116 protein-coding genes, 1 riboswitch and 1 other annotated feature (1 of these 118 only partly in view) are annotated in these 110,830 nt (G+C 41.8%); of the genes, 21 read left to right on the top strand and 95 right to left on the bottom strand.

From position 1 onward, the window contains the following. Window positions 1–181: 181 nt before the first annotated feature. From fni to sleB, 8 genes are all read right to left on the bottom strand, one after another. Complete coding sequence (gene fni / locus ACQKFO_RS02320; protein WP_427596674.1) at window positions 182–1,240, bottom strand: type 2 isopentenyl-diphosphate Delta-isomerase; 1,059 nt, start codon at window positions 1,238–1,240, stop codon at window positions 182–184. A gap of 12 nt (window positions 1,241–1,252) precedes the next feature. Beyond that, window positions 1,253–2,386: a 30S ribosomal protein S1 gene (rpsA, locus tag ACQKFO_RS02315; RefSeq protein ID WP_427597777.1), complete on the bottom strand. Its 1,134-nt coding sequence runs from the start codon at window positions 2,384–2,386 to the stop codon at window positions 1,253–1,255. Between the two features lie 119 nt (window positions 2,387–2,505). Beyond that, window positions 2,506–3,087, bottom strand: coding sequence for a lysophospholipid acyltransferase family protein (locus ACQKFO_RS02310; RefSeq protein ID WP_427596673.1), 582 nt, complete (start codon window positions 3,085–3,087; stop codon window positions 2,506–2,508). A gap of 1 nt (window position 3,088) precedes the next feature. Beyond that, window positions 3,089–3,757, bottom strand: a complete 669-nt coding sequence (cmk, locus tag ACQKFO_RS02305) for a (d)CMP kinase (RefSeq protein WP_427596672.1) — start codon at window positions 3,755–3,757, stop codon at window positions 3,089–3,091. Window positions 3,758–3,857: 100 nt separating this feature from the next. Next, the gene (locus ACQKFO_RS02300; protein WP_427596671.1) at window positions 3,858–4,055 is read right to left on the bottom strand and encodes a YpfB family protein; all 198 of its coding nucleotides are present in this window, start codon (window positions 4,053–4,055) and stop codon (window positions 3,858–3,860) included. Between the two features lie 43 nt (window positions 4,056–4,098). Beyond that, window positions 4,099–4,746 carry a flagellar brake protein gene (locus tag ACQKFO_RS02295; RefSeq protein ID WP_427596670.1) on the bottom strand — a complete coding sequence of 216 codons (648 nt, stop codon included), beginning with the start codon at window positions 4,744–4,746 and terminating at the stop codon, window positions 4,099–4,101. Between the two features lie 153 nt (window positions 4,747–4,899). Further along, window positions 4,900–6,246 carry a germination protein YpeB gene (gene ypeB, locus ACQKFO_RS02290; RefSeq protein WP_427596669.1) on the bottom strand — a complete coding sequence of 449 codons (1,347 nt, stop codon included), beginning with the start codon at window positions 6,244–6,246 and terminating at the stop codon, window positions 4,900–4,902. A gap of 14 nt (window positions 6,247–6,260) precedes the next feature. After that, the gene (gene sleB, locus ACQKFO_RS02285) at window positions 6,261–7,097 is read right to left on the bottom strand and encodes a spore cortex-lytic enzyme (RefSeq protein WP_427597776.1); all 837 of its coding nucleotides are present in this window, start codon (window positions 7,095–7,097) and stop codon (window positions 6,261–6,263) included. Between the two features lie 240 nt (window positions 7,098–7,337). Between sleB and ACQKFO_RS02280 the strand changes: the two genes are divergently transcribed. Continuing rightward, window positions 7,338–7,682 carry a hypothetical protein gene (locus ACQKFO_RS02280; protein ID WP_148970017.1) on the top strand — a complete coding sequence of 115 codons (345 nt, stop codon included), beginning with the start codon at window positions 7,338–7,340 and terminating at the stop codon, window positions 7,680–7,682. A gap of 96 nt (window positions 7,683–7,778) precedes the next feature. On the opposite strand, the gene prsW is transcribed toward ACQKFO_RS02280, so the two are convergent. Beyond that, window positions 7,779–8,465 (bottom strand): glutamic-type intramembrane protease PrsW, encoded by a 687-nt coding sequence (gene prsW, locus ACQKFO_RS02275; protein ID WP_324744363.1) that lies wholly within the window; start codon window positions 8,463–8,465, stop codon window positions 7,779–7,781. 90 nt (window positions 8,466–8,555) lie between these two features. Between prsW and ACQKFO_RS02270 the strand changes: the two genes are divergently transcribed. Then, complete coding sequence (locus ACQKFO_RS02270) at window positions 8,556–9,530, top strand: asparaginase (protein WP_427596668.1); 975 nt, start codon at window positions 8,556–8,558, stop codon at window positions 9,528–9,530. A 73-nt stretch (window positions 9,531–9,603) separates the two neighbouring features. Here ACQKFO_RS02270 and ACQKFO_RS02265 read toward each other — a convergent pair whose 3' ends face one another. The 7 genes from ACQKFO_RS02265 to ACQKFO_RS02235 all read right to left on the bottom strand — a co-directional run bounded on the left by ACQKFO_RS02265 (window position 9,604) and on the right by ACQKFO_RS02235 (window position 16,174). Next, on the bottom strand, window positions 9,604–10,563 hold the full coding sequence (locus tag ACQKFO_RS02265) for a YpdA family putative bacillithiol disulfide reductase (RefSeq protein ID WP_427597774.1): 960 nt from the start codon (window positions 10,561–10,563) through the stop codon (window positions 9,604–9,606). Window positions 10,564–10,812: 249 nt separating this feature from the next. Beyond that, complete coding sequence (locus tag ACQKFO_RS02260; RefSeq protein ID WP_148995569.1) at window positions 10,813–12,090, bottom strand: Glu/Leu/Phe/Val family dehydrogenase; 1,278 nt, start codon at window positions 12,088–12,090, stop codon at window positions 10,813–10,815. Window positions 12,091–12,673: 583 nt separating this feature from the next. Then, entirely contained in the window at window positions 12,674–13,258 is a 585-nt protein-coding gene (locus ACQKFO_RS02255) for an adaptor protein MecA (RefSeq protein ID WP_427596667.1), read from the bottom strand. Window positions 13,259–13,329: 71 nt separating this feature from the next. Next, window positions 13,330–14,241: a MerR family transcriptional regulator gene (locus ACQKFO_RS02250; protein ID WP_427596666.1), complete on the bottom strand. Its 912-nt coding sequence runs from the start codon at window positions 14,239–14,241 to the stop codon at window positions 13,330–13,332. 97 nt (window positions 14,242–14,338) lie between these two features. Then, window positions 14,339–15,103 (bottom strand): metallophosphoesterase, encoded by a 765-nt coding sequence (locus ACQKFO_RS02245; protein WP_427596665.1) that lies wholly within the window; start codon window positions 15,101–15,103, stop codon window positions 14,339–14,341. After that, window positions 15,096–15,479 (bottom strand): hypothetical protein, encoded by a 384-nt coding sequence (locus tag ACQKFO_RS02240; protein ID WP_427596664.1) that lies wholly within the window; start codon window positions 15,477–15,479, stop codon window positions 15,096–15,098. Before ACQKFO_RS02240 ends, ACQKFO_RS02245 begins: the two co-directional genes overlap by 8 nt. Window positions 15,480–15,538: 59 nt before the next feature. Beyond that, the gene (locus tag ACQKFO_RS02235) at window positions 15,539–16,174 is read right to left on the bottom strand and encodes a CBS domain-containing protein (RefSeq protein WP_427596663.1); all 636 of its coding nucleotides are present in this window, start codon (window positions 16,172–16,174) and stop codon (window positions 15,539–15,541) included. Between the two features lie 151 nt (window positions 16,175–16,325). Between ACQKFO_RS02235 and ACQKFO_RS02230 the strand changes: the two genes are divergently transcribed. The 3 genes from ACQKFO_RS02230 to ACQKFO_RS02220 are packed head-to-tail and all read left to right on the top strand — an operon-like array spanning window position 16,326 to window position 17,405. Beyond that, entirely contained in the window at window positions 16,326–16,547 is a 222-nt protein-coding gene (locus tag ACQKFO_RS02230; protein ID WP_044340146.1) for a spore coat associated protein CotJA, read from the top strand. Window positions 16,548–16,553: 6 nt separating this feature from the next. Continuing rightward, window positions 16,554–16,814: a spore coat protein CotJB gene (locus ACQKFO_RS02225; RefSeq protein ID WP_113967646.1), complete on the top strand. Its 261-nt coding sequence runs from the start codon at window positions 16,554–16,556 to the stop codon at window positions 16,812–16,814. A gap of 21 nt (window positions 16,815–16,835) precedes the next feature. Continuing rightward, window positions 16,836–17,405: a manganese catalase family protein gene (locus tag ACQKFO_RS02220; protein ID WP_427597773.1), complete on the top strand. Its 570-nt coding sequence runs from the start codon at window positions 16,836–16,838 to the stop codon at window positions 17,403–17,405. Between the two features lie 86 nt (window positions 17,406–17,491). Here ACQKFO_RS02220 and ACQKFO_RS02215 read toward each other — a convergent pair whose 3' ends face one another. From ACQKFO_RS02215 to ACQKFO_RS02185, 7 genes are all read right to left on the bottom strand, one after another. Continuing rightward, window positions 17,492–17,932, bottom strand: a complete 441-nt coding sequence (locus ACQKFO_RS02215) for a DUF2663 family protein (RefSeq protein ID WP_427596662.1) — start codon at window positions 17,930–17,932, stop codon at window positions 17,492–17,494. Window positions 17,933–18,040: 108 nt separating this feature from the next. Continuing rightward, on the bottom strand, window positions 18,041–19,186 hold the full coding sequence (locus ACQKFO_RS02210) for a glycosyltransferase family 4 protein (RefSeq protein WP_427596661.1): 1,146 nt from the start codon (window positions 19,184–19,186) through the stop codon (window positions 18,041–18,043). Window positions 19,187–19,236: 50 nt separating this feature from the next. Continuing rightward, on the bottom strand, window positions 19,237–19,764 hold the full coding sequence (locus ACQKFO_RS02205) for a phosphatase PAP2 family protein (protein WP_427596660.1): 528 nt from the start codon (window positions 19,762–19,764) through the stop codon (window positions 19,237–19,239). Window positions 19,765–19,911: 147 nt separating this feature from the next. After that, a complete protein-coding gene (locus ACQKFO_RS02200; protein WP_427596659.1) occupies window positions 19,912–20,592 on the bottom strand; it encodes a LysM peptidoglycan-binding domain-containing protein in 681 nt (226 codons plus the stop codon). Further along, window positions 20,585–21,184, bottom strand: a complete 600-nt coding sequence (locus ACQKFO_RS02195; RefSeq protein ID WP_427596658.1) for a CPBP family intramembrane glutamic endopeptidase — start codon at window positions 21,182–21,184, stop codon at window positions 20,585–20,587. Before ACQKFO_RS02195 ends, ACQKFO_RS02200 begins: the two co-directional genes overlap by 8 nt. Before the next feature lie 9 nt (window positions 21,185–21,193). Next, the gene (locus tag ACQKFO_RS02190; RefSeq protein ID WP_427596657.1) at window positions 21,194–22,660 is read right to left on the bottom strand and encodes a RecQ family ATP-dependent DNA helicase; all 1,467 of its coding nucleotides are present in this window, start codon (window positions 22,658–22,660) and stop codon (window positions 21,194–21,196) included. After that, a complete protein-coding gene (locus ACQKFO_RS02185; protein ID WP_427596656.1) occupies window positions 22,638–23,708 on the bottom strand; it encodes a helix-turn-helix domain-containing protein in 1,071 nt (356 codons plus the stop codon). The genes ACQKFO_RS02190 and ACQKFO_RS02185 overlap by 23 nt, the downstream gene beginning before the upstream one ends. A gap of 223 nt (window positions 23,709–23,931) precedes the next feature. Here ACQKFO_RS02185 and ACQKFO_RS02180 point away from each other — a divergent pair, with 223 nt between their 5' ends. After that, entirely contained in the window at window positions 23,932–24,180 is a 249-nt protein-coding gene (locus tag ACQKFO_RS02180; protein WP_032087848.1) for a ferredoxin, read from the top strand. 105 nt (window positions 24,181–24,285) lie between these two features. On the opposite strand, the gene ACQKFO_RS02175 is transcribed toward ACQKFO_RS02180, so the two are convergent. From ACQKFO_RS02175 to ACQKFO_RS02105, 15 genes are all read right to left on the bottom strand, one after another. Then, a complete protein-coding gene (locus ACQKFO_RS02175) occupies window positions 24,286–24,855 on the bottom strand; it encodes an ECF transporter S component (protein ID WP_427596655.1) in 570 nt (189 codons plus the stop codon). 154 nt (window positions 24,856–25,009) lie between these two features. Continuing rightward, window positions 25,010–25,143, bottom strand: a riboswitch (FMN riboswitch). 114 nt (window positions 25,144–25,257) lie between these two features. Next, window positions 25,258–26,169: a peptidoglycan DD-metalloendopeptidase family protein gene (locus ACQKFO_RS02170; protein WP_427596654.1), complete on the bottom strand. Its 912-nt coding sequence runs from the start codon at window positions 26,167–26,169 to the stop codon at window positions 25,258–25,260. Window positions 26,170–26,854: 685 nt separating this feature from the next. Beyond that, a complete protein-coding gene (locus ACQKFO_RS02165; protein ID WP_427596653.1) occupies window positions 26,855–28,096 on the bottom strand; it encodes a hypothetical protein in 1,242 nt (413 codons plus the stop codon). Next, the gene (gene sigX / locus ACQKFO_RS02160; RefSeq protein WP_427596652.1) at window positions 28,068–28,622 is read right to left on the bottom strand and encodes an RNA polymerase sigma factor SigX; all 555 of its coding nucleotides are present in this window, start codon (window positions 28,620–28,622) and stop codon (window positions 28,068–28,070) included. Before sigX ends, ACQKFO_RS02165 begins: the two co-directional genes overlap by 29 nt. Window positions 28,623–28,902: 280 nt before the next feature. After that, a complete protein-coding gene (locus ACQKFO_RS02155) occupies window positions 28,903–30,669 on the bottom strand; it encodes an ATP-binding protein (protein ID WP_427596651.1) in 1,767 nt (588 codons plus the stop codon). Continuing rightward, entirely contained in the window at window positions 30,666–31,382 is a 717-nt protein-coding gene (locus ACQKFO_RS02150) for a response regulator transcription factor (protein ID WP_169213665.1), read from the bottom strand. The genes ACQKFO_RS02155 and ACQKFO_RS02150 overlap by 4 nt, the downstream gene beginning before the upstream one ends. 116 nt (window positions 31,383–31,498) lie before the next feature. Further along, window positions 31,499–32,674, bottom strand: coding sequence for a c-type cytochrome biogenesis protein CcsB (ccsB, locus tag ACQKFO_RS02145; protein WP_427597771.1), 1,176 nt, complete (start codon window positions 32,672–32,674; stop codon window positions 31,499–31,501). After that, window positions 32,658–34,325 carry a cytochrome c biogenesis protein ResB gene (gene resB, locus ACQKFO_RS02140; RefSeq protein WP_427596650.1) on the bottom strand — a complete coding sequence of 556 codons (1,668 nt, stop codon included), beginning with the start codon at window positions 34,323–34,325 and terminating at the stop codon, window positions 32,658–32,660. Before resB ends, ccsB begins: the two co-directional genes overlap by 17 nt. Window positions 34,326–34,359: 34 nt before the next feature. Then, a complete protein-coding gene (gene resA, locus ACQKFO_RS02135) occupies window positions 34,360–34,890 on the bottom strand; it encodes a thiol-disulfide oxidoreductase ResA (RefSeq protein ID WP_427596649.1) in 531 nt (176 codons plus the stop codon). Window positions 34,891–35,149: 259 nt separating this feature from the next. Next, complete coding sequence (locus tag ACQKFO_RS02130; protein WP_148969505.1) at window positions 35,150–35,881, bottom strand: pseudouridine synthase; 732 nt, start codon at window positions 35,879–35,881, stop codon at window positions 35,150–35,152. Window positions 35,882–36,605: 724 nt separating this feature from the next. After that, complete coding sequence (locus ACQKFO_RS02125; protein ID WP_044340130.1) at window positions 36,606–37,133, bottom strand: spore maturation protein; 528 nt, start codon at window positions 37,131–37,133, stop codon at window positions 36,606–36,608. After that, window positions 37,134–37,727: a nucleoside recognition domain-containing protein gene (locus ACQKFO_RS02120; protein ID WP_148969506.1), complete on the bottom strand. Its 594-nt coding sequence runs from the start codon at window positions 37,725–37,727 to the stop codon at window positions 37,134–37,136. Continuing rightward, on the bottom strand, window positions 37,720–38,886 hold the full coding sequence (locus ACQKFO_RS02115) for a D-alanyl-D-alanine carboxypeptidase family protein (protein ID WP_427596648.1): 1,167 nt from the start codon (window positions 38,884–38,886) through the stop codon (window positions 37,720–37,722). Before ACQKFO_RS02115 ends, ACQKFO_RS02120 begins: the two co-directional genes overlap by 8 nt. 172 nt (window positions 38,887–39,058) lie before the next feature. Then, window positions 39,059–39,652, bottom strand: a complete 594-nt coding sequence (gene scpB / locus ACQKFO_RS02110) for an SMC-Scp complex subunit ScpB (protein WP_427596647.1) — start codon at window positions 39,650–39,652, stop codon at window positions 39,059–39,061. Further along, window positions 39,642–40,403, bottom strand: coding sequence for a segregation/condensation protein A (locus ACQKFO_RS02105; protein ID WP_427596646.1), 762 nt, complete (start codon window positions 40,401–40,403; stop codon window positions 39,642–39,644). Before ACQKFO_RS02105 ends, scpB begins: the two co-directional genes overlap by 11 nt. Window positions 40,404–40,586: 183 nt before the next feature. On the opposite strand from ACQKFO_RS02105, the gene ACQKFO_RS02100 reads away from it, so the two are divergent. Continuing rightward, entirely contained in the window at window positions 40,587–41,108 is a 522-nt protein-coding gene (locus ACQKFO_RS02100) for a DUF309 domain-containing protein (protein ID WP_427596645.1), read from the top strand. A gap of 28 nt (window positions 41,109–41,136) precedes the next feature. On the opposite strand, the gene ACQKFO_RS02095 is transcribed toward ACQKFO_RS02100, so the two are convergent. The 17 genes from ACQKFO_RS02095 to spoIIM form a co-directional block, all read right to left on the bottom strand. Further along, window positions 41,137–41,511 (bottom strand): GNAT family N-acetyltransferase, encoded by a 375-nt coding sequence (locus ACQKFO_RS02095; RefSeq protein WP_427596644.1) that lies wholly within the window; start codon window positions 41,509–41,511, stop codon window positions 41,137–41,139. Between the two features lie 363 nt (window positions 41,512–41,874). Further along, entirely contained in the window at window positions 41,875–43,176 is a 1,302-nt protein-coding gene (lysA, locus tag ACQKFO_RS02090; RefSeq protein ID WP_427597770.1) for a diaminopimelate decarboxylase, read from the bottom strand. A gap of 77 nt (window positions 43,177–43,253) precedes the next feature. Next, entirely contained in the window at window positions 43,254–44,735 is a 1,482-nt protein-coding gene (locus ACQKFO_RS02085; RefSeq protein ID WP_427597768.1) for a spore germination protein, read from the bottom strand. After that, window positions 44,725–45,294, bottom strand: coding sequence for a stage V sporulation protein AE (locus ACQKFO_RS02080; RefSeq protein ID WP_427596643.1), 570 nt, complete (start codon window positions 45,292–45,294; stop codon window positions 44,725–44,727). The genes ACQKFO_RS02085 and ACQKFO_RS02080 overlap by 11 nt, the downstream gene beginning before the upstream one ends. 22 nt (window positions 45,295–45,316) lie before the next feature. Beyond that, window positions 45,317–45,739, bottom strand: coding sequence for a stage V sporulation protein AB (locus ACQKFO_RS02075; RefSeq protein WP_427596642.1), 423 nt, complete (start codon window positions 45,737–45,739; stop codon window positions 45,317–45,319). Continuing rightward, the gene (locus ACQKFO_RS02070; protein WP_427596641.1) at window positions 45,729–46,349 is read right to left on the bottom strand and encodes a stage V sporulation protein AA; all 621 of its coding nucleotides are present in this window, start codon (window positions 46,347–46,349) and stop codon (window positions 45,729–45,731) included. Before ACQKFO_RS02070 ends, ACQKFO_RS02075 begins: the two co-directional genes overlap by 11 nt. A 275-nt stretch (window positions 46,350–46,624) precedes the next feature. Then, window positions 46,625–47,389 (bottom strand): RNA polymerase sporulation sigma factor SigF, encoded by a 765-nt coding sequence (gene sigF / locus ACQKFO_RS02065; protein WP_427596640.1) that lies wholly within the window; start codon window positions 47,387–47,389, stop codon window positions 46,625–46,627. Between the two features lie 12 nt (window positions 47,390–47,401). Beyond that, window positions 47,402–47,845, bottom strand: a complete 444-nt coding sequence (gene spoIIAB / locus ACQKFO_RS02060) for an anti-sigma F factor (protein WP_148969515.1) — start codon at window positions 47,843–47,845, stop codon at window positions 47,402–47,404. A 1-nt stretch (window position 47,846) separates the two neighbouring features. Continuing rightward, the gene (gene spoIIAA, locus ACQKFO_RS02055) at window positions 47,847–48,197 is read right to left on the bottom strand and encodes an anti-sigma F factor antagonist (protein ID WP_113967610.1); all 351 of its coding nucleotides are present in this window, start codon (window positions 48,195–48,197) and stop codon (window positions 47,847–47,849) included. A gap of 134 nt (window positions 48,198–48,331) precedes the next feature. After that, complete coding sequence (locus ACQKFO_RS02050; protein ID WP_427596639.1) at window positions 48,332–49,498, bottom strand: D-alanyl-D-alanine carboxypeptidase family protein; 1,167 nt, start codon at window positions 49,496–49,498, stop codon at window positions 48,332–48,334. A 481-nt stretch (window positions 49,499–49,979) separates the two neighbouring features. After that, a complete protein-coding gene (locus tag ACQKFO_RS02045) occupies window positions 49,980–51,284 on the bottom strand; it encodes a pyrimidine-nucleoside phosphorylase (RefSeq protein ID WP_427597767.1) in 1,305 nt (434 codons plus the stop codon). Between the two features lie 69 nt (window positions 51,285–51,353). Beyond that, window positions 51,354–52,169 carry a purine-nucleoside phosphorylase gene (locus tag ACQKFO_RS02040; RefSeq protein ID WP_427596638.1) on the bottom strand — a complete coding sequence of 272 codons (816 nt, stop codon included), beginning with the start codon at window positions 52,167–52,169 and terminating at the stop codon, window positions 51,354–51,356. 100 nt (window positions 52,170–52,269) lie between these two features. Continuing rightward, window positions 52,270–53,454, bottom strand: coding sequence for a phosphopentomutase (gene deoB / locus ACQKFO_RS02035; RefSeq protein ID WP_427596637.1), 1,185 nt, complete (start codon window positions 53,452–53,454; stop codon window positions 52,270–52,272). Between the two features lie 208 nt (window positions 53,455–53,662). Further along, entirely contained in the window at window positions 53,663–54,556 is an 894-nt protein-coding gene (gene xerD, locus ACQKFO_RS02030; RefSeq protein WP_148969519.1) for a site-specific tyrosine recombinase XerD, read from the bottom strand. Between the two features lie 6 nt (window positions 54,557–54,562). Continuing rightward, the gene (locus tag ACQKFO_RS02025) at window positions 54,563–54,790 is read right to left on the bottom strand and encodes a YqzK family protein (protein ID WP_427596636.1); all 228 of its coding nucleotides are present in this window, start codon (window positions 54,788–54,790) and stop codon (window positions 54,563–54,565) included. Between the two features lie 194 nt (window positions 54,791–54,984). Continuing rightward, window positions 54,985–55,443, bottom strand: coding sequence for a Fur family transcriptional regulator (locus tag ACQKFO_RS02020; protein ID WP_113967597.1), 459 nt, complete (start codon window positions 55,441–55,443; stop codon window positions 54,985–54,987). A 111-nt stretch (window positions 55,444–55,554) separates the two neighbouring features. After that, window positions 55,555–56,208, bottom strand: coding sequence for a stage II sporulation protein M (spoIIM, locus tag ACQKFO_RS02015; protein ID WP_113967595.1), 654 nt, complete (start codon window positions 56,206–56,208; stop codon window positions 55,555–55,557). Window positions 56,209–56,340: 132 nt separating this feature from the next. Between spoIIM and ACQKFO_RS02010 the strand changes: the two genes are divergently transcribed. Beyond that, window positions 56,341–56,916: a GNAT family N-acetyltransferase gene (locus tag ACQKFO_RS02010; RefSeq protein WP_427596635.1), complete on the top strand. Its 576-nt coding sequence runs from the start codon at window positions 56,341–56,343 to the stop codon at window positions 56,914–56,916. A gap of 318 nt (window positions 56,917–57,234) precedes the next feature. Here the strand turns inward: ACQKFO_RS02010 and ACQKFO_RS02005 are convergent, their stop codons facing one another. Continuing rightward, window positions 57,235–57,783 carry an NUDIX hydrolase gene (locus ACQKFO_RS02005; RefSeq protein ID WP_427596634.1) on the bottom strand — a complete coding sequence of 183 codons (549 nt, stop codon included), beginning with the start codon at window positions 57,781–57,783 and terminating at the stop codon, window positions 57,235–57,237. A gap of 82 nt (window positions 57,784–57,865) precedes the next feature. Here ACQKFO_RS02005 and mciZ point away from each other — a divergent pair, with 82 nt between their 5' ends. Together mciZ and ACQKFO_RS01995 are read left to right on the top strand one after the other, a co-directional pair. After that, window positions 57,866–57,991: a Z-ring formation inhibitor MciZ gene (gene mciZ / locus ACQKFO_RS02000; protein ID WP_427596633.1), complete on the top strand. Its 126-nt coding sequence runs from the start codon at window positions 57,866–57,868 to the stop codon at window positions 57,989–57,991. Between the two features lie 79 nt (window positions 57,992–58,070). Beyond that, on the top strand, window positions 58,071–58,994 hold the full coding sequence (locus ACQKFO_RS01995; protein ID WP_427596632.1) for an aldo/keto reductase: 924 nt from the start codon (window positions 58,071–58,073) through the stop codon (window positions 58,992–58,994). Between the two features lie 29 nt (window positions 58,995–59,023). On the opposite strand, the gene ACQKFO_RS01990 is transcribed toward ACQKFO_RS01995, so the two are convergent. The 5 genes from ACQKFO_RS01990 to ACQKFO_RS01970 all read right to left on the bottom strand — a co-directional run bounded on the left by ACQKFO_RS01990 (window position 59,024) and on the right by ACQKFO_RS01970 (window position 62,495). Further along, on the bottom strand, window positions 59,024–59,572 hold the full coding sequence (locus ACQKFO_RS01990) for a GrpB family protein (RefSeq protein WP_427596631.1): 549 nt from the start codon (window positions 59,570–59,572) through the stop codon (window positions 59,024–59,026). Continuing rightward, window positions 59,551–59,781: a YqkE family protein gene (locus ACQKFO_RS01985; RefSeq protein ID WP_427596630.1), complete on the bottom strand. Its 231-nt coding sequence runs from the start codon at window positions 59,779–59,781 to the stop codon at window positions 59,551–59,553. Before ACQKFO_RS01985 ends, ACQKFO_RS01990 begins: the two co-directional genes overlap by 22 nt. Before the next feature lie 116 nt (window positions 59,782–59,897). Then, entirely contained in the window at window positions 59,898–60,560 is a 663-nt protein-coding gene (locus tag ACQKFO_RS01980; protein ID WP_427596629.1) for a CoA transferase subunit B, read from the bottom strand. An 18-nt stretch (window positions 60,561–60,578) separates the two neighbouring features. Continuing rightward, on the bottom strand, window positions 60,579–61,271 hold the full coding sequence (locus ACQKFO_RS01975; protein ID WP_427596628.1) for a CoA transferase subunit A: 693 nt from the start codon (window positions 61,269–61,271) through the stop codon (window positions 60,579–60,581). Between the two features lie 36 nt (window positions 61,272–61,307). Then, window positions 61,308–62,495 carry an acetyl-CoA C-acetyltransferase gene (locus ACQKFO_RS01970; protein WP_427596627.1) on the bottom strand — a complete coding sequence of 396 codons (1,188 nt, stop codon included), beginning with the start codon at window positions 62,493–62,495 and terminating at the stop codon, window positions 61,308–61,310. Between the two features lie 173 nt (window positions 62,496–62,668). On the opposite strand from ACQKFO_RS01970, the gene ACQKFO_RS01965 reads away from it, so the two are divergent. The 4 genes from ACQKFO_RS01965 to ACQKFO_RS01950 all read left to right on the top strand — a co-directional run bounded on the left by ACQKFO_RS01965 (window position 62,669) and on the right by ACQKFO_RS01950 (window position 65,720). Beyond that, complete coding sequence (locus tag ACQKFO_RS01965; RefSeq protein ID WP_427596626.1) at window positions 62,669–63,571, top strand: hydroxymethylglutaryl-CoA lyase; 903 nt, start codon at window positions 62,669–62,671, stop codon at window positions 63,569–63,571. A gap of 59 nt (window positions 63,572–63,630) precedes the next feature. Then, window positions 63,631–63,762, top strand: coding sequence for a hypothetical protein (locus tag ACQKFO_RS01960; RefSeq protein WP_258549516.1), 132 nt, complete (start codon window positions 63,631–63,633; stop codon window positions 63,760–63,762). 129 nt (window positions 63,763–63,891) lie between these two features. After that, window positions 63,892–64,818 carry an alpha/beta hydrolase gene (locus ACQKFO_RS01955; RefSeq protein ID WP_427596625.1) on the top strand — a complete coding sequence of 309 codons (927 nt, stop codon included), beginning with the start codon at window positions 63,892–63,894 and terminating at the stop codon, window positions 64,816–64,818. A gap of 23 nt (window positions 64,819–64,841) precedes the next feature. Next, on the top strand, window positions 64,842–65,720 hold the full coding sequence (locus tag ACQKFO_RS01950; protein ID WP_427597766.1) for an aminoglycoside phosphotransferase family protein: 879 nt from the start codon (window positions 64,842–64,844) through the stop codon (window positions 65,718–65,720). 108 nt (window positions 65,721–65,828) lie between these two features. Here the strand turns inward: ACQKFO_RS01950 and ACQKFO_RS01945 are convergent, their stop codons facing one another. Next, a complete protein-coding gene (locus ACQKFO_RS01945; protein ID WP_427596624.1) occupies window positions 65,829–66,161 on the bottom strand; it encodes an iron-sulfur cluster biosynthesis family protein in 333 nt (110 codons plus the stop codon). 131 nt (window positions 66,162–66,292) lie between these two features. On the opposite strand from ACQKFO_RS01945, the gene ACQKFO_RS01940 reads away from it, so the two are divergent. Then, complete coding sequence (locus tag ACQKFO_RS01940; protein WP_113967576.1) at window positions 66,293–66,508, top strand: CDGSH iron-sulfur domain-containing protein; 216 nt, start codon at window positions 66,293–66,295, stop codon at window positions 66,506–66,508. 54 nt (window positions 66,509–66,562) lie between these two features. On the opposite strand, the gene ACQKFO_RS01935 is transcribed toward ACQKFO_RS01940, so the two are convergent. The 7 genes from ACQKFO_RS01935 to ACQKFO_RS01905 all read right to left on the bottom strand — a co-directional run bounded on the left by ACQKFO_RS01935 (window position 66,563) and on the right by ACQKFO_RS01905 (window position 72,997). Beyond that, entirely contained in the window at window positions 66,563–66,895 is a 333-nt protein-coding gene (locus tag ACQKFO_RS01935) for a YolD-like family protein (protein WP_427596623.1), read from the bottom strand. A gap of 21 nt (window positions 66,896–66,916) precedes the next feature. Then, window positions 66,917–68,179: a DNA polymerase thumb domain-containing protein gene (locus ACQKFO_RS01930; protein WP_427596622.1), complete on the bottom strand. Its 1,263-nt coding sequence runs from the start codon at window positions 68,177–68,179 to the stop codon at window positions 66,917–66,919. A gap of 487 nt (window positions 68,180–68,666) precedes the next feature. Beyond that, window positions 68,667–69,452 (bottom strand): glucose-1-dehydrogenase, encoded by a 786-nt coding sequence (locus ACQKFO_RS01925; protein ID WP_427596621.1) that lies wholly within the window; start codon window positions 69,450–69,452, stop codon window positions 68,667–68,669. Between the two features lie 12 nt (window positions 69,453–69,464). Then, on the bottom strand, window positions 69,465–70,316 hold the full coding sequence (locus tag ACQKFO_RS01920) for a GRP family sugar transporter (RefSeq protein WP_427597765.1): 852 nt from the start codon (window positions 70,314–70,316) through the stop codon (window positions 69,465–69,467). Window positions 70,317–70,652: 336 nt separating this feature from the next. Continuing rightward, on the bottom strand, window positions 70,653–71,177 hold the full coding sequence (locus tag ACQKFO_RS01915; RefSeq protein ID WP_427596620.1) for a DUF3221 domain-containing protein: 525 nt from the start codon (window positions 71,175–71,177) through the stop codon (window positions 70,653–70,655). Between the two features lie 49 nt (window positions 71,178–71,226). Then, the gene (locus tag ACQKFO_RS01910; RefSeq protein WP_427596619.1) at window positions 71,227–72,021 is read right to left on the bottom strand and encodes an SDR family NAD(P)-dependent oxidoreductase; all 795 of its coding nucleotides are present in this window, start codon (window positions 72,019–72,021) and stop codon (window positions 71,227–71,229) included. Between the two features lie 16 nt (window positions 72,022–72,037). After that, on the bottom strand, window positions 72,038–72,997 hold the full coding sequence (locus tag ACQKFO_RS01905) for an MBL fold metallo-hydrolase (protein ID WP_427596618.1): 960 nt from the start codon (window positions 72,995–72,997) through the stop codon (window positions 72,038–72,040). 256 nt (window positions 72,998–73,253) lie between these two features. Then, window positions 73,254–73,476 (top strand) — a binding site (T-box leader). A 50-nt stretch (window positions 73,477–73,526) separates the two neighbouring features. Here ACQKFO_RS01905 and proC point away from each other — a divergent pair. From proC to namA, 3 genes are all read left to right on the top strand, one after another. Beyond that, window positions 73,527–74,345 carry a pyrroline-5-carboxylate reductase gene (proC, locus tag ACQKFO_RS01900; protein ID WP_427596617.1) on the top strand — a complete coding sequence of 273 codons (819 nt, stop codon included), beginning with the start codon at window positions 73,527–73,529 and terminating at the stop codon, window positions 74,343–74,345. 73 nt (window positions 74,346–74,418) lie between these two features. After that, window positions 74,419–75,570 (top strand): glycosyltransferase, encoded by a 1,152-nt coding sequence (locus ACQKFO_RS01895; protein WP_427596616.1) that lies wholly within the window; start codon window positions 74,419–74,421, stop codon window positions 75,568–75,570. Between the two features lie 97 nt (window positions 75,571–75,667). Then, on the top strand, window positions 75,668–76,684 hold the full coding sequence (gene namA, locus ACQKFO_RS01890) for an NADPH dehydrogenase NamA (RefSeq protein ID WP_427596615.1): 1,017 nt from the start codon (window positions 75,668–75,670) through the stop codon (window positions 76,682–76,684). A 58-nt stretch (window positions 76,685–76,742) separates the two neighbouring features. Here the strand turns inward: namA and ACQKFO_RS01885 are convergent, their stop codons facing one another. The 3 genes from ACQKFO_RS01885 to rnz are packed head-to-tail and all read right to left on the bottom strand — an operon-like array spanning window position 76,743 to window position 79,003. After that, window positions 76,743–77,498, bottom strand: coding sequence for a GNAT family N-acetyltransferase (locus ACQKFO_RS01885; RefSeq protein WP_427596614.1), 756 nt, complete (start codon window positions 77,496–77,498; stop codon window positions 76,743–76,745). 26 nt (window positions 77,499–77,524) lie between these two features. Next, the gene (locus ACQKFO_RS01880) at window positions 77,525–78,064 is read right to left on the bottom strand and encodes a histidine phosphatase family protein (RefSeq protein WP_427596613.1); all 540 of its coding nucleotides are present in this window, start codon (window positions 78,062–78,064) and stop codon (window positions 77,525–77,527) included. A gap of 12 nt (window positions 78,065–78,076) precedes the next feature. Further along, complete coding sequence (gene rnz, locus ACQKFO_RS01875) at window positions 78,077–79,003, bottom strand: ribonuclease Z (RefSeq protein WP_427596612.1); 927 nt, start codon at window positions 79,001–79,003, stop codon at window positions 78,077–78,079. An 841-nt stretch (window positions 79,004–79,844) separates the two neighbouring features. On the opposite strand from rnz, the gene zwf reads away from it, so the two are divergent. Then, entirely contained in the window at window positions 79,845–81,347 is a 1,503-nt protein-coding gene (gene zwf, locus ACQKFO_RS01870) for a glucose-6-phosphate dehydrogenase (RefSeq protein WP_427596611.1), read from the top strand. A gap of 16 nt (window positions 81,348–81,363) precedes the next feature. Further along, window positions 81,364–81,984: a cyclase family protein gene (locus tag ACQKFO_RS01865; protein WP_427596610.1), complete on the top strand. Its 621-nt coding sequence runs from the start codon at window positions 81,364–81,366 to the stop codon at window positions 81,982–81,984. Window positions 81,985–82,059: 75 nt separating this feature from the next. On the opposite strand, the gene ACQKFO_RS01860 is transcribed toward ACQKFO_RS01865, so the two are convergent. From ACQKFO_RS01860 to mce, 9 genes are all read right to left on the bottom strand, one after another. Beyond that, on the bottom strand, window positions 82,060–82,539 hold the full coding sequence (locus tag ACQKFO_RS01860) for an N-acetyltransferase family protein (RefSeq protein ID WP_427596609.1): 480 nt from the start codon (window positions 82,537–82,539) through the stop codon (window positions 82,060–82,062). 27 nt (window positions 82,540–82,566) lie between these two features. After that, on the bottom strand, window positions 82,567–83,583 hold the full coding sequence (locus ACQKFO_RS01855; RefSeq protein ID WP_427596608.1) for a serine hydrolase domain-containing protein: 1,017 nt from the start codon (window positions 83,581–83,583) through the stop codon (window positions 82,567–82,569). 54 nt (window positions 83,584–83,637) lie between these two features. After that, the gene (locus ACQKFO_RS01850; protein ID WP_427596607.1) at window positions 83,638–84,195 is read right to left on the bottom strand and encodes a GNAT family N-acetyltransferase; all 558 of its coding nucleotides are present in this window, start codon (window positions 84,193–84,195) and stop codon (window positions 83,638–83,640) included. 195 nt (window positions 84,196–84,390) lie between these two features. Continuing rightward, on the bottom strand, window positions 84,391–85,797 hold the full coding sequence (gndA, locus tag ACQKFO_RS01845; RefSeq protein ID WP_427596606.1) for an NADP-dependent phosphogluconate dehydrogenase: 1,407 nt from the start codon (window positions 85,795–85,797) through the stop codon (window positions 84,391–84,393). A gap of 202 nt (window positions 85,798–85,999) precedes the next feature. Continuing rightward, window positions 86,000–87,253 (bottom strand): DNA polymerase IV, encoded by a 1,254-nt coding sequence (locus tag ACQKFO_RS01840; protein ID WP_427596605.1) that lies wholly within the window; start codon window positions 87,251–87,253, stop codon window positions 86,000–86,002. Window positions 87,254–87,274: 21 nt separating this feature from the next. After that, window positions 87,275–87,745, bottom strand: coding sequence for a chemotaxis protein CheW (locus ACQKFO_RS01835; protein ID WP_427596604.1), 471 nt, complete (start codon window positions 87,743–87,745; stop codon window positions 87,275–87,277). A 292-nt stretch (window positions 87,746–88,037) separates the two neighbouring features. After that, window positions 88,038–89,162 carry a tripeptidase T gene (locus tag ACQKFO_RS01830; RefSeq protein ID WP_427596603.1) on the bottom strand — a complete coding sequence of 375 codons (1,125 nt, stop codon included), beginning with the start codon at window positions 89,160–89,162 and terminating at the stop codon, window positions 88,038–88,040. Window positions 89,163–89,238: 76 nt separating this feature from the next. Then, window positions 89,239–90,786, bottom strand: a complete 1,548-nt coding sequence (locus ACQKFO_RS01825) for an acyl-CoA carboxylase subunit beta (RefSeq protein ID WP_427596602.1) — start codon at window positions 90,784–90,786, stop codon at window positions 89,239–89,241. 4 nt (window positions 90,787–90,790) lie between these two features. Continuing rightward, a complete protein-coding gene (gene mce, locus ACQKFO_RS01820) occupies window positions 90,791–91,204 on the bottom strand; it encodes a methylmalonyl-CoA epimerase (protein ID WP_427596601.1) in 414 nt (137 codons plus the stop codon). A 190-nt stretch (window positions 91,205–91,394) separates the two neighbouring features. Here mce and prli42 point away from each other — a divergent pair, with 190 nt between their 5' ends. Beyond that, window positions 91,395–91,490: a stressosome-associated protein Prli42 gene (prli42, locus tag ACQKFO_RS01815; RefSeq protein WP_148969555.1), complete on the top strand. Its 96-nt coding sequence runs from the start codon at window positions 91,395–91,397 to the stop codon at window positions 91,488–91,490. A gap of 49 nt (window positions 91,491–91,539) precedes the next feature. Here the strand turns inward: prli42 and ACQKFO_RS01810 are convergent, their stop codons facing one another. The 14 genes from ACQKFO_RS01810 to lpdA all read right to left on the bottom strand — a co-directional run. Beyond that, entirely contained in the window at window positions 91,540–92,043 is a 504-nt protein-coding gene (locus ACQKFO_RS01810) for a L,D-transpeptidase (RefSeq protein WP_427596600.1), read from the bottom strand. A gap of 21 nt (window positions 92,044–92,064) precedes the next feature. Beyond that, a complete protein-coding gene (locus ACQKFO_RS01805) occupies window positions 92,065–93,051 on the bottom strand; it encodes an aromatic acid exporter family protein (protein ID WP_427596599.1) in 987 nt (328 codons plus the stop codon). Between the two features lie 107 nt (window positions 93,052–93,158). After that, window positions 93,159–93,875 (bottom strand): amino acid ABC transporter ATP-binding protein, encoded by a 717-nt coding sequence (locus ACQKFO_RS01800; protein WP_427596598.1) that lies wholly within the window; start codon window positions 93,873–93,875, stop codon window positions 93,159–93,161. Next, complete coding sequence (locus ACQKFO_RS01795) at window positions 93,868–94,527, bottom strand: amino acid ABC transporter permease (protein WP_427597764.1); 660 nt, start codon at window positions 94,525–94,527, stop codon at window positions 93,868–93,870. Before ACQKFO_RS01795 ends, ACQKFO_RS01800 begins: the two co-directional genes overlap by 8 nt. A 69-nt stretch (window positions 94,528–94,596) precedes the next feature. After that, the gene (locus tag ACQKFO_RS01790) at window positions 94,597–95,379 is read right to left on the bottom strand and encodes a transporter substrate-binding domain-containing protein (protein WP_427596597.1); all 783 of its coding nucleotides are present in this window, start codon (window positions 95,377–95,379) and stop codon (window positions 94,597–94,599) included. Between the two features lie 525 nt (window positions 95,380–95,904). Then, window positions 95,905–96,342: a BrxA/BrxB family bacilliredoxin gene (locus tag ACQKFO_RS01785; RefSeq protein WP_427596596.1), complete on the bottom strand. Its 438-nt coding sequence runs from the start codon at window positions 96,340–96,342 to the stop codon at window positions 95,905–95,907. Window positions 96,343–96,459: 117 nt separating this feature from the next. Beyond that, window positions 96,460–97,497 carry a methylmalonyl Co-A mutase-associated GTPase MeaB gene (gene meaB, locus ACQKFO_RS01780; RefSeq protein ID WP_427596595.1) on the bottom strand — a complete coding sequence of 346 codons (1,038 nt, stop codon included), beginning with the start codon at window positions 97,495–97,497 and terminating at the stop codon, window positions 96,460–96,462. Then, window positions 97,497–99,653 carry a methylmalonyl-CoA mutase gene (gene scpA / locus ACQKFO_RS01775; protein ID WP_427596594.1) on the bottom strand — a complete coding sequence of 719 codons (2,157 nt, stop codon included), beginning with the start codon at window positions 99,651–99,653 and terminating at the stop codon, window positions 97,497–97,499. Before scpA ends, meaB begins: the two co-directional genes overlap by 1 nt. Next, window positions 99,640–101,421 (bottom strand): methylmalonyl-CoA mutase family protein, encoded by a 1,782-nt coding sequence (locus ACQKFO_RS01770; RefSeq protein ID WP_427596593.1) that lies wholly within the window; start codon window positions 101,419–101,421, stop codon window positions 99,640–99,642. The genes scpA and ACQKFO_RS01770 overlap by 14 nt, the downstream gene beginning before the upstream one ends. Before the next feature lie 211 nt (window positions 101,422–101,632). Beyond that, the gene (locus ACQKFO_RS01765; RefSeq protein WP_427596592.1) at window positions 101,633–105,982 is read right to left on the bottom strand and encodes a S8 family serine peptidase; all 4,350 of its coding nucleotides are present in this window, start codon (window positions 105,980–105,982) and stop codon (window positions 101,633–101,635) included. 511 nt (window positions 105,983–106,493) lie between these two features. Further along, window positions 106,494–107,813, bottom strand: coding sequence for a dihydrolipoamide acetyltransferase family protein (locus ACQKFO_RS01760; RefSeq protein ID WP_427596591.1), 1,320 nt, complete (start codon window positions 107,811–107,813; stop codon window positions 106,494–106,496). A 44-nt stretch (window positions 107,814–107,857) separates the two neighbouring features. After that, window positions 107,858–108,841: an alpha-ketoacid dehydrogenase subunit beta gene (locus ACQKFO_RS01755; RefSeq protein ID WP_148969567.1), complete on the bottom strand. Its 984-nt coding sequence runs from the start codon at window positions 108,839–108,841 to the stop codon at window positions 107,858–107,860. 14 nt (window positions 108,842–108,855) lie between these two features. Next, the gene (locus ACQKFO_RS01750; protein WP_148969568.1) at window positions 108,856–109,854 is read right to left on the bottom strand and encodes a thiamine pyrophosphate-dependent dehydrogenase E1 component subunit alpha; all 999 of its coding nucleotides are present in this window, start codon (window positions 109,852–109,854) and stop codon (window positions 108,856–108,858) included. A gap of 110 nt (window positions 109,855–109,964) precedes the next feature. Next, window positions 109,965–110,830 carry the 3' portion of a dihydrolipoyl dehydrogenase gene (gene lpdA, locus ACQKFO_RS01745; RefSeq protein WP_427596590.1) on the bottom strand. It continues 559 nt past the right edge of the window, so only the last 866 of its 1,425 coding nucleotides appear in the window; the start codon falls outside the window, past its right edge; the stop codon is at window positions 109,965–109,967.

The following is a 110,830-nucleotide window of genomic DNA, read 5'->3' as shown; positions in this document are numbered from 1 at the left end:
CGGCGGCTTGGGCAGAGGCGACAAGCATTTCAGCTGAAATTCTAAATAATCCGACCGTTTTGAATGATAATCAAGCGGAATTGGACAGGAATCCAGCCGATTTACTAAAATATCCAAAAATCCGCAACTAAAATCATGCAACAAAAAAAAGAACGAATTCTCACAAGAGAATTCGTTCTTTTCATTTATTAAACGTTCTATTGCTATAACTTGAAGGATTCATACCCCTAACGTCCAGCCAATGAAACACTTCGCCTGACAACACGAGTGGAACGCTGTGAAGATCTTCCAGACACCTGCACCCCAACGCACTCATCAGGAACTTAATATCCGTATGAATTTGATCCACTTCTTCAATAGTGTCCTTAAGTCCCGAGTCTAAAAGCTGCTTGAGAATGATGCCGGCCATTCCTACTGCAGATGCTCCCAATCCTAGAGACTTAACGATGTCTAAGCTATTTTGGATACCACCAGAAGCAAGAATGGGCTTCCTGGATGCTGCATGAGTTTCAGCAATCGAAATGGCAGTGGGTATACCCCAATCATCGAAGAATTCCAGCATTCGTTTTCTGCGTTGATTTTCGATTTTAGAGAAGTTCGTACCACCGAATCCACCCACATCAACGGCTGAAATATTCGAGTCGTACAAGGATTCAGCAGTCTCTTTACTGATACCAAAACCCGTTTCTTTCACTATCACTGGTACTGTAATACTTTCAGCAATTTCCTGTATTCTGTCCATAGCCCCTCTGAAGTCCCTGTCACCTTCCGGCATGGTCAACTCTTGTATGACATTTAAGTGGATTTGCAACGCATTGGCACTAATCATCTCTACGGCATCTTTTGCCTGTTGAACTGTTGCTTCACTTCCCAAGTTCCCAAAAACGATGCCATTTGGATTATGTTGACGAACGACTTCGTACGTTCTTCGTTCAGATGGATCTTTAAGTGCGGACATTTGAGATCCGACAGCGATGGCCAGACCTGTCTCCCGTGCAAGAATCGTTAATTCTTCATTGATTTTAGAAGTTGATTCCCCACCGCCTCCTGTCATAGCATTTATGAAAATTGGCGAACTCCAATTAAGTTCGCCAATCTCTGCCTGTAGATGAACTTCATCTACTGCTATATTCGGTAAGCTTTGGTGGACAAAAGTAACTTCATCAAAACCTGTTCTTCGTTGTTGACCAGTTGATAATGCGTAATTAATGTGGTCTTGCTTTCTTTTAGCTCTTGTCACTATTCATCACCATTACTTAAGATCTTTTAATTTGTCACCAATCATTTCACCTAATTGGAAGCCGGTATTTTCTTCAGGCATTTCGTAATCAGTCACTTCTTCCTCTTTTTCTTCAAGAGATTTGATGCTTAAAGATAGACGTTGATCATTCTCATTTACATCCAATACCTTCACTTGTACTTCTTGATTTTCCTGAAGGACTTCGTGCGGTGTACCGATATGCTTATGTGAAATTTGAGAGATGTGAACAAGACCTTCAACACCAGGTAGCACTTCTACAAATGCTCCATATGATACTAAGCGTTTAACCACTCCGTCAAGAACACTGCCTTTAGGTGCCTTCTCAGAAATATCACTCCAAGGTCCCGGCAGGGTTTCTTTAATGGATAAAGAAATACGTTCGTTGTCACGATCGACGCTTAGAACTTTGACCTGTACTTTTTGTCCTTCCGTTACTACGTCAGAAGGCTTTTCAACGTGTTCGTGAGAAAGTTGGGAGATATGCACCAATCCATCTACTCCACCAATGTCTACGAATGCCCCGAAATCGGTGATTCGCTGAACTGTACCTTCAAGAACAGCACCGGATTCAATATCCGTAAGTAGCTGCTTCTTCTGGTGTTGCTTTTCTGCTTCTACAACAGCCCGGTGTGATAGAATTAGACGATTTTTTTCCTGATCCAATTCAACGATCTTGAATGTCAACGTTTTATCCTTATAGTCAGAGAAATCTTCAACATAATAGTCCTCAACTAATGAAGCAGGAACAAATCCTCTGACTCCAAGGTCAACTACAAGACCGCCCTTCACAACATCCTTGACTTCTGCTTCAAAGATGTCGCCATTTTCAAAGCGAACCTTCATTTCTTCCCATGCTTTTTCAGCATCTACTTTTCGTTTAGAAAGAACAAGAAGTTCTTCTTCCACTTTTGTCACGATTAACTCAAGTACATCCCCTTCACTGACTACATCAGAAGCTTTTTCGATATGAAGGCTTGAGAGTTCACTAATTGGAATGATGCCATCCACTTTGCTATCTTGAACGTCGACTAAGACCTGTTTCTCTTCAACCTTAGTGACTGTTCCTTTAACTTTTTCACCGATTTCAAGATTTTTCACTTCAATTCCATTCATGTCTTCCATTATGTACTCCTCCTTAATCCATGACTGCAAAGATTTTGATAATTGCGAGACTTCGCAATTTAAAATATTCTTTCTACTAACTTCTAATAAATACTACTTTTTGTCAAGCGAGAAAGCTCATATTATTCATGTTCAAGTATTAGTTTTTCAATGTGCTGCATAATAATTTCAGTTGTTTTCTCTGCATTCAGTTTATGTTCTCGAATGCCCTCCATGGCAATAGGCGGCCCGAATACGACCTTTAATTTCCTGAAAGGCTTATAGGGTCCGATAATGGCACAAGGTACAACATAAGCATCGGAACGAAGAGCAAAGAAACCCGCTCCTGCCAATCCCTTACCTATTTTACCTGTCTTACTTCTAGTACCCTCTGGGAACAGTCCTAAAACATCTCCTTGTTTAAGGACCTGCAAACCTTTACGTAGAGCTTCCCGGTCACTCATTCCCCTTTTTACGGGAAATGCCCGTAAATCGGGTAATAGCTTACCTAATACCGGGACACTGAAAAGCTCTTCTTTAGCCATGAAAGAAACAGGTCTGGGAGCTGAAATCCCCACCACCGGGGGATCTAAGTTATCAATATGGTTGGTGCATAATAAGACTCCCCCCTCTTCGGGGAAATGCTCCAAACCTTTGACCTCAATGCGATAGAGAGGGGAAAGAATCGATTTTACGAGACCTTTAGCAAAGGAATATAAGTTCACATTAACCTTTCCTTTCTACTAACAGCATAATTTGATCCACTACTTCAGGGATGGAAAGTGAAGTTGTATCTATTTCAGTTGCGTCGTCCGCTTTCTTAAGTGGAGCCACTTCTCTTTCTGAATCGATCTTGTCACGGCGGGCAATTTCAACTTTTAATTGTTCCAGATCGGAAGGGAACCCTTTCGAAATATTTTCTTCATGTCTTCTTTGGGCTCTTTCATCTACACTTGCCAGTAAAAATACTTTTATTTCTGCGTCGGGAATAACATGGGTCCCGATATCTCTTCCGTCCATTACAACAGCACCTTGTTTAGCCAGCTGCTGCTGCCTGTTCACCATCTCTTCTCTGACTTGAGAATGGACGGCCACATGAGATACTGAATTGGTAACGGCAGCTTGACGGATTTCATCTGTCACATTTTCCCCGTCTACATACACAATTTGACCATCCTCAGTCGGTTCAAGCGTGATTTTTGTTTGAGTCAATAATTCCTTCAAGTCATTTTCATTATGCAAGTCTATATTCAGCTTCAAAGCTTTATATGTTAATGAGCGGTACATCGCCCCAGTATCAATATAAAGATAAGATAATTTCCCTGCTACAATTTTTGCCACTGTACTTTTCCCCGCAGCTGCAGGACCATCGATTGCAATTCTTAATTTCTTCAACTAATCCACCTACTTAATTTCCTAATAATTTTCTTACCTATTTTAACATAAATCTCACACCAGGTTGAAGGAATCTTTATTCAATAAAAAGAGCAGGCAATCACTCACCTGCTTTATCTGATAAGGTTTCGACTATTTCGCTGTACTCCATTTTTTCGACGCCTTCATAAAAAACGATCTTATTAAGCTCCGGAAGGATATTTAATTCATGGATAACAAATTGGACTGCTATTAATAAAATGAAATGTATGATGACTAATTTGATTAATATTCGCTCAACGGATTTAATTGTTCTCACCCTTTTCCTATTCATAGAAAAAGTATGTGTAAATTATGGAATTTTATTCAAGTAACCCTTTTTTTCGTAAGTTCAACTGTCTTTCAAAGCAATATCTTAAAATGAGCTGTCGTTGATTTTCAGTTAAATGAACAAATTCAATACTTGCAACTTTTTTGTGACCTTTTTCCCATATCCGAATAACTTTACCTTCTATTTCTACATACTGGTTCTCACCCGTTTGCATAGGCAAAACGATGGTCGTAGATATGTTAGAACCACTTTTCAGGTCCATTCCTTCTCTCACCAATACCGCGCATCCTCCTGCACTGATATCCTCTGTAATCGTTGGAAAATAACCCTCATTTATTTTTATTGAAATATCTGTGTTCGTTTCTACTCGCACAAACTGTCTTCTTTGGACCTTTTCTAAGCCTCCCTCACCTGGATAATGAATGTGGATCATCGGAATTTTGGATAGTTTGCGGCCCTTCACTTCAGTTTCAAACATAAGTACCGTCTGCTCATTAACGATGAAGCTTGCTTTAAGTTGTGTTCCATTTATTAAGAAAATGGCTTTCTCTGTTTTTGTATGAATAGGGTAATCGATATAAAGCCCTTCTTCCCCGATCTCAACGACCCGGCACCTATACCGTTCAAATGTATCATTATGTATGGGTTCCAACTGTAATGTGGTACCTGCTTTTATCATAGTACAATACTCCCACTTTCCCATTTTATGTATCTATATTATGGCATGACATTCCTCACCTTTCCATACATTTTTGAATCTCTATTCTGAATTTTTCTACATCTAAAGAATAGGGACGGACCTCCATATCGGAGGTCCGTCCCTCTAAAAAGATTAGACGACTTCTTCATAAATCGGTTCTGCTTTTCTGAGCTTCTCTACTTTTTCTTCTTCCCCAGTGTTTGCATTGATAAAAATTCTAAAGGTATCCTTACCCAGCATCCCTAAAAATTCGTAGCAGAGCACTTCTTCATTAAGATCATTCACAATTACCGCTTTGCGTTCTTCCATTACTTTTAGATTAGGGTTAGTCGCTTCTTTAGCCTGTGCTTGAGTAATGGACGGTTGTCCGATTTCTCTGTCATGATTATTCTTCAAATATTCTTCGGCAGCAAATCCAACGATTTGTCCATTATCCAATGCTACCTTAATTTTAACAGAGTCTGGATAAATCCTTACACCATCCAATGCTGTTACATAAGTGAAAATACCAATGTTGTCATACTGAGCACTTTCGAATAGTTCTAACTTTTCAAATTCGTTATCCTTCAGGAAGGCAGTCGCTTTCTCAGCCGCCTTATTTAAGCTGATTTTTGCTTTCTGGACTTCCCGATTGTTGATATACCAGATTGGATATCCACCTTTTTGAGTAATATCCATACTTGCATGGGTTTTACCCTTTTCAACCGTAACACTATAAAATTTATAGTCAGAGCCTTTTCCGCTCTTTGTTACTTTTGCATCAACCTTTTCGCTTATCCCGGAATATTTTCTTAAGATTGAAACAGCCTCATCCTTTGAAATCTCTTTCCCTTTAATCTTCTGAAAATTTTGGTCTTTCTTCTCAGTATTCACAAATGTTGTAGAACCAAAGTTTGCTTCATCATATCCGGAAACATTCTTTTCGACGGTTTTAAAGCCATCTATAATGGTGTTATCAGACTGTTCATTGCCTGACGCCAAAGCAAGCTCCACATCCATCCATCTCAGATTGTTCTCCATAACCAGATGTTGAACCTTTCTTAACTGATTCTGAATATCTGCACTTTGCTCATATAAATTTTCAAGTGATTTATATTCTTTATCCGTTAAAGGATTCTTATCTAAATCTCTCACTGCTACTCGGTAGCTGAAATCCCCAATATTACTTAGGAACTCTTCTGTTTTATTAAACGGCAGCAGTGTTAACGGAAGCTGCCCTACATCACTGTGCGCCTGAGAAGTTAATCTCCATATATCGGCAAGTGCCGGAGACAATGATTTCCTTGAATTCATGGCAAGAGTTGAACCTATTTTATCGTGAACCAGATCCACTTGATAAGTTAACTCATGGAACGCTCTTTGATAGTTATTTTCAGCATTGATTAATATCGCATTTTTTTCCTGATGCTCTTGGTATCCCCAGAATGCGGTTCCTGCAACACCAAGGACGAGCACCGTTATTAAAATGACACGTAGCAATGTAATTCACCTCTTTAACTACAGAATATGTGCTTTCCAATTTTCTTGATTTGTGGACGTGACCAAATCCACTTGCTTGTTGCTGTCACAGGGTTAAAGTAATAGAGAGCACTTGAAGAAGGATCCCAGCCGTTTATAGCGTCCAAAACCGCTTCTTTCGCTTGTTCATTTGGCGTTAACCATATCTGGCCGTCTGCTACCGCTGTAAAGGCACCAGGTTCAAAAATGACACCTGCGGCTGTATTCGGGAATGCAGAGCTGTCTATCCGATTGAGAATGACGGCTGCTACTGCAACTTGTCCCTCATAAGGTTCACCACGGGCTTCTCCATATACGGCATTTGCCATAAGTTGAATGTCGTTCTGTGAGAATCCATTAGGCGTGTTCACTGCCGTTGGCTTGGATGGAGTTGGTGCTTGCTTTGGAGCAGGTTTCTTCTGAGGAGCTGCTTTTCCACCGGATGTTCCGCCTTTAGCCCCGCCACCTCCAGGACCTTTTTGTTTATTCAAATCTGTTCCGCCATAATGACTGAAATTGTTGCCTTTTTCAATTTGCTCTTTAACAAATTGCTTGTTATACTTTGAGGCTTTGACCAATTTTTGTTTCGTTTTTGCACCTGCCAACCCATCAATGGGTAGTCCGAACTCATATTGAAAGTTTCTAAGAGCCCAATATGTGCCCCAACCGAATACTCCATCAATATCACCGTTATAGTACCCGATATATTGAAGTCTGGACTGAAGCTCGATTACATCTTCACCTGTTGCGCCATGTTGTATCACTTGATTCGTAAAAGCGTCTGCCTTCTCTCCTTCAGACGAAATCATAAAAAGAGAACACATAAGCACCATGACGGCTGAAGTAGAAATCAATTTGAAACGACTATTCATAATGCTTTAACCTCCATATCTTCAATTAACATTAACTCTAGTTTTTGTAGAGGCTCCCATTTTATACAAGTGAATAATAAAATTTAGAAAACAACATTGATATGACTCTGTAATGTCCCAGCAAAAGCTATGTAAAAAATCTGAGTTAAAATAGAATGAGGATTACTTCAAACAAATCCGCAATAAGAGGGGGAGGTCATGATGGAAGATTATTTAGCGAAGTCATTAGATGAGTGGAAAGAAGATATTTCAGAGGTGTTGGATCAGATTAATACTGACTATGAAGAGATTAAGAAGGAACTGAAGGTATATTCCTATAAATACGGCATTACAAAGCAAGTCATTCAATCAACCGTGAATGAGGAAATCATCGAAAATATTAGGGAAATGTATCATAAGCCTTTTGAAGAAAAGTACAATGAACTGAAGGAATACATACGCGAATTGGACGAAAAAAGAAAAGTGTTTCAAATGTTCGTGAATAAAATTGATGAAGTGAAACGGAAAGAGGCTCCTAAAACCGACCTTGCGGCTGCATATAAGTAGATATTTTATTAAACCGCCTTTCATTAGGCGGTTTTTTACGGGAGATTATACGGGATCTGAAAATGCAAAAAGACGCTTTACATAGAAAGCGTCCTTTTAAATAATTTCTTTTTCGAAATCAGTACCGGTGTATTTCTTTTCTGTTAATCGATGGGCACTTTTCACTTTCTTCAAACCAAGCCACCATAAGAAAAACATAAACGGTACCATGTAATAGATCCAGTTTTTCTCCGCTAAGAAGATGTAATTATATGTTCCGTGTAACAACAGGGGCACAGAAATCGCAATGAAAAGCCACTTATGCCTTTCTTCGCTGGAGGAAAACTTTGCTTTTCCTAAGTAATATCCCATAATGACACCGAACAACGCATGACTTGAAACAGGCAGAATCGCTCTTCCAAATGCATGTTCTACACCGTTTGCAACCAAATACAAAATATTTTCAATGGTCGCGAATCCAAGTGACACACTTGCACCATAAATAATGCCGTCGTATGGATCATTAAAATCAACATGTTGGAAAATCGCAAACATTAAAATAAACCATTTAAAGAATTCTTCTAAAAGCCCGGAAGATATGAAAGCCGTCGACCAATTAGAATCAATGATTCCTTCAACTTCTAACACATATTGTAAAAACATAATGGGAAATGTGATAAGGGCCCCATACATAAAGGTTTTGAACACTAGCGTAATAGGTTCTGCCTCATATTCATCCCGCAAATAAAAGTAACTTAGCAATGCTAATCCTGGTGCTATACCCGCTGATAAAATCACCAGCATAAAAAAGTCCTCTTTTCTTTCTGTTTTCTTAATCGTATCATGTTAATGTAGGAATGGAAACAGGAATTTATTTGGTTGGAGGAATGAACGATGAAGAAAGATATTTTGGTTATACATACAGGGGGTACCATCTCTATGATGGAAGACGAACAGACTGGAGCAGTCACTCCCGGAAAGGAAAATCCCCTTTCGGTACAGACATCTATCGTATCGAATTTAGCAAATCTGACGGTCTTAGAAGCATTTCATCTGCCTTCCCCCCATATTACACCAGAGCATATGCAGAAATTAAAAGAGATAATCGAAACGAAATATAGGGAAAAATCCTTTGACGGAGTCGTCATTACCCATGGAACAGATACGCTCGAAGAAACTGCCTACTTCCTGGATTTAACCCTTTCTCTTCCAGTCTCCCTTGTCGTTACAGGGGCAATGAGATCAAGTAATGAGATTGGAGCGGACGGTCTTTATAACCTCATTTCATCCGTTCGGGTAGCTGCTGATGACAAATCCAAGAACAAAGGGGTTTTAGTCGTTCTGAATGACGAAATTCACTCTGCTAAGAACGTGACCAAAACTCACACAAGCAATGTTTCCACCTTTCAAAGTCCACAATATGGACCAATCGGGATTGTAACTAAAAGAGGCGTTCTATTTCATCATCAGCCTACATCAAATGAGCATTATCAGGTATGTGACATATCCAAGAGGGTTACCCTGATCAAAGCATATGCGGGAATGGATTCAGGCTTATTAGTTGCCATAAGAGATTTACAGTTCGACGGAGTTGTAATCGAAGCATTAGGGCAAGGAAATCTACCTCCAGATACGGTAGATGGAATTAATGGACTTTTAGCTGCTAATATCCCGGTTGTATTGGTTTCGAGATGCTTTAATGGTATCGTTCAGGATATTTACGGCTATTCAGGAGGAGGGAAACAACTGAAAGAAAAAGGAGTGATCTTCTCGAATGGTCTTAATGGTCAAAAGGCAAGGATCAAGTTGATGGTGGCTCTGTCCCAAACCGATGACATTAAAGAATTAGAAACGATTTTTAAAAATTAAGGTTGACTCACCTTCAGAATCCTAAGTAATCATCACGAAAGAAAGAGGCTCACATCTGAGCCTCTTTCTTTTATCATTTATTTTGTTGTGTAATGGATTCAGCGATCAACCCGCCATGCAATCGACCATTTTCAATAAAGATTTCATTCGCATTGTTTCCCGCCGCAATGACACCTGCAATATAGATTCCTTCTATATTCGTTTCCATCGTTTCTTGATGAAAAGCAGGTCGTCCTGTATCATTGTCAATATTTATTCCCATTTTCGTCAGGAAGCTATGATCCGGGTGATAACCTGTCATTGCAAACACAAAGTCATTTTTGATTTCTTTCTTCTCACCATTTACTTTGTAGGTGACAGAGTCCTCTGTGATTTCCTCTACACACGCATAGAATTCCATCGTTACCTCACCATTTCTGACAAGCGCATCAAAGTTAGGGAGTATCCAGGGCTTAACACTTTTCGAGTACTCGCTTCCCCGGTATATGACAGTGACTCTTGCTCCTGCTTTATTCAATTCAAGTGCTGCATCAACCGCTGAATTCTTCCCTCCAATCACAACCACATCTGTATCAAAAAAGGGATGTGCTTCTTTAAAATAATGAAAGACTTTCTCTAATTTCTCTCCTGGAATCTCTAAATAATTGGGATGATCATAGTAACCGGTCGCAATCACGATGTATTTACTTTCATACGATCCCTTTGAGGTGGAAACGGAAAAGCGGCCGTCTTGCTTCTCCACCTTTTGAACTGTTTCGAATCGATTGATTCTTAATTCTTTCCGCTTCGCTACTTCACGATAATACACGAGTGCTTGATTCCGCCTTGGTTTGTGTTCTTCAATAACAAAAGGGACGTCACCAATCTCGAGCTTTTCACTTGATGAAAAAAACGTTTGATGAGTGGGATAGTGATATATGGCATTCACGATATTCCCTTTTTCAATGATTAAAGGATCGATTCCCTTTTCTTTTAAACTGATGGCAGCAGACAACCCACATGGTCCCCCACCTACAATAATGCATTCTTCCATTTTCAAATTCAGACACTCCTTCAAATTCCTCTATCTGAATGGTCATTTACTTTCGTTCACTTCAGATGTTAAAATATTTTCTACCCAATTATTATGTAATAAGTTTACGTATTGGTCAAAAGGAAGCACTCGAACCTCCTGATTTCCCGACAGTAATAGGATTTCTCATTTCTGCTGAAATTATTGTGATGCACCATTATTGAGAATAGAAAAAGGATGAGATGTCATTTATCTCATCCTTGACTTGAATTAAATCCAACCTCTGAACCGGCATGCTTCTGCCATCTTTCTTACCCCTACCATATATGCGGCAAGTCTCATATCGACTCTTCTGGATTGGGAAGTTTCGTATACATTATTAAAGGAGCTGACCAGGATCTTCTCCAATTTTTCTTCCACTTCTTCTTCAGACCAGTAATACCCCTGATTATTTTGTACCCATTCAAAGTAAGAAACCGTCACCCCACCCGATGATGCTAACACATCAGGAACCAGTAGGATCCCACGCTCTGTGAGGATTTTCGTTGCTTCCAACGTTGTCGGTCCGTTCGCTGCTTCTACCACAATGCTTGCTCTTATGTTGTGAGCATTCTTCTCTGTGATCTGATTCTCGATGGCTGCAGGCACGAGAATGTCACAGTCTAGCTCTAATAGTTCTTCATTTGTTATTGTATTATTAAATAATTTCGTAACGGTTCCAAAACTATCCCGTCGATCCAGCAAATAATCAATATCCAGGCCATCTTCGTCATGAAGTCCACCGTAGGCATCAGAAATCCCAATCACCTTTGCTCCTGCGTCATGCATAAACTTCGCAAGGAAGCTTCCTGCATTACCAAAGCCTTGAACGACTACTCTCGCCCCTTTAAGCTTTATTCCTTTTTTCTTGGCTGCTTCATGAATACAAATCGTCACTCCCTTCGCAGTCGCCGTTTCACGACCATGGGATCCCCCAAGCACCAATGGTTTCCCTGTAATAAATCCTGGAGAATTATACTCATCAATTCGACTGTATTCATCCATCATCCACGCCATGATTTGCGAGTTGGTAAAAACATCAGGAGCAGGAATATCTTTAGATGGTCCGACAATTTGGCTGATTGCGCGTACATAACCACGACTTAATCGCTCAAGCTCTCTAAATGACATATCCCGGGGATCACAAATGATGCCCCCTTTACCACCACCATACGGAAGGTCTACAATTCCACATTTCAAGCTCATCCATATGGAAAGGGCTTTGACTTCTTTTTCAGTTACATTCGGGTGAAATCGAATCCCACCTTTTGTTGGTCCAACTGCATCATTATGTTGAGCACGGTATCCCGTGAAAACTTTTACTTTACCATCATCCATCCGGACTGGTATTTTAACCGTTAACATTCGTACAGGTTCTTTTAATAACTCATATACTTCTTGTGAATATCCCAATTTATCAAGTGCAAGATGAATAACCGTTTGTGTAGATTTCAATACATCGTGTCGATCAGATGCTTGGTGATTTTCTTTCCCCTTATCGGCTACCATTTATGTAAACCTCCCAGTATACTTCACTGTTTAACGGAACCTCGTCCGCTTTCATGACATAGTATACACGTTTGAATTCTTCTTGCAAAGAAGGAAAATCAAAAAAAGAGGATTTTTTTGAAAACGCTGTCATAAACAAAAAGCGGAAGGGCTTTGCCCAGAGGCGACAAGCATAATGCGGTCCCACCGGAAAGGCGCTCTTTGCCTTTTTGGTGGGGCTGACTTATGACCTCGAGCCTCTAAGCCCTGGAGCTGGACATCGCGAAAAGCGGAAGGGCTTTGCCCAGAGGCGACAAGCATAAGTCAAGAAAAAGGAATGAGTCTTTCATTGCAAATACCACCTATAAAATATGTCGATTATCGGGGAACCGTCGATATATTGAAAAAACGGTTGATATAATGAAAATTAGGTTGATAAATCCACATCCCTCTCTCACCCTCGCCACTCACATCATAAAAACAAAAAACACTTCCAGGAATCACCCTAAAAGTGCAAAATAATGTCTATTTATCTTCTATATCAGAGTAAACCATATATCTAAAGGGGGTGAAGATCAGGTGCCACATATCATGAATATCATGATCAAAAATAAAACAGTATTTTATCAATGGAATCTTTTATTAATACAGCACGACCATACTCCATCAGGATATGTTTCGTAATCTTTGATTGCTGACCGTATTCAGCGCAAATAGCCTCCATGACCAAGCTATCGTATTCCAAAAGATTTTCAATAAGTAAGTAATAGTTTTTTTCATAATAATAAATGCTTAATTGTATGAGGCGGTTGTTCACTTTGTTCAATTCGTTAATGCGTTTAAGGAGGTCCAGAACATCCTCGAAATCATCAAAGTAAACGAGCACATCATGATCATTCATGGACTTCATGATTCCACTTTCGTCTTCCCAATCAGAAAAGTCATCTTCTGACTCTAATGTGAGGATCATACAGATTTCCTGATCATCAAATGACTCAATTTCCACGGTGATTTCCATTTGTGTTTCTATCCCGAACTTCCCCTGAACTTCATCTAACATGTCTTCAAAAAGATCATGCCACATATAGGAATCTTTCCATTGGTCTTGTTCAAATAAGCCTTTTTGCTCTAATTCTTCCACACTAATGGAAAATTTTATTTTGTTGTCAGAAATTCTTTCAAGCTTCATCTTCGTACCCCCTAGAGTGTGACGATTTATCACCATACTATGTAAGGGGCAGAAAACAGTGCATAATCCAATTATAATTTACTTTTCAGCCATAGTTCCCAATCAGATTTGGATTGTCCGACAATGTGTTCCTTAAATTTCTCTTTCTTGTCATTTGGGAGATGGTCTACAGCAAAACCGCCTATTCCAATTTCCAGGCCATCCCGCTCACTCTTTAATGAAGTAACGAGTGACAACAGATTGTCTACATTTTCCCTTAAGGTGCAGGAGAAGAATAAGAACTTAGGATCAACTTCGTCAAGAACGATGTCGATATCATTTTCTTTAATGCTGGAGCCTAAATAGATTACTTCAAATCCTTTTCTTCTTACATAAAGCGTAAAGATTAGCAATCCCAATTCATGCCATTCTTCAGGTCCGCAAACTGCTACTACTTTAGGTAAGATTCCGTTGTGTGGAAAAGAGTGCATGATGATACCGATACGGGATCTAAGTATCGATGTTGCAAAATGCTCGTGAGCCGTCGTGATTTTCCCGTTCTCCCACAGGTCTCCAATTTTAACCAGCAAGCTGCCCAGAATATCAATCACCACTTTATCAATTGTGTAAACAGCAAACGACTGGTTGATTAATTCATGAGCTTTTGTTTCATCAAAGCTTAAGAGTGCTTTCAACAAATCATCTGAAATGCTCTGGGTGCGGTCCTTTCGTTCAGAGGATGCAATCTCATTTTCTTCCAGTTCTTGTTTATCAAGTAACGCAACAGCCTGACTAATGGTGAATCCCTGATCGACTTTTTCAACCAGCCATTTTAATATATTTAAATGTTGTTCTGTGTACAAACGATGACCTGATTCATTACGTACAGGAGCAATTATCTGATATCTTCTCTCCCATGCCCTTAATGTACCTGGTTGTATTCCTAAGATTGTGGACACAGCTTTTATATTGTATTTGCCTGCTAACTTCTTGTCATTGCTCATAAATAGTCCCCCAAAGTAATTCTCTTCTCTCTAAAATTATAATCGAGAAACTGCAGTGTGTAAAATTTGTACAGGTAATGAACAACAAATGTTCATTTTATTCCTTTTCGATTTTCAGTAAATGTGTCTCTGCCGGAGCTCCCAAGCGTAATGGGAGCGCTGTTGTCCCATAGCCGTTACTTACTAATAGGGTGGTCTGTGGGAGCTTTTCAAGTCTTCCTTTTTTATACAATCCCCACCCAAACAATCGAATTTGCCCACCGTGTGTATGGCCACTCAACATCAAGTCAATCCCCTCTTCTTTACGCACCTGTCTCACAAGCCTCGGGTCATGACTGATCAAAATATTAAATTCATACGGCATTGTTTTATTTAGGGAAGAAGAGTAAGAAGCTCTCTGCGTACTCGCATCGTCCACTCCGATCAGGTTAATCTTCCCTTTATGAATAGGCACACTTACTGAATCATTTACGATTTCAATGATTCCCTTTTGTTTAAATATATCCTTCAGCCTGTTCGTACTCACTTCATGATCATTATTGCCCCAAACAAAATAAACCGTACCCAGAGTCAATAGTTTATCTAAATTTTGCTCAACTCTTGAGTATGGCACTCCTTTTTCCAAAAGATCCCCGCCAATGATGACAAAATCGGCTTTCCCTTTCACATCATCAATTATTCCGTCTGACACTTCCCGCTTATGTATGTCAGATATAAAAAAGATGGTAATCGTGCCAATATCATGAGGAAGGGCATGTAGCTTTACCTTCTCCATTTTCACAACATTTCTACGTGCTTCATATAACATAAAAAAGAGGAGACTGACTCCCCCTACTAATAAAAACATACTGAATTCAAGCATTGTGGCCTCCTTGTCGGTGGAAATCTATAGAAATAATACCATAAAAGATGGATAAGAAGGAAAAAATCATTGTTTGCCACATTCCAAAACTGCTCAACAAATAGATGATGCCAATATGAAACGGGATGAAGACTAACTCTTTATGTAGTTTACCATTCATTAATCTTAGAATAGAAAATATTTCGAATTTCAATAGATTCCCTTGAACCATTATTCCGACCATGAAGGCCATCATTGCCGCAAAGAACGGCACTGGATTTAAGACTAACTCAACAATGAACTCAGAGCTATTCAGCAATTGTGCCGCCGGAAACCATTTAATGAACAGATACCCCAATAGAAACGTGATAATCAGTTTAACCGTATGATTGATCAAAAAAATCCCTCCCATAAATCTTATGAGAGGGATTTTTTTTCATACAGGGTTTCAGTCAATTATTCATCTTCATGAATATCAAGAATACGGAATCCTGATTTCTCCAGCTTATTGAGGAATTTATCCATATTGTCCTTCTTTTCGACCTTTAGTACGATACGTCGTAATAATTTATCAGTTTCATCAAAGGTAACCAGGGAGATGACCGATTCCGAGTACTGCTGGACAATATCTCCAAGACGGGCAATCCGCCCTTCTGTTTCCACAGAAGAAAAGGCGATTCGTACTCCCTTTTGATCCATACCAAATGCACTTCTGAATTGATCAAGTACATCAAAGCGGGTAATCAACCCAAGGAACTTTTTGTCTGGCCCGACGACTGGAAGAATCGGAGAATCCTTCAATTCGACCAGTGCATTTTCGAATACATCTTTGTCGGTTATATATTTGTCGGTATCGGCAATAATATCACGAACCTTTTTTTCCTTAAGAAAGGCTTCTTTATCCATTCCTGAAAGGAAGAAGCTCTGATAAATATTGTAGCGTGTTGCCACCCCTTTATATTCATCATTCGAGAGTACCGGCACCCCATCGATCTTATGATGCTCCAGTACGGTAAGGGTCTTTTCAATCGAGTCATTTTCATCTACCACATAGCATTTGTGCTTCGGTATCATGGCACTTTTTACAAACATTTGACCACCTCATCATTAATTTCCTACATCTTTAGTATTCAACATTTTCACAAAGTTTCCCTTCATATTTATGAATATAAATTAATTAACATGTTCTAATTATCTATTTCATATGTTGTTACGAAGGATTTTCTTTAAAGGAGGGATTATCGTGCACGAGTTTTACAAAGCTTATTACCCATATGTCAGCCCATTCGATCCGTGTAAGCCAATTACCCGGAAAGTCTATTCAACGCCCCCTAATCTTTACTTGGGGTTTCAACCTCCCAACCTGGAGCAATATTCACCAAAAGAAGCATTACAAAAAGGTACTCTATGGAAAGTGTTTTATGATCCCTACTATAGTCCGTATGAAAAGATGAAGGGAGAATAGACTGACATGAAACAGCTTCCCCCCCATTATTATGAAGTGCTGGAAGAGTTACAAGCTGTAGATTTCGTGATTCTTGACCTTACCCTTTACCTTGATACACACCCTGAAGATTATGATGCAATCTCTCAATATAATATGTATATCAAAACCCGAAAACAAATTAAGAAGAAATTCGAGAAGGAATTTGGTCCTTTGACAAACTTTGGATATAGCTACTCCAATTACCCATGGGATTGGAAGGATGCCCCTTGGCCATGGCAAGTTTAATAATTTAGGAGGTGCATGAAAATGTGGGTGTACGAGAAAAAACTTCAATATCCGGTCAGAGTAAGTACATGCAATCCTAAACTGGCAAAATTTCTGATTGAACAATACGGCGGTGCTGATGGGGAACTTGCCGCTGCCCTAAGATATCTCAATCAACGCTATACAATCCCTGACAAAGTCATCGGATTATTAACGGATATTGGCACGGAAGAGTTTGCTCACTTGGAAATGATCGCGACAATGGTTTATAAATTAATTAAAGATGCAACTCCCCAGCAGATGAAGGACGCTGGACTTGACCCTCATTATGTTAATCATGATGGAGCAATCTTCTATCACAATGCTGCAGGTGTGCCGTTTACTACAGCGTATATAGCGGCTAAAGGTGATCCGATTGCTGATTTATATGAGGATATAGCAGCTGAAGAGAAAGCAAGGGCTACCTATCAGTGGATCATTAATATGAGTGACGATCCTGATCTGAATGATGGTTTAAGATTTTTAAGGGAGCGCGAAATCATCCACTCCCAACGCTTCCGTGAAGCAGTCGAAATACTTAAGGATGAAAGAGATAAAAAGGTATTTTTTTAATGCATGGGAACTTGGCTCATTTCTTCGTACAAAAAAAGAGATGGGCCTATTCTTTGTATTTCGTTTATTAATACTTACGCTAACTCTCACTTACTTCCGTGAAATAGATTAATGTCCCATTCTTTTTTCATTTTTTCATACACATGATGTCTTTTTTTCCACGCTTCCTCTTTCCATAAATCTTTACTTCGATCGATGACCTCACACCTTAATGCATGATATTCTTTTTCCTTCTTCTCCTTTTTCTCATATAAGATTCTTGTAGCACCGAAAAGCCCGACAAGAAGCATGGTGATAAATAGATGAAAAGAGCTGGAAACAAATACAGAAAACATTGCTGCAAAAGAATAAGAATATGGTCCAAGCACAAATTTCGTCACATAATAGAGAAAAAAGAAGGAAGCAAACATGGTTGCCCATAAGGTATAGAGGTGTAACGCTTTGGCTTTATCAAATTTTTGTTTTTTGTCTATTAAATTATGTAGCATCTGTCCAGTGGCTTGATCTGTCCATTCTCCAAAGTCCATCCCCACCCACTCCTTTCCTTCCCTTATAGTTTATGAACTTGTCCATAAAGTTAGAATAGCAGAATAAAAAAAGGATCTCTCTCAGATCCTTTACGCATATCGGTTTCTTCACCCTGACATCTGATTCCGATTGGGAAGAAAACTGACTTCATGAAATTCAGTTATAAGTTGATCAAAGATGCAATCCCAGGATTGTTTTTCAGCCATTTGAAGAGCATTTTTTTTCATTTCAGTCAGGAGGTTTCCATTTAATATCTCTTCAATATGATGAATAAACGAAGAATATTGATGAGCTTTCGCTATCCTTCCTGTTTGATTATGCTCTACGATGTTTGTCACACCGCCTTTATCAGCCACTACCGCCGGCAAACCGGAGGCAAATGCTTCTAATACTACATTTCCAAACGTCTCTGAAGCAGATGGGAAGACGAATAGGTCAGAGGATGCATACACTTCCGCTAATTCGTTTCCTGTTACATAACCCGTAAAGAGTACATCTTCGTTTTTGGTTTTTTCCATAAGCTCATTCCTCATCGGTCCATCGCCGACGATCACCCATTGAACTTGATCTTTTAATGTTTGAGGAAGATATTTTATCGCCTTTTCGAGTGTGTCCAAGTCCTTTTCAGGAGCTAAACGCCCCACATAAAGAAGAGTGTATTTCTTGTTTTTATTAAATTTTCTCCTTAGTTCAAGACTGCGCTTTTTCGGAGAATAGGTTTGACAATCCACTCCCCTGCTCCATATGGATAAGTCGGTAAAACCTTGGTTTTCTAAATGAAGTTTCGTTTCAATTGATGGGACAAAAATTCGATCTGCCTGTGAATAAAACCATTTCATGTATTTCCATAATAATGGTGCCACCCACATCATTTTGTAATAATTCAAATACAAATCAAAATGGGTGTGGTAAGAGGCAGCCAATGGGATATTCATTTTCTTTGCACCGCGGATCCCGTATAGTCCCATTGTAAGAGGTGTGGTTACATGAATCAGTGTAGGTGAAAAATCTTTCAACTGTTTTTCAATCGTTTTCGGGTTGGCAATAGCTGTTCTGCATTCAGGATAGAAGAAAAAAGGAAAACTTGTAAAGGAATGTACATTTGGATAGGACTCTTTTTTGTCTTGAAGATCAGGAGCAAATACTTTGTACTCAACTCCCCTTTTCTCATAGTGATTCGTCAATCTTTTTAACGTTCTCGCGACCCCATTCACTTGAGGATAATAAGTATCCGAAAACAATGCCACTCTCATGTACTTTTCCCCCTTTATGATTGCCTTTTAATACGTAAAATTTCATACGTCTATCCCATAAACAAAAGGACTAATAAAGACGTAGCAAATGCAAGAAATGCCCCGGCCAATACATCTGAAGGATAATGGACTCCGAGCACCACTCTGGAGTACCCCACTAACCAACTTAAAGGAAAAAGGATAAAAATCGTGTATGGATACTGAATCATAAAGGGAATCGATATGGAAAAAATGGCGGTTGAATGACCAGACGGAAATGAATGATCCTTAAATTCATAGCCGTGTATCATTGCATCGGGTAATGTTAGATAAGGTCGGATACGTTTAACCAATTTCTTGGTGATCGACATAATAATATGACTGATACATAACGTTATCATGGCGGCCCCTACCGTTCTTTTCATCTGCGGAAAATATTGACTCACGAAAAACAGGATCAGGACGGAGGCCACAGTAAACCTCGCTCCACCCAAATGAGTAATATATCCGAAGAATGAACGATACAGCTGCTTGCTTCCATTGATTCTGTAAAACAACAGGTCATCTACTTTTCGAAAGCGCGTGAGCATTCTGTCCATGAAACCAACTCCTTTTCTTTTAGTGCTGTCACCTCCATTATATTTACGGTTTGTAATGCTTCTTATAAATGAATGTAAATTTTATCGCGATTTTTTGTAAAAAAAATAGCACCCGCCCCAAGTCGACATGGGAGGGAGTGCCTTTTATTATTCTAATGGGATTTCCAGTACTTGACCTGTCTGAATTTCATTATTTTGAATATTATTCCATTCCTTAATTCGTTCAACTCCTGATTGGGAATTGTAGTATTTCATAGCAATCCTGAAAAGGGTTTCCTTTGGTGCGACCGTGTGATACACGATCTTGTTTGTTGGCTGTTCTTCAACAGCTTCTTCATTTACCTCTTCTTGCGGCTTTTCCTCTGCTGATTCTTGCTCAGCAGAAGGAGAAGCAGGTTCAGTGGATGCTGGTTGTTCCTTTCCAGACACTGAGGGAGCAACTTCATCCGAAGATTCTTCTTTTTTGTCGGCTGCCTCTTCTTCTTTGGAATCAACCTCTCCTAAGCTCTCCTCATTATCATTTTCGGCTTGATCGTAGCGAACTTCTTCCACATCGTCCACATCTTCTGACATGACCACCAGGGGACCATTCCTGCTATCAAAATACGAATAAATGCTAAAAACCGTCAAGGGCAGAAGAATAAAAAATAAGAGCAGCATACTGATCAATGGATATTTCATTCTCCATTTGTTTTTCTTGTTTTTCTCTCTATGTACCTCACTTCTCGCTGGAAGAGGCTCTCTTTTTTTAAATGTTGCTTCCTCTGGGACTCGTTCAATCTTTTGCTTTAATTTCGCTGCTTGATCTCGATATGGGTCTTTACTCATGAGACATCCCTTCTTTACTTCCTTGTCTTCCTTTCTTACGCATATGTATACCCAGTAAGAAATCAATGACAAAGTGCATGATGATTGTTACCAATAAATTCTCTGTTTGTTCATAAATGAAACCGATCCAAAAGCTAAGCAGTACAATATTGACAATTAAAAACCAGTGAGCCCAGTATCTAAAATGTATCAGAGCAAATATAATACTTGAAATGATTATGCCAAAGTGAAATTGCAACACGCCTCTAAATAATATTTCTTCACTGATGCTGATGAAGAATGCAAGCAATGCAATTTCACCAATGCTTCTATCCGTAAATATCCGTGCATTCACCCCACCATCGTCATAGTATTTACTGGGTAAACGCTTCATTAATACGATGTCGATGATCACAATCATCACACCGCTTGTTAATCCAATGGTCAAAATAGTCGGGGAAATGTAAAACTGGTTCCAAAAACCGGACCATGAGTCAAATAAAAATATACCTAATCCTAAGGCAATCGTTAATAATAAGAATTGAGTGAAATACAAATGAAATGTTAACTGGTTCTTTGAAAGCTGTTGTATGACTTCCCCTTGTTTCTGCATGAATACCACTTATCCTAATAATAATTTTTCCAACCTTTTTTCCCATCTTGTTTCAATCGGGTTTTGAGTGACGGTTGGCCGACACTTGAAATCCTTAAGGGAATAACCGCATTGATCACAACAGAAGCTATTCTCCTGCTCAAGCACTTCATCAAAATAATGAAGGAGCTTTTCTCTTCTACAGAAATCAGCCTGTAACCATTCGATCATAGAGAGCAGTTTGTCCTTCTTGTATTGTAAACGATTGTTGCGAATTTGTTTCAATTTTTCTATTAATCTATCATGACTAAGTATCTGTCCACGAGTCAGCTCATCTGAATAATACGTAAGAAATCGATATTGAATCTCCGACAGTTGCAACAGATCGATTATCTCCTTCGTCTGACCCTGTCTGCCTTCCTTTACATATCTTTGGATTTGTACATCTTCAGGCAATTCACTTTGAATAAGCTTCAGCGGAATCGAAAGGTCTTGTTCAGAGTATAACACGACAGACGCACTGCTTTCCCCATCTCGTCCCGCTCTTCCAATTTCTTGTGAGAATGCTTCTATGTTTGAAGAGAAATGAAAATGAATGACAAATCGAATATTTTCCTTGTTTACCCCCATACCAAATGCAGATGTGGCACATATGATTCTTAGCTTATTCGATAGAAATTGTTGCTGAATCAATATCCTATCCTCTTGTTCCATTCCCCCATGATAGTGAGCAACACCTGATACACCCTTTTCTCCAAGCCATAAAGAAACGTCTTCTGCCATGCGTTTACTTGAGAAATAAATAATGCCCGACCCACCCCATGTTGTCACATACTCTAGAAGCTTATCCAGTTTATCGCTATGATTCGTGACTTTCTCAACGAACAGGCCAATATTTTCCCGATTAATTGAATAGACTTTTTCCACAGCCCCTTCCATTTGGAGCACTCGTTTGATGTCTTTCCTCACTTCATCTGTGGCAGTCGCCGTTAATGCCAAGGTTGTCGGATTACCAATCTTCTCTTTAAACTCCCCAAGTTTTAAGTAATCGGGTCTGAAGTCAGGACCCCACTGAGATATACAATGTGCTTCATCAATGACAAATAATGAAATGGGTAAAGTTTGTAGTAAGGGAATAATGGACGGACTCATTAACATTTCCGGTGATATGAATATAAATTTATAAACGTGTAATTGCTCAAGGGCCGCTCTTCTTTCCATATAAGGTAAAAACGAATTCAGGGCAATCACCCGTTTTTCCCCCATTACTTTCATCTGCTCCACTTGATCCTGCATTAAAGAGAGCAGTGGAGAAACGATTAATACTTGTCCTTTCTTTAGATACCCGGGTAATTGATAGCACAACGACTTACCGGTTCCCGTAGGAAGCATCGCCACCGTATCCCTTTGATTTAGAACGGACTGAATGATTTCCTCCTGGCCTTCTCTGAAGGAAGAATAGCCAAATCTCTCTTTAAGCTCTTGTTGCAAATTCACGGTTCTCACCTGCCTTCGCAATCGCTACTCTAATTTGAAAATAAGATAAATGAGGAATCTTCTCTTTTATCGGTTTTAGCCTTTTAGTTTGAGCGTCGTTCATCACTAAAAGCACATTCTGATATTCCTCGCGAGAAATGAACGGATCTATTGCAAATTCTTTCTGAGTTAAGATGAGTTCAATCACATGATCTTCAATGGTATTTATTTTTAAATCACGTATACGCGCGATTTCTTCGATTGAATGACCCCTTTGATACAACTCATATGTTTTGCTTGTTGAAATGGTCAGGTTTTGCAGATGATCACTTTTTAAGCTAATTGAATATAATAAAGGATAAGTTGAAGGCTTCCTTTCTAATTCAGCTAATATACTGTGAATTAAGTCAAGAAACTGAAAGCGCAATTCTTCTTCATGCATGTTCAATTTTTCAGCAACCTGCAATTCTGTCCATCCATAATCCTTGTAGCCCGTTAAGCGGAATACGAGAACGTCTGGATTTAAGGATTTAGATAGACTTGTCAACAGGCTATACAGCTCCTTATACAATCCGGAAGACATTTTTTCAATATTAGGGTTCTCCCGTAAACAGCTCTTTACCCACTCCTGTATGCTTTTATTACGTTGTACAGGAAAATAGAGCGTTTCCTGCTGTTTTCCGTTCGATAGAACCTGAACAAGGAGGCTTATTCGTTTCCAGAACAGAAACGTTTGATCCCCGTAGACGAGACCATTCATATTTGATGGAAAGGAGTCACCTTGAAAATTTTTTTCGACAATATCGGTACCATCATTGGTGACAATCGCTTTCCCACTTTCATCGACAATGACATACCCCAATTTCTCTAATTCCTTTACCTTCTGGTTAAAGTACGCTCGTTTAAGCTTAGGTAAGGAAAGAAAAAACGGCTGCAAATAAAAGATGTGAGCATCCTGTATCGACTGGGAAGACTTTTTTCCTTTTAAGATATGAAAAACAGAGTAAATCGATCGCTCTCCATTTATTTGTATGAAGCAATATAAAATCACATAATTAAGATAGGTCAATTCTCTACTCCTTAACATGTAGGTTATTGTCAAATATTGTACCATGAATTTGTTGTTTAACCATGTTTTGTTTTTCATATATAGGATAAAAATAAAAAGAAACCACCTAACTATTGAAAAGTTATACAATCCTCTATAAAATAAACATTAAGTGATTTTTCACAAACTTACATTGTGTATAATGATGAATTATATAGAATTATTAATTCGGGAGGTTTTTTCTTTGCCAAAATATACAATCGTCGACAAGGATACATGCATTGCATGTGGAGCATGTGGAGCTGCTGCTCCAGATATTTACGACTATGATGATGAAGGTATTGCATTTGTAACATTAGACGATAACCAGGGGACAGTTGAAGTTCCTGACGTATTAGAAGATGATATGATTGATGCATTCGAAGGTTGTCCTACGGATTCCATTAAAGTAGCCGACGAGCCATTCGATGGAGATGCACTTAAATTTGAATAGTAGTTCCGAAGCTAAGGGGAATTTCCCCTTAGCTTTTTCTTTTTGGCCTAATGACATTAGAAAACCCCTCAAATGTAATTGAGGGGTTTATCATTTATATTTGTACTATGCCGCTTTTTTCAGGGCTGTCTGTCTTGCCAACCAGCCTTGAAGACGAACAAATAGTAAGATGAAGACTGATGTTACAAGGATTCCTTTTAAAATGTTGAAAGGAACAATCCCTGTAATGATAATCTCAGCAGGTAACTCGAAATTCATGAAGTATTTATAAGCGGGAAGGAACACAAAATAATTAAGAATTCCCATACTGATACTCATGACCACAGTTCCTGTGATAAGACCGATCAACAATCCTTTTTTAGATTGAAAACGATTATAAATATAATATGTCGGAAGAATCAAAAGCACTCCCGCCATAAAGTTTGCAACATGACCAATCGGGACGCCGGTATCGCTTCCTGTCATGATGTAATCAATCACGTTCTTGAATAATTCAACTAATATTCCTGCAAGTGGACCTAATGTTACTGTCGCAATCAATGCAGGCACATCACTGAAGTCTACCATTAAAAACTTTGGAAATGGTGGAATTGGGAAGTTAAAAAGCATCAACACATAGGATATGGCACTTAACATACCAACCGTTACAAACGTGCGTGTATTCATTTTTCTCATAAACCTCTCTCCTTTAGGAGATTCATCTCATATCGAAGATAGCTCAAGCCAAAGGTAGCATTAAAAAACCCCTAGATACGTATATCTAGGAGAATGATAAGGCATACCCGAATAAACGTTCAGCTTCCCTTTTTCTAAACGTTCTGGCATAAACCTTCATCTTCTCCCATCCAGACTATACTGTCGGCTTTGGAATCGCACCAAATCCTGCCCCTGAAGGCTCGCGGGCTTAGAGACAAAAGTCTCATCACCGCCGGTAGGGAATTTCACCCTGCCCCGAAGACGAATCTTTATTTTTTTATACATTTTCATTATACATAATGACGGGGGTTATGTGAAGAGAAACAGTTCGAATTCGAAATATTTTTGTTCACTCATGGTCTATTCAGGTTTACGCTTCCATTATTGTATGTTTAGTACTTGTCGAGGATATATAGGTGTCTTAAGATCCATATCATTCCAAGCCACCAAGTCATTCACATCAACTCCTTGTGCGACTGAAATGGAGTATAAGGTGTCCCCTTGTTTCACAACATACCCACTCCCTGCTGATTGGGGAATGGCTAACGATTGATTAATTACTAAATTGGTTTCATTTAACCCATTGGCTCTCTTAATATCCTCTATGGATATATTGTATTGCTGTGATATCCCCCAGAGGGTTTCTCCCTTATGTACGACATGATTTACCATGTTTTCATTATTTTGAACTTCTTTTGTACCTACATCATGATTGATTTCAGCTGTTCCAGAAACACCAACTGCTTGATAGGGATCTTTCTCCTGAGCAAAAACAAGCTGCCCGACCTCACCTTGTCCAAATACCATATACGGATCGATTGCATTTTCCTTATCAATCGTCCATTCACCCCTGTGCACCTCAAAATGCAGGTGAGCTCCTGTCGATCTGCCTGTATTTCCTAAATTTCCAAGATGTTGGCCTTGACCCACATCTTGATTCTCTTCAACAAGCCGGCTCTCGAGATGAGCATAAACGGTTTCATACCCATTTTCATGCCTTATGAATACCACATGTCCGTAACTTGGAGATAGATATGATCTAATCACCTTACCTTTTGCAACAGAATAAACAGGAGAGCCTATGTCTCCTCCTATGTCCATACCTTTATGATTACCAGACCTTGACCCATACGAATCCGTTATCATCCCTTCAACAGGAAATGTCCAGGATACCGTTTCCTGAGTGATGTTATTCGTCTCTGCTTTCGCTACCTTTCCTGTAAAGAACATCATGCTCACACACAACGCTAACAGGAATACGATTAAAAGCCTTTTTACATAATCCAAAATCATGCTTGTCCTCCTTACCCATTTTAAAACAATACCTTTTTTCTTCCATACCGAAGCTTCACGTCCACTACCTTTTCATCTATTAACCCATTCTTACCTTTTCACCCTCATTTCATGCACTCCCCACTATATGTAGACCCTCCATTCAATATTCACAAAGGAATGAGATAATTTTCCTTTGAGTAGTTTGTCTAAGACTGAGATAAATATACACCCAAAAGCGGAGGCGGCTTGACCAGAGGCGACAAGCATAAGGCGAACCTGCCGGAAAGGCGTACTTTGCCTTTTTGGCAGGTTCGACTTATGACATCGAGCCTCTAGCCGCCGGAGCTGGATGACACAAAAGCGGAGGCGGCTTGTTCAGCCCCGACAAGCATAAGATGAATTGGCCGGGAAGGCGCACTTTGCCTTCTTGGCCAATTTAGCTTATGACCTCGAGGGGCTAGCCGCCGGAGCTGGACGACACCCAAAAGCGGAGGCGGCTTGACCAGAGGCGACAAGCATAAGGCGAACCTGCCGGAAAGGCGTACTTTGCCTTTTTGGCAGGTTTGACTTATGACCTCGAGCCTCTAGCCGCCGGAGCTGGATGACCCAAAAGCGGAGGCGGCTTGACCAGAGGCGACAAGCATGTCTTCACAAAAAAAAGACCGGAAACGGGTTTCTCCCGCTTCCAGTCTTTCTGTGATAACTAATTTTCGAACGTTTTCTTATTCGGACTGATTGGTGTCTCAATGGGTTCGTTGAACATGAATCCATTCCAGCTTTCCTGTTTAATGTTTTCGAATTGAACCCTTTCATACCCGGAGCTTTTACTTGTCAGTAAAATACCTTCAATCATTTCCATGGCTGTTTCTTCGTCTAATGTTTCTATGTCCAGTTCATTTAAGAAATTGATGGTTAGAAATCCATCTGATTCCGTTACACTGATATTGATGTTTTTCGGAATCACACTTTGGAAAAGGCTCGTTTCTGAGCTTTTCATTGCCTGAATGGACTCTTTGACAGATCCTCTATTTATATTATCCGGTACGAGGAAACGTTCCCTTCCATTTGGCGAGTAAAGGTAATAAGCCGTATGAGCATCCTCATTAAGATCGATACTTGAGAATTCCCCGGTGGAGCTGAATTCCGGAACTGAGCCGTCTTGTTCTTGAAGAACCACTTCATTTAACCCCTTATGTTGAAATGAGTATAATAGAGAATGGTAAAAAGCGTATTCCACTGCACTACCGCCACTATATGAATGCTCAGGGTCCAAAGTGAAAATGACTTTGTTTTCACCCAAGGTAAATTGGCCTTTTAGCGGGAGAAAGTCTTCCATCCCCCACTCGCTTTCGGGTAACTCACCTGCAATTTCTTCGTGACGGATCAACCAGCCTTCTTCCCCCTCTGCAGGGCGATCGACAATTGAAATAGGTACAGGTACCGCTTCCGGAGAAACGAGTCCATAAGGATAGTAGTCCTGCCCTTCTAAATCTTCTTCATATAAAGATAATCTTTCTGCCGTAGCTGGTTGAATTTCTTTTTCAGTCTCAGCCATACTAAGCTCGCTATTATCCTTTTCAACTGTCATTTGGTCTTTATCGGCGTCATCATGTATCATTTCTGATTTATCACTTGATTTCGCCAAAGAATCTTGTGCTGAATTCGTATCTGAATCCCCACCTGATGATTCCGTTGATTTCATTTCTGGTTTATCCATACTATTTTCATTGAATTGATTTAATACGGTTGGAGCAAGCATGACCATGATGAATATGGCTGCCAATGCTGCGACTGTTGGAATAAAACGGTTAAATGCAATAAACGTCTTTTTGTTCTGACGTTCTATTTTTGCATATATTGATTGAGGAGTTCGATCATCTTTGATTTGAGGAAGCTTTTTGATGAGGTCCTCTATATCACGATCTTTCCATTCTGACTGCTTCAATGTCTCTTTCCTCCTTTGGTAGCCGTTGATTCATTTCAATTCTTAACCACTTTATGGCTCTATGCTGGGTCGTTTTCACTTTACTTTCAGACCAGCCGAGGACTTCAGATGTTTCAACTATTGAAAGTTCTTGTAAGTAACGCATAATAATGACCATCCGATAATCCGTCGAACAGTTTTTCAAACATTCGTACAATACCTTAACTTCTTCCTTTGCAACAGTAATTTCTTCCGGAAGCGCCCCATCGTCTGTCACATCGTTCCGGCTCCAATCGAATTTATCCAATATCCGATTCTTCCAGTTCTTCTGTTTTCTAAAATGATCTATGGCTACATTTTTTGCAATCGAAAAAAGCCACGTTCTCTCAGAGCTTTTACCTTCAAAACGCTCATGCGATTTAAGCACCCGGATATATACTTCCTGCACCAGATCTTCAGCCTGCTGCCTATTCTGTACCATGTATATAAGGAATTGAAAGACGTCCTGATGATAGTCAGTGTATAATTTCTCAAAAACGGAGTCCACTTGCTTCCCTCCCCGTCAATTTATTAGTCGTTTTTTCTGTAAAAAAGTTACACACTATCAATATAGTATTTTTCTGGTAAAAAGGAAAGACTTATATTTAATATAGGTTTAACCTCAAATAAAAAGCCAACAAGGTACTTATCCCCTGTTGACTTCCCATATTTCCCTTTATTCTCATCATTTTTTCAACATCATTTTCTACTTGCAGAGAAAAAATAAAGAATGTTTCCCATGTAACAAGAAAAAACGTCAAGTTTCTATGGATATCATCGATTCTTGGCTAAATGGGAAGAAAGAAAGTGAAGGCTGTCCCTTGATCGACTTTACTTTGTACTTGGATATGACCTTTATGGGACTCAATGATGTTCTTTGCGATCGCAAGCCCCAGACCAGTGCCGGACTTCCCTCTTGTTCTGGCTTTATCCGCTTTATAGAAGCGTTCGAAAACGAAAGGAAGATCTTCTTCAGGTATCCCGGAACCCGTATCTTTTACATGGAATAAATAACCACCCTTGCTTTCCGTCAGGGAAACGGTTACTTCTCCACCCGTAGGAGTATGTCTTAAAGCATTATCAATCAGATTGGTTAATACTTGTTCGATTCGGTCAGGGTCCATGTGAATTTCATTTTTGATTCCTACATCACTTTCGAAGTAAACGGAGACCTTTTTTTCTTTGGCCAGTCCAATAAATTTATTCGTCACTCGTTCGGTGAAAGGCATGACACCAATGACGTCTTTATTTAGAGTGATATGCCCCGCTTCCATACGGGCCAAATCCAGAAGGTCATTGACCAGACGTCCCATTCGCAATGACTCATCATAAATAATACGGGCTATCTCTTTCTTTTCTTCTTCTGTTTCAGCAATATCATCAACGATCGCTTCACTATATCCTTGAAGCATAGAGATTGGGGTACGGAGTTCATGAGAGACATTGGCGATAAAGTCTTTCCTAAGCTTATCCAATCTTCTCTCTTCTGTCATATCACGCACGACCGCCACGGCTCCCCTGATGTTGTTGTTATTGTAAAGTGGACTGATGATCACCACATACGAACGCCCCTGCAGACTCAACTCACCTGTCTGCTCCATTTCTGTCACGACCACGCTCTGCAATAATTCCTTTACAGTAGTAGGGATGGCTTCTTCACTGTTTTCACTTTGCTCATAATACCAATGTTGCAGGAATCGATCGGCAGGTGGATTAGTGATCAAGATCGTGCCGTCTCGATTAAAGGTGATAACTCCATCAGCCATACTGCTCAAAATAGAGGAGAGCTGCTCCTTCTCCTGGCTCAATGCGTTAATGTGAAACTTTAGCTGCCTGCCCATCTGGTTAAATCCTGTAGCAAGTTCACCGATTTCATCCTTCGTCAAAATCGGTACCTTAGTATCAAACTTACCCTTTGCTACCTCAAAAGCTGCTTCCCGCATTTTCCTTAGCGGTGCAGTGATACGTGTGGAAAGGAAGAAAGCAAAGATGGTTGTTAAAATAATGGCGATCCCCGCAGCAAGCAAGATCAGTTTCGTTGTTTGACGCGTTGTATCTTTAATAACACCGAGAGACTGATAGAGATATACCGCTCCATCTTCTTCATCAATATGAAGGGGAGTCCCTACAATGATGACATTTTCATATCGGTTCGAAGACATTTCCGAGGATAATTCGATCTCTTTCTTGATGGTGATTTCATTTGTTTTCACCGACTGAAGTTGTTTATCATCTGAAATGTACTCATGAATATTCTTTTGAAACGCTGTGGAATCCTGGGAATAAAGTGATTCATTTTGATCTAATGAAATAATGATATTGACTGGATCATCGATGATTTCTTTCCCCAGTTCCATCCCCAGCTCCAGGTCTTTATGATTCTCAATGACTCTCGCCACTTTTTCAGCCGTTTGGGTTAATTCTTTTTCAACCACATCGACGTGATAGTTTTGAAAGAATTCCAGTAAAAGAATCGTAAGGATAAATAATACAAAGGAAACTAAGAGCAGAATCGTTAGCCATAGCTTCCCTACAACACTACGCCACAGCCTCATTCATTTGTTACCTCGAACTTGTAGCCTACTCCCCATACGGTAACAATCATCTTAGCAGCCATCTCGGATACTTTATTCAGTTTTTCTCTTAATCGCTTCACATGGGTATCGACCGTACGCAGGTCACCGAAGAATTCATAATGCCACACTTCCTTAAGTAGGTGCTCTCGGTCAAACACTTTGTCAGGAGCTTTTGCGAGGAAATATAGCAGCTCGTATTCTTTTGGTGTTAAGTTGACATCTTTACCGTCAGCGGTTACCCGATGGGCATCATTATCAATCGTAAGATGTGGATAAACAATCAGGTCTTTCGCCTTGGCATCTGTTTGAATAAAACTTGTCTTTGAAGAGCGTCTTAATAACGCTTTCACTCTCAGTACCACTTCGCGGGGGGAAAAAGGTTTCACTATGTAATCATCGGTCCCCACTTCGAACCCTTGCACTCTATTCACTTCTTCTCCCTTGGCAGTAAGCATGATCACGGGCGTCGCTTTCTTTTCACGAAGGTGCTTACATACTTCGATCCCGTCCATCCCGGGCATCATGATATCCAGTAAGATACAGTCGTAATTATTCTCCAGAGCCAGCGCTAATGCTTCCTCTCCATTTTCGGCTTCATCAATTTCATAGTTTTCTCTTTCAAGATACATCTTTAACAGTCTACGAATCCGGTCTTCATCATCTACAACTAAAATTCGAATATTTTCCTCCATGGGTACATCCCCCTTTTGTCTAATTAAACCATATTATCCTATATTTTATATGAAAAAAGAAGCTGACTCAAAGAGAATATCACTCTCGTTATGGCCAGCTCCCTCCCGTTCGTTATTTAAGCGTATGAATGCAATCCTGCGATAATGAGGTTAACGGCAACCAGGTTGAATAGGATAATGGCAACCCCGATGACGGCTAACCATGCAGACTTCTCACCGTGCCATCCTTTGGAGAGGCGCAGATGCAGAAATGCTGCATAGAATAAGAAAGTAATTAAAGCCCATACTTCTTTGGGATCCCATCCCCAGAATCGAGTCCAGGCAATTTGAGCCCAAATCATTGCGAAGATAAGTCCTCCCAATGTAAAGACTGGAAAGCCGATTAATACTGAGCGGTAACCGATTTCGTCCATCAGGTCCAAATTCACATTTTTCACCAATGGCTGTAATTTCGCAGCTATTCGCTTTCTAAAGATTAAGCGTAATAGAAGATAAATTCCAGTTCCAATCAGAAACGACCAAATAACGGTATTAAGTTTCTTAGCATTGATGAGGGCTGGCATTTCCACCAGCGGCTCCATTACCTTGTCAGTTAATAGTTGTCCTTCATTCGGTCCGACAAGGGCCGGCAGTGTGTATTCAGAAATCGCTTCGGCCCCTTCTTGATCGACATACTGAAAATTCGCTTCGTAATTTGCCAGGGTAAAAGCAGTTGATGCAACTACAAACCCTAATACGACCACTAAAGAATACATGACGGTTTCAAGCCAAAACGATTGTTTACTTCCTTTTGTATGTTGCACCGATTTCAATAAGTAGATCAACCCTGCCACAAAACTGATGGATAAAATCGCTTCCCCTGCTGAAACAGTTGTGACGTGGATTTTCAACCAATCACTTTGAAGAGCAGGAATCAAAGGACTAATGTCCTTAGGGAACATACTGGCATAGGCGATCACCAAAAGTGCAAATGGTAATGCAATGACACCCAGTATCGTTGTTTTATACATAAAGTAAAGAATGATAAAGGCCCCAACAAGCATCATTCCGAAAAAGGTTGTAAATTCAAATAAATTACTTACTGGAGCGTGTCCAGCTGCCCCCCATCTTAAAATGAAGTAGCCTAATTGAGCGGCAAATCCGATAAGGGTTAAAACAATTCCAATCAATCCCCACTTTTGCTGATTCGTTTCAGTTGTATTCTTTTGGCGGATGCTTCCACCAAAAAACAACGTAGCAATCAAATACATCATGAAGGATACATAGAGTAAATTACTACTCCACTCTGCCATTGTTATCGTTGACATCTTCATTCCTCCTTGCTTCGTTTTTTTGTTGTTGATCTTCAGGTTCCTGTATTCCGGTACCTTCCAAAACGAAGTTGATTTCATTTTTTAATCCATGCCAGTTTTTATTCGTATGACCGGCTACGATGACTCCGTCTTCACTTCGCCTGATCCAGATTCTTCGGTGGTGCCAATAAGCACCTTGTACGACACCTATCATAAAGATGGCTCCACCTACGGCTAAGATCCAAAGTGTGAGATCCTTGTGAACGGTCAAAGCAGATACATCTCTTGTCTCAACACCCGCAAATGACAATTTATATTCATTGTCACCAAGCGGTTCCAGATTTTGCTGGATTCCTACAAAGCTCACTTCACCATCGGGCTTTTCAGGCGAAAACAATTTAAAAAGGAATGCAGGATTATTCGGTAGAGGAGACTTGGTTTGCGGTTCTCCTTGTTCATTAAATCCAGAGAAATCAGGATAATATCCCATCAATTCTACTTTATACCCTTTTTCAAATTCATAGGTATCTTGTGGATCAAATAGGTCGACGGTAAATTTACCGAAGCTGTCCCCTGACTCTTTATTATCAAATGTAAAGGACATTGATTTAAATTCGTCTAACTTGTAACTGGTTTGATAGACAGCGAAATTCCCGAATTTAAGGGGGTGGTTCACTTTAATGGAATCCTCTTTTTCCACTTCCCGGTCAGCTGTTTGCCCTGGAAGTTTATCTCCGGATTCTTTATACAGTACCACGTCAGATTGGAAATTCTTCGCGATGGTTCCATTCTTATCAATGGCTTCCCCAAATACTTCTTTGTCTTTATCTTTATCGTATGTCTCTAACGTAAACCCTTTATTTTCTAAGTAATATTCTTGTTTCGTACCAGGGACGGCCCTTGTTTCCCCTTCACGGATCCACACGGTTTCATCAATATACATACCGGGAACGAATCGCAGCATGCCCCCGAAAAGGAAAATGATAAGACCTATATGATTGACATAGGGACCCCACCTAGAGAAACGATTTTTCTCTGCAAGGATGTTTCCGTCTTCTTCCCGGATCTTGTATTTTTTTTGAGTTAACTTTTCCTTAATCTTATTTATAGAATCATTGACCTCTACCATTTCTGTTTTCCCATAGATTCGTTGTCTCTTCAGGAAACCAGCATGTCTGGAAACACGTTGATTCTTAAGGGCACGATAGAGGGGAATCACCCGGTCCAGACTGCAGATCACGAGGGAAACGCCAATCGATGCGATCAATAGTAGGTACCACCATGAACTATATAAATCATGGAACCCTAACGTGTAATATAACTCTCCAAAAAAGCCGTATACATCTTCATAGTATTCATTTGCAGGCTGTCCATTCGGAATATACTGTTCCTGGGGCAAGATCGTACCAACTGCAGAGGCGATTAGTGTGATGACAATTAACCATACGCCAACCTTAACAGATGAAAAGAAATTCCAAATCTTGTCGACAACCGATTTGTTATACGTTTGGGAACGTCTAGCACTACCCTCGTATCGCATGTCATGAAGCTTCTCGTTCTTCGCTTCATCCGTTAATGCGCGTCCACAGGATTCGCAGAGAACGGTACCATTCGGGTTTACATGACCGCATACACATTTAATCTCTTTCATGTTAAAACTCCTTATATCAAGTTAAACTGCTGAACTAAGGCTTAATGCTCTCTAAATCTTCAATGATATCGTTTTCTGACATCGTTCCAGTAATGATCTTTTCGATGTCACCTTGAGGGTTAATGAGGAATGTCGTTGGTAACGGATCAATGCCGTACGCATTTTGAACTTCTTCTTCCTCGTCCACTACAATAGGGAACTCTAACCCGTGTTTCGATACGAATCGATTGATAAGAAAATCCGATTCCCCCACATTAACAGCCAATATCTGTACACCTTGATCTTTATATTTCGCATATTGATTATTCATATAAGGCATTTCTCTTTCACATGGTTTGCACCATGTTCCCCAGAAATTCAGGAATACCCCTTGGCCCTCATAGTCGGACAAACGATGTTTATTCCCTTGCATATCCTCTAAAACAAAGTCAGGCGCTTGATCTCCCACCTTCAACTTCCCTCTTTCATCCTTCGTAAAGTTGGCATACAGGGTATATGCAACCGCAGAAGTCAGTACAATGAGGATTATGGTCCGGATGAGTAATCTGCGTTTTTTCTTATCCATGTACGTGTGCCTCCCATATTGAAATCGTTCTCAAAAAATGGAAAAGTTTTTTCTCTCTTTACAGTAGCAAAGGGCCTGATGTCATAAGAATTCACTTATGAGACCAGTCCCTGCCATAATGTAATGTTCCATTCCTTCATAATAAGCAGGGAAAAATCCCTTATATTCCAGGGTGAAATTCCTTTCCCATTATATCATTTATCACTTTATAGATAGTGTAAATTATATGAAGGATATGTGACACTTTCCATGCTATTCTCTATCTAATGCTTCCCGTTTCAGCAAGTGTTCTTAGCTGTTTCACTTCATGGGGAGTAAGTTCCCGTCCTTCTCCTGCGTTCAAACCATGTAGAGTAAGAAATGCATATCTTTCTCGCTTCAGCTTTTGAACCGGATATCCTAGGGCTTCAAACATTCTCCGTACTTGGCGGTTTCTGCCCTCATGAATGGTAATTTCGACGATGGATTTTCCTTGTTTCTTATCAATGCTTAATACTTTCACTTTGGCTGGAGCCGTCATGCCGTCCTCCAGTTTAACCCCTTTTTCAAGTTCTCTGATTTTGAACTTAGGTGGTATCCCTTTTAATCTCGCTACATACGTTTTTTCAATTTCGTTACTTGGATGCATAAGGGAGTTAGCGAAATCCCCATCATTGGTTAGAAGAAGGATACCTGACGTCTCATAGTCCAGTCTTCCTACCGGATAGATTCTTTCTTCTATTTCAGGGAAGAAATCCGTTACGACTTGACGGTCTTTATCGTCAGTCACAGCTGAAATGACTCCTCTTGGTTTATAGAGCATATAGTACACTTTATTTTCTCTTTCGATTTGAATACCTGTCACTTCAACTCTATCGGAATTTGAAACCTTTGTTCCTAATTCTTTCACTACTGTACCATTGACCTTTACTTTACCTTCTATAATTAATTGCTCGGCTTTTCGTCGTGACGCTACGCCACTATGAGCAATAACCTTTTGTAATCGTTCCACGGTCTTTCACCTCATTTAATTTTCAATACATTTGTCTTCATGAATTATTACACAATCCAGGCAAAATAGAAAGGTATAAAGAAAAATCGACCTTTTCAGTCGATTTCTTTATACCTTATTATTTCCTTTATAATAGATTTTTTACAAAAAAGTTGTTTTTAAATTATTGTCTGCCTGGGCTCTTTCAATCAGTGTGTGCTGGTTGGTGAGGGAACCAATCCGCTGATTTTGTTTTTTATATAAGTGGTAGTGTTGAAATATGGACCGTTCCTTTCCGCTCCAGGCACTTGCTTTCCGCGGGGAGGAAGTCGAGCCTCCTCGGGCTTTGCCCTGTGGGGTCTCGACCTTTCCTCTATTTCCCGCAGGAGTCAAGTGCCCTCCCCTACAATCCACTCTGAGTTATTTCACATCTTTGCGAGGACCAAATTCACGGTTGCCTTGGATTACAATTTAAAAAGGACATTGAAAGGCACGCATAAGATCCCAATAAACCTAATAAAGAAATAGATTTTGAAAAGGTCACTTTCACAGATAAGAAAGAAGCAGGTTAAGAGAATGATAAAATATATTGAATTCCAAAATCCAGCGGGTGAGACCCCAGGTTCTCAACTGAAGAGACTCTCCGCAGCACCACGGAAACCTGGAGCGGAAATCATCTACTACTTTCATCTTTAAAAATAGCAACAAATTATACGACAATTGCCTTATTAATAGAACCCCACCCTTAAAACATAACCGTGACGATGAAGATTGCAGCTACGATTCCTACGACGTCAGCTAGTAATCCAACTTTGAGGGCGTCTCCCATCTTCCGGATACCTACCGCCCCGAAGTAGACGGTCAGTACGTATAGGGTGGTATCGGTACTTCCCTGTAAGGTTGATGCAAGTCTCCCGATAAAGGAATCCGGCCCGTGGGTAGCGACTATATCGCTCATCATACCCAGGGCAGCTGTTCCTGAAATGGGCCTGATAATGGCAAGTGGTACAATTTCAGGGGGAATCCCGAGTGCGAGCAATCCCGGGCGGATGAGATTCACAAAGAACTCAAGTGCTCCTGATTCTCTGAAAATGGTAATGGCTACAAGCATACCAATGAGAAAAGGAATGATCGACACGGCAATTTTAATGCCTTCTTTTCCCCCATCGACGAACACTTCATACGTTGGTACCTTTTTGAGTGTTCCATAGATTAAAATGAAGCCGATCATAATGGGGATCAGCCATAATGATATCGTGGATATCCATTGCATCTACTTCACCTCTCTACGAGTACGTCTATAATGAAAATATCGGTCTATCAATATGGCTCCTATGGTTGAGAGCATGGTCGCGATCAAGGTTGGTCCCACAATTTCAGTCGGGGAAGCAGAATCATATTTCATCCGGATCGCAATGACAGTTGTTGGTATGATGGTAAGACTCGACGTATTAATGGCTAAGAAGGTAATCATTGACCTGCTGGCATAGTCTCTTCCACCGTTCAGTTCCTTTAATTGCTCCATCGCTTTAATGCCAAGAGGTGTTGCTGCGTTTCCAAGACCGAACATATTCGCCATCATATTCGATAATATATACCCCATCGCAGGATGATTATCTGGCACCTCTGGAAACAACCGGGTGACAAAGGGTCTGAACAACCTGGCAAGTTTATCCAATAATCCCGCTTCCTGGGCAATCCTCATGATTCCCAACCAAAACACCAATACACTGACCAACCCTATACAGAGGGTAACGGCTTCATTTGCAGAAGTGAAAATGGCTTCGTTTACTTCTTTCATCTTGCCATTGATAATGGCGAACACTAAACCGATGATGGTCATCCCAACCCATATGAGATTAACCATGATCCCTGACCCCTATAAAGGACTCAAAGGAATAGGCCCAGAATTTCCACCAGCTCTTTTCTTTTTCAGCTTCAACCGTTGTTTTATAGAAAATGGGAAGAGTGTCTACTTCTTCGTCTTCTAAATACACGACAGCTTTCCCTACTACTTCAGGTACATTTTTATTCTTCAACCATTCCTCTTTAGGCTTTAACATTTTGTACTCTACCTTCACATCATCCACTTCATCATCTTGAAGGGTTAGGACAGATTCCCGTTTAAGATAGGCATGATCCCTGTAAATATCGTCATCCATTTTTTCAATCGTACCTTTTTCCAGGACGATTTTATAATCATATTGCTTAAACCCGTATTCAAACATTCCAATATGATCATTCCAATCATCAGGTCCATTTAGTGTAACGGCAATCAGGTTCTCCCCATCCTTGGAAGCTGTGGAAACAAGCGTTCTTTTGGCCAGTTTTGTATATCCCGTTTTCCCACCCGTACTATGTTTATACAATTCTGTTAATAATCTATTTTTGTTCTTCCACTTACGGTCCCATTTTTCTTCCGGATTTGGAGCTGTATGCACTTTCGTTCCTGAAATCTCCTTGTATACTTCATTCTCCATTGAATATCTAGTCAGAACTGCCATATCGTAAGCAGTGGAGTAGTGGTCTTCATGGTCATCGAGGCCATGAGGATTGGAGAAATTCGTATTTTTCATACCGATTTCATTTGCCTTTTCATTCATCATATAAGCAAATCCGTCAAGACTCCCCCCAACATATTCTGCTATAGCCACCGCCGCATCATTCCCGGATCTCAGCATCAGCCCGTACACGAGATCTTCCAGCTTGATTTTCTCTCCCGCTTTCAAATAAAGGGAGGAACCTTCCGTTCCAGCAGCATTCGATGATACCGTTACTTCCTTATCCATCTTTCCGGACTCCACGGCAAGGATCGCCGTCATGATTTTTGTGATGCTTGCAATCCGACTTTGACTGTGTGCATCCTTTTCATACAGAATCCGGCCCGTCTCCTGATCCATTAATATCGCCCGCTGTGAACTGACAGAAGGGGCGGCCTGAACTTCATTGGAAACGACTACAAATAGCAAGGTGAGGATAAGAATATAATATATGTAATATTTCACTCTCTTACGATTCACACCCATCTACTCCTTTAATTCTAACGTGTTTGTACAAGTTTATGCAGGACAAGGGGTAATATGAATGAAAATCCGGAATTCACACTAAGGGTTCAATTTCTGGCTTTATCCCACGAAAAGACACAGCAGAGTTTCTCTGCTGTGTCTTTTCGTGATTCTATTCTTATTTGTTTCAGGTCTACTCTTTCGATTCCATCGTTTCTTGAAATTTCTCAAAAAACAAGTCTGCTTCATCTTGCATGGATTCGTCCTCTATATTTTCAGGTAGGGGAGGAAGTTCTTCTATTCTCTTCAATCCGAAATAGTCCAGAAATTCTTTTGTCGTACCAAATAAGTAGGCACGACCTGTCCCTTCTGCTCTTCCAACTTCCTTCACCAGTCCTTTTGACGTAAGGGTCTGAATGGGACGCTCGGTTTTAACACCTCTGATTTGTTCAATCTCCATCCTCGTGATCGGTTGCTTATAAGCGACAATGGCAAGTGTTTCAAGAGCTGCCTGCGATAAAAAGCTTACATTTGGTGACTCAACCAATCTCTTTAAGTAATCGGCGTTGCTTTTTTTTGTCACCAATTGAAAGGTGTCTGCTATCTCAATCATATAAATCCCCCGATCGGGATCCTTTTCGTAATCTGACTTTAGCTCTTCGATGACAGCTATCGCTTCCTGATCCCCGATTTCCAATACAGAACATACTTGTTTCAACGAGAGACCTTCATCACCAGCTGCGAACAGTAAACTTTCGAGGATACCTTTCCAATTACTATTGTTCAACTAGACCTACCTCCTCTCCTGCTTCAACAAATATTTCCATGAAGTTTTTCTCTTGATTGACAATGATCTGTTTTCGCTTCATCAATTCAAGCACGGCAAGGAAAGTAACAACGAGATGTTCTTTATCATCAGATGGGAAGAGACTTGTAAAGGGTGTACGCTCTTTGATATTTCGCAGACTATGAAGAATATCATTCATTCTTTTCTCAATGGATATTTCCTGTCTCGTTATTCTGGTTTGTACTGGCCTTTGCAGCTTCTTACGCCTCAGTAATTTATGAAAAGCTCCTAACATATCATATAGAGACACTTGAACCTCGCTATTCTTTAAATCCGCCTCTTCCGTAAATTCCGAGAGATCACTAGGGGGTTTCGTATACACTTGTCCCCGTTCTTCCTCACGGTGCTTCAGCTCATTGGCAGCTTCTTTAAACTTGCGGTACTCAATCAACCTCTCAACTAATTCATCACGTGGATCTTCCTCTTCGAATTCAATTTCATCGTTTAAAAGGCCGTCATCATGTTTCGGGAGAAGCATTTTACTTTTAATCGCCAGTAATGTAGCGGCCATCACTAAGTACTCACTCGCAACATCAAGTTGCAAACTCTTCATCGTATGTACATATAACATATACTGCTCAGTAATTTGAGCCATAGGAATATCATATATATCAATTTCCAACGAATTAATCAGATGCAAAAGAAGATCTAACGGACCTTCAAAAGCGTCAATCTTCACATTGTATTCCACTTTATCACCAAATTTCTAATTACAGTCATTCCTGATCGCTACTTAATAGTATAGTAGATTGACCACTATTCTCCAATAGAAAGTTTTTGCATAAACAGGATGTACCTGTCGTTTTGGCAAAGATGGAGAATATGCTACACTTTAAATACTCAAACGATATTTCATAATAAAGGAGGGACTCACATGGTTTACCCTAAACCTTACTTAGAATTCTTAATGTATTTCCACGGAAATCGTGATTACTTCGAGTGCCACGAAGTGTTGGAAGAACATTGGAAATATGCAGATCCTAAGAACCGTTCTTCCCATTGGGTAGGTTTAATCCAGGTTGCCGTGGGTTTGTATCATTACAGAAGAGGTAATCTATCAGGAGCTGCCCGGACATTTAAGAAAGCCGTTCATAATATCGAGCTGAATCAGGATGAACTTTCCCGATTAGGTATCCACCCTGTGAAACTTCTGGAAAAGCTCGTTGATATCACCCATGGACTAAGTACCAATCAGCCCTATAGCAGCATCAATATTCCCCTGACGGATGCCTCTCTACAAAAGCAGGTCCAATCACTGTGCGAGGACAATGGGTACTCCTGGTGTTCTCCAAGTGATTTAAATAATATCGAGCTCATTCATAGACATTCCCTGCGTGACCGTTCAGAAGTAATTTTAGAGCGAAAAAATGCATTAAAACGAAAAAAAAGAGGCTGACCACCTGCTGATCCGGTGGCCGTCCTCTTTATTGTTCTTCGTCTGTAACCTTCTCTTGATCGATTTCGTCACACTTCTCAAAAAATGAAGCGGTCTCTGAATTCGGCTTCACTTCATGCTCAGAATGCATGTCTCTAAGATGCTTCACCATTGATTTCCCAATTCCTTCGTGCCGATGGGATGGATTAACGGATATATGCTGAATTTCTAAAGTGCTATCTGTCTTGAATACTCCAATTAAACCTACTATGTCCTCTTCTTTCCATAAAAAGAGCTGCCAATTATCTTCAGTTTCGTATTGCTTCATCGTCTGTTGAAGCTTCTTCAAATCCTTTTCATTTGGCATGAAAGATAATAATCCCATTGCGATCTTTTCAAACGCCTTTTTATACCGAATTAACATATTTACCCCTCGTCATGTTTTATGCCTAATCTATTTATTTCCTATTATAGACAAAAACTAGAAATTTAATTGATATGAACGTTTATTTATCTTACTAAATTTACTTTTATTAATCAACTTTAACCAATCAGTTTCCAGCCAGGAACAGCCAGTATATGACTCCCCATACTATGCCTGATATTAATAAAAACAAGAACAATCCCGTATTGCTGATCTTCATAAATGACTCCTTTGTCTACACTATATTCATCTATATATGTCATTGTTATTGTATAGTAAAATCAATATTTGTTAAAGTATGTAATTAAAAATGCATAAAAAGTAGTCTTTAAGTACGATATACTTAAAGACTATGTTTCTAGCTTATTTAAATGTTACATCAAGTGAAACCATATCCTCATATGTCTCTCTTTGAACAGCTAGTCTTACTTCTCCATTCTCGACAAATACGACAGCAGGACGGGGAATACGATTGTAGTTATTAGCCATGGAATATCCATATGCACCTGTACAGAATACAGCAAGAGTGTCACCAGCTTCTGATTGTGGAAGAGGTAAATCCCAAATCAACATATCTCCGGATTCACAACATTTACCAGCGATTGACACGGTTTCTTCAGGTGGATGATCTGCTTTATTCGCAATCACCGCTTCATATTTTGCCTTGTAAAGAGCCGGTCTTATATTATCACTCATGCCCCCATCAATGGCTAAGTACTTTCGGATGTTGGGCACTTCTTTTCTTGACCCTAATGTATATAGGCTGGTCCCTGCATCACCAACAAGGGACCGGCCAGGCTCGATCCAAATCTCCGGCATTTCAAGGTTGTACCTCTCAACTTCCTGTTCTACAGCCTCAATCATTTCCTTCACATATTGTGCAGGTGGTATCGGGTCATCATCCTTCGTATAGCGAATTCCGAATCCACCGCCTAAGTTAATCACTCTCGGACCGTAATCATATTGAGATTTCCATTGTGCCACCTTCTCAATAATTTTTTTGGCAGCAAGAATGAAGCCGGTTGTTTCGAATATTTGTGATCCAATATGACAATGCAGACCCAATAATTCAATCCCGTCATGCCTCACTGCCTTTTTCATTGCTTCCTCAGCTTGACCGTTCCCTAAATCGAATCCGAACTTGGAATCCTCTTGCCCCGTTAAAATATAATCATGAGTATGGGCTTCAATCCCAGGCGTCACTCTTAATAATACCTTCGTCACTTTTTCAGTGGATTGTGAGATGTCATTCACAAGTTGCAGCTCGTGGAAATTATCGACGACAATGCAGCCAATGTTGTTTTCAATAGCCATCATCAGCTCTTGTTCAGATTTATTATTTCCATTAAAATGGATGTGTTCAGGAGGGAATCCTGCCTTTAAGGCAGTATATAACTCCCCTCCTGAAACCACATCCAGTGATAATCCCTCTTCTTTCATTAATTGAAAAATCGCGATACATGAAAATGCCTTACTGGCATAGGCAACTTCCGCTTTCACCCCAAGGGAATCAAATGTTTCTTTAAAACCCCTTGCCCGTTCTCTAATGAGTGCAGTGTCATAAACATAAAGGGGTGTACCATATTGTTTGGCTAATTCTAAGGAACTCACCCCTCCTATCGTGAGATGACCATTTTTAATTTCTGCTGATCCATGAAGATGCATGAAACGTCTCATTCCCCTCTTTAATGCTCTGCTAATTAAACGTAATTTACCACAGAATGAGAGTTGTTGCAATATTTCTAAGATTTCGCCGGCTGCTTATACTTATTTCTCGGCTGCACGATGCTAGGTCTGATTTTTGCTCCCGGCATAGAGCGGCGAATGAGGATCTGCATGAATGCTATAGGACTGAACGGCATTAACGGCCATAGATATGGGGTATTTAAAGACTTTATATTTGTAACGAATAAGATAAAAAGTGTGGTACCCACCATCAGTCCCGGAATATGGAAGAAGGCTACTGCAATAAGAAGAAACAGTCTCGCCATCTTGTTCGCGGCACTCAATTCATAGCTTGGTGTAGCGAATGTTCCAATGGATGCAACGGCTACATACAGGATGACTTCCGGTTGAAATAACCCTACATCAATGGCTATTTGTCCAATTAAGACTGCCGCTATCAGACCCATTGCAGTGGATAATGGGGTTGGAGTATGAATGGCTGCCACCCTGAACATTTCAACCCCGAAATCCGCTATGAACAACTGAACAATAACGGGAATATTCGTCTGTTCATTTGGTCCTACGAATTTAATAACCTCAGGTAAGAGGGATGGATCCAACACAAATAGATACCATAGCGGGAGTAAAAATAGCGAAGCTAATATCCCAAGGAACCTGGTCGATCTGACAAAGGTCCCGACAGCCGGTGATTGTCTATATTCCTCCGCATGCTGAAGATGATGGAAATATGTCGTTGGTGTAATGATGACACTTGGCGACGTATCTACAAAAATAAGGACATGTCCTTCTAGTAAGTGAGTGGCGGCGACGTCTGCCCTTTCTGTGTATCGAACGAGAGGGTATGGATTATATCCTTGTTTCACCAGGAACTCTTCAACCGTTTTATCCGCCATCGTTAAGCCGTCGATCTTAATACTTTTCAATTCTTTCTTAATGACTTCAATTAAACTGGGATTGGCAACATCATTAATATAGGCAATGGAAATGTCAGTTTTAGATCGTTCTCCGATACGAAATATTTCAAATCTCAATCGTGGATCACGAATTCTTCGTCTTGTCAAAGCGGTATTCACAATAATATTCTCTACATATCCATCCCGGGAACCACGTACCACCTTTTCAGTATCAGGTTCTGAAGGCTGTCGCCCGGGATAACTACGAACATCAACAATGATTGCCTCTTGGTAGCCTTCGACAAAGACCGCTATTAATCCTGATAACACTTCGTCAACTGCTTCTTCAATCGTTTTAACCGGCTCAACCGATTGATGAACAAGGCGATTATGTACAATCTCATATAATCGACTCGTTGCACGCTCATGATCATTGACCTCAACGAGTTCCTCCACTATTTGAATAATGTAGGAAGCATCAGTCAACCCGTTCACATAGTAGATGTGAACTCCTTTTTTCAAAATCATGAGTTTACGTACACCTAAATCAAAGCTTTTGTTCAATCCTACATGATTCTTCATGTACTCTTCTATAACAGCTAAATCTTTTGATATGGGTGTTTCTTTTGTTTTCTCAGGCACGATATCCGCTCCTTTCCAAGATGATTTCAACAGCCTTTTTCGTAATGGGCGAACCTTGTGAGTAGTGATCCCTTTTGGCCATTTTGCCAATGTCTCCAATTCCGACGATAACGGGAACATCCAGCTCATCTAGGCAATAAACCGTATCACCCGTTAATCTTCCCAAATCCATTTCAGGGACACCAAATTTATCTACCCCAAATGGAGTCAATTCACCAAATTTATCAATGCACACATCCACTCTTGTCCATTCTGCCTGTCTGGTTTTACTTGCTACCGCAATGATTCCGAGCACGTCTATGCCAGGATGGTTCGCAACATGCTTTAGTGCCCTTTCGCCTGCACCTTCTCCAATAAATCCACTATCATCAAACATCACAAAGACGGGGTCATTCTTTGCACTCCTGATTAATTTCACAATCTCTGGTCCTGACAATACAGAAGGATTTCCCTTAGAGCTTGAGATACATCGTCCTCCATACTCTTTTGCCACGCACTCGATTGCCCGTTTGGCATATTCATCTCCATCTGTAATCAGGATCACTTTTCTTTTGTCGTCCATACGAACCCCTGCCTCTTGCTGTTTATTGATGAACCAAGTAGAGCCAATGAAAAAGTGAGCCGACAATTTTCCCAAATACAATCGCCATAATGAGAATAACGATTTGACCTTCGATCCCAATTCGCTTTGCGAGGATCGGGAACACATTCAGTACCTCTGTTAATGCAGCCGCCAACAGCCCGATGAACACTCCGCTCGCTAAACCGATGGGCATAAGAACGAATGGGGAAAAGTGCAGCGTATAATTATTTAAGCTGACAAATCCTCCTGCCAGTGCGCCTATAATGACAGCCAGTTCATAGTGGTGAATCATTTTCATTGTTTTTGTTAACTGAGTTAATCTAGGGATGATTCCTAATACAGTTAGAAATGCTACAAACCCGGAACCGACTGCCAGTCCACCAGCAAAGCCAATAAATACTGTAATTAAAATGCTAATGGTCATCTATTTTTTTCTGACTTTCTTTATTTTCATGCATGATGACATACTGATCTAAATCCTGCTGGTAATTAAACATTTCAACTTCTAGTGGACTCGGCTCTTCATTCAGTCTCTTTCGAAACACATGGTTGAAAAATAAGATCATCCCAAGGCCCAAACCGAATGAATAGGGAACTTGAAAAAGTAATGGATGAGGATCCTCATCCCCAGTTACAAAATGATACAGCCTTTGATGAACTTCCCTCATACTTACATCTTCATGAAAATTCATAATTGCCAGGGCTGCACCGATGAATAATAGTAACCAAACGCCAATGAAGAGCGGAAGAGAGATTTTCTTTTTCTCATAGATCACTTCAATAATACTTTGTGTGGGTCCAATCGTTTGAATATCAAGATCTGAAAAGTTCTTGCATATTTCTCTTATCACCCTCATCACATCGACCACAATGATATTCTTATCAGATGCTGTCACTTGATGAATCGGGATATCCCTTAATTCTTCCAGAATATTTTCAGGTGCTATGATTTGAGCAAGCTGTCCAAGCTTGACGGTACTCTCTTCCCTTACCTGCACTCGATGACGTAAGCGTATATACAAAATACCTTCCATGCAGTTCACTTCCTGAAAACATGATTTTCCCTTCGTACCAATAGTATGGATAAACGGAAATAATTTATGTAATGGCTGGATGTGGTCTGTTGAGATGAATGGAGGAGGAAGTGAGAAATAGTATAGATTCTGAAGGTTCGGAGCTTTTGAAAATGGCAACAATTTCAAAGGAGGAATGCGTGGTCAATATATAATCAACTGTTGAATTCATTTCACAAATAAAAAATAACCTTGTCGTTTCAACATAATTCTTTGAAACAACAAGGTTATTTTGCCTAAGATTCTGTATGCATATGATCTTTCATTGTTTGTAATATCTTCTTTTCCAGTCTCGATACCTGGACCTGGGATATACCCAGTCGATCTGCTACTTCCGACTGAGTTTGGTCTTTGTAATACCTTAAATACACAATCAGCCGTTCCCGATCATCCAGTTCCCTAATGGCTTCTTTTAAGGCAATTTTGTCAAACCATTTATTATCGCTATTATCCGCAATCTGATCCAAAAGGGTAATGGGGTCTCCATCATTTTCATAAACGGTTTCATGAATGGAAGAAGGGGCTCGACTTGCTTCCTGTGCCATGATCACCTCTTCAACCGAATATTCCAGATGTTCGGCAAGTTCACTCACCGTCGGAACCCTCCCAAGTTTCTTGGAAAGTTCATCCTTGGCTTTACGAATCTTGTTTCCCATCTCCTTAAGGGAACGACTTACTTTTACTGTTCCGTCATCCCGGATGAACCGCTGGATTTCACCAATGATCATCGGGACTGCATATGTTGAGAACTTGACGTCGTAGCTTAAATCAAACTTATCGACTGATTTCAGCAACCCGATACTGCCTATCTGAAAGAGGTCATCAGGCTCATATCCCCGATTGAGGAAGCGCTGGACGACGGACCATACCAACCGCATGTTCTTCTGGACGATCAAGTCCCGGGCACTTTGGTCACCGTCCTGGCTCTGCTTTATGAGCTCTTTCACCTCATGATCCTTCAGAAAGGCCTGTTCCTTTTCTTTCTTAACTTCGACATCCATGGGCACGACTCCTTAATTGCATAGCGCTTTACTATTGGTCAAGTGCTTCTTTAGTCTTACCGTGGTGCCTGTACCTGGGTGTGATGACACTTCAATTTCATCCATGAAATTCTCCATGATGGTAAAGCCCATGCCAGAACGCTCAAGCTCAGGCTTGGACGTGAACAATGGTTGACGGGCTTCCTCTACATCACCAATCCCTACTCCTTCATCGCGGATGGTCATATCGATGTACCCATCTTCTTCCATAATGACAGAAATATAGACGATACCATTCGGTCTGTTGTCATATCCGTGAATGATGGCATTTGTAACGGCTTCAGATACGACTGTCTTGATTTCAGTCAACTCATCCATCGTCGGGTCCAGCTGTGCAATAAATGAAGCAACGGTAACTCTGGCAAAGGACTCATTTTGGCTTAAAGAACTGAATTGAATGTTCATTTCATTTCTCATGTCAGGCGACCCCCAATCTTTGTAATGCGTTTTCTTCAGACGGCTCAAGACGGATAATCTTAAACAATCCGGACATTTCAAATAATCGGTTTACAGAAGGGGAAATCGCACACACAACCATTTCTCCATGCTTTTGTTTAATCTGCTTGTATCGACCCAAAATCACACCTAATCCTGAACTATCCATAAAGCTTAGTTCCTCTAAATTCAAAATGATATGCTTCACATTCTCACTTTCAATCAGATTCGAAGCTTTTTCCCTAAGCTCATCAGCAGTATGATGATCCAGCTCACCACTTAAACGAATACACAAAACATCTTTTTTGACTTCTAAGTTAATAGCAAGACTCACTATCAGAAAGCCTCCTTCTCTGTCGTATAGTGAGTCATTTCGCTATTCTTTTAGTAAATTCCTTCTCCATGACAAAACTAGAAGCAATTCGTCATAATTAGAGGTTATTTTTATCAGAAATCATAAAGACAGATTTACTTTCCAACTTTCGTGAAAAGACCAAAGGATTTTTTGTACAGCTCCCACCAGCTTGCGTCATTTACATTTTTCTTAGCGACGAGAGTGCTTTCCAACACTTTTTCTCCTTTGTTCATGATGACAAGGGTCCCGACTTTATCTCCTTTTTTAACAGGAGCCTTTAGGTCTTTGGAGAGTGTTATCTTCTGTTCTACTTTATCCAGTTTTTCACCTTTTTGGGTTAACAGGGAGATAGGCTCTTCCGTCACGGCATCCACTCTGTTTTGTTTCCCTTTCGATACTTTCACCTGTGCCAGGGAGTCTCCCTTTTTGAAGAGAGGTTTGGTTGAATACTGATTGAAGGCATAATCCAGCATTTTACTTACCTCGTTGTTTCGGTCTTTAGGAGTCGGTGCCCCGAACACAACAGCAATGACTCTCATATTATCTTTCTTCGCCGTTGCCGTTAAGCAGTATTTCGCTTCGTTAGTGAATCCAGTTTTCAGTCCATCCACTCCGTCATAGAAACGAACCAATTTGTTTGTATTTACCAACCAGAATTTTTTTTCCGTATCCTCACGTAAATACGATTCATAGCTGCCTGTGAACTTGGTGATTCCTTCATATTTTAGAAGTTCCTTGGCCATCATGGACATGTCATGTGCCGAACTATAATGATCTTTGGACGGTAAGCCTGTCGGGTTTTTAAACCGGGTGTCTTTTAACCCAAGCTCTTCTACCTTTTTGTTCATTTTTTCAACAAAGGCTTCTTCACTTCCTGATATATGTTCCGCCATGGCTACCGATGCATCATTGGCCGAACCAATCGCAATCCCCTTGAGCATTTCTTCAACCGTCATGCTTTCACCGGGCTCGAGGAAGATTTGTGATCCACCCATCGATGCGGCATATTCACTCGCGCGAACACTGTCTTCCCACTTTATTTGACCTTTTTCAAGGGCTTCCATGATCAACATCATGGTCATAATCTTAGTCATGGATGCTGGTGCCAGCTTTTCATGGCTGTTCTTCTCATATAATACCGTTCCAGTATCCCGCTCAATCAAAACAGCTGATTTCGCTACTTCAGCCAATTCCGATTTCTTCTCCTGGGCAAACCCCATTGAAGGAAACAAAAAAGCTGCTAAAACAAATGTAACCACTATATACGCAAAACGTTTCATCCAACTGTCCTCCAATCAAATCTCGTTTTAAATCAATACTCATAGACCCATTTTTTCCATCTGCATCATTTTTATACAAACATTGGTAAAAAAGTGAGGTTGGTCCATGGATGATAGGTTGTAAGTGGGTTGAAAGATGGCTAAATTTAAAGGGGAATTCTTCAAATAAGGGATGAAACGATGTGTTTTTCATCAAGGTCACTGAGATGCAGCATCTTGTCGGGTGAAATCAGCTCTTTTGAGTGCGAGAGAGTGCTATTGAACGGTTTCATTGCGTCATTTTCAGAAGTAAATGCGTCAAAATTCAATTTATTGCGTCTGTTTTGGGGGAATTGCGTCAATTTGAACGTTAATTGCGTCTTCCACATCTGGAACTGCTTATTTTCCCATAATAAGGAATTCGCATTTCCCGACAAAATATAAAAAAGCCCTGCCAAAGAGAAATAATCCTCTTGGCAAAGGCCCCGATCAAAATTAATAATCAACCCGTGATTTCTGTATGAATCAACGTTGGTGCTTTCACATGTTCAGATGTTACTTTAATGCTTTCGTACAATTTGTCTTTTACATTGTCGATATTCTCATCATTGCTATAGATCGTCACAAGAGAATCTCCCTTTTTGACAGAGTCACCGATCTTCTTGCGCAATTCAAGACCAACCGCTAAATCGATAACAGAATCTTTCGTTGCTCGGCCAGCTCCTAACCACATAGCAGCCGTTCCTACTGCATCGGCAACAATTTCAGATACATAGCCATCTTCTTTCGCTTCAAGCTCAATCTTATATTGCGCCTGTGGAAGTTTTGATGGATCATCCACAACGGATGGATCTCCACCTTGTGATTCCAGGAATACTTTGAAATTCTCAAGAGCCGATCCATCTTCAATCGCTTTGTGTAACAGTTCTCTCGCTTCTTCCAATGTTGATGCTTTTTCAGCAAGGTAGACCATATGACTTCCAAGAGTTAAGCATAATTCTGTTAAGTCTTCTGGACCTTCACCTTTTAAAGTATCGATCGCTTCTTTCACTTCAAGTGCGTTTCCGATCGCGAAGCCCAGGGGCTGACTCATATCCGAGATGACTGCCATTGTTTTTCTCCCGACGTTGTTTCCGATGTTCACCATTGCTTTGGCAAGGTCTTTTGAATCGTCCAGTGTTTTCATGAAAGCTCCGGCACCCGTTTTCACGTCAAGTACGATAGCATCCGCACCAGCAGCTATTTTTTTACTCATGATGGAACTTGCGATCAGTGGAATGCTATTGACCGTTGCCGTTACATCACGTAATGAATAAAGTTTTTTATCAGCCGGTGTTAAATTACCACTTTGTCCGATAACAGCTAACTTATTTTTGTTCACTAATCGGATGAATTCATCGTTTTCAATTTCCACATGGAAACCTTCGACAGACTCAAGCTTATCGATGGTCCCTCCAGTGTGTCCAAGTCCTCGTCCACTCATCTTCGCTACAGGTACTCCGACAGAAGCCACCAGTGGTCCCAGAACAAGGGTCGTTGTATCTCCAACACCGCCTGTAGAATGCTTGTCTACTTTAATTCCTTCAATGGCAGACAGATCGATTTGATCTCCTGATTCCACCATTGCCATCGTCAGGTCTGCTCTTTCTCTATCGCTCATGTCTTTGAAGAAGATGGCCATTGTCAGGGCACTTACCTGATAATCAGGGATGCTTCCATCTGTATATCCTTCAACGATAAATTTTATTTCTTCTGTAGAGAGTTCTTTACCTTCACGCTTCTTCTCTATTAAGTCAACCATTCTCATTGTATTCACCCGCTCCTCTAGTATTGTCAAAGGGAAATCCCTTTAGTTTCTAATTGAATCGTAAGACTCTTAGATTGATTTGACGATCTCTTTTACATATGCCAGGAAGTTTGCACGAACCATTTCGGTTGTTTCAATCACTTCATCATGGGAAAGAGGTTGGTCAAGGATACCAGCCGCCATATTTGAGATGCATGAGATTCCAAGAACTTTCATTCCCCCGTGGCGGGCTACGATTACTTCAGGTACAGTCGACATTCCTACTGCATCTCCTCCAAGTGTACGGGCAAGACGAACTTCAGCCGGAGTTTCGTATACAGGACCTGTATTCCCTACATATACACCTTCTTGCACTTCAATTGATAGCTTATCTGCGATTTCTTTCGCTTTTTGACGCAGTTCTTTACAATATGCTACTGACATATCCGGGAATCTTGGTCCTAAGCGGGAATCATTTGCCCCAATTAGTGGATTGCCACCCATATTATTAATATGATCCGTAATCAGCATCAAGTCCCCAGCCTTAAAGCTTTCATTCACTCCACCGGCTGCATTTGTCACGATTAAGACTTCGACGCCTAGTTCTTTCATAACTCGGACGGGAAATGTCACTTTATCAAATCCGTACCCCTCGTAGTAATGAAAGCGCCCTTGCATGGCTACGACTTCCTGACCCGCCAATTGACCGAACACAAGCTGCCCTGCGTGTCCTGCCACCGTCGAAACAGGAAAGTCAGGGATTTCTTTATAAGGTATTTTCACTGAATTTTGGATTTCATCAGCTAACACACCCAACCCTGAACCAAGGATGAGTCCGATCTTCGGTTGACCTGTGTATTGATTTTTTAAATGGTTTGCTGCATTTTGGATGTTTTCGTAATTCATGTTCATTACTCCTTTTTATCATTCAACGTAAAGAGGAGGAAATGGGCCGATGGTACCGCACCCTTATCCCTCTCCCTTTCAATATTTACACCAGTAATACCTATTTCAATTGTGATAAGAAGCTTCGACCAAACTTCGGCATGGCCACATTAAAGTTGTCTGCCACGGTAGCGCCGATATCTGCGAATGTTTCAGAGACAGGCAGCTCTTTCCCTCCGTCAAAGCGTTTTGAATAAACGAGAAGTGGAACATATTCTCTTGTATGGTCTGTTCCTGGAGCGGTCGGATCGTTCCCATGATCGGCTGTAATGATAAGAAGGTCATCTTCTGTCATTTTCTCGAACACTTCAGGCAAACGTGCATCAAATTCTTCTAAGGCCTTTCCATATCCTTCTGGATCGCGACGATGTCCGAATAAAGCATCGAAATCGACAAGATTCAGAAAGCTTAAGCCTGTAAAGTCTTGATCGAATGATTGAATGAGTCCGTCCATTCCATGCATATTATGCTTCGTACGGATCGATTCAGTCACTCCTTCGCCATTAAAAATATCTGAAATTTTACCAATGGCGATCACGTCAAACCCCGAATCCTTCAGTTCATTCATTACGGTACGGTTAAATGGTTTTAACGCATAGTCATGACGATTGGATGTACGTTTGAACTCACCTGGTTCACCAACGAATGGACGGGCAATCACACGACCTACGAGGTATTCCTCTTCTTTCGTAATTTCACGGGCGATTTCACAAATTTTGTACTGCTCTTCAATTGGAATGATATCTTCATGAGCTGCAATTTGAAGGACAGGATCTGCAGAAGTATAAACAATAAGAGCTCCTGTTTCCATATGTTCTTTTCCTAACTCTTCAATAATCTCAGTTCCGCTGGCAGGCTTATTTCCAATGATCTTCCTGCCTGTCTCAGCTTCAAGTTTCTGAATTAATTTTTCAGGGAAACCGTCTGGATACGTTTTGAACGGTTTATCAATATTAAGGCCCATTATTTCCCAATGACCGGTCATCGTGTCTTTCCCAACAGACGCTTCCTGCATTTTCGTGAAGTATGCCAATGGCTTGTCAGCTTTTTCAATTCCCTTCACTTCTTTAATATTCGAAAGACCAAGTTTTCCTATATTGGGCATGTTCAGTCCATTCATATGTTCCGCAATGTGACCAATCGTATCAGATCCTACATCATTGAATAGGTCGGCATCAGGTGCCTCACCGATGCCCACTGAGTCCATGACGATCAGATGAACTCTTTTGTATGTATAGTTACTCATTCAAATAAACCTCCTATATGTCGTTCCTTATTTAAAGAAGCGGTTACATTTTTAATCTTTAATCGTATCTTACCCTTAACTGTATTATAGCAATCGACAGTATTTAACGTCAGAAGTCTGACATCTACATTCTACTTTTTCCTTTCAAAAAAAACAAGAGAGATCCCTTAAAGAATACTATTTTCTTTAAGACATCTCTCTTCATCTTTTAAGCCCGAGGATGAAATTGTGAGTATACATCCTTTAAGCGTGTTTTCGTTACGTGTGTATAGATTTGTGTGGTGGAAATGTCTGCATGACCGAGCATTTCCTGTACTGCCCGGAGGTCTGCCCCATTCTCCAATAAATGGGTTGCGAATGAGTGCCTGAGTGTATGAGGAGTCAGATCCTTTTCGATATTGGCTTTTTTCGCAAGAGCCTTTAAGTTCTTCCAGAAACCTTGCCTTGTCAGGCCTTTACCATGATGATTTAAAAACAGGTGATCATCCCGGTGCTTCTTGCTTCTTAATTTCAACCTGGCATCTTCCAAGTATTTCTCAAGAACATTCATTGCCGTTTGCCCGATGGGGATAATCCGTTCTTTATTTCCTTTTCCTATACATCGGACAAATCCCATGGTCAAGTGGACATCATCCAGTTTTAGTTGAATGAGTTCACTTACCCTGATACCTGTCGCATAAAGGATTTCAAGCATCGCTTTATCCCTCATCCCAAGTGGTGTAGATTCCTCAGGGGCTTCGAGTAAAGCTTCCACTTCAGCTATACTTAAAATCTTCGGAAGTGTCCGCTCAGTTTTCGGTGTCTCGATATGCACAGTCGGATCTTGTTCCGTCGCTTTTTCTCTTAGCAAAAATTGATGGAAGGAACGGATTGATGCAACGTGACGTGCAACTGTCTTAGAAGATTTCCCCTGACTCTTTAAGTGGCCGAGAAATTGGACTATGTTCATTCTCGAAACGGCGTTCAGTTCCGATATTTCTTCCACCTTCGCTAAGTATAGTGCATAATTCTTTAAGTCACGCTGATACGACTCTATCGTATTTTTGGCCAGTCCTTTTTCTACTATTAAAAAGTGCATGAAATCTTGAATATGGTCTTCCACACTGCATTACTCCCCGTTCATATAAAAAAATAATAGCCTATCATACCAATGGCTTTCTTCATTAGTCACAGAAGAATACACCTTGACTGCTGCTCCCTCGGGTTCATCATATCTGTGATAGCCTTCGTATTCTTCACTGATCCACATAATACCATAGTAAAACAAAATCGTTGATCCAGTAAACAAAATAAACACTTTAATGGTTTGCCAGACCATTTGAATTCCTTTTATCATCCTGTCGTCCTCCATATTCATCGGTACTAACGCCTATTAATACAAGCTATGACGTTTTTAATCTGTTTTATACCTTATGGAGTTAAAACGGTGAAAATTTCTGTCCATGTATATAAAAAAGCCTTAAAGAGTATGTATGAGATGTTTCAAATAAGAAACAACGACAGGAATCTTTAAGGCTTTTAGGCATCATATTATTCTTCTGGGTCCTCTTCTTTATCCTGGCATCTGGAACAAATACCATGAAAGGTAAGGCGGTGATCTTTTATTTTAAATTTCCAATCCCGTTCAACAATCGCTTCCACGTCTTCTAAGAGATCTTCTTGTATTTCATCAACCGCTCCACATTCAATGCATACTAAATGATGATGAAAGTGGGCTGCCCCTTCTTGTCTCAGATCATAACGCGATACACCATCGCCAAAATTGATTTTATCCACAATTTTCAGTTCAGATAGCAATTCCAACGTACGATATACGGTTGCCAATCCAATTTCCGGAGATTTTTCCTTAACGAGGAGGTATACATCTTCGGCACTGAGGTGATCTTCTTCATGTTCCAATAACACGCGTACCGTTGCTTCGCGCTGCGGCGTAAGCTTGTAGCTGGCAGAATGAAGTTGTTTTTTGATTCTTTCAATACGGCTTTCCATAGTCCTCTCCTCCCTCGTCAATGTCCTTACTATTATATCAAAAAGGGAGGAATAAGCAAAATAAAATTATTATAATTAAACAAATAAAACGATTCTCATATAAGAATCGTTTTATTTTATTTTTGAAATAACCGCTTCCATTAAGTTAGGAGAAAGGTACGCTTCTATACTGGCTGCAATCGTGACGATCCCTATAGCCACCACCAAGAAAATCACGTATCTGGATAAGAACGGAATCATTTGAAACTGCATGGATGAAGTCTGCCTCATGAATATCTTTCGAATCAGCGTAAGGGAGAAACTGGCGCTGATCGCTCCGATGAAAATAAACGCCGGAATAATGATGATATTTTGCGGTAAGACGCTGACAAAGGATAATAAAAACCCGCTCCATCCCATTTGATTCACAAGGAAACCCACTGAAAATCCAACGACTACACCCTTCATAAATAATAGAACGAAGATGAGGGGGAGTCCAATAATCGAGATTCCCAGTAACCACATCAATCCGAGATACTTTACATTATGAAGGAAGCTCTGACGGAACAGCTCTTCTGCTGACGTCATACTGCCATCTTCCATTTCGCTGAAGAATTTACTGAGATAGAAATACAGGTCTTCCTTTTGGGCAAAAGACAATGAATTGACTACGATTGCTCCAAAAATGATCCCCATTAGGAATAGCGTAATGATAAATAAATAGATTGAGGAATGTGCTTGTACATGTTGAACGAGTGGATTAGAATTTGATATTTTTTTGCGCATCACAGTGCTCCTCCTAGATATCGATTACTAATCTATATGTTGTGAGGGGCATTTTTATTCTATTCTATTGAACTTCCAAGGAGATAAACGTATAATCATAGAAACCTTTTTGTGGAAGTGGAGGAACATATTATGACAATTCCAAGTTTAATCGAGTTTCCCGATAGAATTGAAACTCCACGCCTTTATATTAGACCGTGCCTGCCTGGAGACGGATCTGACGTCTTTATGGCCATCTCTGAATCAAGAAATGATTTAAAGCCCTGGCTTCCCTTCGCCCGTAAAGAACAATCCCTGGGAGAAGTGGAGGCGGGAGTACGGGATTCCTATGCAGAATTCATTAAAAAGACAGACATTCGACTACATATTTACCTGAAAGGAACAGATGAATTTATTGGATCTACTGGGCTGCACCGCATCGATTGGGAGGTACCCAAAGTGGAGATCGGATATTGGCTTCATACGAAGCACACGAAAAAAGGGTATATTGTAGAGGCGGTAAACGCGTTAACACATGTCGCATTAAATGACCTCTCCTGCCAGCGCGTGGAAATTCGTTGCGATGAGAGAAATGCAGCTTCACGGAGAGTACCTGAAAAACTGGGATTCACGCTTGAAGGCACCATTCGTCATGATCACCTTGATGAAAACGGGAAAGAAGTGCGTGATACATGTGTTTATGCTCTCATACCAGGGGACCTCAATTAAGATTCGATATTCTTGGGAATGGAATTTTTTCAGTCCATTTAGAGTTAATAACCGTTACCTCTTCAGCTGAAAAATGAATCATTTAGGGAAATGCGCTCTCAGATTGGGGGCTTGTCGCTTCAAATATAGGAAAGTGAAGCCCCGATTGCGTCATTCTGGCATTTATTGCGTCGAAATCCGGGGGTATTGCGTCGTTTTTTTATTTATTGCGTCCAAATTAGTCATAATTGCGTCAATTTTTCACTATATGCGTGCTTTACCATTATTCACCAAAAGCAAGAGAACAGGACAGCCATTTTCAGCCTGTCCTGTTCTCTCTTAATTTGCAAGCTTCTGCAGTTGCAGGTATTGAACGGCATAAGCCGTTTTTGCATCGTAAATCCGTTGTTCCTTTATAAGCTGCGCCGCTTCCTCGACTGTCACTTCAATCAACTCTACAAATTCATCTTCATCCGTTGCTTTCGATTCCTGAATGGGATGAAGATCCTGAGCGATATACAAATGAACAAGCTCATCTGCAAATCCAGGAGACGTGTAAAACGAAATCAAATGCTCCAGGTTTCCACAGCCGTAGCCCGTTTCTTCTTCCAATTCACGAAGGGCTGTGTTACTGGGCTCCTCCCCCGGCTCAAGCTTCCCTGCAGGAATTTCGATGATGGATTTCTCCAACGCTTTGCGATATTGCTCTACCATGACAAGTTTCCCCTCTGGTGTTAACGCAATAACGGCAACAGCCCCTGGATGCTTAATCAGTTCTCTCTTGGAAGTCTTTCCATTTGGAAGCTCTACTTCATCCACCTGAAGATCAATGATTTTTCCTTGATAGATAGTCTCTGTTTTAATCGTTTTTTCTTCAAATTTCTTCATTTGCTCAACTCTCCTTGTTCTGTCATTGACCTTGTCCACATACATTTTACCATATCTGATTCGAGGATCGAGGTGAAACCCCTTGAAGGTGATTGCTGAAAAAGACCGGATCATCCTGGTAGGTAAAGCATGGGAAATCAGGGAGAAGCTTAAGCAATATAATCAAACCTACGCCACGGTGAAGGAATGGATTGAAGCCAATCGTTGAAACCAGCCGTATCTTTTGTTTATTCGTCCCTACTTTCGTTAATATAATAGAGAGTGTTAATGTCGAAAGGACGGATACAATGGAAAAAAGACAAATAGGAAATTCCGATTTACTTGTATCAAAGATGGGACTCGGTTGTATGTCACTTGGAACCGAAGAGAAATCTGCCAAGGAAATTGTACAACACGCTTTAGAGAATGGGATCAATTATCTTGATACCGCTGACTTATATGACTTTGGTCAAAATGAAGAAATTGTGGGTAAAGCCATCCGCGAGGTCCGAGGTGACATTATTCTTGCCACAAAGGTAGGAAATCGCTGGGATGACGTGGAAGATGGCTGGCGCTGGGATCCTTCCAAATCCTATATCAAGTCTGCCGTCAAGGATAGCCTATCCCGCCTTAAAGTGGACTATATCGATCTTTATCAGCTACATGGCGGGACGATTGAAGATCATTTTGAAGGAACGATCGAGGCTTTTGAAGAATTAAAGAGTGAAGGTTTGATTCGCCATTATGGCATCTCTTCCATTCGGCCGAATGTCATTAAGCGATTTCTAAGCACAGCCTCCATCGAGAGCGTGATGATGCAGTACAGCTTATTGGATCGCCGTCCGGAAGAATGGATGGACTTATTGGATGAGAATAAGGTGAGTATCGTGGCCCGTGGGCCTTTGGCAAAAGGACTTCTTTCTGAGAAAATGCTCTCCAAGGCTTCTGCAAAAATAAAAGAGGGTGGGTATCTGGACTATTCTTACCAAGAGCTTCAAGAAACGATCGAGTCCATTCATAGCAAAATGGGAAACCAGCGCAAAATGAATGAGCTCGCCCTCCAATTTACTCTTTCCCACCAATCGGTTGCAGCCGTGGTTCCGGGAGCAAGTTCCGTTCAGCAGCTTCAGGAGAATATTGATGCTGTCAATGCGAGTCCTTTATCTACTGAGGAGCTGGATATGCTTAAACACTTAACTAAATTATCACGATATGAGCAACATAGGGATTGAGTGAACTAAAAATAAGCGGGGCAGGGTTCTTAATTCCCTTCCCGCTTATTTTTTTCATACCAATTTAAAGCCTTTTTCTCCAAGTCTTTCACAAATTGGTCTTTCCCTTGAATGTAGCTTTCCATATCACGTGGGAATTTCTTTGCAAGCCTTGATTTCAGTTCACCATACCGCCTAGCTTCCGGGCTGTATTCCTTTAAATAATCACGAAACGCTAAGTGCCTGATCACATGATCGATTCCATAAGGGAAAACATGAAGATGTACGGCTCTCTCATTTCCTTCTCCCCTATAGAAGTAGCGACGGTTCGGGATACCATTCTCCCCTTTCCCCACAAAATCCAGTTGGCTGAATTCTTCTGTCCGGTCATCAATGCTATCAAGGCCAGGGACTTCTATAAGAATATCGATAATCGGTTTGGCGGCCAATCCAGGTACCGACGTCGAGCCGATATGATGGATGGTTGCATCCTGGAGAATCTTTTCGAGTGAACGCTTTTCTGTTTCGAATTTTTCTTTCCATTCTGCTTGATGTGGTACTACTTTTACGTCCCTCATCAATCCTTGTAACTCTTCCAATCCATGCTGCTTTCATTCAGCAGCTCTTCAAAGCTCTTATTCTTCTCCCGCTGCTTTTTCTCTTCTATTTTTCTAAGCCGCTCTTCTTCCTTTTTCACAGACTCTACTTTTTCAAGCTCTGCTTTCTTCTGCTTCAATTGTTCGAAGAGATCCTGGTTAATTGAGTTCTTTAAAGTCAATTCCGCTTCCTGTTTCTTTTTCTTGGACATGTACTGATTCCCCCTATCTGTCATAGTTATAAATCTTTTTTGGGTTTTAGTCAAAAGTCAGGCTCAAAAAAAGCCGGCCAAAAGGGGCACACGCCCCTTTTGACCGGCTCTCTCCATCAATAGGCTTCCAATTTTACATCTTCTCCTACAATCAACGTCGCATCCGTGGATGATTGGATATCCTCCACAGAGAAGCCGTTCGCAACTTCACGTAGCAGTAAGCCTTCATCCGTGACATCCATCACGGCACGGTCAGTGATAATGCGGTGCACGACGCCTTTTCCTGTCAGAGGCAGGGTGCATTCCTTCAGGATTTTGCTCTCCCCGGCTTTATTCACGTGCTCCATGATGACGATGATGCGCTGAGCTCCGTGAACGAGATCCATCGCTCCACCCATTCCTTTGATCATCTTCCCTGGAATCATCCAGTTGGCAAGGTCCCCGTTTTCGGCAACTTCCATTCCACCGAGGATGGCGATATTGATATGCCCTCCGCGAATCATTCCGAATGACTCCGAACTATTAAAGTAAGAGGAGCCCGGAATCGCCGTAACGGTCTCTTTTCCTGCATTGATAAGGTCTGCATCTACTTCATCTTCTGATGGGTATGGTCCGATTCCGAGTAATCCATTTTCAGATTGAAGGACAACCTGTTTGTTTTCTGTAATGTAATTTGCTACCAATGTAGGCATCCCGATTCCTAAGTTGACATAGAAACCATCTTCTATTTCCTTTTCCGCTCTTCTTGCTATTCTTTCACGCATTTTGGCACGATCCATCCCGTTCCACTCTCCCTTCTATGCTTGCTTCACTGTTCTTCTTTCAATGCGTTTTTCCTGATCTGCCTGAATCAGTCGCTGCACGTAAATGCTTGGGGTATGCACTTCGTTTGGATTGATACCCCCGATTTCAACAAGTTCTTCTACTTCGGCAATCGTCACTTTTCCAGCGGCTGCGATCATTGGGTTAAAGTTTTGAGCCGTTTTGTTGTAGATCAGATTCCCCATCTTATCGGCCTTCCACGCTCGAACAAGGGAAAAGTCTGCCGTATAGGCTTCTTCCAGCAAGTATTCTTTTCCATTGAATGTGCGTGTTTCTTTTCCTTCGGCTACCGGTGTCCCGACTCCTGCCGGTGTATAAAAGGCAGGAATTCCTGCTCCCCCGGCACGGATCTTCTCTGCAAGCGTACCTTGAGGAACCAATTCCACTTCCAGTTCACCAGATAAGACCTGCCTTTCAAATTCTTTGTTTTCCCCGACATAGGAGCCTACCATTTTATCAATCTGCTTATTTTTCAATAATAAACCTAAGCCCCAGTCGTCTACACCACAATTATTTGAAATGACGGTCAGGTTTTTTACACCTTTTTCTACAAGGGCAAGAATGAGTTTTTCAGGGATCCCGCACAGACCGAATCCTCCAACCATTAAAGTGGCTCCATCGTGGATGTCTGCCACCGCTTCGTCATATGAAGTGTATACTTCTTTCATTGTATTCCCTCCTAGAATCTGGATTCTTTCTATTGCCTATTTATGAAGTTCAACGACTGTTGCTACTCCCTGTCCACCACCGATACAAAGGGTAGCCAATCCGTTTTGTACGCCTCTTTTCTTCATCTCATGAATCAGTGTCACCAGGATCCGCGTTCCACTGGCTCCAATCGGGTGACCTAATGCAATGGCTCCTCCGTTTACATTTAGAGCATCCCTTTTGAATTGAAGTTCTTTATCCACCGCTAATGATTGTGCAGCAAATGCTTCATTTGCTTCAATTAATTCCATATCCTCAATCGTAAGCTTTGTTTTTTCCAAAACTTTTTTAACGGCAGCAACAGGACCGATTCCCATGACGCTCGGATCAACACCGGCATTGGCATTCCCTTTGATCGTCACTAAAGGTGTGATGCCAAGTTCGTCTGCTTTCCTCTTCGACATGACGACCACTGCAGCGGCTCCATCATTGATGCCTGATGCATTACCAGCTGTCACTGTTCCCTCTTTTTTGAAGGCTGCCCGAAGACCGGAAAGTTTTTCGGCAGTCGACCCTTTACGAGGAAATTCATCCTGGTTGAATACTACAGGCTCTCCTTTTCGTTGAGGGATATGTACCGGGACGATTTCATCTTCAAATCGGCCGGATTCAATCGCAGCAGCTGCCTTTTGCTGGCTCCAGGCCGCGAATTCGTCCTGCTCTTCACGTGTAAGGGAATAGCGGTCGCAAAGATTCTCTGCCGTTACGCCCATATGATAATCATTAAAGGCACACCATAAGCCGTCGGAAATCATGCTGTCGACCACCTTCTGGTCTCCCATTTTGTATCCTTCTCTTGCTCCTTTTAATAAATATGGAGCCTGACTCATATTTTCCATTCCACCTGCAACGATGATATCCGCATCCCCGGCAAGGATTGCCTGCGTTGCCAGATGGACCGTTTTTAATCCTGATCCACACACTTTGTTAATGGTCATGGCAGGCACATGCTCAGGGAGTCCCGCTTTGATGGATGCTTGGCGAGCCGGATTTTGACCTAATCCTGCCTGCAATACATTTCCCATGATCACTTCATCTACATCACTTGCATTTAAACCAGCCTTCTCTAGGGCATCTTTAATGACAATCGCTCCAAGTTCCGGAGCTGAAATACCTTTTAAAGAACCGTTAAAGCTTCCGATGGCTGTGCGCACTGCGCTCACAATGACGACTTCATTCGACATCTTTCTTCCTCCCTTTCTCTTCTGACTGATTGGTTTGCCTATGACTAACCTTTAAAAACAGTTCCACTTTAACTCATTCTATGTAAGCGGTTAAATTCCTCTAAATTTGTCAAAAAATTTTTATATTGATTTATATGTCGAAATTTTCTTAAAATGAAAGAGGGAGGGAAATTATGAATTTACCTAAAAAAGCAACGATTATTGAAGTAGGTCCGAGAGACGGATTACAAAACGAGAAGAACTTTGTTCCGACTGATGTAAAAAAAGAGTTTATCCTTCGATTGAAGCAATCAGGAATCAGGGAAATGGAGCTGACTTCGTTTGTATCTCCCAAATGGGTTCCCCAGATGAAGGATGCGAGTGATATTGTCGATTCCTGTATGACCATGGACTCACGCGATATCGTTCTGGCTCCTAATAAAAGAGGGATCGAGCGGGTATATGAAACAGGATGCCGGTCTGTTGCCGTCTTTGTTGGTGTAAGCAATTCGTTCAATCAAAAAAACATCAACAAAACGACTGTTGAAGCCATTGAAGGACTTGCTCCCCTTATTTCTGAGTTAAAAGAAAAGGGCTACTTCGTGAGAGCCTGCATCTCAACCGCCTTCTACTGTCCATATGAAGGGAAGATCTTACCGGAGGATACTCTTTCTCTATGTCAGGAATTTGTTTCATTGGGCGTGGATGAATTGAGCGTCGCCGATACGATAGGAAGGGCTAATCCATCCGAAGCATATCATCTCTTTACGTTACTGAAGCAGGAATTGCCCCACACATTACTGACAGCTCATTTCCATGATACACGTAAGATGGCACTTGCTAATATCCTTGCGTCGCTTCAAGCGGGAGTTGACCGCTTTGACACCTCTGCAGGCGGACTTGGGGGCTGTCCTTTCGCCCCTGGTGCAACAGGGAATGTAGCAACTGAGGATGTTGTATACATGTTAGAAGAAATGGGAGTTTCCACAGAAATCGATTTAGGGAAACTGGCTCATGCCATCGAGCTGGTGAAGCCCCATGTCAGCCGCCCCATTGAAAGCGGTTACTACCGCCTGTATGAATTGAATCAATCATGAATACCTTCCTTCTCCTTCGTGCATTCTAAACTTGATAAAACTTGAAGGAGATGAGTTCAATGAGTCAAAAACGTGATAAAGGCTTCAGCCAAAAGGGCAAACCTAACTCAGATACGGTTTCTAATCCGATGGCTAAGGAAGAACTTGAAAAAGCTATTCATCCTACTAAAGGGCAAAATGCTAAATCGTAAATACACATTCAGGAAAGTGTCTCTTCTCAAGGGACACTTTTTCTTTGTATTCCCCTATTCAAAAATTCCTCTTTTTTCCTCCTTTTGCTACAATATGAGTAAGAATGATTTTGCTCTGAGGTGATGAAGATGAGAAAAAAACTTGCCATCCTTGGCGGTACCCTTTCGTCCATAGGCCTGCTTGGGATTTATATTACGAATCGTTTTATGTATTTACCGAAAAAGGGAGATGACTTTATCCGGTCTCGTGAAACAGGATCGACCAGACTGATAGAAGAAGATTATGACTCACTTCCTAAAGACGAGGTGCTGATCCCTTCACAATACGGATATGACATTAAAGCGATTTTTGTGAAGCCCCACCCCCACAAAAAATTCATGATCTTTTCCCATGGGGTTACTGAAAACAAATGGAACTCGATCAAGTATATGAACCTTTTCATCAAACAGGGATTCAATGCCGTGATTTATGATCATCGCCGGCATGGGGAGTCTGGCGGAAAGACGACTAGCTACGGGTATTTTGAAAAATATGATTTAAAGGCTGTAGTGGATGAGTTGATCCGTCGTGAAGGGGACGACGTGTTCTTTGGGATACATGGGGAATCCATGGGGGCTGCGACTCTGCTTCTATACGCCGGCAGTGTGGAAGACCGGGCCGATTTTTATATTGCCGATTGCCCTTTCTCCGACTTTGGCGAACAGCTCGCCTATCGTATGAGCGTAGAAGTAAAAATGCCGGCAAAATTTCTCCTTCCCCTCGTCGGCGGCACACTAAAGCTGCGACAAGGGTATACTTTAAAGGATTTATCACCTATATCGGTTGTTCAAAACATCAGGAAACCCGTGTTATTTATCCACAGCACAAATGATGACTTTATCCTTCCTCAAATGACGAAGGATTTATTTGAAAAGAAGCAGGGACCAAAAGAGCTGTTTCTCGATTTTCGGGGCACTCATGCTCAATCATATAATGATAACCCGGAAGAATATGAAGAAGTGATTCAACGGTTTCTTCACCAATTTGTATTAAATGAAAGGGATGATGTTTCTTGATTCCAACTTATTTCAGGTCAAAAATGCAAACCATGTACGGCGAATCGGGTGAAGGATGGATTGCAAACGTAGAAGAATTTATGGTGATTTTGGAAGAAAGGCTGCACTTAACCTATGGCGAGCCCTTTTCATTAAGCTACAATTTTGTGGTTCCAGTCCGAATTGACCATGAACGGGATGCGGTTCTAAAGATCGGATATCCGAACAACGACTTCTCAAATGAGTTTCATGCTCTTCAGGAGTTCCAAGGGAAGGGCATGGTGGAAGTCCTCGATTTCAATAAGGAGGAGGGATGGATTCTTTTAGATCGTCTGTCACCTGGATTTTCCCTTCATTCTATTGAGGACGAAGAAGAAGTCCTGCATATCTTCACCCGGGTAGCCCAACGACTCTGGCATAAGCCTGTCACATCTCACTCCTACCCTACTGTTCACTCCTGGTCAGAGGGAATTGGGCGGTTGCGGGAAAGATTCAATGGTGGAAGTGGACCCATTCCTGAAGAACTTGTCTTTAAAGCTGAAACCCTCTTTCCTGAGCTACTCAACACCTCGACAGAGCTCTTTCTTCTGCACGGTGACCTCCACCATGGAAACATTCTTTACTCCGAATCTTCCAGCTGGACTGCCATCGATCCCAAAGGTCTTATCGGAGAGCGAGAGTATGATTGTATTCAATTTATGCTAAATGAGTGGAAGAAATGGGACGCTCCCATAGAACTACTTCGATACAGAATCCAAACGGTGGCCTCTCTACTTTCCCTCTCTTATGAACGGTTGATTCGTTACGGGTTCTGTCATTCGGTTTTATCCGCATGCTGGTCTGTAGAAGACGGGATGGAAGGGTGGATGACAGGGGTTTCAGTGGCACGGTTGTTTGAGGAATTGGTGAATGAACTAGATTAGAATCTATAGAACCATTTACCGCTGCAACATCCATCACGATACAATAAATGGCTTTATATTTATAAAAGGCCTCAGATCTCGGGTTACTCAGATCTGAGGCTTTTATTTTCATTCTCCCGGGAACATCAGAAAGTTCATTCTTCCATTTATGATCTGCCCGGGGCTTTTTAATTGAAACGTGTTACTTTGTGAAGAAAAATCAATTTTCAGGTCTTCATCAAGAAACACCACTTTAGATTTTTCTATCAGGATCGGATAGCTGTTGGTTTCAATCGTTATATCTTCACCTTCAACAGGATGATGGACAAACCACAAGGTAGGAATACCGCTGACAACACAGCCGCAGCCTTCTGTATCGTATTTCAATTTCAGGTGACCATTTTGGGTTCCAATTTTATCTTGAATCTTTTTGGTTGCTTCGTTCGTTAGTTCGATTTTCATCCGACGACCTCCTCTATCCCTTATCCTATCACATTTCATTTGTTTCCTTTAGAATATTGCTTTTTTACTGTTTTCACTTTACTATCGATAGTGGGGAATTCTTTTGTATTTTATAGAAAGGGTGGTTTTTCATGGCAAAAGCTCAGATTAAAGTGAATGATAATGGTTCTTTTCGTGTAAGCGGGGACGTAGAACTGATTGATGCTGACGGAAATGTATTTCCAACGAAACAAGTGTTTACTCTTTGCCGTTGTGGCTTATCTACAAACATGCCGTTTTGTGACGCATCTCATAAAGGAAAATTCGAATCCTGTGTGCGGGCAGAAAAAGTATTGGACGAAGAGTAAATGGAATGAAAAGAGAGACTTCACCCTGGTGAAGTCTCTCTTTTCATTGGGCTGTCAATCGAAAAAGCGAATGTCCACAATGCTTGCAAGTGGAATATAGTGTACGTCTTCGAACCTGTCTACGACGTGCAGCTTCCCTTCCAGTGAGTCGACATGGTGAACGGTTCCAATCGATAATTGATGACGGTGCTTTACATAGTGAGTAATCGACACCAATTTACCAAACTCCATCGCCTCTGCGACGACTTCATTCATCCTGTCCAGTTCCTGCTCGTCCAGTTCGATCCTCTTCTCGTGCGTATCTTCCTTTGCCCAATCCCTCAGTAATTTCACATGCTCCGGCAGCATCATAGATGTCCACTTGATTCTTCCTCGATCGCGGATCAATCCCCTCACCTCCTATATTTATTATGATTTATGTCCACCCACCAGGCGGGCACGATGCCTTGCTGTTCCCGCTTCTGTATAAGACACGGCCCGGAGAAGGGCTGCTGATCCATATTTATTCCGGATGCGGTCCACTACATACCCGAGTTCCCGCTTTTCCCAGCGATCAGGTTCGAATAGGGAGACCTGCATTGCTCCATCTTCCACAATATTAGAAAGGGCGATGTTGATTTTCCGTACGGTTCTCCCGCTGTAATTCTCTTCGAATAACTCCAGGCATACACGATATAGATCCATGGTGATATTGGTGGGCTCCTCGACGGTACGCGACCGGTGAAACCCTCCACCAAATTCTTCGTGACTGTAACCGACGCCAAAGCTTATTGTTCTCCCCGCCTTGCGATGGGTGCGTGCGCGTCTGGCGACTTCTTCACACATTTCTAAAATGACACGTTTGATTTCCTCTTTCCCCTTATAATCGCGCAGCAGGATCTGCCCCTTGCCAAAGCTGATTTGACCATCCATGATCGGAGCTCCTATTTCAGATAAATCAACTCCCCATGCGTGGTAATAGAGTTGATTTCCCATAACGCCGAACTTGGCCTCCAGCTTCCCCAGGTCATATTGCGCCAATTGCCCGACAGAGAAAATACCCATGCGATTGAGCGTTTTTTCTAAGCGTCCCCCAATCCCCCACATTTCACGCAAAGGCGATAACGGCCACAGCTTTTCCGGAACGTCTTCATAGGTCCATTCGGCAACCCCCTCTTTTTTTGCTTCGAGATCCAGGCATAGCTTAGACAACAGCATATTCGGACCGATACCTATGGCGCACGGCAGCTGAAACTCCCTTTCCATATCATCCTTGATTTTACGGGCAATGGTCGTGGCATCCCCCCAAAGATTCGTCGCTCCATCAATCTTAATAAAACTTTCGTCTACGCTATACGTATGAATGGCATCTTTCGGTACGTAGCGATGGAACAACCGGGTCAATTCAGTCGATATCCTTACATACGTAGCCATTTTTGGCTCTACAAGCCGGATGCGCGGGTCCTTTGGGATTTCAAACATCCGCGAGCCCGTTTTGATCCCAAAGTCCTTCTTCAGCCTGGGTGATGCCGCTAACACAATACTTCCCTGGCGGTCCCTATCCCCTACTACGGCCAAATGGCATTCAAGGGGATCGAGACCCAGCATGACAGCCGAACAGCTAGCATAAAAGCTCTTCATATCGATGCACAGAATCTTATGGTGTGGCAGCACACTGTAATCGACAGTCATATATTCGTCCTCCATCTTACCTAAAATAGAACAAACGTTCTTATATAGTATAGTTATGATTCTATACGAATATACGTTCCCTTTCAACTAAAATTAATGGAAATAGAGAGAATAACAAGAAAAGCGGAAGGGGCTCGCCCTGGGGTGACAAGCATAAGACGAGTGACCCGGAAAGGCGCACTTTGCCTTTTTGGGTCACTTGGCTTATGACCTCGAGCCCCAAGCCCCTGGAGCTAGACAAAAGAAAAGCGGAGGCGGCTTGGTCAGGCCCGACAAGCATAAGATGAATTGACCGGGAAGGCGTTCTTTGCCTTTTTGGTCAATTTAGCTTATGCTTGTCGGGCCTAGCCGCCGGAGCTGGACAACAAGAAAAGCGGAAGGGGTTCGCCCTGGGGTGACAAGCATAAGACGAGTGACCCGACTCATAACACAATAAAAAGAGAGCCAACATCATATTATGATGTTGGCCTCTACTCCTATACATACATCAGCCTCTCCCGGCTTGGAATCCTGGATATTTCGTCATGCCCCCATCAGCGATGAGGGTGGTCCCTGTGACATAGCTTGCTTGCTCTGAAGCTAAAAATGCAGCACAGGAAGCGATTTGCTCCGGTTCCCCGATATAGCCCATTGGAATGAGCTTTTCCACACCTTTTTTCTTTTCGGGATCGGAAAATTTTTCGGCATTGATGGGAGTATCAATGGCTCCGGGAGCAATATTGTTTACCCGGATTCCATCGGGTGCGAATTCTAATGCAAGACTTTCCATTAATAATTTCACCCCACCCTTACTGGCCGCATAATGAGCAAAGTGAGGCCAGGGAATGATTTCATGTACAGACGAAACGTTGATGATCGAGCCTTTGATTTTATGATCAAGCATGTATTTCGCTGCTTCGCGGCACCCGAGAAATGTACCGGTCAGATTGGTGTTGATGACTCTTTGCCAATCTTCAATGGGAAGGTTTTCAGAAGGGACTTCATTTTCAATCCCGGCGTTATTCACGTATATGTCGAGGCGGCCATACATATCATGCGCCAATTGGACAAAGCTTCGAACGTCTTCCTCTTTTGAAACGTCGCCTTGAATAATGGATGCAGTCCCTCCTGCTTCTTCGATTTCCGTTACTAATTCTTCAGGGTTTTCTTCTTCTTTGAAATAGTTAATGACCACTTTACAGCCTTCCTTTGCAAATCGTTTCGCAATGGCCTTTCCGATACCCGTAGCACCACCTGTTATGATGACAATCTTACCTGTTAAATCCGAATACATGTCCATTCCTCCTTAATCTTTCGTAAAGCCTAATAGAACACCGCCGATAATGATAAGAACACACCCTGCAATGACGAGAAGAATCTGCTTCCTGGATTTCTTTTCACCTAAGAAAAACAAACCTCCAAGGGTAGAAATAACGATTCCTGTTTGAGATAGAGAGAAGCTCGTTGCCACCCCGATGCGTGGAAGCGCAAGCAGCAACCCTAAATTCCCCGATGCCCACATCAGACCGGTTAAGATATTTCGTACCGTATATTTTGTAAAAGGCTTATGCCTGAATGTAATGACAACCGCCCCGATAAACATTCCAATCGCCTGTGGCAAAATTGCTTCCCATCCGTCAATATCAAACCATCTTAATATGACGACATAGGCTATGTATCCACAACTGGATAACAATAAAGTAAGTAGCCCCTTTTTCAGTTGAGACTCCTCATCTCCCTCTGATTTTTGTGTGAATGATGTTAATACCACACCAATAATCAGGGCTAAAACGGCTCCGCTACCAAGGAGGATCGTTTCTGTCGTTTTCCATTCCTTAAACACTAAAACGCCAAAGAGAGTCGTTCCGATCAGCTGCATTCCCGTTGAAATCGGAACGGTTTTCGAAACACCTATATATTTCACACTCGCTAACTGGTTCACTTGTCCGACTGCCCAGAAGACGCCGGAAATGAAGCCGATTCCCCACACAAACAACGTCAATTCAGGGGATTTGATGAAGAATACGCCTACCGCAAACAATAATGACCCAATGGTGATCCCCACCGTTTGACTGTAGGCATTCCCTCCAAGCTTTACACTTACAAACACAAGACTTCCCCATGCTACTGCGGGGATCAGGGCTAAAAGAATCCCTATCATACATCCACATCCTTTTTCCAACAATAATCATAGTTTTCCTCTGAAACGAACATTCTAGCCATTCATACCAGTAAAACAACTATTTTTTCCACTCTCTGATGCATACCCTCATTTTGTCCGGTATAACCTCAAGGAGAGGTGGAAATATGGATAGATAGTGGATCTAAAGATGATTGAAAGGACGTTTCAACAATATGAACATACGAAAGACACCATTCCCTCAAACAAATGAATACAATATGGCATTACAGCATCCTTAAGCAAATAAAGAAATGAAAAGTAATTGAAAACAAATAAGAAAGCGTTGGTTTATAATCAACGCTTTCTTATTTGTCATTTTGTAGAGGTATGTATCGGCACGATCACTCTTTCATTCTCGACATTCACAATGACATGTACATCTCTGTCGATGGAAAGATCCTTGAATCGTAATGAATATAAGCCGGTGGGATTTTTTTCAATGGACTGGATGACGACTTGTGAAAACCGGGGATCTTTCATGACTAATCTGACGGCACTTCCCTCGGTTTTACTTTGTTGATCCGTCAGAAAAATCAATTGATCGGCGGCAGCTCTGCGCGGGTAGGACTCCTGGAGCTCACCGTCAAACGTCACATTCACTTTTTTGCCCATCTCTATATCATCTTCATGCAATTTTTTATCTTTATCTGTCTTCATGACGGTTTGGTTACTGAATGAAAACCAAACATCATTAATAAGCACTTGATTGCCTTCAAGCTGGGTAACAAAGCCTATGAAATTTGCGCTGGCTTTTGATGAATTTACAGTGGTTGAAGGGCCACAACCAGTTAACAGAAAACAGAAACAAAGGATCAGAACAGTCAAACACTTCTTCATAGACTCCCCCCTTATTAGATTAGACGAATGAGAGCATGATTTGGTTTCACTATTTTTTGAAAAAAAGGTTATTTCCTACTTTTTCGACAAAAGATGGGAATAATTGATAGATGACGCTTCCCATATTCATCCATCGAGGCAGGTTGATTTCTCTCCTATTGGTAAAAAGGGCTTCCACGACTTTTTGAGCGACATATGCCGGATCAAGCATAAATTTTTCTACATTCTTCACATACGTCCCGGATTCATCGGCAATGGAGAAAAAGTCTGTGGCAATCGGTCCGGGATTCACCGCAGTCACCCTCACACCGTACCTTTTCGCTTCCATCCTTAAACTGTTCGTATACCCCAATACAGCATGCTTAGAGGCAGAGTACGCACTCGACTTTGGTGAAGCGAACTTACCTGCCTGAGAGGCAATGTTGATGATATGACCGAAACCTTCTTGACGCATATAAGGAAGAACTTCTCCCGTACAGGCCATAAGTCCAAGAACATTAACGTCCATCATTCCCTTCACATCCTGGAATGACGTTTCGTGTGCTTCCTGGAATATTCCATATCCTGCGTTATTGATCAATGCATGAATGGCACCAAAGTCCTTCAGGATGGCGCTAAAGGTGCGTGGGATTTCGTCGTAATCCGTTACATTTAACGGATACACTTCCACCTTACAATTGTATTCGGTTATGAGCTTTTCTTTTAATGCTTCAAGCAGCTGGATGCGACGTGCAATCAAGGCAAGATTACCGCCGTTTTTTGCTACTTTAATGGCCATCTGTTCACCGATTCCTCCAGAGGCACCGGTAATGACAATGGTTTTTCCGTTTATTCTACTGTTCATGTCTGGTCACATCTTTCTAGGCAAAATAATAATAGATTCCTTCATGACATTCTTTCTTTATGTAGTGAAGTGACTCAAGATAATCCAATTGTCCGATTGTTTCAGAGAGTGTCAGGCCAAGTTCCTTTTGATAGACGGAAGGAAAAAGTGTCTTACAGATGTCGAATACGGTCAGACGGTTACCTTTGATCATTTCGAGTACACCACGTGCTCTTTCATCCTGTTTCCCTAATCTCCTGGGAATTAATCCATGAACATCCGTAATGTTGACCCCATGACCTGTGTAGGCAAGGGAAATAGGAATATCCAATAACTTTTTCAAAGACGCATTGTATTGCAGCAATGGCTTTGAACGTTCCAGATCCCCTTCAAAAGGAGGCTCAATGAGTGGGTTAGGGGAGATATTCGCGAGTATATGATCTCCGGCTATCAGAACACCATCACTCTCCCTGTAAAAAGACAAGTGACTCTGAGCATGACCTAATGTTTCAAGGATCGTCCAGTCTTCCATCCCGGGAATGACGTCGCCTTCCTTAATTTGAAAATCCAATTTTCGGTTCCCCATAAACTTCAAAGGACTCTTGAATTTATGGATTGCCCGAACATACTCATGAGGTAAACCGAATTGTATCGCCAATTGATGGAAGAAGCGGTCATACACTTCATGAAAATGGTCATTGCGATCCAACCAAAACTTGTTATAGGGATGTCCATATATTTTGACCGAGGGAGAGAACCGATCAAGTAACCCTGCGTGATCGGGATGATGATGGGTCAGAACGATTTGTTCAATATCTTGAGGTGTATACCCCAAAAGGGATAATTGCTCCGTCAACTGTACCCAGGCTGTGTCTGTAAGCGGCCCTGCGTCCACCAACGTCAAGGAGTCCCCTTTCACCAAATAAACATTCACATCTCCAACGGCAAATGGAGTTGATAGAGTAATTTTTGCAATATCATTCACTAACGTTGTCATAAATTCACCACATTCTTCATAATAAAAGGGTAGACAGCCAAAACGACATGCCCTTCCCTTACAGGCATTCATTTCTTTGATTTCAAAAAAAATGAATGACCCTTCATTTAATAGTGTACATTTTTTCCTAACAAATGTCATTTTTAAAATGATTGAATATACTGAAATAAACACTTGACAGATAAGCTGTCTTTCTATGATAATCACCTATAATATACGTTTTCTATTGAAAAGTCACCTTACATAAACATTGAATGAAAAAGCGATGATAAAGAATAGTAATGAGTAGATGATGTTAGAGATCGGTGCTCACCGGCTGAAAGGCACCGTCATCCCCTCTATTTGTGAACCTGCCTTTTGAGCGTCTTAAAGCAGAACGTTTTTCCAGCGTTACTTGGAAGTGAAGTGTGTTCATTTCGTCCGTTGAGGAGTGAACAAAACAAGGTGGTACCACGGAAGCAGACCCTTTCGTCCTTTATGGATGAGAGGGTCTGCTTTTTTTTCAGAAAAATGGAGGAGGAATGAACGAATGAAGACATTGTTTATTGGAGCAGGTTCGATGGCTTACGCTTTAATGCGGGGAGCACTGAAAGCAGGGGTCCTGAAAAACGAAAACGTGCATGTGACCAATCGGTCAAACCAAGAGCGCTTAAACGAACTCGTGCACGAGTTCGGTGTGCGTCATGTAGAACACGATTATCCATACGACGTCGTCATCCTGGCCATGAAACCAAAAGACTTTCATGAGGCAGCAGCTTCTATCAGGACCCATCTTTCAAGGGATACGGTGGTCATTTCCGTATTAGCAGGGATCACCATGGAACATATTAGCGACAAACTATCCTTTAACGGAGCCATTGCAAGAGCCATGCCCAATACAAGTGCGGCCATGGGAAAATCAGCTACGGCAGTATCGTTCAACCGGTACCTCTCTGAATCCCAGAAAGAATGGACGACAACATTATTCCAATCCGTGGGCACGGCAGTGGAAGTAGCTGAAGATCAATTAGACCTTATCACGGCTCTATCGGGCAGCGGCCCTGCTTATATTTATTATGTAGCTGAATTACTTAAGAATGCGGCAGTAGAGTTAGGTTTGCAGGAGGAACTCGCTAAAAGCCTCGTTACCCAAACGATTGCAGGGGCAAGTGCGATGCTTGCAGAATCCGGTTTGGAAGCCCGGGAATTAAGGAGAAACGTGACCAGTCCAGGTGGAACGACAGAGGCGGGAATTACCACATTGGAAGATTACCAGGTTAGAGATGCGTTTTTCCAATGTATCTCATCTGCGAAAAGCCGTTCTGAAGTTCTTGGGAAGGAATTAAAAAAACAATCTTTGAAAAAATAAGGTGAAAACCCATCATCATTCGCAAATGTCAATTTCCATTGATACAATCAAAGCAAAAAAGAAGGTCGGCACAATGATTTTCCTACTCATTCTACTTTACACTGTACTTGCGGTCTGGCTGGTTCTTTCCATTGATGTGTGGAGGGGCTTATCAAGGCTCTCTTCCATTCAAGACTTCTCACATACAAATCAAGGGCCGCTCCTGTCTGTCGTCGTACCCGCAAGAAACGAAGAAGAAACGATAACAAACAGCATCCTGTCGCAGCTGAAACAGGACTATCACCAAATTGAATGGATCCTAGTCAATGATCGTTCAACAGATGGAACTCCTGGAAAGCTTGAGGCTTTGGCCGAACTGGATAAACGAATCAGCGTCCTTCATATCGACTCACTGGAACAGGGATGGCTGGGAAAAAATCAGGCGTTATATAAAGGGTATCAAATGGCAAAAGGAGAGCTGATCCTTTTCACCGATGCAGACGTCATCTTTAAAGACCCCACCCTCTTATCCAGAGCAGTGTCCTTTCTTCAATCACAGAAACTGGACCACGTTACACTGGCTCCTTATATTCGATCGAGATCCTTTTGGCTAAAAAGCTTTGTGGCTTTTTTCTTATTCGGTTTCTCTTTTTATAAAAGACCGTGGAAAGCGAACGACCCCTCCTCCAAGACAGGTATGGGCATTGGAGCCTTCAACCTCATTACCCGACCGGCTTATGAGGAAATCGGTACTCACGAAGCAATTAAGCATATGCCCGATGATGATCTGCAGCTGGGGGTCCAGTTAAAGAAACACCATAAAAAACAATTTTTCCTCACGGCCCTTCAGTCTCTGGAAGTGGAATGGTATCGATCCTTGAAAGAAGCCTTTAACGGATTAGAAAAAAATACATTTGCAGGACTGCATTATTCCTTGCTGCTCGTTGTGTTTGCCATGTTTGGAATTTTCTGCTCTACGGTAATCCCTTTCATCACGATCTTTTCAGTGTCACCACCAATTCGAATCGTGAGTCTGTTGATCATATTATTCATCAGTATTACTTATTTCAAAGTCATAAAGCAGATGACGAATGAGTCTCCCCTTCTTTTTCTTGCATTACCTGTAACAGCCCTATTATTTATCTATTCCATTGGACGAGCCACGTTTTTAACGTTAAAACGAGGCGGAATCGAATGGCGTGGAACGGTTTATTCATATAAGGAACTGAAGCAAAAAAGAAAGTAAAGCACATTTCTTTTCTAACAAAAAAGGTGTTGTTATAATTCTAGTGAAACACTATTTAGCAACCCGAAATAAATAACGTCATGGAAGGTGATCAGAAATGAACGCAAAGCTATTTCAATCATATACGCTTAAAGATGTAGAACTGAAAAACCGAATTGTCATGGCACCTATGTGCATGTATTCTTCTCATAACGAAGATGGAAAAGTCGAGAACTGGCATCGTACCCACTATACAAGCCGTGCAGTGGGTGGCGTTGGGCTCATCATTCAGGAAGCTACAGCTGTCACGCCCCAGGGAAGAATCTCGCCGCAAGATTTAGGGATTTGGGATGACGAGCATATTGAAGGATTAAGAGAGTTAGTGGGATTAATCAAAGAACACGGTGCGAAGACAGGTATTCAGCTTGCTCATGCAGGAAGAAAGGCCGTTCTCGAAGGAGACATTCTTGCTCCATCTGCAATCCCGTTCAACGATGAGATGAAAACGCCGGTTGAAATGACGGCGAATGATATTAAAGAGACGATCACTGCCTTCATCAAAGGAGCCGAAAGAGCGAAGAAAGCGGACTTTGATGTGATTGAAATTCACGGGGCGCATGGATATCTCATCAACGAATTCCTGTCCCCGCTTTCCAATAAACGTACGGACGAATACGGCGGATCTCCTGAGAACCGCTACCGATTCCTTCGTGAAGTCATTGATGGAATTCAACAAGTATGGCATGGACCTCTCCTTGTTCGTGTTTCTGCCAAAGATTATAACGAAGATGGATTGGACGTTGAAGACTATGTGGTGTTCGCCCAATGGATGCAGGAACAAGGAGTCGATTTAATCGACGTAAGCTCCGGTGCCGTAGTACCCGCGCGGATCCCTGTGTTCCCTGGATATCAGGTGAAGCTTGCTGAAACCATTAAAAGAGAAGCGAAGATCGATACAGGTGCAGTCGGGCTGATTACGACAGGCATACAAGCAGAAGAAATCCTGCAAAACGAGCGTGCCGACCTCATCTTACTTGCTCGTGAATTACTTCGTGACCCATACTGGCCAAGAACGGCGGCCAAACAGCTGGGTGTAGAGATCGAAGCGCCTAAGCAGTATGATCGCGCCTGGTAAGAAATGTTTTGACAGACTTTAAGAGAGTTGCATGCCAACAGGCATGCAACTCTCTTTTTTACTCATACACTTTTTGGACTTCATACCTGAACCCTAAATAACGGTAGTTTTGTTTTTGATACATCAATCTCGGTGTATCCTCCCCATCCGCCACCAGTATCACGATTTTTTCTGGGAATTGTTTCATGACGAACTGTTGCAGCCTGCTCCCGATCCCCTTCTTTTGAAACGATTCATGAACCATGAGTCCATCGATTTCTGCTGTCTCATCTTCAACGATCACATCTACGGATCCGGCCGGGCTCCCCTTATAGAAAGCGAGGACCTGCATCAAACGGGGATTTTGAAAATTTCTCTTATGCATGCCGACCTTTTGATTTGCAAAGGCTTCACCGTACTCTAAATCCTGCCTATATTGAAAAGACAGGTACGCATCCAATTCCCCGTCGGTCACCGCTTTCACTTCAATATCAGAATGATCGCCTATAGAAGGAAATTGACCAGGTTCTATACTGTATAGTTCATTAAATCCTGATTCATACCCTTCACGTGTAAAATGATCCAGCAATTCCTCTGTTAGTTTTGTATCCTGGGGAAAATAAAATTTCACATGCTTTTGCCCTTTTGATTGATGAAATTCTCTTAAAAAGTGAGCAGCCTCTTTAAATTCAGCCAGGGTTGGATGTTTTTTGAACTCAAGAAAGTTACTATCATACCTTGTTAACATTTCTGGAAAATGAATATGTTTATATAGCTCATTCTCTCCTATTTCATGTCCTGGATTATAAATATAGTCAAATGTGATTTCCTTCATTCGTACTCCCCTTTTCCTCTATGAACTTACTCCCAGATTCGTTGAACAGATGCCTCGTCTTCTCCGACTTTTACTACATAAACATCAGGATTCGAAAGTGCGAACAGCTCATCATATCCATATTTCTCATCAAATAATCTCAAAAGCAGCGTCGTTAAGTTCCCATGACTCACACAAACAATATGATCTTCTTCATTTTCTAATACGTCTTCTATAAAAGACCTTGCTCTCTCCGTTGCCTGATCATTCGACTCTCCGCCTGGTAACGCAAGGGAAAAATCCTCAAAACTGTCTTTTAATTTTGCCATCCAATCAGGAAGATCCTGATCACTTAATATTCTTTCTCCTAAACGTTCATCTTCCTTTATGGTTAGTCCCGACTGTCTTGCAAAGGGAGCGATTGTTTCAATGGCTCTCACAAAAGGACTGGAATATATCGCTTGAATGGATCGCTTTTTTAAAAAAGCAGCCAATTGGTTCGCTTGATTTTTTCCTGTTTCCGTTAAATGCGCATGAAACGGCTGCCCTTCCGCTTTCGCGTGACGTACGATATAGATCGTCTTCATCGCTTCACCCCTCTACTTCTTTAAAGGTATGACATACTCCATAAAATCCTTGGCTATATACGTATCAGGGAACACTTCCCTTGCTTCCTCCTCCAACTCTTCCCATGACTCTTTTGCATATCGGGAGGAAATATGGGTCAAAAACAGCAATTTTGCCCCTGCTTTTAAAGCTGTCTCTCCGGCTTGTTTTGTCGTCGAATGGAAATATTCACGGGCCATTTCCTCCTGATCCCGATTGAAGGTAGCTTCATGAATGAGTACATCTGCTGACCTTCCTAAATCGACAGCACTCGAACAAACCCTGGTATCTCCAAGGACCGTGACAACCCGTCCAGGAATCGAAGGTCCAAGAAAATCCTCTCCATTGAGTTCAGAGCCGTCTTCCAGCTGAACGGTTTCGCCTGATTTTAATTTCTTGTAGACGGGTCCAGGTTGAATACCTCTTTCCTGTAATTGATCGACTTGGAGGACACCCGGCTTATCCTTTTCCACCACACGGTATCCGAAGGTAGGCAGGGCATGATCCAGCTCCCTCGCCTCTACAATAAATCCTTCATCTTCAAAGATGGCACCTTCCTCGATCTCGATCACTTCAAGGGGATATTGAAGATGCGTCCGGCTGACTGATAGAGACACGTGGATATACTCTTTGATTCCCTTAGGGCCATATACCGTAAGCCGGGACTCTCCACCTTGAAAGGAGCGGCTGCCTAATAATCCCGGCAGCCCGTAAATATGATCCCCGTGTAAGTGGGTGATGAAAATCTTCTCTATTCTTCTCGGTTTCAAGCTAGTATGTAAAATTTGATGCTGCGTTGCTTCCCCACAATCAAAAAGCCAAACCGCACCGCGTTCTTCTAATAATTTCAAAGCAATACTGGTCACATTCCGCAGCTTTGCGGGTACCCCTGCCCCGGTTCCTAAAAATAATAATTCCAACTTATTCACTCCTATGATGAGCCATACTGCCATTATTTTAGCACATCCAACGATTATTTACCTATCTCTCCCATCGTTCATACCGCATTATCTCCCCCTGAAACACAAATGAGTAATAAGAACGTAAATTAAAGACAATATAATGACGTAGAGATTCTGAATAAAACGTTTTCGTCTTTATAATAAATGGCTCTTTTCATAAAGTGCTACCTTAGAGAAGAAAGTAGAAGTTGATTTCCGCTACAGGATGCTCGCTTTCCGCGGGGCTGGCGGTGAGCCTCCTCGGCTGCGCCTCCGGGGTCTCACCTGTCCAGCTATTCCCGCAGGAGTCGATCATCCTGCAGCGAGAATCAACTTTCTGAGCATGTATCCTTAAAAGAAATGAATAAATACAAGGATTTTAGCAAACAACCTCATTAAAGGTGAGTAGAGATCATTTTCTGTTTAAGAAAGTCGAACTTTGTTTTCTATTAGATTTTCTTTTATTGCCTCTTAGCTCTGTCACGAAAATCTCTTATAGATGGTGAGGGGAACTGCGTAGACTCCTGCGGAAGTACGGGCGTGCCGAGACCCCGGAAGCGAAGCTGAGGAGGCTCGGCCGAACGTCCGCGGAAAGCGAAGCGGTTCCCCTCACCATCCAGCACATACTGATTGACAGAGCGAAAGCAGACTTTTTGTTAAAAAACAACAATCTTTGCGAAAAGAGCATAATAAAAAAAGTCATCAGCATATAATTTGCTAATTGAACCATAAGTCTTTAAAATTAAGTAATTGTATAGGATATTAAATAAGAAGACATACATTAAACAAGCTAGCAACAAGATAAAGTGAGGTCATGACATTGAATAATTCAACTGCACCATCATCTCTCATTACGATTTTTGGAGCCACTGGTGATTTAGCAAAAAGAAAGCTTTATCCATCTCTATATCACTTGTTCCGAAAAGGGAAAATTTCGAAGCGTTTTGCCGTTGTAGGAGTGGCACGCCGTGAATGGTCGAATGAAGAGTTCCAGGAACACGTCAAAACATCGGTACATAAAGCATTAGGCAGCAACGAAAACATAGATGAGTTCGTCTCTCATTTTTACTATCAGCCGAATGATGTTTCAAACAGTGACTCGTATAAAGCATTGAAGAATCTTTCTGATGAACTGGATGAAACATATGAACTAGAAGGAAATCGCATTTTTTATCTGGCGATGGCTCCTGAATTCTTCGGAACGATTACGGAGCAGCTGAAGAATCAAGGTGTAACCGATACTAACGGTTTCCAAAGACTGGTCATCGAAAAACCATTCGGTCACGACCTGCCTTCAGCCGAAAAATTGAATAGCCAGATCCGCGAATCGTTCTCTGAGGATCAAATTTACCGTATCGACCACTATCTTGGGAAAGAAATGGTTCAAAACATTGAAGTCATCCGTTTCGCCAATGCGATGTTTGAACCCTTATGGAATAATCGTTACATCTCTAACATCCAGGTCACTTCCTCTGAAGAGCTCGGTGTTGAAGATCGTGGACGCTATTACGAAAAAAGTGGAGCTCTCCGCGATATGGTTCAAAACCATCTGCTTCAAATGGTTGCTTTACTTGCCATGGAGCCCCCAATCAAATTGACGACAGACGAAATCCGCAGCGAAAAGGTCCGTGTATTACGATCCCTGCGTCCGTTTGAACATGAAGAAGTGAAAGATTATTTCGTTCGAGGTCAATATGGTCCTGGAACATCAGGTAATCAGGATTTGCCAGGTTATCGCGAAGCAGACAACGTTGATGATCAATCCAATACCGAGACTTATGTTGCAGGAAAACTGATGATCGATAACTTCCGTTGGGCTGGCGTTCCGTTCTATATCCGCACAGGAAAGAGAATGGAAACGAAGTCAACGAAAATCGTCATACAATTCAAAGATATTCCAATGAACCTGTATTACAATCCGGATAAGCCACTGGCACCGAATTTATTGGTGATTCACATTCAGCCTGAAGAAGGAATCACTCTGCACTTAAACGTGAAAAAATCCGGACAAAACATTGAAACGACTCCAGTGAAACTAAACTTTGCCAATACGAGTGTAGACGGGATGAACACTCCGGAAGCATACGAAAAGCTTCTATTCGATTGTCTGCGCGGGGATGCAACCAACTTCACCCATTGGGATGAAGTGAAGCTATCCTGGGCGTTCGTCGATAAGATTTCTGAAGTATGGGAACATACACGTGACGGAGAATTCCCGAACTACGAAGCAGGATCAATGGGTCCGAAAGCAGCCGACAACCTGCTGGCTAAAGATAGCTTCTACTGGTGGCCAATTGCGAATCTAGACGTAGACCAATGCTAAGGAAGGTGTGGAAACAATGAAAATTTATGATGTAACAGCCCCGATCTTTAACGGGATGCCCGTTTATAAAAATAAACCTGAAAAACAGCCGACGATTGATACGAAAACGAATGGTCATGTAACAGAGTCCCGCATCTCAATGGATGTTCATACAGGAACACATGTAGATGCTCCCCTTCATATGATCAACGACGGTGAAACAATCGAAACCATCGATATCGAGCAGCTCGTTCGTCCTGTTAAAGTATTCGATCTAACAAAAGCAGATGAGAAAATCAGCCTGAAAGATATCGAAGGATTAGAAATAGAAGAGAATGATTTCATCCTCTTGAAAACGAAAAATTCATGGGATACCGAATTCAATTTTGATTTCATCTATGTAGCAGAAGATGCAGCAGCATATCTTGCAGACAAAAAAATCTCAGGGGTTGGAATCGATGCACTTGGTATCGAAAGAGCCCAGGAAGGACACCCTACTCACCGCAGTTTAATGGGAAGCGGAGTCATCATCATGGAGGGACTTCAACTGAAAGACATTGAAGCCGGCCAATACTTCATGGTTGCCGCTCCACTAAAAATTGAAAACACCGATGCATCACCTGCTCGTGTGTTGTTGTTTGATGAATTGATTGGGTGATATCCGAAAACGACTCTCTAGTTTACTAGGGAGTCGTTTTTTTGATTTGATAAGAAATGCGCTTACACACGCGGGTTAGTCATGTACCCTGATTTCCATTTTCCTCGCCTGGGTCCTCATTCCCATTGCTTCATAAAACTCAATAGCCGTATCATTAAATTCCCAGACACCGAGCTCCAGGCTTTCGGCTCCTGTTCCCTTTGTAAATTCTACTGCTTTAGTAAACAGTTGTTTTCCTAATCCTTTTTGTTTATATTTTTCTGTTACTCCGAAGTCTTCTATAAAGACATATTCTTTTTTCACTAAAGTTTCTCGGTCAGGGGTCTCGTTCTTCCTTAAAAATGTAAAGGCAATGATTTCATCGCAAAGATCGATCACAAACACTCCCGCATCATCGTTCATAATCAACCCCTTATAGTAATCCATGTCCAACGTATGTACAGTCGGTTTGTATCGATCGGGCCTTCCTGAAACGTGGAGATCGTGAACCTCTTTATGGATTGGTTTTATTTTTTCGTAATCGTCTAAGGTCGCTTCTCTTAAGACAAACTTCAATTTGATTCCCCCTTTTGTGTCAATCAATCATTTAAAAAAAGACTTATACACGTCACCAATGATCCCTTTTAATTGATGAACACCTAAATCTGTATTGGTCATGATGACCAAACCCCTTTCCAGTTGAGGATAGGCCACCATCATACATTGAAAACCGACGCCCCACCCAAGCGATGATATTTCGATCCCCTTGTCGTTTTGATCCAGGAAAACCCCCAGTCCAGTCCATGCCTTATCACCTTGTGGATGGATCATTTCAGCTGCTTTACTTGCCGAAAGTTTGAGTTTGCTTTTCCCTTTTAATGCATGCATGAGTTCAACCACTACAAGTGCTAAATCTGTTGGGGTTGTCCACAGTCCCGAAGCAGCAGGATACGGATAAATCGGATGTTTGTCATTCACAACTTTTCCTTCATTCGTATGACCACATGAGACATTTTGAGAAGGAGGATCAAATGTGCTATTTACCATATGTAATGGCTGAAAAAGATGTTCGCTCATGACTTCCGAAAAAGGGTTCCCAGTAACATCTTCTATCAACAGTTGTATGATACAAAAGCCTGCATCGGAATAGTGAAAGTCGCTTCCTGGCTCATATTTCAATTCAATTGGGACCTTACAATAAGCGGTTTTACCTTGTAACAGATCAACCATCGTCGGCGTACCAAACTTCGAATTAAGTTCATTGAAGCTTCCTTCAGGATCGACTATCCCGGATTGGTGACTAAGTAAATGTCTTAAGGTAACTCTTCCATAATATCCATGTAGTGGGACCTTCCATGATGAAAGCTTATTATTCACATCCTCATCAATATCCAGAATGCCTTGTTCTGTCAATGTCAGCACCAATACGGAGGTTAGAAATTTACTGATTGAACAAGCACTGAATACCGAATCACTGTCCACCCGTTTATCCGTTCCTGCTTCGAGTAATCCGAAACATTCTGTACTTCTGATACTGCTACCATCAATGGTTGCCGTGCTTAATCCCGTTACACGATACTCTTCCATATGCTTCTGAATATTGTTTGCTAGTGGTTTCATCTTATCCCCCAATGGTTCTCCATAGTAATGATCTTATATTAAGTAAACTCACTCTTAAAAGATGATGGGCATATCTTTCAATGATTTCTTCCAGATCATATGATCAGCCCCATCACTCCAATAATCCTTCAGCCAATAATGGGGTTCACCAAATTTCCGCTTCCATATCTTTTGGGCATTGGCGTACCCGCTGTCCAAACAGAATTCCTCGATCCCCTTGTTTAGGAGAGTAAGGAACATGACGTTTAATAGTAATGTACCTACACCACGTCCTTGATAATCGGGATGCACAAACACCGTTCCGACCTCATACATCTCTTTTATCGCTCCATCTGTGCAGGTGGTGATCAGTTCACTGGCTGGACCGTATTCAACCGTTCCGATGATGAGAGCATTTTTCTTGTCTAAAGCGATTAGAAAGTATCGGTTCACCCCATTGGTGTCCAAGTCACTTTTTAAGTACTGATTCTTGTACTCTATTTCATTTTCGATGTCATTAAGCAGCTCTTCTAAACCTTCTTTGTAAAAGGTATGTTTAATGACTTTAGAAAAAAATTGATTCAGTTCTTCTCGGTCTTCTGTGCGTGGTCTTCTTATTTCAATGGCGGGCACTGGAAATCACTCCTTGACTAACCTGAAATTCATTCCTTTGTTCTCCTTACCTATTGTTTATGCAATATTATGGTAACACATCCTATCTCTCGCTTACGACAAAATTCTGATAATTTAATATCTTTTAATATACCCTGTTGATTTTTTCATTATAAAAACCCCTCTCCTAAAAGGAAAGGGGCTATACTCATTCGATTATTTCATCCACTCAGTATGGAATGTTCCTTCTTTGTCTACGCGCTCATACGTATGGGCACCGAAGTAATCACGCTGAGCCTGGATCAGGTTTGCTGGCAGGGTTTCTGTACGGTAGCTATCGTAGTATGACAGGGCCGCAGAGAAGCCGGGTACCGGTACACCGTTTTGAACGGCTACGCTGATGACTTCGCGAAGTGCGTATTGGTAACTTTCTACGATCTCTTTGAAATAAGGATCTAATAGAAGGTTTGAAAGTTTTGATTCACGGTCGTAAGCTTCTTTGATCTTTTGCAGGAATTGAGCGCGGATGATGCATCCTCCGCGGAAGATCATCGCGATATCCCCGTATTGAAGATCCCATTTATACTCATCAGATGCAGAGCGCATTTGAGCGAAGCCTTGAGCATAAGAACAAATCTTGCTCATGTAAAGAGCTTTACGGATTGACTCAACCAACGCTTTTTTATCGCCTTGGAATGGTTTTGTGTCAGGCCCTTTTAGCATTTTGCTTGCTTTCACACGTTCATCTTTAATGGCTGAGATGAAACGGGCAAAGACAGATTCTGTGATGATCGGTAAGGAAACACCTAAATCTAACGCACTCTGGCTTGTCCATTTTCCAGTACCCTTTTGTCCTGCTTTGTCCAGGATGACATCGACCATGGGTTTTCCTGTTTCCTCGTCCTTCTTCGTGAAGATATCTGCTGTGATTTCGATGAGATAGCTATCAAGCTCGCCTTTATTCCATTCGGCAAACACTTCATGCAGTTCCTCGGCACTTAAGCCCAGGACATTTTTCATCAGGAAGTACGATTCTGCAATCAGCTGCATATCCCCGTACTCGATGCCGTTGTGCACCATTTTCACATAGTGACCCGCGCCATCAGGACCGATATACGTCGTACAAGGGTCTCCATCGACTTTCGCTGCAATGTCTTTTAAGATAGGAGCGACAAGGTCGTACGCTTCCTTCTGTCCACCAGGCATGATGGAAGGACCGGTAAGAGCACCTTCTTCTCCACCGGAGACACCGGTTCCGATGAAGTGAATCCCTAATTCGCTTAATTCGTGATTGCGGCGGCGCGTATCTTTGAAGAACGTATTTCCTCCGTCGATCAGAATGTCCCCTTTTTCCAGGAACGGCTTTAATTGTTCGATGGTTGCATCAGTTGGATTTCCTGCTTTTACCATCAAGAGGATCTTTCTAGGCTTTTCTAGAGAATTAACGAATTCTTCAATCGTATATGTAGGAACGACATTCTTTCCTTCAGATTCGCTTATCATTTCATCCGTTTTTTCACGGGAACGATTATATACAGAAACAGAATACCCTCTGCTCTCAATATTCCAAGCTAAGTTTTTACCCATTACGGCTAAACCGATAACACCAATTTCTTGAGACATGCCATTAACATCCTTTCATTTATAGAATACTGGTTTTTTTTTTTTTTAAAATCAACCAACATTATGTAGGAAAACTCCAGTTGATTACTTTTCAAAACCTAGTCTCACACTCTATTTCAATCTAACAAGAATAGTGCGGTGATGCAAATAATCCGTTTGATGTGTGGGCTATCTACCTTAAGGTGTCCTCATTCTTCCTGGGTCATTCCCTCAGAAAGTCTTTGTTGAAGCTTGTGTCCTGTTTTGAGTCAAAGGTCTTCTTCTTGTTCTTCCCTTTTATTCCTTGGGAGATGGAATCTTTCCCGAACTTATCCTGAAGCTGTGATAACACATTGTACAGGGGTTCCTTTTCTGCAACTCTTTTATAAGAGAACAGGTCCAGTTGTTCGGTTGCTTCACTTTTTTCCACAATATCCTGGGCGGTGACCCCCAAAAGTCTTACGGGATCTCCATCCCAGTGCTTCAAAAATAAGTCTTTAGCATAATGAAATAAATCTTCTTTTTTATATATCGGATTTTCCAACTTCTTGCTTCTCGTAATGGTTTTTCTGAATTTATCCCTGATCATGAGCTGGATCGTCATCCCCAGAACGTCTTTCTGCTGCAGGCGTGATGACACTTTTGCACATAGTCTCTCTACAACCATTAATAGCTCGTGCTGGTTCGTTGTATCCTTTGGTAAAGTAGTGGAGTTCCCAACGCTTTTATAATCATAGATCGAATCAGGGTCCACGCTTCGCCTATCGATCCCGTTGGCGCGTTCTTTGAGGCGGAGACCATTGATTCCAAGCAGTGATTTCAGCTGTATATCATTGGCATGTGCGAGATCATGGCAGATATGGATACCGAACGAATTGAGCTTTTCTGCTGTCTTCTGTCCAATGCCGTGCATTTCGATGACGGGAAGGGGCCAAAGCTTTTCAGGGATATCACGCTTTCTTAGCACGGTGATTCCCATGGGCTTTTTCATGTCTGAAGCGGTTTTGGCCAGGAATTTGTTAGGGGCCACCCCGATGCTGCAGGGAAGGTCGAGTTGACTTTTAATTTGGGATTGAATATCTGACGCAATTTGTAAAGGGGTGCCTTTTTCAAAGGAGTCCGTGATATCCAGATATCCCTCATCAATCGAGACAGGCTCCACTAATTCTGAATATTGTCTGAGGATATCAAATATTCCTTTGGAGGCTGCACGGTAACGGTCAAAGTTAGGCGTCATGATTATGAGCTGAGGGCACAATTTTTTGGCTTCCCAAAGAGGCATTGTCGTTTTCACTCCGAAGCTTCTCGCTTCGTAGCTGCATGTCACGATAATGCCTCGTCTCTCTTGGGGATTCCCGGCAATAGCTAATGGTTTGCCCCTCAATGTCGGGTCAAAAGCCATTTCGACAGAGGCATAAAAGCTATTCATATCAACATGAAGGATCACTCGTCCGTTTTTTGGATAATGTGAGTTCATTTAAATCGCGGCTTTCTTTGTCTAATTTTGATGGGTTTTTTGCTTGTTTACGTAATCCTTTATCTCTCTAATACCTTCTAAACCCTCTACTAAAACATCGGGGTCAATCTGGGTGATGAGCGAATCTTCAAGATTGATGATTCCTGAGAAAAAGTTTGTTTTTGAATACGCAAGTAAACCTACGTTTGTAAATGAGTCATCCGGTACTTCAAGAATTTCCTTCGCTTCCTTGACGACCAAACCGATCTGCATTGTTTCTGTATGAACGACGAGAAGAAACATACCTGTTTCTGCACCTGCATTCGTGTCATAAAGGATATTTGCTAAATCAAGGACAGGGATCAGCTCTCCCCTGACCTTAACAAGTCCAAGGACAAATGAAGGCAGATGAGGGATGGCTCTCACTTCTTCCACTTTTTCAATCGAAACTACGTTCTCAATCGGTAGAGCATATTCTTCTTTTCCAGCATGAAAAACAACTACTTTCGGCATTGTATAACGTCCCCTCTTAAACTTCTAATATGTATACTTCTAATGTACCATATTTCAGAAAGGTTAGGTAAAAGAAGAAAATGTCCATGTTCAAAGGGAAACCTTTGAACATGGACATTTGATATATCAAGCTGCGGAGGCCATAAGGCGAGCCCCTTCCGCTTTTCTATTTGTCCAGCTACAGGAGCTTGGGACTCGAGGTCATAAGCCAAGTAACCCCAAAAGGCAAAAAGCGCCTTTCCGGGTTTCTCGTCTTATGCTTGTCGTCCCAGGGCGAGCCCCTTCCGCTTTTCTATTCCCCTGCTACCTCTTGAATGATCGCTACAACCATTTCAGAGAGCTTGTTCAGTTCTTCAACAGGCATTCTTTCGCTCTTCGTATGAATTTCTTCATATCCTACTGCCAAGTTGACTGTCGGCACTCCGAAACCTGCGATGACGTTGGCGTCACTTCCGCCTCCGCTTGTAAGAAGCTCGCTTGGACGACCGATTTTCTTCGCGGCGCGTTTTGCCACTTCGACTACTTCGTCACCGTCTTTGAACTTGAAGCCTGGATACATCACCTGTACTTCAACTTCTGCTTTTCCGCCCATTTCTTCTGCTACGGATTCGAATGCAGCTTTCATCTTCTCTACTTGAGCTTCCATTTTTTCAGGGACGAGTGAACGCGCTTCTGCAAGTATATCCGCTTGTTCACATACGATGTTCGTTGCTTTTCCACCTTCGAAGCGTCCGATGTTTGCAGTCGTTTCGTCGTCGATGCGTCCGAGTGGCATTTTTGAAATCGCTTTAGCCGCAATCGTTATGGCAGAGACGCCTTTTTCAGGTGCTACACCGGCATGTGCTGTTTTCCCATATATCGTCGCTCTCACTTTCGCTTGTGTAGGAGCAGCCACGATGATATTCCCGACTTTTCCGTCACTATCAAGGGCGAAACCGTATTTCGCTTTTACTAGTGAAGAATCCAGTGCTTTCGCTCCGACCAGTCCTGATTCTTCCCCTACCGTAATGATGAACTGAATATCACCGTGAGAGATATTGTTCTCTTTAAGTACTCGAACAGATTCAAGCATCGTTGCGAGTCCCGCTTTATCATCGGCTCCGAGAATGGTCGTGCCGTCAGAGTAAATATAGCCATCATCTTTAAGCGTTGGCTTAACCCCTTTTGCAGGAACAACTGTATCCATATGAGAAGTGAAGTAGATGGTATCCACGCCTTCTTTGTTCCCTTTCAGCGTACAGATCAGGTTTCCTGCACCATGTCCCGTTTCACCCATCGTGTCATCTTCAAATACCTCTACTCCAAGGTCAGAGAATTTTTGTGTTAATACTTTCGCGATTTCCGCTTCTTCCTTCGTTTCAGAATCGATTTGTACCAATTCCAGGAATTCATTCAATAAACGTTCATGATTAATCATTTAGTCGACCTCCACAATTATGTATTCACTTCTATAGTATAGCGTGAATAGGCCGGTTCAACAAATGGTATCGCTTCTACAATGGAATATTTCCGTGCTTTTTCTTTGGTCTCTCTTCCCGTTTATTTCTCATCATCTCCAATCCTTGAATCAATTTGATCCGGGTTTCACGGGGATCTATGACGTCATCCACCATTCCACGGGACGCGGCGACATATGGGTTCGCAAATTTCTCACGATATTCCTCGATCTTTTGTTCACGAAGTTCATCCGGATTCTCACTGTTTGCAATCTCCCGGGCAAAAATAATATTCGCTGCCCCTTGAGGACCCATCACTGCGATTTCCGCATTTGGCCATGCAAAAACTAAATCAGCCCCGATGGACTTACTGTTTAGTGCAACATAAGCACCTCCATAGGCTTTTCGTAAAATCACCGTCATTTTTGGAACGGTAGCTTCTGAATAGGCATAGAGGATTTTTGCACCGTGTCGGATGATCCCGCCATGTTCCTGCTTGATTCCAGGAAAGAAACCAGTTACATCTTCAAAAGTGATCAATGGGATATTGAAGGAATCACAGAAACGAATAAAACGGGCTGCTTTATCAGAGGAATCAATGTCGAGCCCTCCTGCCATGAACTTCGGCTGATTACAGACAAGGCCAACGACTTCCCCTTTGATACGGGCCAGTCCTACGACGATATTTCTTGCAAATTCCTTCTGAACCTCCATAAAGCTGTCTTCATCCACAATTTCATTGATGACCGTGCGGACATCGTAAGGACGGATAGCATCGAATGGAATCAGGTCCGTTAAATTCCCACGATAATCATCTTCTTCATCCACTTCCAAACGAGGAGGCTTCTCTTCATTATTTTGTGGTAAATACGCTAATAGTCTTCGAACCTCAAGAAGGACCTCTTCTTCCGTTTTCCCTCTGAAATGAGCATTCCCGCTGATGGAGTTGTGGACCTTCGCACCGCCTAAATCTTCCGAACTGATTTTCTCACCGGTAACTGTTTCAATTACTTTGGGTCCTGTGATGAACATTTGACTTGTATCATCCACCATAAACACAAAATCCGTGATAGCAGGGGAATAAACCGCTCCTCCTGCGCATGGTCCCATGATCACGGAGATTTGTGGAATCACTCCGGAATAAATGGAGTTTCGATAGAAGATGTGTCCGTATCCATCTAAAGAAACGACACCTTCTTGAATTCTTGCACCACCTGAATCATTTAATCCAATGAATGGAGCACCATTTTTGACAGCCAGATCCATGACATGTGAAATCTTCTTCGCATGCATTTCCCCCAATGCTCCGCCAAATACCGTGAAATCCTGAGAAAATAAGTAAATGGGTTTTCCATTAACTTTCCCATAACCTGTAACGACTCCATCCCCAGGGCCCTGAACCCCGTCCAGCCCAAAGTCTGAACAGCGATGCTCAATGAATGGATTCAGCTCTACAAAGCTGCCCGGATCCACTAAAATATCGATTCGTTCTCTCGCAGTCAGTTTTCCTTTTTCGTGCTGCTTATCTATTTTTTTATCCCCGCCGCCTAATTCTACTTCTCTTCTGCGATCATATAATTCATTAATCTTTTCATAGATATCCATTATGTTACTCCCCTTTGATGTTTGATTTATCACATAGTTCATATAGTACACCGTACGCTGACTTTGGATGCATGAAGGCAACTGCAGCTCCGCCGGCTCCCGTTTTTGGTGTTTCGTTGATCATCCGGACTCCCTTGGCTTGCAGTTCCTTGATCCGTTCTTCAATTCCCTCGACACCAAAGGCAATATGGTGAATACCTTCTCCCTTTTTCTCAATGAACTTGGCAATCGGACTTTCTTTATGTAGTGGTTCAAGTAATTCAAGCTTGATATTTCCACCATCAATGAACGCTACTTTCACACCTTGATTTCCCACTTCTTCGACCTTGACGAGTGAAAGACCAAGAGTATCTTCGTAAAATGGAAGAACATCGTCTATTGATGATACTGCTATTCCGATGTGGTCTACCTTTTTCATCCCTATCATCCCCCTGTTGTTTACATGCTCCACCCGTATAGTATTCGATAAATGTTGTCGAATTCCCTCCTAATCCGGCGAATAATTAAAGCGTTTTCTTTTATTCCAATGGTTGTCTTCTCTCACTATTCACGATAAAATAGAGTTGAAAATCGCCTCTTTAAGGTGAGATGAAGAATGGAGAGATACAATGGGCAATAAAAAATTACAAAAAATAATTGTATTTGTCATGTTGTTTGCGATGATTGCGTCGACAATCATGGCGGGACTGACTTTCTTATTATAATAGAAAACAAAGGATCTGCTTTTCGACCGGGTCGATTAGCAGATCCTTTTTATTTTATCGCACCGTGATCTTTTCCAAGCTGATAGAAGCTTTTGTTCGTTTTGGCTACTAGAACCTTTGTTCCGACTGGCACCTGATCAAACAGATATTCGACATGTTTATTGTGCATTCGGATACATCCATTTGAGATATATTTTCCTATGCTTGAAGGTTGATTCGTTCCGTGGATTCCATAGATCCTTCCGTCTGTCCCCTCGGCGTCAAATCCGATCCACCTCGACCCCAATGGATTCCGTGGGTCTCCACCGGGTATGTTTTTCTTACGGTAATAAGGGTTCTTAGCTTTGACTGTTACATTAAATAGTCCTTCCGGGGTGAGGGTCGTCGTTTTCCCTGTTGCTACCGGGAATGTGTGCTGAACCTTCCCGTCGTCTATGAAGGCTAATTGATTACTTTCCTTGTTCACGATAATAAATGGATCCCCGGGAAGTGGATTCCTTCCAAGGGGCCATATGGGAGAAGCGAACAAGATAATGGCAAGAAGTATACGCATCCTATCACCTTTTTTCGTGTTTTAGGTGTAGTTTACTTCCTTTTGTTCTTTTTCATCCTTCTTTATTCCTTTAAATGAGCTTTTCAGAAGAAGATACTGCTCCATCTCTTGAACAAATTGATAGAGAGCGGCGCGGGTTTCGAATTCTTCCCTCGTCTTCGGTAAATCCATCTGTTCAAACTCCACTTTCATATCGTACAATTTTTTCAAATAAAACAGGGCCGTGTTTCCCGGATGTATGTGATCACTAAGCTCATCCAGAAATTCTGCAATCCGATGTCCTTGCTCTACCGTCAATGAGATCGATGTCGCAATCGGTAAGATACGTTGTAGGATTTCGAACTGTTTTTCCCTCATTTTAAAATACAAATAATATAAGTTCTCATGCCGTAAAAAGTGATTTTCAACATCTTTAAATGCTATAGTCTTCGCTTCTTTAAGTAATTGTTCTGTTTCAGTGATTTCTCTTCCATCCCATTGGCTATCATTTGTTCGGAGGTAGTTGATCATCTCACAAAAGATTTTATAGAAATTGGCTTCGATCCTTTCTTGATATTCGATCATCTTTTTATCAACGCTCGGCATATACAAATTCATAACAAGAGCGATCCCGATCCCGATGACAATGATGCCTAATTCATTCTCGAAAAGCCCCATGGTTACCTTACCTGCCGAATAAATATGTAAAATGATAACGGAACTGGTGACGATTCCTTCTTTGATATTCAGCGCTACCGTTATCGGAATGAACACAAGTAATAACAAGCCGATTACGGCAGGATGATAAGCAATGAACTCAAAGAAAGCAGCCGAAATCACCATGGCAATCACACAGGCCAGGAACCGGCTCCATGAAGCGTTAACCGATTTCTTCTTCGTGTTCTGAATGCACAGTATCGTCAAAATCCCGGCTGATACAAAGTTATCCAACTGAAACCACTGTGCAATGCTGATCGCAACCGCTGTGCCGATTCCAGTCTTAAGTGTTCGATACCCGATTCGAAACATTGATTTTTCTCCTAACTCTTTCTTTTTTTAGCTACTATAGAATACCATAATTCCCCTTGAACATAAAAAGGAGGATTAACGAAACTGTTCGCTAATCCTTCCATCGTTTAAAGTATTTTTTCTAAGAATTCTTTTCCCCTGTCGCTTTGCGGGTTCGAGAAAAACGGAAGCGGCTCTCCTTCTTCGACGATCTTACCATCATCCATGAATAAGACTCTGTCTGCCACTTCTCTGGCAAAGCCCATTTCATGGGTTACAATGATCATCGTCATCCCTGAATGAGCAAGTGACTTCATGACTTCCAGTACCTCTTTGACCATTTCCGGATCCAGTGCAGATGTCGGTTCGTCAAAAAGCATCACTTTCGGTTCCATGGCAAGTGCCCTCGCAATCGCTACACGCTGCTTTTGGCCTCCTGATAAACGGTTTGGGTATTCATCACTCTTTTCTTCCAAACCGACCTTTTTTAGAAGGTCCGTCCCTAATTTTTTTGTTTCTGTTCTGTTTAGCCCCTTCACTTTCACTGGAGCGTAGATCACGTTTTCCAACGCTGTCATATGAGGAAAGAGGTGAAAGTGTTGAAATACCATGCCTATATCTTGTCTCACTTTGCTTATATTCTTGCCTTTCACAACAGCTTCTTCAAAGTATATCGATCCTGAAGTCGGTTCCTCTAAATAATTCAGGCAGCGGAGCAGAGTGGATTTCCCTGAACCGGAAGGGCCGATCAATGCGATAACCTCCCCTTTTTCCACGGAAAAATCTATACCTTTCAAAACTTGAAGCTTTCCAAACGATTTGGTGATTTTTTCTGCTTTAATCATTCCCACGTAGTCTCCCTTCCAGCGCTTTCCCTAACAAAGTTAGTATCATGACAAGCACATAATAGATCAGTCCTGCAAATAGGAGTGGTTCGAAAAAGGAATACAAATCACTACCTACCATATACGAACGTCTCATTACATCGGCTGCTCCGATTACGGTAACGATGGCCGATTCCTTCGTAAGGGTGATAAATTCATTCATTAAGGCAGGCAAAATGTTTTTAATCGCCTGAGGCAGAATCACGTCTTTCATCATCAAACGATACGGAACACCAAGAGCCATGGCCGCTTCCTTTTGACCTTTATCCACTGCATTGATTCCTGCACGGATGATCTCGGATATATAGGCAGCTGAATTAAGTGAAAAAGAAAGGATGGCTGCTGTGTACGGTTCGATCTGAGTTCCAAAAAGCTGAGGCGAACCATAAAAGATGATCATTAATTGCAGAACTAAAGGAGTCCCCCGAAAAACCGATGTATAAATATCTGCAAGGAATGTTAAAGGTTTGATGGAACTTATTTTACAAAGAGCAAGCAGAATACCGAAGGCAAATCCAAGTATTCCTGCTAACCCTACAATTTTAAGAGTGACCTTCAATCCTTCCAAAATAAAAGGAATCGAAGGGATCAGTTGTTGAAAATCAAGTGGCATTGTATTCTCCTCCAATCTTGCTGTTAAATAGGAATGGCTAACCGATGATGGGTTAGCCATTCTATCAATCTACTGTTCTCCATCAAACCACTTTTCAGCCAGTTTATCCAATTCTCCATTTTCTTCGAGCTTTTTCAATGCATCGTTGAATTTGCCTGTAAGCTCACTGTCCTTTGGAAGTGCTACGGCAGAACCGGCCTCTTCTTCGTTCACGTCCATTGTATTTCCTTGAAGCTCTTTATTTTTATCCAAATAACCATTTGCTACTGTATTTTCTATGATAATGGCATCAAAGCGTCCATTCTGCAGATCCTGTATCAGCTCAGGAATACGGTCACGGGTCTCCACTTTTAATGGGATCGATGTGGAAAGCTCTTCTGCAGCATCCTGCTGGATGGAACCTAACTGAACACCCACCGATTTCCCATCAAGATCCTTTTCACTTTGAATTCCGCTCTCTTTTGTTGAGATGATCATATCTTTTGCTGTGTAATAGACATCACTGAAGTCAACGTTCTTTTGTCGTTCCGGGGTAGGGGTCATAGCTGAAAGCACAAAGTCCACCTGGCCGGTTTTAAGAGCTGAAATTAATCCGCTGAACTCCATATCTTTGATCTCAATTTCATAACCAAGTTCATCTGCCAGCATATGAGCCAAATCGATGTCGTACCCGATAAATTCATCACTGTTTGCCGTATCCACGTATTCAAATGGTTTATAGTCAGCCGACGTACCCATAATCAGTTTTTTTGCTTCACCTGAAGCGGTTTCTGCATTCTCTTCTCCTCCACCACACGCAGCAAGAGTAGTAGAAATGATTAATACTAAAATAAGAGATACTATCTTTTTCATTGTAATTCCTCCTCGATTGAAATGTATAAATATAATATATAATGTATATTAATTACTATATTCGTATTGTAGCAAAGATAAATATTTATGCAATAGTTTCTATAATTATAGATAAATGTTTATATTTTCTGAAAATTATAGTGTTTTTTTTTAGGTTTTTATAAGGCAGAGTAAATAGAGAAGGATGAATATTATTCAAATTATATGCATTAATAGTGGATTTGAGCGTCGTCGTAACTTCTGGCTGTCACAATTGAGGTAAGTTTCACTGATAATTGAGAGGAATTGAGTATGGATTCGGTAAGAAGGATCATTTTAATCGAGATCTTAGAGATGGATAAAGCTTCTCGGCAATTTAAGAACCAAATCCCCCTTCATAATCCTTAATTGCGTCATTTTGAGAGGGAATTGCGTATCTTGGTAAAAAAAGGAATTCGCCAGTTCCAACTTCCACAACCAACATAAAAAACCCGTCAAGCTTCTCACTCTACCTGTGAGAAACCAGACGGGCTATTTTCATCTTACTTACACTTCTTCACAATACTGATCGAAGTACGATTGAATTTTGTTCACAACCGACATCGGGTCGTGACCTTCAATTTCATGTCTTTCTACCATCGTCAATAGCTTTCCGTCTTTTAATAGAGCAAATGACGGTGAAGATGGCGGATAACCGGTAAAGTAGCTGCGCGCTTTTGCAGTGGCTTCTTTATCCTGGCCGGCGAATACGGTTACTAATTGATCTGGTCGTTTATCATAATGAATGGAATGAGCTGCTGCTGGACGTGCGATTCCTCCGGCGCAACCACAAACGGAGTTAATCATAACGAGTGTGGTGCCTTCTTTAGTGAAAGCTTGATCTACTTCTTCTTCTGTTGTTAACTGAGTATAACCGGCTTGTTCGATTTCTTGACGAGCCTGGCGAACAACATCATTCATTAATAAATTGAAATCTATATCCATGCTTGAACTCTCCTTTTAATCGCTGACTTAATCATTCTCCCTAAAAACAGGAATTTTGATGTACTCCTATCATAACAATTTCAAACCCTATGTTTCAATTAAAAATAACTAAACCCGTCAATGAATTGCGCCCTTATATCGCTTAAGCAATTCTTCTACTGCCTGAGAAGTGGTATAGTCCCCTTCCTTCACACGCCCTTCCATGTGTGGAAGTGCAGACTTTATATCCTTATGGTAAAAGAAATCTGACAGGATTCTTTCTTTCAACATCGTATGAAACCATTCCTGCTTTTGGAGAAGTCGCCTTTCTTCAAAGACTCCCTGTTCTTTTGATTGCTTCTCAAACTGTCGGATCACATTCCACATCTCTTTTAATCCCTCATTTTTCAAGGCAGAACAGGTATAAGCCTTTGAGCTCCAACCTTTAGTTGCGGGAGTCAAGAAGTGGAGGATTTGGTTCAGCTCTCTTTTTGTTTTCTCAGCGAGAGGTTTATTTTCTCCATCCGCTTTGTTGACAAGTAATGCATCGGCAAGCTCCATGATCCCCTTTTTCATTCCTTGAAGCTCGTCCCCCGCTCCAGTGATGACGAGCAGGAGGAAGAAATCCACCATTTGCCTCACCATCACTTCACTCTGACCGACTCCAACGGTTTCAATGATCATCAGATCATATCCGGCCGCTTCGCATAAGAGAAGGGTTTCACTGGTTTTCCGGTGTACTCCACCAAGTGTTCCTGCAGTGGGGGAAGGTCTTACAAAAGCATGGGGGTTTTTCGATAATTGTTCCATCCTTGTTTTATCCCCCAGAATACTGCCACCGGAAATGGAAGAGCTGGGATCAATCGCAAGGACGGCAACCCGGAGACCCTGCTCACATAACATTTCCCCGAACGCTTCTATGAATGTACTTTTACCGGCTCCCGGCACACCTGTAATGCCGATCCGAAAACTTTTACCCGTATAGGGAAGGAGCTCCTGCAACAGTTCCTGTCCCATGGCATAATGCTGTTCTGCATTGCTTTCAATCAGCGTGATGGCCTTCGCCAAGGAGCTACGGTCGCCTTTCAAGACCCCGTCCTTTAATTCGGGAATCGATACAGAATCCTTTTTCTTCTTCACAAACCGCTTCTTTCGCCCTGAATCATTCTCTGCCATTATTCAGCCACTTCCTCATAGCCCAGCATTTCATAAATTTCTTTGATGACTTTTTGTGCAGCAACGGGTATGATCGTTCCTGGTCCAAAAACGGCAGAGGCTCCGTTATTCAATAGGAAGTCATAATCCTTAGCGGGAATCACTCCACCAATGACAACGAGAATGTCTTCTCTGCCTAATTTCTTCAGTTCCGCTACCAGTTGAGGAAGGAGTGTTTTATGTCCTGCGGCCAGTGAACTTACACCGATGACATGCACGTCATTTTCGACTGCTTGCAGAGCCGTTTCTGCAGGCGTCTGGAACAATGGTCCGATATCCACATCGAAGCCGAGGTCTGCGAACGCCGTGCTAATCACCTTAGCACCTCTGTCATGCCCGTCCTGACCCATCTTTGCAATCAGGATACGCGGTCTTCTTCCTTCGTTTTCCAAAAATTCTTCTGTCATCTCTTTCACGACGTTGATTTCTTGTTCATTTGAAAAGTTCGAGCTGTACACCCCACTTATACTCCGGATCGTTGCTTTATGTCGTCCTGATACTTTTTCAATGCTATCAGATATTTCTCCAAGTGTCGCCCGGGCTCTCGCTGCCTCTACCGCTTTTTCAAGTAGATTCCCTTCTCCTGTTTCTGCTACAAGCGTTAATGCCTCAAGGGTTTCGGTTACTCTATTCTCATTTCGTTCTTCTTTAAGCATTTGAATTCGCTCAATTTGCTTTTGTCTTACAACTGTATTATCTATATCCAGCGTTTCAATCGGGTCTTCTTTGTCCAGGCGATACTTATTTACCCCGACAATCGCTTCATCCCCGGAATCAATCATTGCCTGTCTTCTCGCAGCCGCTTCCTCGATCCGCATCTTCGGCAATCCGGTTTCAATGGCCTTGGTCATTCCGCCAAGCTCTTCGATTTCTTCGATATGCTCCCAGGCCTTCTCTATCAACTGATCGGTCAAGGATTCAACATAATGTGAACCGGCCCATGGATCAATCACTTTGGTAATAGCGGTTTCCTCTTGAAGGTATAGTTGTGTATTACGTGCGATCCGTGCAGAGAAGTCTGTCGGCAGGGCGATCGCTTCGTCCAATGCATTGGTATGAAGGGATTGTGTATGACCCATAGCAGCCGCGTGCGCCTCAAGTAAAGTACGAATGACATTATTATACGGATCCTGCTCCGTTAAGCTCCATCCGGACGTTTGAGAGTGGGTTCTGAGCGCCAACGATTTCGGATTTTCAGGACTGAATGTTTTCATCATTTTTGCCCAGATTCTCCGCGCCGCCCTCATTTTGGCCACTTCCATGAAATAATTCATGCCAATCGCCCAGAAGAATGAAAGTCTTGGTGCAAAGGAATCGATATCGATACCTGCCTTGAGACCTGTCCGCACATACTCAAGACCATCTGCCAACGTGTAAGCAAGCTCAATATCGGCAGGCGCTCCCGCTTCTTGCATATGATACCCGGAAATACTGATGCTATTAAACTTCGGCATATGTTTGGACGTATACTCAAAGATGTCTGCAATTATCTTCATGGATGTTTCAGGAGGATAAATATAGGTGTTCCGCACCATATACTCTTTTAAAATATCATTTTGAATCGTACCGGACAGCTTCTCCTGCGAAACGCCCTGTTCTTCTGCCGTGACGATATAAAATGCAAGGATGGGCAGCACCGCTCCGTTCATCGTCATGGACACAGACATTTGATCAAGGGGTATTCCATCAAATAAAATCTTCATATCCAGAATCGAATCGATGGCGACTCCCGCTTTTCCTACATCCCCCACCACCCGGGGATGATCGGAATCATAACCACGATGAGTAGCTAAATCAAAAGCGACAGACAAACCTTTCTGCCCCATACTTAAGTTTCTTCTATAAAAGGCGTTGCTTTCTTCTGCTGTTGAAAATCCTGCATACTGCCTTACCGTCCAAGGACGATTCACATACATGGTAGGGTACGGTCCCCTTGTATAAGGAGCCAAGCCTGGGAGGTCTTCTCCATGGGATATATCTTTTGAGTCCTCTTCTGAATAAAGAGATTTTATGATGATCTTCTCATTTGTCTCATAGGTGCTGCCTGTATGAGACCCATCATTCTTTCTCGCTTCTTTCGAATAAGGGTTGATTTCTTGCCAATCAGGCTTTGTCATTGTCAGTTCCCTCCTCCCAGATGGTTAATAGCTCATCTACTTTTTTCAGTATGTTTTGCTTGTTGTAAATGGATCCATTCAGTCCTAAACGAACCCACTCATGCTCATCAGGTATTTTCCCTGCTGCGTCAATTACAATGGTCGCATCAATATGATGAATGGACTCAATCAGCATAGGCAGGTTTTGTTGATATTCTTCCTCTGTTCCACAAACCACATAATATGGATAACGGGTTTCTTCCACAAATTGAAGTATATCTTCCTTAGAGAAGCACTCTTTACTTTGATTCGCATGAATGCCCCCCGTCGCTAAAAATCCTTTTACAAAATCAGCGCGGGGCTTATGGGTTTTTAGCTTTCCTAACCCTATTAAACCTGCCACCGGTTTACTTGTCAGCTTATGTGTCCTTTCTCTTAATCTTTCAAAAGGAAGCGACAATCGCTCACCCACATTATTAGATGATGGAGTTTGAAATGTCTCCTCAAGATTTGCATAGATATTCGTCCCGATCATCGAGTTTTTTCTTGTGGCTAAATCATGAATACGTGACTCTCTCACTCTATTTATTTTTTCATGAATGGTACCATTTCTCAGACCGACAAGGATTCCCCCATCTCCATGGACCTGTTGAAATTCCTTCCATGCAAGCTTACCTACCTCTTCTGATAACCATTCCACATAATATGAACCGCCCCCAGGGTCGACCACTTTATCCAAATGAGCTTCTTCCCCAAGGATCAGTTGCGTATTCCGGGCAATTCTCTCAGAAAACGCGTTCACTTCCCCACTCACTTCATTGAATGGAGCAACGAGAAGGTAATCCACCCCTGCAAGAATGGCAGAAAACGCTTCTCCTCCCCCGCGAAGCATATTGACATACGGATCGAGTGTGGATTTGTTCAATTGAGACGTTTCCGCACTGCAGCTGACCGAATGAGCGATCGCTTGTTCTGAAAGTCCATAAGACGATAATACTTCTTGCCACAATTTCTTAAAGGCCCTGATTTTGGCTATTTCCATAAAGAAATGGCTGCCTACTGAAAAGTGAAAATGCATTTTCCCAGCTATCTTTTCTATGGTCCATCCCTTTTCCTGAAGTGCTTCAATATAAGCGACCCCTTCACTCAGGCCGTATGCCAATTCCTGCGTGGCACTTCCTCCACTATTATGATACTGGGCAGAATCAATGATTATGGTCTTCAGATTAGGCAGATGCTCATCTACATCTTTTACAACTTCCAACCAATCTTCAAACAGCTCCCGATTTTCATTTATTGGATCAAAGCCCATCACACCTCTGATTTCCTTCAGTTCAGGAATTTCCATCATTCGTTGAATAGAGAGTGCTGTCTTTTTTTCAATGGAAAAGACCGGAGTCTCTAACTCAACGACTTCTTTAATAAATTGATGGAACCCTTCACTTATGTCTAAGTCACCTAATTGAAATGCAACACAGTTCTGTCCCCGGGATAATGCATCCTTCATTGCAGAAGTGAGTTCTTCCCAAGTGCCCCTTTTGACCGGTTGAGCGATGAACCATTTTGGAGTCCGCTCCAATTTCCCTTCAACATTAGGGATATAAGATTTCACCCTATCCACTTCTGGTAAATCATCCTGCGTGTATAACGGTTTAAGTTCAATATTTTCATAGGTTTTCGTATGTAAGGAACGAATCCCTTTCCCCTTTAACGCTATTTCAGCTGCTTCTTGCCATTCTTTAAGTGTTCGTCGACTGAATGATTGTTCTTTCATATCACTAAGCTTCATAGTACCCCTCTTTCGACCTGCATGATTGTAATCGGTTACATTTACATCTGAAGAACTTCACTTAACTAGCTTGAGTGCGCATTGAACATTCGAAATATTTATACTAATACTATTTTAGTATATAAAAGAAAACGTATTTCTTCAATCTCTCTGGTAAATGAATCAAAAAAGAAAGAAGAGTCGACGGGGTCGACTCTTCCTCCCTTAAGCTTTATTTCTTTGTATTGATATACAATTTACCTTCTGCACGTTTCGTTGTGACATTTCCATAATCATCGGAAATCTTCACTTCAATAAGTGCTCCAGGTGCCTTTACATTTGAAGTGGCAGTATAATAACCAACGTAGTGACCTTCTGATGTTTCCATCATTGGAAGCTCATTTGCGTTTGTTACTTGGGATCGTGCATTTGTCAGTGGCATCTGGATGACAAATGTAGCATCTAAACCAGGCTCACTGTCAAATTCGATTTTAACCGATTCACCCTTCTTCAGCTCTTTATCTTCAGCAGGGAGAAGATTTTCAACAGCGATGTCACCAAATTTAGCAAAGACAGTCACTCTTTGTTTCTTTTTGTTTCCAGCTTTATCTTTCGCTACTACCTGGATGACATTTTCTCCTTCATTCAGAAGCAATCTATGACTGAACTTCCCATCACTTACAGAAGCTTTCTCGCCATTTACTTTTACCCAGGCAAGATTTTCATCGCCAATCGTTCCTTCTACGGTGATGGCTTCACGATTCGTTTTCATGCCTTCTTTAGGAGACGTGATGGCAAGTTCAGGCTTCACTTGATCAAGGGTGATGGTCACAGGCTCAGATGGTCCCGTCATCCCTTGTTCGGTTGCTGCCTTTGCAGTAATCGAGTTCTCCCCATCGTGTAATGAAACATCCGCAGAGAAGGTGCCATCTTCCATCGTTTCTGCTGTCGCCACTTCGTCGTCACCATTAAAGAGGTGAACGGTTGTGGTCGGGGCAGAAGTCCCTTCAACGGTAACCGAATCCTTATTTGTAAATGATCCATCTTTCGGTGATGTGATGACTGGTGAAGTGACTTCATAATTCACTGTTGCACGAATCATGTAGTTCCCTTCGTCTTCTGGTGCTTGAGACCATGCGCCTCCGACGAATTGCCAGCTTCTTGCCGCATATTCGCCATCTTCATCTGTTCCAAGTCCAGGTGCATTCGGATTTGGAGCTGATTGAATGTATACCATGTAGAAATCACCTTCTACCATGATGCCATGCTGGCTTAGATCTACATGTGTCCATTCCCCGTTACGTAAAGCAGTTCCATCAAACGGACCGGCTAGTTTCTTACCAGGAGCGCCATCTGGACCAGATGCATCATAAACGGCAACCTGGAATTCTGTTCCTCCCGGTACTGGCCATTCTGTATCCCAGAAGCGGAATAACCCACCTGTAACCAATGCTGTTTCATTGCCTTCTTCAAGAGACATTTTCACAGCCCAGCCATTACCTGCATCATAGAATGCACGTGCGTTTTCAGCTGTTCCATCATCGTAACCAATTTCACCGGGATACCCGATGAAAGGCTCTAATGAAACATCGGCATTTGTGGCTTCTCCACCTTCAACTGTTACTGTCATTTCCTTACTATAGTAGTAAGGTGCAACTACTTTAAGGGTGTACTCACCTTCATATGCCTCCAGCTCATATTCACCATTTTCATTCGTTTCTACCGGCTCCACAACAGCATCTTCAAGTAAGAAGACAGTAGCTCCCTCAACCGGTTCTCCAGAAATTTCATTTGTGACTGTTCCCGTAATATTCCCTTGAGGAATTTCTTCAAGTGTAAAATTGGCGTTAGATGTCTGATCTGCTTCAATCGTTACACTTTGTGTTTCTGATCTGAATCCATAGGTTGATGCTTGCAGCGTAAACTCACCGGCTGCATGAGTCATTTCGTACGATCCGTCGGCAGGGTTCGTATATACCGAACGTCCCGTTTCCAGTACGCTTACTTCCGCTTGCAATGGAAGCAGCACCGGTCCTGGTACGTTTCCTTCTACCGGAGTTTCTTTGCTTACATGTTTAGCCATTTTGATTTTATTCGGATTTACACTCGGTTTCTTTGAAACGGATGATGACTTCTCATCCTTCGATTTCAATCCAAGGTTCATCTTCTTAGCTGGAAGAATCGATTCAGCACTTAGTTTCACATCGTCGACGTACCAGCCCTGTTTCACAACACTTCCATCTGATGTAACATTGAAAGCGATGTAGATTCGCTGACCGGCAAATTGACTCAGATCCACTTCTCCGTCGACCCAGCCATCCGTATTCCCATTCACACGAAGGGCTTGCGTCCACTCTTCACCATCTGTGGATACAAACACATGACCATAATCATAGTTTCTTTCTAGCTCATGCCACTGCTTGAATTGTAAGTAGCTATTTCCTTCAGGTAAATCGATCGGAGGCATTTGTAAGGACATGTTGGCACTGTTGTCATACGTACCATCCAGACTTGTTGCATATACCTTTTCTCCTGAAGTAGCTGCTCCAGGACCATTTACCGGTACACCCCACTCCCAGTTGTTTCCTGGGCCATAAGAATTCCAGCCACTTGGAGAAGACTCAAAGTCCTGCTCATATCCGACTGTGATTCCCGGAAGAAGAGTGACAGAATAGGCATCCGTTTCTACTTCATTTCCGCCAAAGTCCATTGCCGACCATTTATAAGTAACACTTTCTCCTGTCAGTGCTTCCCCAGGAATGGTAGCCTCATAAGTTCCTGATGTATAGTCACCTGCAGATCTTGTTGCTTCAACAGATTCCCAAGCACCATCCTGATTTTGATAATGTAATGAAACATTCGTTACACTCACATTATCATTTGCTTCCGCTTGTAGTGGCAGATTCATTCCTTCAAATGCTTCACCAGGGGCTTCATGACTGATTACTGGAGCTTCAGAGTCATCCCCTTCTTTTGAAACTTGCCCTTCTACTTTTCCAATACCGCTCATTACGGATGAAACAGCATCGAATGCGTTAACCAAGCCATGACCATATCCATTATTAGGTGTTTCAGGGAAAGTACCGTCTGTCAATGGAACAGCCGTTGACATTAAGATTTCTTCCATTTCATCAACCGTCAAACTTGCATCCACTTGTCTCAATAATGCTGCAACTGCAGAGACGTGAGGACCCGCCATTGATGTACCATTCCATCCGCCTTCGTAGTTACTTCCCGGTACTGAAGAGCGAATATTCACTCCCGGTGCGGAAATTTCAGGTTTAACTTCCTCGTATGGAGAAGGACCCTGCAGTGAGAAACTTCCAAGGTTGTCATTAATATCCGTTGCACCCGTTGCAAATGACTCAGGGTAATTTGCAGGTGTAGCAATTGAACCCGGGCCTCCAGGATTAAATAATGTTGTATTACCAGCAGAGAACTCAGGGAATATTTCGGCCGCTCTCCATGCGTTCACCATATCCCGGTACCACTCATCAAGACCGGGACCCCCACCCCATGAGTTATTGACAACATCTGGAGCCATCTCCGGATGCGGGTTGCCCTCAGCATCCTTAGGAGCAAGAATCCATTCTCCCGCTTCCAACAAATCAACATCTGTTCCTCCATCTGCCGTGAATGCTTTTACAGCAATCCACTTTGCTCCGGGAGCGACGCCGATCTGATTGCTGCCGTCAGGTTCTGAACCAACCATTGTTCCTGTAACATGCGTACCGTGTCCTTGATCATCATAAGGTGCACTTTGCCCTGCTGTTGCATCAAACCAGCTGAATTCATGATCAGGGGCATCAGGATTTTGAGGGTCATATCCTCTGTACTTTTCCTGTAAAGCCGGATGATTCCATTGAACACCTGTATCAATCGATGCTACAACGGTTCCAGCTCCATCAATTCCCATATCCCAAACCGCAGGTGCACCAACTCTGTCAATATTCCATTCAATCGATGCCGGATTGTTTTGGACTTCTTTTTCTGCAACGCTGGCTGAATCTTCAACTTTTGCCGGTTGAATGAGCTGACGCGTTTCATTCGGCAAGATTTTCTCAACTTCAGCAAATGTTGAAATTTTATCCATTACCTCTTTTGTGGAAGTAACGGCCATTCCGTTTACAACATAGAAGTCTTTTATTTCTTTTACTGCACCGGACTTCTTCTGTTTCGTTAAGTATTCTTTCACTTCTGCTTGAGATTCAAGGGCCGTGGCACGAAGCTCGGAAACGACCAAATTTCGCTTCAGTAATTTTTTGCTGTTAGCAGACAGCTTCTGCTTTTTCGCTTTTTCAGCCGCCTTCTTAGCTACAGCCTTCGTATCAAGCTGCTCCTTGAACTTCACTAAGTATGTGACGTGCTTATCTTTCTTGAATTGATCATGTAGTTTCGATGTGATCTTTGATTGTGGACTTACCTTTGCGCTTTCGCTTGCTGAAGTGGATGGTTTTTCTTTAGCCAGAGCTGATTGTGAGGTATTCGCTGCCCCTGCATTGAATGGAAATAGTAATGGGACAAACATTACTAAGGTGAGTACAATGGATAACCATCTTGCTTTACGCTTTCTACCTGTCATCTAATTCCCTCCCAGTAATTTTAGATTCCTTCAGTAAACCCGACACCTCCCTGATTCACTACTTGGTAAAAAGTAGGTGTTAAACCAAAGATAACCAATAACAATGTAAAATGTTGTAAGTTTATGTCGGATTAAATCTGAATATTCGGAAATTAATAGAAAAGTCACCCTCCCGCCTATTTCTTGTATGCATATAGTCACACAGAAAATATAACTAGAGGAATATTATGGATTATAATGCACATCTCATAGGTTAAAAGGATGAAGCATCTCTGTTATTTCACATTCAGCAGAGAATAAATGAGAGAGAAGACATAGGAGGGAATTTGATCTTGAAAGCACTCGGAAAACTACCTATAAATAGTAAAAAATTCATTGTCTGGATATTCTTTCAGTTATAATTTTCCATTATTTCCTGGATCTTTGGGCCTGCCATTTCGTTTTTATAATCCTTTCTATCCAGGAATAGAAAAAAAAAGGACCAACCACCCAGGGTCAGTCCTTGTCACTATTAATATACAGATGTATTTTCTTTTGATGTGTTTTCTAAGATTTCTTTTACCCGCTGCAAGAATCTACCGCATACCAATCCGTCAAGAACACGGTGATCAAGTGACATACACAGGTTCACCATATCACGAACTGCAATCATCCCGTTGTTCATGACAACCGGACGCTTCACAATCGACTCCACCTGAAGGATTGCTGCTTGAGGATAATTAATGATCCCCATCGATTGTACTGAGCCAAATGACCCGGTATTATTAACTGTAAATGTGCCTCCCTGCATATCTTGAGAAGTCAATTTACCGCTGCGGACTTTTCCGGCAAGCTCAGTAATTTCTCTTGCAATTCCTTTGATCGTCTTTTCGTCTGCATTTTTGATCACAGGCACATAGAGTGCATCATCTGTGGCCACTGCAATGGAAAGATTGATGTCTTTCTTTTGAACAATCTTGTCCCCTGCCCACATAGAGTTGATTTGCGGATACTCTTTAAGGGCTTGCGCTACAGCTTTCACAAAGAATGCGAAGAATGTCAGATTAAAACCTTCACGCTGCTTGAATTCAGTCTTAAGGGAATTTCTATAGTCAACAAGGTTGGTAACATCCACTTCCATCATCGTCCAAGCGTGAGGAGCTTCATGCTTGCTGCGAACCATGTTTGATGCGATGGCTTTACGAATTCCCGAAACCGGGATTTCAATGTCACCAGGTACAACAGGAACGTTCGCTGCAGGTGCCGATTGCTTGGCCGGTTGTTGAGCTGATTGCTCTTTCACAGGTGCTTGCTGAGGAGCCGGAGCTTCAGCCTTAGGTGCCGGAGCCTCTCCTGCTTTTGGAATATTACCTGACTCAATGACCTTCTTTAGATCTTTACGAGTGATACGGCCGCCGTTTCCAGTGCCTTCTACTTGATTCAGATCAATATCATGCTCCTGAGATAGCTTTAACACTGCAGGAGAATATCTTGCTTTATTCCCACTATCTTTACTTGGAGCCTTCACTTTAGGTGCTGTTTGAGGTGCTTCATCCGCTGCCTTCTTAGGCTCTTCTTTCGGAGTTTCTTCAACAGGTGCAGAACCTTCACCTTCCACTTCGATCGAACAAATGATTTCCCCTACTTCAAGAGTATCTCCTTCGTCTGCAATCAATTCCTTAATGGTACCTGTGAAGGATGATGGCACTTCTGCATTTACTTTATCCGTTTGAACTTCTGCAATCGGATCATATTTATTAACGGTATCACCAGGTGACACCAACCATTTACTAATTGTACCTTCTGTAACACTTTCCCCTAGCTGAGGCATTTTCATATTTTCAATACCCAATGAGGAACCCTCCTTACTGTGCGTTTAATTGGTGTTGACTGTGATTAAAATTCTGCAAGTTCACGCATTGCTTTTTCTACTTTGTCCGGGTTAATCATAAAGTATTTTTCCATTGTTGGTGCATACGGCATTGAAGGAACGTCAGGACCAGCAAGGCGTTTGATTGGAGCATCAAGCTCGAATAAACAATTTTCAGCGATAATCGCAGAAACCTCACCCATGATGCTTCCTTCTTTATTATCTTCTGTCACGAGCAGAACTTTGCCTGTTTTAGAAGCTGCTTCAATGATCGCTTCTTTATCTAATGGATAGATCGTACGTAAATCAAGGATGTGCGCCTCAATTCCGTCTTGGGCAAGCTTTTCTGCTGCTTGAAGAGCAAAGTGAACACACAAGCCGTAAGTGATGACTGTGATGTCTTCCCCTTCACGCTTCACGTCTGCTTTTCCGATTGGGAGAGTATAATCATCATCAGGTACTTCTCCCTTAATTAGACGGTAAGCACGTTTGTGTTCGAAGAATAATACTGGATCTTCGTCGCGGATCGCCGCTTTCAGCAAGCCTTTCACATCATAAGGAGTAGAAGGCATGACTATTTTCAATCCTGGCTGATTAGCGAAAACCGCCTCAACGGATTGAGAGTGATAAAGTGCTCCGTGGACCCCACCACCGTATGGAGCACGAATAACCATTGGACAGCTCCAATCATTATTCGAGCGATAACGAATACGTGATGCTTCAGAAATGATTTGGTTCACAGCAGGCATGATAAAATCAGCGAACTGCATTTCTGCAATCGGTCTCATACCATACATGGCAGCTCCGATTCCAACTCCGGCAATAGCTGATTCTGCAAGTGGTGTATCGATGACGCGGTCTTCTCCAAATTGATCATACAATCCGTGAGTCGCTTTGAATACTCCACCTTTTTTCCCTACGTCTTCTCCAAGAACGAATACTTTCTCATCACGTTCCATTTCTTCTCTAATGGCCATTGTTACGGCATCAATATATGAAATTACTGGCATGATTGAATTCCCCCTTACTTCTCTTCTGCATAAACATACTTCATCGCTGATTCTGCTTCAGCATATGGAGCGTTTTCTGCATAATCCGTTGCTTCGTTCACGAGCTTCATAATGCGATCATTAATTTCTTTTTCAATGTCATCGTTCATAACTCCTGTCTCTTTCAGATAAGCCCCGAACGTAATGATTGGATCGTTTGTTTTCGCTTTTGCCACTTCGTCCGGAGAGCGATAGCTTCGATCGTCATCATCAGAGGAGTGAGGAGTTAAACGGTAAGAAACTGTTTCAACAAGAGTTGGACCCTCTCCACGACGGCCACGATCCGCTGCTTCCTTGACCGCTTTATATACTTCGATTGGGTCATTTCCATCAACCGTGATTCCAGGCATTCCATAACCAATGGCACGATCGGACACTTTCTCACAAGCTAATTGTTTTTCAATCGGAACCGAAATCGCATATTTATTGTTTTCACACATAAAAATGACAGGAAGTTTATGTACACCTGCAAAGTTTGCGCCTTCGTGGAAATCTCCCTGGTTGGAAGATCCTTCACCGAACGTCACAAACGTCACAACATCCTTCTTCTCCATTTTGCCGGCAAGTGCGATCCCAACGGCATGTGGCACTTGAGTGGTTACAGGAGATGAACCCGTTACGATATTATTTTTCTTTTGACCAAAGTGACCAGGCATTTGACGTCCACCTGAGTTTGGATCTTCTGCTTTAGCAAAACCTGATAACATTAATTCCTGGGCAGTCATTCCGAATGTTAATACAACACCCATGTCACGATAGTACGGAAGTACATAATCCTTTTCACGGTCTAAAGCAAATGCAGCACCAACTTGAGCCGCTTCTTGACCTTGACATGAAATTACAAATGGGATTTTACCCGAACGGTTCAGTAACCACATGCGCTCATCGATTTTTCTGGCAAGCAGCATTGTTTCATACATTTCTAATACTTTCTCATTGGAAAGTCCTAACTCTTCATGACGATTTTCTGCCATTTTGTTTACCTCCTACACAATCTAATGGTTGGAAAGGTAGAGAGGACCTCTACCTTCCCTATTGAAATTAATTGTCTACTTGTAGTTCAAGAACAGTAGGCTACACGTTTCTATGAGTGAATTGCCTTTCCATCTACAGCAAGGGCTGCCTCTCCGATCGCTTCTGACAGGGATGGATGAGGGTGGATTGTGTGCGCGATTTCCCATGGGGTTGCGTCCAATACTTTAGCAAGTCCCGCTTCTGAAATCATGTCCGTTACATGCGGACCAATCATGTGTACGCCAAGAATATCATCGGTATCCTTGTCTGCAATGATCTTGACGAATCCATCCGATTCACCATAAACAAGTGCTTTCCCAATTGCTCTGAAACTGAATTTTCCGGTCTTCAGGTTATATCCCTTTTCTTTCGCTTCCTGCTCAGTAATCCCTACGCTTGCAATTTCAGGATTACTGTAGATGCATTTTGAAATGAGGGAATAGTCAATAGGATGCGGCTTCTCATTCGCCATATGTTCCACTGCTGTGATTCCTTCGTGAGATGCAACATGAGCTAATTGAAGTCCACCGATGACATCCCCTATCGCATAAATATGAGATTCCTTTGTTTGGAAGAAATCATTCACTTCAATAAAGCCTTTTTCCATTTTAATATCTGTGTTCTCTAAGCCAATACCTTCAACATTCGCTTGTCTTCCTACAGATACAAGGATCTTCTCTGCTGTAAAGGCTTTTTCTTCTCCTTTATGTTCAGCTTTAATGGTGACCTCTCCGTCCCCTTTTTCTAAGGATTCAGGAAGCACTTTTGCACTTGTCACGATTTTGACGCCTTTTTTCTTCATTAGACGCTGCATTTCTTTAGATATCTCATGGTCTTCGGTTGGTACGATTTTATCGGCATATTCCACAACGGTTACCTCTACATCAAAGTCAGACAGCATAGAGGCCCACTCAATACCGATGACTCCTCCGCCAA

Origin of the sequence: Rossellomorea sp. NPDC071047 (assembly GCF_050270195.1) — a bacterium.
In the GTDB taxonomy this organism is placed as follows: Bacteria; Bacillota; Bacilli; order Bacillales; family Bacillaceae_B; genus Rossellomorea.
Note: the sequence above shows the minus strand (reverse complement) of the source record. Positions and strands in the feature narration are given on the sequence as shown.

What these genes read in the sequence shown, in the direction of transcription:
- ACQKFO_RS02155 (WP_427596651.1), bottom strand. Translation starts at nt 30,669, where the DNA reads ATGAGGCTGTGGCGTAGTGTTGTAGGGAAGCTATGGCTAACGATTCTG.
- ACQKFO_RS01915 (WP_427596620.1), bottom strand. Translation starts at nt 71,177, where the DNA reads ATGAAGAAGTGTTTGACTGTTCTGATCCTTTGTTTCTGTTTTCTGTTA.
- spoIIM (WP_113967595.1), bottom strand. Translation starts at nt 56,208, where the DNA reads ATGCGCAAAAAAATATCAAATTCTAATCCACTCGTTCAACATGTACAA.
- ACQKFO_RS02250 (WP_427596666.1), bottom strand. Translation starts at nt 14,241, where the DNA reads ATGAGCAATGACAAGAAGTTAGCAGGCAAATACAATATAAAAGCTGTG.
- lysA (WP_427597770.1), bottom strand. Translation starts at nt 43,176, where the DNA reads ATGCATCTTCATGGATCAGCAGAAATTAAAAATGGTCATCTCACGATA.
- ACQKFO_RS01770 (WP_427596593.1), bottom strand. Translation starts at nt 101,421, where the DNA reads ATGAAGCTTAGTGATATGAAAGAACAATCATTCAGTCGACGAACACTT.
- ACQKFO_RS02115 (WP_427596648.1), bottom strand. Translation starts at nt 38,886, where the DNA reads ATGGGTGTGAATCGTAAGAGAGTGAAATATTACATATATTATATTCTT.
- ACQKFO_RS02170 (WP_427596654.1), bottom strand. Translation starts at nt 26,169, where the DNA reads ATGATTTTGGATTATGTAAAAAGGCTTTTAATCGTATTCCTGTTAGCG.
- ACQKFO_RS02260 (WP_148995569.1), bottom strand. Translation starts at nt 12,090, where the DNA reads ATGGTAGCCGATAAGGGGAAAGAAAATCACCAAGCATCTGATCGACAC.
- ACQKFO_RS01810 (WP_427596600.1), bottom strand. Translation starts at nt 92,043, where the DNA reads ATGCGTATACTTCTTGCCATTATCTTGTTCGCTTCTCCCATATGGCCC.
- ACQKFO_RS02270 (WP_427596668.1), top strand. Translation starts at nt 8,556, where the DNA reads ATGAAGAAAGATATTTTGGTTATACATACAGGGGGTACCATCTCTATG.
- ACQKFO_RS02045 (WP_427597767.1), bottom strand. Translation starts at nt 51,284, where the DNA reads ATGAGAATGGTTGACTTAATAGAGAAGAAGCGTGAAGGTAAAGAACTC.
- ACQKFO_RS02095 (WP_427596644.1), bottom strand. Translation starts at nt 41,511, where the DNA reads ATGTTAATTCGGTATAAAAAGGCGTTTGAAAAGATCGCAATGGGATTA.
- mce (WP_427596601.1), bottom strand. Translation starts at nt 91,204, where the DNA reads ATGAAAAAGGTAGACCACATCGGAATAGCAGTATCATCAATAGACGAT.
- ACQKFO_RS02175 (WP_427596655.1), bottom strand. Translation starts at nt 24,855, where the DNA reads ATGAGAAAAATGAATACACGCACGTTTGTAACGGTTGGTATGTTAAGT.
- ACQKFO_RS02235 (WP_427596663.1), bottom strand. Translation starts at nt 16,174, where the DNA reads ATGTTTGTAAAAAGTGCCATGATACCGAAGCACAAATGCTATGTGGTA.
- ACQKFO_RS02245 (WP_427596665.1), bottom strand. Translation starts at nt 15,103, where the DNA reads ATGCTTGAATTCAGTATGTTTTTATTAGTAGGGGGAGTCAGTCTCCTC.
- gndA (WP_427596606.1), bottom strand. Translation starts at nt 85,797, where the DNA reads ATGTCTCAAGAAATTGGTGTTATCGGTTTAGCCGTAATGGGTAAAAAC.
- ACQKFO_RS02200 (WP_427596659.1), bottom strand. Translation starts at nt 20,592, where the DNA reads ATGAGTAAAGACCCATATCGAGATCAAGCAGCGAAATTAAAGCAAAAG.
- ACQKFO_RS02225 (WP_113967646.1), top strand. Translation starts at nt 16,554, where the DNA reads ATGAAACAGCTTCCCCCCCATTATTATGAAGTGCTGGAAGAGTTACAA.
- ACQKFO_RS01835 (WP_427596604.1), bottom strand. Translation starts at nt 87,745, where the DNA reads ATGCCGAAAGTAGTTGTTTTTCATGCTGGAAAAGAAGAATATGCTCTA.
- ACQKFO_RS02050 (WP_427596639.1), bottom strand. Translation starts at nt 49,498, where the DNA reads ATGAAACGTTTTGCGTATATAGTGGTTACATTTGTTTTAGCAGCTTTT.
- ACQKFO_RS02150 (WP_169213665.1), bottom strand. Translation starts at nt 31,382, where the DNA reads ATGGAGGAAAATATTCGAATTTTAGTTGTAGATGATGAAGACCGGATT.
- ACQKFO_RS02100 (WP_427596645.1), top strand. Translation starts at nt 40,587, where the DNA reads ATGGTTTACCCTAAACCTTACTTAGAATTCTTAATGTATTTCCACGGA.
- ACQKFO_RS02020 (WP_113967597.1), bottom strand. Translation starts at nt 55,443, where the DNA reads ATGGAAAGCCGTATTGAAAGAATCAAAAAACAACTTCATTCTGCCAGC.
- ACQKFO_RS01970 (WP_427596627.1), bottom strand. Translation starts at nt 62,495, where the DNA reads ATGTCGAATGAAGTCGTCATTGTGAGCGCAGTGCGCACAGCCATCGGA.
- ACQKFO_RS01905 (WP_427596618.1), bottom strand. Translation starts at nt 72,997, where the DNA reads ATGACAACGTTAGTGAATGATATTGCAAAAATTACTCTATCAACTCCA.
- ACQKFO_RS01885 (WP_427596614.1), bottom strand. Translation starts at nt 77,498, where the DNA reads ATGAAGGAAATCACATTTGACTATATTTATAATCCAGGACATGAAATA.
- namA (WP_427596615.1), top strand. Translation starts at nt 75,668, where the DNA reads ATGAACGCAAAGCTATTTCAATCATATACGCTTAAAGATGTAGAACTG.
- ACQKFO_RS01865 (WP_427596610.1), top strand. Translation starts at nt 81,364, where the DNA reads ATGAAAATTTATGATGTAACAGCCCCGATCTTTAACGGGATGCCCGTT.
- ACQKFO_RS01765 (WP_427596592.1), bottom strand. Translation starts at nt 105,982, where the DNA reads ATGACAGGTAGAAAGCGTAAAGCAAGATGGTTATCCATTGTACTCACC.
- ACQKFO_RS01985 (WP_427596630.1), bottom strand. Translation starts at nt 59,781, where the DNA reads ATGTCCAAGAAAAAGAAACAGGAAGCGGAATTGACTTTAAAGAACTCA.
- scpA (WP_427596594.1), bottom strand. Translation starts at nt 99,653, where the DNA reads ATGACAAAGCCTGATTGGCAAGAAATCAACCCTTATTCGAAAGAAGCG.
- sleB (WP_427597776.1), bottom strand. Translation starts at nt 7,097, where the DNA reads ATGGTGCTTATGTGTTCTCTTTTTATGATTTCGTCTGAAGGAGAGAAG.
- ACQKFO_RS01840 (WP_427596605.1), bottom strand. Translation starts at nt 87,253, where the DNA reads ATGAACTCACATTATCCAAAAAACGGACGAGTGATCCTTCATGTTGAT.
- ACQKFO_RS02075 (WP_427596642.1), bottom strand. Translation starts at nt 45,739, where the DNA reads ATGACCATTAGCATTTTAATTACAGTATTTATTGGCTTTGCTGGTGGA.
- ACQKFO_RS01950 (WP_427597766.1), top strand. Translation starts at nt 64,842, where the DNA reads ATGCAAACCATGTACGGCGAATCGGGTGAAGGATGGATTGCAAACGTA.
- ACQKFO_RS02040 (WP_427596638.1), bottom strand. Translation starts at nt 52,169, where the DNA reads ATGAATTACGAAAACATCCAAAATGCAGCAAACCATTTAAAAAATCAA.
- ACQKFO_RS02220 (WP_427597773.1), top strand. Translation starts at nt 16,836, where the DNA reads ATGTGGGTGTACGAGAAAAAACTTCAATATCCGGTCAGAGTAAGTACA.
- prli42 (WP_148969555.1), top strand. Translation starts at nt 91,395, where the DNA reads ATGGGCAATAAAAAATTACAAAAAATAATTGTATTTGTCATGTTGTTT.
- ACQKFO_RS01895 (WP_427596616.1), top strand. Translation starts at nt 74,419, where the DNA reads ATGATTTTCCTACTCATTCTACTTTACACTGTACTTGCGGTCTGGCTG.
- ACQKFO_RS01925 (WP_427596621.1), bottom strand. Translation starts at nt 69,452, where the DNA reads ATGTATTCGGATTTAACAGGTAAGATTGTCATCATAACAGGTGGTGCT.
- ACQKFO_RS01785 (WP_427596596.1), bottom strand. Translation starts at nt 96,342, where the DNA reads ATGGATATAGATTTCAATTTATTAATGAATGATGTTGTTCGCCAGGCT.
- ACQKFO_RS01955 (WP_427596625.1), top strand. Translation starts at nt 63,892, where the DNA reads ATGAGAAAAAAACTTGCCATCCTTGGCGGTACCCTTTCGTCCATAGGC.
- ACQKFO_RS02080 (WP_427596643.1), bottom strand. Translation starts at nt 45,294, where the DNA reads ATGGACGACAAAAGAAAAGTGATCCTGATTACAGATGGAGATGAATAT.
- deoB (WP_427596637.1), bottom strand. Translation starts at nt 53,454, where the DNA reads ATGAGTAACTATACATACAAAAGAGTTCATCTGATCGTCATGGACTCA.
- ACQKFO_RS02205 (WP_427596660.1), bottom strand. Translation starts at nt 19,764, where the DNA reads ATGGACAGAATGCTCACGCGCTTTCGAAAAGTAGATGACCTGTTGTTT.
- ACQKFO_RS02125 (WP_044340130.1), bottom strand. Translation starts at nt 37,133, where the DNA reads ATGCAATGGATATCCACGATATCATTATGGCTGATCCCCATTATGATC.
- ACQKFO_RS01805 (WP_427596599.1), bottom strand. Translation starts at nt 93,051, where the DNA reads ATGTTTCGAATCGGGTATCGAACACTTAAGACTGGAATCGGCACAGCG.
- ACQKFO_RS01980 (WP_427596629.1), bottom strand. Translation starts at nt 60,560, where the DNA reads ATGGATCGTGCCAAAATGCGTGAAAGAATAGCAAGAAGAGCGGAAAAG.
- ACQKFO_RS02215 (WP_427596662.1), bottom strand. Translation starts at nt 17,932, where the DNA reads ATGGACTTTGGAGAATGGACAGATCAAGCCACTGGACAGATGCTACAT.
- ccsB (WP_427597771.1), bottom strand. Translation starts at nt 32,674, where the DNA reads ATGGCAGAGTGGAGTAGTAATTTACTCTATGTATCCTTCATGATGTAT.
- ACQKFO_RS01855 (WP_427596608.1), bottom strand. Translation starts at nt 83,583, where the DNA reads ATGAAACCACTAGCAAACAATATTCAGAAGCATATGGAAGAGTATCGT.
- meaB (WP_427596595.1), bottom strand. Translation starts at nt 97,497, where the DNA reads ATGGCAGAGAATGATTCAGGGCGAAAGAAGCGGTTTGTGAAGAAGAAA.
- ACQKFO_RS02280 (WP_148970017.1), top strand. Translation starts at nt 7,338, where the DNA reads ATGGAAGATTATTTAGCGAAGTCATTAGATGAGTGGAAAGAAGATATT.
- ACQKFO_RS02025 (WP_427596636.1), bottom strand. Translation starts at nt 54,790, where the DNA reads ATGATAAAAGGAATTCAAATGGTCTGGCAAACCATTAAAGTGTTTATT.
- ACQKFO_RS02010 (WP_427596635.1), top strand. Translation starts at nt 56,341, where the DNA reads ATGACAATTCCAAGTTTAATCGAGTTTCCCGATAGAATTGAAACTCCA.
- ACQKFO_RS01995 (WP_427596632.1), top strand. Translation starts at nt 58,071, where the DNA reads ATGGAAAAAAGACAAATAGGAAATTCCGATTTACTTGTATCAAAGATG.
- ACQKFO_RS02120 (WP_148969506.1), bottom strand. Translation starts at nt 37,727, where the DNA reads ATGGTTAATCTCATATGGGTTGGGATGACCATCATCGGTTTAGTGTTC.
- spoIIAB (WP_148969515.1), bottom strand. Translation starts at nt 47,845, where the DNA reads ATGAGAAATGAAATGAACATTCAATTCAGTTCTTTAAGCCAAAATGAG.
- resB (WP_427596650.1), bottom strand. Translation starts at nt 34,325, where the DNA reads ATGAAAGAGATTAAATGTGTATGCGGTCATGTAAACCCGAATGGTACC.
- ACQKFO_RS01975 (WP_427596628.1), bottom strand. Translation starts at nt 61,271, where the DNA reads ATGAAAGAAGTATACACTTCATATGACGAAGCGGTGGCAGACATCCAC.
- ACQKFO_RS01945 (WP_427596624.1), bottom strand. Translation starts at nt 66,161, where the DNA reads ATGAAAATCGAACTAACGAACGAAGCAACCAAAAAGATTCAAGATAAA.
- sigF (WP_427596640.1), bottom strand. Translation starts at nt 47,389, where the DNA reads ATGGATGTCGAAGTTAAGAAAGAAAAGGAACAGGCCTTTCTGAAGGAT.
- ACQKFO_RS02255 (WP_427596667.1), bottom strand. Translation starts at nt 13,258, where the DNA reads ATGAAGCTTGAAAGAATTTCTGACAACAAAATAAAATTTTCCATTAGT.
- ACQKFO_RS01960 (WP_258549516.1), top strand. Translation starts at nt 63,631, where the DNA reads ATGAGTCAAAAACGTGATAAAGGCTTCAGCCAAAAGGGCAAACCTAAC.
- ACQKFO_RS01755 (WP_148969567.1), bottom strand. Translation starts at nt 108,841, where the DNA reads ATGCCAGTAATTTCATATATTGATGCCGTAACAATGGCCATTAGAGAA.
- ACQKFO_RS01825 (WP_427596602.1), bottom strand. Translation starts at nt 90,786, where the DNA reads ATGGATATCTATGAAAAGATTAATGAATTATATGATCGCAGAAGAGAA.
- ACQKFO_RS01750 (WP_148969568.1), bottom strand. Translation starts at nt 109,854, where the DNA reads ATGGCAGAAAATCGTCATGAAGAGTTAGGACTTTCCAATGAGAAAGTA.
- ACQKFO_RS01965 (WP_427596626.1), top strand. Translation starts at nt 62,669, where the DNA reads ATGAATTTACCTAAAAAAGCAACGATTATTGAAGTAGGTCCGAGAGAC.
- ACQKFO_RS01910 (WP_427596619.1), bottom strand. Translation starts at nt 72,021, where the DNA reads ATGAACAGTAGAATAAACGGAAAAACCATTGTCATTACCGGTGCCTCT.
- ACQKFO_RS01795 (WP_427597764.1), bottom strand. Translation starts at nt 94,527, where the DNA reads ATGCCACTTGATTTTCAACAACTGATCCCTTCGATTCCTTTTATTTTG.
- ACQKFO_RS02005 (WP_427596634.1), bottom strand. Translation starts at nt 57,783, where the DNA reads ATGAAGAAATTTGAAGAAAAAACGATTAAAACAGAGACTATCTATCAA.
- ACQKFO_RS01880 (WP_427596613.1), bottom strand. Translation starts at nt 78,064, where the DNA reads ATGAAGACGATCTATATCGTACGTCACGCGAAAGCGGAAGGGCAGCCG.
- resA (WP_427596649.1), bottom strand. Translation starts at nt 34,890, where the DNA reads ATGGATAAGAAAAAACGCAGATTACTCATCCGGACCATAATCCTCATT.
- ACQKFO_RS02070 (WP_427596641.1), bottom strand. Translation starts at nt 46,349, where the DNA reads ATGGAAGGTATTTTGTATATACGCTTACGTCATCGAGTGCAGGTAAGG.
- ACQKFO_RS02195 (WP_427596658.1), bottom strand. Translation starts at nt 21,184, where the DNA reads ATGCAGAAACAAGGGGAAGTCATACAACAGCTTTCAAAGAACCAGTTA.
- ACQKFO_RS01940 (WP_113967576.1), top strand. Translation starts at nt 66,293, where the DNA reads ATGGCAAAAGCTCAGATTAAAGTGAATGATAATGGTTCTTTTCGTGTA.
- ACQKFO_RS02210 (WP_427596661.1), bottom strand. Translation starts at nt 19,186, where the DNA reads ATGAGAGTGGCATTGTTTTCGGATACTTATTATCCTCAAGTGAATGGG.
- ACQKFO_RS02265 (WP_427597774.1), bottom strand. Translation starts at nt 10,563, where the DNA reads ATGGAAGAATGCATTATTGTAGGTGGGGGACCATGTGGGTTGTCTGCT.
- prsW (WP_324744363.1), bottom strand. Translation starts at nt 8,465, where the DNA reads ATGCTGGTGATTTTATCAGCGGGTATAGCACCAGGATTAGCATTGCTA.
- ACQKFO_RS01930 (WP_427596622.1), bottom strand. Translation starts at nt 68,179, where the DNA reads ATGACTGTCGATTACAGTGTGCTGCCACACCATAAGATTCTGTGCATC.
- ACQKFO_RS01800 (WP_427596598.1), bottom strand. Translation starts at nt 93,875, where the DNA reads ATGATTAAAGCAGAAAAAATCACCAAATCGTTTGGAAAGCTTCAAGTT.
- ACQKFO_RS01830 (WP_427596603.1), bottom strand. Translation starts at nt 89,162, where the DNA reads ATGATTAATCATGAACGTTTATTGAATGAATTCCTGGAATTGGTACAA.
- ACQKFO_RS02295 (WP_427596670.1), bottom strand. Translation starts at nt 4,746, where the DNA reads ATGATAAAAGCAGGTACCACATTACAGTTGGAACCCATACATAATGAT.
- ACQKFO_RS01790 (WP_427596597.1), bottom strand. Translation starts at nt 95,379, where the DNA reads ATGAAAAAGATAGTATCTCTTATTTTAGTATTAATCATTTCTACTACT.
- proC (WP_427596617.1), top strand. Translation starts at nt 73,527, where the DNA reads ATGAAGACATTGTTTATTGGAGCAGGTTCGATGGCTTACGCTTTAATG.